Below are 115343 nucleotides of genomic sequence, written 5' to 3'. Positions count from 1 at the left end.
TTTTCTTTATTGATTTTGGTAATTCAGGAATTATAGAATCAAAATTTCTTGCAGATTTTTCATAAAATATAAACCCAAGATAATCAGGTTGCAATGCAGCAACTTGTTTGATGTTATCTTGATGTTTCATGCCGCAAACCTTAAGAAGAAGCCTCTCCCTAGCCCTCTCAGAAGGAGAGGGAACTGATTGCGGAGTATGTCGTTTATCTTTATTCATAAGAGTGAGTGTTCTCCTCCTTTGGAGGAGTTAGAGGAGGCTTTTAATGAATTCTGTAGCGCTAGCTCCTGGGTTATCTGTTTTCATAAAGTTTTCACCAATTAAAAAACCTTGGTATCCGTATGGTTGTAATTCTTTTATAGCTTCAATATTACTAATACCACTTTCTGAAACTTTTACAAAGTCGTTAGGAATTAACGCGCTTAATGTTTTACTGGTTTCTAAACTAACGTCAAATGTTTTTAAGTTTCTGTTGTTTACACCTAGCATATCTATACTTGGCATGATAGATTTGTGTAATTCTTCTTCATTATGAACTTCTAAAAGCACATCTAAATGTAAGCTTTTTGCAAATTCTGAGAATTGCTTTATTTCTGCTTTAGTTAGAATGGCTGCTATTAATAAAATAACATCGGCACCGTAGGCTTTAGCTTCTAAAAGTTGGTATTCGTCTATGATGAATTCTTTACGTAATAAAGGCAGATTACAACTTGCTCTGGCGGTTAGTAAATCGTCTAAAGAACCTCCAAAGTATTTTCCATCTGTTAAAACAGACATTCCGCAAACACCTGCGTCTTCATAGCCTTTTGCAACGTCTTGAACGTTTAAAGTATTATTAATTACAGATTTTGAAGGAGAACGTCTTTTATGTTCGGCAATAATGCCTGATTTGCTGTTTCGTAGGTTATTTGCAAGTGATACGGTTTGTCTTTCAAATAAAACAGATTGTTCTAATTGCGATGTTGGAATGAGTTGCTTTCTTAGTGCTACTTCATTTCTTTTATCTAATGTTATTTTGTCTAAAATATTCATGCTTCAGTCTTCAGTCTTCAGTCTTCAGTAAGCAAATTGCCAACTGAATACTGTGGACTTTTTTATCTACTTAACTCAATTAATTTATCTAAACTCGTTTTTGCTTTTCCAGAAAACAATGATTCTTTAGCTATTTCGAAACCTTCTTTATGGCTAATTTGTTTGGTGGTTGCAATGGCAAGTCCTGCATTTGCACAAACGACATTGTTTTGTGCTTCGGTACCTTTATTACTAATAATATCGACAAATATTTTTGCTGCATCTTTAACGGTATCGCCTCCAAAAATAGCATCTTGTTTTATTTGTAATACTCCTAAATCTTCTGGTGAAAATATGGTTTCTGATTTATTTGATACAATCTTAGCTTTTCCTGTTAATGAAATTTCATCATAACCATCTAATGCATAAACAATATTGTAATTTTTATCTGTATTTTGATACATAAAGCTATAAAGGCGTAGTAATTCTAAATTAAAAACGCCTAACACTTGATTCTTTGGAAATGATGGGTTTACCATAGGGCCCAACATATTAAAAAATGTTTTAACACCTAGCTCACGACGAATAGGCGCCACATTTTTCATAGCTGGATGAAAAAGAGGTGCGTGTAATATGCATATTCCAGCGTTGTCTAAACAGCGTTTTAAAAAGCTTTCATCGTTAGAGAATTTTACACCTAAAGATTCCATGACATTTGACGAGCCTGACGTTGATGATACGCCATAGTTTCCATGTTTAGAAACATGAACACCTGCGCCTGCTGTAATGAAAGATGATAGTGTCGAAATATTGAAAGTGTTTTTGCCATCGCCTCCTGTTCCTACGATATCAATCGCGTTATAATCACTTAGGTTTATAGGAATACATAATTCTAAAAGCGCATCTCTAAAGCCTTGTAGTTCTTCTAAAGTAATGCTTCGCATCATGAAAACCGAAAGAAAACAAGTAATCTGACTTGGGTTATACATATCGTTTGATATGTTAACTATAACTTGTTTAGCTTCTTCACTAGAAATGGTTTCGTGATTTATTAATCTGTTTAGTATATCTTTCATAGATAAATTAGCTATTAATCCAGTTTTCTAAAATTTTCTTTCCGTCTGGTGTTAATACCGATTCTGGGTGGTATTGCACGCCTCTTACATCATATTCTCTATGGCGTAACGACATGATTTGCCCGTTTGCATCAAAAGAGGTTGCTTCTAAACTATCTGGTAAATCTGCATTTACAACCCAAGAATGATAGCGTCCTACTTCAATGTTTTTTTCTAAGCCTTTAAATATAGCCTCATCATTTACACATATGGTTACATTGGTTGCTACACCGTGATAAACATCGTCTAAATTTACTAGCGATCCGCCAAAGACTTCGCCTATGGCTTGTTGCCCTAAGCATACGCCTAAAATACTTTTTGTTGGGGCGTATCTTTCAATAATTGCTTTTAATAAACCTGCTTCATCTGGGATTCCTGGACCTGGCGATAATACAATTTTATCAAAAGGTTCTAGATCTTCCAGAGCTAATTTATCGTTTCTTACAACGGTAACATCACAATTTAAATCTTCTAGATAATGTACAAGATTGTATGTAAAACTGTCGTAATTGTCTATTACTAGTACTTTTTTATTCATTTTTTTATTTCTTTTATTTCTGTTCATTTTGTCTTGATACAAAACGAACCAAAAAATCAAATCTCTTAACTCTTAACAAGCCTGCACTGACTGTAAACTAATGACTGCCAATTGCGGACTTAGTGCGTTAGGGATTGAGCAATTGTTGGAGCTCTCCCGATTTTTCATCGGGAAGCGACTTGTGAAAGCCCGACCCTTGTGGTAACGCCATAAATTTAAACATCTTCTGCCAATTTAATTGCTTTTGTTAATGCGCCTAATTTATTGTAAACTTCTTGTAATTCGTTTTCTTGATTAGATTTTGAAACCAAACCAGCGCCTGCTTGCCAATTGAGTTTGTAATTTTTACTTAAAAAGGTTCGAATCATGATGGCGTGATTAAAATTACCATCGAAATCCATAAAACCAATAGCACCACCGTAATAACCACGACTTGTTTTTTCGTATTGCTCGATAAGTTGCATGGCTCTGTGTTTTGGAGCACCACTTAAAGTTCCAGCAGGAAACGTGTCGGCCACCACTTGCATGGTAGAGGTTTCTTTGTGTTTTTGACCTGTAACTTTACTGACTAAATGGATGACGTGCGAGAAAAATTGAACTTCGCGATAGGTAACTACTTTTACTTCGCTGCCGTGGCGACTTAAATCGTTTCTAGCTAAATCGACCAACATGACGTGTTCGGCATTTTCTTTGTCGTCTTTTTTTAGTTTTTCTGCTAAAATTTCATCTTTTTGCTCGTCTCCAGTTCTTTTAAAGGTTCCTGCTATGGGGTGTATTTCGGCTAAACCATCATCAACTATAAGTTGTGCTTCTGGCGAGCTTCCAAAAATTTTGAAATCGCCATAATCGAAATAAAATAGGTAAGGTGACGGGTTAATACTTCTTAAGGCACGATATACATTAAAATCGTCTCCTGTGAATTCTTGTGAAAAACGTCTTGATAATACTAATTGAAAAACATCTCCGCGTTGGCAATGTTTTCTAGCTAATTCGACATGTTCTCTAAATTCATCATCGGTTAGGTTGGAGTTGATATCTCCTTTTGAATTAAAATTATAGGATGCGAAATTCTGAACGTTTATCAGTTTATCAATATCATGAATATTATTTTCGGTGTCTTCATAACAATGTGCAAAAATATAGGCTTCGTTTTTAAAATGATTTATGGCAATAATATTTTTGTAAACAGCATAATAAACATCTGGAATAACAACCGAATCGTCTTTTTTACTAATTTCTACATCTTCAAAGTATCGAACAGCATCATAGGCTGTGTATCCAAAAATTCCGTTGTTAATGAATTTGAAGTCTTCATCGGTAGTGACATCAAATCGTTTTGTGAATTTATGGATTTCGTTCGCCACATTAACATCTTCTGTGATGTTTAATGTTGTTGTGCTTCCGTCAGGAAATGTTTGAGTAATAACTTCGTTTTCAATCTTTATTGTTGCAATAGGATTGAAGCAGATATAAGAGAAGTTTTTATGACTTCGGTGGTAATCACCACTTTCTAAAAGAATACTATTTGGGTATTTGTCACGTATTTTATAATATACTGTAACTGGTGTAATGGTATCTGTTAAGATTCTTTTATTATGTGTATAAAGACTAAATTTTTCCATTTAATGTTTTTAATTTTTCTGCTTTCGCGGAAATGAAATTATTGTAATAAAAAAAGGCTTGTCGTGAATGACAAGCCTTTTGGATATTTTAAGTTTTAAATATACTAGGATTTTACTTCACGAACGTTAGTTTCGAAAGCACCACCACCAAGTATTATTTAAAATTGTATTCATTTTTGTTTTTTTAACTGGTTCAAATATAGAAATGAAAATATAATTAAACAATACTTTGAGATAATTTTTAAATAAAAGTTTGTTAAAGTGTGTATTATGCAATGAATTATTAATTAATTTTACAATTATGAAGTTAAAATTATTATTTGTTGCCATTCTTTTAATGGCTAGTTGTAAAGAAAAAAAAGCAAATATTGATATTGTTGATAAAACAATTGTAGAATCAGCAATAGATGATGCTATTGTAAATGACATTGAATTAGAAGTTTATGATTTTAATGGTTTTAAAAAGTTTTTAAACAAGAAGAATGATACTATTTATGTTATAAATTTTTGGGCTACTTGGTGTGCGCCATGCGTAAAAGAATTGCCTTCATTTGAAAAATTAAATGAGACATATGCGAATAAAAATGTCAAGGTAATTTTGGTAAGTTTAGATTTTCCGCATTTATATGATACCAAGTTGAAACCTTTTATTAAAGTAAAGAAGTTAAAATCTAAAGTAATTGCTTTAGATGATGCTGATATGAATACTTGGATTCCTCAAATAAATGAATCTTGGTCTGGGTCTATTCCAGCTACTATTATTTATAAAAACGATACGAGTAAATTCTTTGAACAGTCATTTTCATTCGAAGAATTAGAAACCGAATTAAAACCATTTTTAAATTAATAATTATGAAAACAATTAAATTAATTTCCGCCCTAGTAATTGTATTGTGTGTTAGTGCATTTACAATCAACAAATCAACGAGTAATGATGGCTATAAAATAGGTGACGTTGCTGAAGATTTTTCCCTTAAAAATATAGATGGAAAAATGGTGTCGTTATCAGATTATAAAGATGCAAAAGGATTCATTGTAACATTTACTTGTAATACCTGTCCGTTTGCAGTGGCGTATGAAGATAGAGTTCAGGCGTTAAACGAAAAATATGCATCTAAAGGCTATCCAGTAATTGCTATTATGCCAAATAATACAGATGTAAAGCCAGGGGATAATTTAGAAGCGATGAAGCAAAGAGCAAAAGAAAAAGGTTTTACGTTTCCATATTTAATAGACGAGGGGCAAAAAGTGTATCCAAAATTTGGAGCTACAAAAACACCTCATGTATTTGTTTTGCAAAAAGGAGATGGAATGAATATAGTTGAATATATTGGAGCTATTGATGATAATTATAAAGATGCCTCAGCTGCTAAAACTAAATATGTTGAAGAAGCGGTTGATGCTTTGTTGGAAGGTGAAGAGATAGAACAAAAAGAAACAAAAGCTATTGGTTGTTCTATTAAAGTTTAAAAAAGGCAAGGAATTTGATAAATGAAATCCGAAGTTGTAATACTTCGGATTTTTTTTCGTCTATAGTTTTAGATGTATTAATATTGTAATATATATTTTTTAATAAAGATAACATGGAAGATTTAACACAAGAAGAATGGACAGAACAATTAGAAAACGATGATAATGCTGTTGTTTTGGATGTAAGAACAGATGCTGAAGTGGCAGATGGTATTATAGCAAATGCCATTCATATAGATATTTATAAAGGTCAAGAATTTATTAATGAACTTGAAGATCTTGATAAAAGTAAAAATTATTATGTGTATTGTCGTTCAGGGAATAGAAGTGGACAAGCATGTAATATTATGGAGCAATTAGGTTTTGAAAACGCTTATAACCTTGAGGGAGGTATGATGGAATGGACAGGAGATGTTGTTGATTTAGATTAAAATATTTGCTCATGAAACATTTCGTTTTATTTTTTTGTATTGTAATAGGTACTTTTGGTTTTAGCTGTAAAAAGACTCTAAACCAAGAGCAAGTAAAAGTTATTTCTCCTAAAGAAATGCAGGTTTTTTTAGATGCTGATTCTGTTCAGTTTATAGATGTTAGAACGCCAAAAGAATTTAGTGAAGGTTTTATTGATACAGCTAAAAATATAGATTTTTATTCTTCTACCTTTAAAGATGAAATAAACAAATTAGACAAATCAAAACCTGTATTTATTTATTGTCGATCAGGAGGGCGAAGTGGTAAAAGTGTAAGTGCATTTTTAGAAGTAGGTTTTACAAAAATTTACGATTTGGAAGGTGGTTTTTTAAATTGGGAATCAGAAGGATATAAAATCAAAAAATAGACAGAGCGTTACTGAATAAATATTTTATTTCTTGTTTTTTTAACTTTTATCTTTTTTTTAAGTACTTCACCTTTTTTATTATAATTGGAAGTTTCTTTTGATTAATTTTATAAAAGTTTAATTTAGTGAGTCTTTTTAGAGGTACTTATATTTAAAAAAAAATAATTTAGAAGAAGTTATGGAAAACGGTTATATCATATTAGGGATAATTGCATTATTGTTTTTAAGTATGTACGGTTATGCATATTTTTCGGTTGCAATTGAAAAAATTAAGCAAAAAAGAGAAGCTAAAAGATTACTTGCAAAAGAAGAATTAAGACGACTTGAAAGTTTAGAAAAGCAAAAAATCATAGATGCTAAAGTTCAGAAATTTAATGACCGAAAAGAAGAAATTCATCGTGAATTAGTCCTTCTTGAAAAAATGAAGAATAAACAAAAAGTTAGTTAGAACTTTTTATTTAAATAAATTTAATAACCATTTCAACAAATACCTGTTTAAATGGTTTTTTTTATGCCAAAAAATTAAAATTCACACTTTTTAAAAAATAAAAACAATAAGATTAGTTTTATATCATAAATAATTTATATTTTTGACAACCAGAACAGAACAGAACGGTTTAGTGAAAGTTGATTTTGATATAAATATTAATAGCGAAATTCCAAAGTACCAGCAATTGGTAAACGCTATAAATAATGCCCTTGCTAATAATACATTATCAAGTGGCGATGCTTTGCCGTCTGTGAATGCCATTTGTAAGGCGTATAGTTTGTCTAGAGATACGGTGTTTAAATCCTATTCTATTTTAAAAGAACAAAATGTTATCGAGTCTGTACCAAATAAAGGGTATTATGTCGCTAATGATACAAGAAAAGTACTTTTGCTTTTAGATACTTTTAAAGCATATAAGGAAGTTTTGTACCATTCATTTGTTAATGACTTGCCAAAGAATGTCATTGTAGATGTGCAATTTCATCATTATAACATAGATAATTTTAAAACTATTATTAATAATAGTAAAGGAAAGTATTATAAGTATGTTGTAATGAGTTTTGATAGTAAAGAAGTTCCTAATGTATTATCAGAGATAGATGATAATAAGTTGCTCTTAATAGATTGGAATATACATTCACAGCCTAATAATAATTTTGTGTTTCAAGATTTTGGAGATTCATTTTACAAATGTTTAGAAGAAGCAAAAGAAGTCTTCAAAAAATATAAAAAAATCGTTTTTGTATATCCAGACTTTACGTTTCACCCAATAGAAACAATAGCTTATTTTAAAAAGTTTTGTGAAATGTATCATTTAAAGTTTGAGGTTATTACCGAAACTAAAAACTTTAATATTAAAAAAGGAGAAGCATATATAAGCGTAAGTGATAGAGTACTAGGTGTTTTTTTAGAACAAAGCCGCGGGTTGAATCTCGAACCAGGAACAGATGTTGGCTTTTTATCTTATAACGAAACGCCTATGAAAAAATTTATATATAAAGGGATATCTGTTATCTCAACAGATTTTAAAGAAATAGGAAATAAAGCAGCAGAGTTTGTTAGTAATGATAACACAATGCAGTGCTACATTCCAACTAAACTAATATTAAGAGAATCATTATAAACTATGTACTATTTAGGATTAGATATAGGAAGCTCATCTATTAAAGCCGCTTTAGTAGAAATAGCTACAGGTAAAAGTATAGGTGTTGTACAAGAACCAAAAGAAGAAATGGGCATGTTTGCTCAAAAAAATGGTTGGGCAGAACAAAAACCAAACGATTGGTGGCAGCATATTTGTGCAGCCATAACCAGTTTAAAGAAACAATATAATGTAAGCAGAACCCAAATTAAAGGCATTGGTATTTCGTATCAAATGCACGGTTTGGTATTGATTGATAAAGAAGGGAACCCACTTCGTAAAAGTATAATCTGGTGCGATAGTCGTGCTGTAGAAATTGGTAATGAAGCTTTTCAAAATATAGGAGAAAATACTTGTTCAGAAAGCTTGTTAAACTCACCAGCAAATTTTACAGCTTCAAAATTAAAATGGGTAAAAGATAATGAACCAGAAGTTTATAAAAACACTTATAAGTTCATGTTACCTGGCGATTACATTGCATACAAATTTTCAAATATCATAAACACAACCATTTCAGGATTGTCTGAAGGCATTTTTTGGGATTTTAAAAAGGATACAGTAGCCGATTTTCTTTTAGAACATTATGGTATCGATAAAGCACTTGTGCCAGATATAGTAGAAACCTTTGGAGAGCAATCGGTAGTCGATGAAAACGGAGAGGAAGCATCAGGAATAGCAGCAGGAACACCTATTTTTTACAGAGCAGGCGATCAACCTAATAACGCTTTGTCTTTAAATGTATTTAATCCAGGAGAAGTAGCCGCAACAGGAGGTACATCAGGAGTTGTTTATGCAGTTACCGATAGTTTATCTGTAAAAGAAAGTGCTCGTGTAAATAATTTTGCGCACGTAAATTATAAAAAAGGAGCCGCCGCACGAATAGGGAAATTACTTTGTATTAATGGAGCAGGTATACAATATCGTTGGTTATTAAATAATTTAGCTGTAAGCTCATATGAAGAGATGAATAATTTGGCAACCGATATTCCTGTAGGATCAGATGGTGTATGCTTAATTCCTTTCGGAAACGGAGCCGAACGTATGTTAAATAATAAAGAAATAGGCACGCGTCTTGTAAATATCAACTTAAATAACCATCATAAAGGTCATATGTGTCGTGCAGCTCTAGAAGGTATTGCCTTTTCGTTTGTGTATGGTATGGAGATTTTAAAATCAGATGGTATTAAAACCAAAGTTATTAGAGCAGGAAACGATAATTTATTTCGCTCCGAAATCTTTGCAAACACAGTGGCGACTTTAATTGAGCAAGAAATCGAAATTTATAATACAACAGGAGCTATAGGTGCCGCAAGAGCAGCGCATTTGCATAAAGGCGATTTTGAAACCTTTGGAAAGGCAATTATAGATAACGATCACGTTATGACATTCATGCCTTTTAAAGACAAAGAACCATATTTAAAAGCATATAATAACTGGAAAAACGAATTAGAACTCATTTTAAATAAATAACATTAGGGCGTTACCTTTATCCTGAATTTAGTTCAGGAACAGGTCGGGCTTTCAGCAGTCGCTTTTTTGTGTTGCATATGTGCAACAACACAAAAAGAGCTTCAATAAATGCTTTAATCCCTAACGCACATAGTAACTATTTAACAACTTAGTAAATAAACAGATAAACAATTAATACCTGAAAAAAATGGCAATTATAGGAAACAAAGAGTATTACAAAGGCATTGGAGACATTAAGTTTGAAGGCAAAGAATCAGACAATCCGTTAGCATTCAAATATTACAATCCAGATCAAGTAGTCGCAGGGAAAACCATGCGCGAACATTTTAAATTTTCAGTAGCATACTGGCATACATTCTGCGGACAAGGATCAGATCCATTTGGTCCAGGAACGCAAAATTTTGAGTGGGACAAACCTGCTGATGCTATTCAAGCAGCAAAAGACAAAGCAGATGCAGCTTTTGAATTTATAACAAAAATGGGATTCGGTTATTACTGTTTTCACGATTTCGATTTAATTAGAGAAGGCGCAACATTTGGTGAATCTGAAAGTAGATTAGCAGCTATTACTGATTACCTAAAGGAAAAACAAGCAGCTTCAGATGTAAAATTACTTTGGGGTACAGCAAACTGTTTTTCTAATCCGCGTTATATGAATGGTGCTTCTACAAACCCAGATTTCGATGTGGTTGCTAGAGCAGGCGGACAAGTAAAATTAGCTTTAGATGCTACCATAGCGTTAAATGGCGAAAACTATGTGTTCTGGGGTGGTCGTGAAGGTTATATGTCTTTATTAAATACTGACATGGGACGTGAGTTAGATCACATGGCACAATTTTTAACCATGGCTAGAGATTATGCTAGAGCAAATGGATTTAAAGGAAACTTCTTTATAGAGCCAAAACCAATGGAGCCTTCTAAACATCAGTACGATTTCGATTCGGCTACAGCTATTGGTTTCTTAAAAGAATATGGTTTAGATAAAGACTTTAAAATAAATATAGAAGTAAATCACGCTACTTTAGCACAACACACATTCCAACACGAAATTGAAGTTGCTGCAAAAGCAGGTATGTTAGGAAGCTTAGATGCTAACCGTGGCGATTACCAAAACGGATGGGATACTGACCAGTTTCCAAATAACATTCAAGAAACGACAGAAGCTATGTTGGTGTTCTTAAAAGCAGGTGGCTTACAAGGTGGTGGTGTTAATTTTGATGCAAAAATTAGAAGAAACTCAACCGATTTAGAGGATGTATTTCATGCACATATTGGTGGAGCAGATACCTTTGCACGTGCTTTGCTTATTGCAGATAAAATTATAACATCGTCTCCTTATGAAAAGTTAAGAACAGAGCGTTATGCTTCTTTCGATTCTGGAAAAGGAAAAGCTTTTGAAGAAGGACAATTAGGGTTACAAGATTTATACAAAATAGCTCAAGAAAACGGAGAGTTATCATTAAAAAGTGGTAAACAAGAATTGTTTGAAAATATTATCAATCAATATATTTAGCAATTAATTCATAAAATGAAACCTCAATTATTTAATAGTTGAGGTTTTTTTTATGCTTGATTTTTAGTCAAGCAGCTGCTCTTTGTCGTTAACCCGAAAGCAACATTCTTCTCCAAGGTAAAGTGGATTTCCATGTTTTTCAGACCAAAAGCCTTCTAGGATATCTTTAGAAATACATTTGTAAACAACGACGCCTTTGTAAGTGTTGTTTTTTTTGTCTTTGTAATTGAAATTAATAACAAGAATATTGTTCTTAAAAAAGCCAGTTCCTAGTTGTATATGTTCATTATTTATAAGCCATTTTGCTTTTATTCTATTATTTTCATCAAGGATTAAATCAAGAGTACCTTTGTACGTATTTTCTAAAGCATCTTGATTACTCCCTATTATATTGTATTGTCCAGTTAAATCTTGAATGGTCATAGTTGTAATGAATAAAATCAAAAATACTTAAAAAATAAATGAGAATTTTATAATTAGAATATTAACCTGTATAATAGTTCGTTTGTAGAGATAATACTATATCATAATGATAAATTGATTACTTATGAAGTAGGTATCAATAATAAAACATGCTTTTCAAATATGATAAACAATTGTAAATTTTTAAATTTGATGTTTCATAATAGATATTAATATGCCCCAATTTCTTTATAAGAGTATAATTATGATTAAATATTTTTGTTTTCTTCTGTTTTCTTTAAGTTTATTTTCTCAAGAAGTAAGCATTCCTACTCAGTTTTCTCAAGAAGGAAATCTATATAAAAACTTAAATAGAAACACCAACCAATTAACACAATCCTTAACTGAATTTAAAGAGAATCAAAAATGTTTTGTTATTGATTTTTTAGGTAGAGATAATTATAAAGTGAAGTTTAAAGATTGGGAAGGTATAGTTAAAATTGATGACTTGTTAGTTAATGAGGAAATGATGGATTTGTATTATGATTATCAAAATAAAGAACGAGATAGACTAATAGCAGATGAAGAACAGAGAAAGAAAAGAATATTAGAAAGCACAAAGAAAGTAGACCCAAATGTTCTCGAACAGAAAAGGCAAGATTCTATATTACATGTAAAAGCGATAGAGAAGAAACATCTAGAGGCAGAAGCTCAAGAGAGAAAGTTAGAAGCGGCTTTGAGAGAGCAGAAGCGGCAAGATTCCATAGCTCATGTAAAAGCGATAGAGAAGAAACATCTAGAAGCAGAAGCTCAAAAGAGAAAGTTAGAAGCAGTGTTAAGAGAGCAGAAGAGGCAAGATTCCATAGCTCATGTAAAAGCGATAGAGAAGAAACATCTAGAAGCAAAAGCTCAAGAGAGAAAGTTAGAAGCGGCGTTAAGAGAGCAGAAGCGGCAAGATTCCATAGCACATGTAAAAGCGATAGAGAAGAAACATCTAGAAGCAAAAGCTCAAGAGAGAAAGTTAGAGGCGGCTTTGAGAGAACAGAGGCGACAAGATTCCATATTTAGAGTAACAGAAGCTGGAAAAAAACAGGTTGAAGCAGTGGATGTTAATTTAATTGTAAATGAAAAAGAAGAAGAGTCAAGATTAGAAAGAATCAAATTTCGTTCTACATGTCATTATATAATTGATGAATATGATGATTTCTATAAAAAAGTATACATAAGAACTGAACCATATCAACTTAATAAAAATCTTACTGTCGAGTTGTATAAATATGGACAAAAAGAATGTGTCTTCTTTAATTTAAGTGAAGACTTAGGGTGTGCTAGTTATTTACCTAGAAATAGATCTAGTGTAAAAGTAATTCTTGAAAATAATTTCGCAATTGCTTTTTATCATTCTTGGGATATGGATTGTGGAAACTTTAGTTTTAAGGCTAACTTGTCAGCTTCTCAAGTCGCTAAACTAAAGGAGTCTCCAATAAAATCAATTCGTTTGAAAGGTACCGAGGAATCTACAACCATTATTGATATAGAATATAAAGAATTCTTTATAGATAAGTTGAAATGTATTGAATAGTTCTGTTAAGAGCTTATTGAAAAATAAAAGGTTTAAATATATTTAATCTTTTTTAAACAATTAATTAAAATAAATTATGAAATATTCTTTGTTAGTTTTATTGGTTTTTATTGCTTTAAGTTGTTCAGAAAATAAAGGATTAGAAGATAAAATTAACCAAGAAGAATATTACATCAATAATCTATTGTCAAAAATGACCTTAGATGAAAAAATTGGTCAAACCAATTTAAGAGGTACTTCAAGTAGAGCTAAAACCTTGTCAGAAGAACTTAAGCAAGAAGTTAGAGATGGCAAAATAGGAGCTTTACTAAATGTCATGAATACAGATTATGTTGATGAATTACAAAAAATAGCTGTAGAAGAAAGCCGAAATAAGATTCCTTTAATTTTTGGTAGAGATGTCATTCATGGTTTTAAAACTATATTTCCTATCCCTTTAGCTTTAGCTTCTTCTTGGGATAAACAAGTTGTTGAATCCTCATCAAGAATAGCAGCAATTGAAGCAAGTTCGGTTGGTATTCGTTGGACGTTTGCACCCATGTTAGATATTGCTAGAGATAGCCGTTGGGGTAGAATAGCGGAGTCTCCAGGAGAAGACCCTTACCTAGCATCTATTTTAGGGAAAGCTTATGTTAAAGGATTTCAAGGCGATTCTCTAAGTAATCCAACAAGTATCGCAGCCTGTGCAAAACATTATTTAGGATATGGAGCAGCTATTGGAGGGAGAGATTATAATACAACAGTTATTTCAGAACCTTTATTGCGTAATGTATATTTGCCCCCGTTTAAATCGACTTTAGAGGCTGGTGCAGCAACAGTAATGACTTCTTTTAACGAAATTAATGGTATACCGGTTACAGGAAATGAGTTTCTGTTAAAACAGGTTTTACGAGATGAATTTAAGTTTGATGGTTTTGTAGTTAGTGATTGGGATTCGGTTATAGAAATGATAAATCATGGATTTGCATCAGATGAAAAACATGCAGGAGAACTGGCTGCAAATGCCGGATTAGATATGGAAATGACGAGTAAGGCTTATGAAAACCATTTAAAAGATTTGATATTAGAAGGCAAATTTACAGAAGCTCAATTAGATGAATTTGTAAAAAATATTTTAAGAGTTAAATTAAGGTTAGGATTGTTTGATGCTCCTTATAGAGATAAAAACAATACAGATGTTTTTTATAAAAAAGAACATCTAGATGAAGCTAAAAATGCAGCTATTAAAAGTACAGTTTTATTGAAGAATGAAAATGTTTTACCATTATCAAAAACTACTAAAATTGCTGTAATTGGCCCATTATCCGATGCGCCTTTAGAGCAAATGGGTACTTGGACTTTCGATGGCGATAAGACGCATACAGTAACACCTGTTAATGCATTCAATAAAAGCAATATCAATTTTAATTATACTTCAGGATTAACTTTTAGTCGAGATTTATCTAAAGATGGGTTTTCTAAAGCAATTGCCAATGCTAAAAAGTCCGATGTTATTTTGTTTTTTGCAGGAGAAGAAGCTATCCTATCTGGTGAAGCACATAGTAGAGCAAATATAGATTTACCAGGTGCCCAAGAAGATTTAATAAAAGAATTGGCTAAAATAGGCCAGCCAATTATATTAGTAATTATGTCAGGAAGGCCTATAACTATTTCAAATATTATAGATCATGTAGATGCGGTTTTAATGGCATGGCATCCTGGGACTATGGGAGGAGACGCTTTGCACGATGTTATTTTTGGAATATCTGAGCCCCAAGGACGTTTATCTGTATCGTGGCCTAAAACCGCAGGACAATTACCATATTTTTACAATCATAAAAACACAGGGAGACCCGCAAATGCTGATGATTATGTAAGTATGTACGATATTCCAGTAGGTGTGTGGCAAAGTTCTTTAGGAAACGATTCTCATTATTTAGATATTGGGTTTACACCTCAATTTCCTTTTGGCTTCGGTTTAAGTTATACTCATTATAAATATGAAAACATTCAAGTTTCAAAAGATACAATACATTTTAATGAAGATTTAAAAGTGAATATGACTATTACCAATACAGGAAATCGTGATGGGAAAGAAATAGTGCAACTTTATATAAATGATGTTGTTGGAAGTATTACAAGACCTGTAAAAGAATTGAAAAAATTTCAGCATGTATCTTTAAAAGTTGGAGAATCCAAAGATGTTACATTTACAATATCTTCAGAAGATTTAAAATTTACTAATAATAAAATGATACATGCAGCAGAAGAAGGTGATTTTAAGATTTGGATAGGGCCACATTCGGCTTCAGGCTTAGAAAGTACATTTTATTTAAAAAAGTAAATAATTAAAAATGTTTTTTTATTTTATATTGTTACTAGGGTTTGTTGTTTTTCAATTTATAAATAAGCAGCGTTTGATTGTTTTAGAAAATAATAGTTATATAGAAGAATCAAAATTTAATACTAATAAATATAGTATTGAAGAACTTGGGGTTTATAATGAAGCTCTAATTAAAGAATTTAATAAAGTGAAGCCAAATAGTGAAACTTTTTTTTAAACTCAGGGCAAAGTAAAAATTTTATATAGAGAGAATAGTGAAAAAGAATTAGAATATTATCCAACTTTAGGTTATTATCTCGAAAATATAAAGATCATTAAGACTTATTACTATTTACATAACTAAAGAGTTATGTATAAATTAAACTTAAGTGATTAATTGTTTATGTTTTTTTTATTCCAAAGGCTAAAAATAAATAAGTATTTATTTTGCCATCTAGGGTTTTTCGTAAAATATTAAATGCCTTGGTAATATGCGCTTCAACAGATTTAATCGAAACATTTTTATATTCAGCAATTTCTATGTTGCTAAGCCCTTCCTCTTTACTTAGTAAAAAAACTTCTTTACACTTAGGAGGAAGGTTTTGGATTTCTTGTTTTACTAGTTTTATAATACGTTCTAAAGAATGATTATCATCCTCTTCAACAATAGTTGTAATAGCATCAATGTATTTCTTTTCTAAAGGAAAAAATGGTTTTTGCTTACGGTACTGATCTATAAATTCATTATATACTGATTTATATAGAAAACTATTAATATGAAAATTAGTTTTTAGATTTTCGCGTTTTTTCCACGTGCGTATAAAAACATTTTGCACTATATCTTCAGAGATATCTTGATCATGAATAAGACTATATGCATATACACATAGTTTATGATGGTAGTTGTCTACTAAAAAAGAATATGCTTTTGAGTCTCCAGATTTTAGAGCTCTTATTAATTGCGAGTTATCAGCATAATTATTTTTCATGTATTAAAATGATAAAAAAATATGTAATTCATTGCGAAAATATAAAAAAAAATAATAAAAAGTTAGGGTTATGTAAAAACGAAACGTATTAGATAAAAGAAAGCAGTAAAATGATTACCCCAAAAACAGAAAATTTAATAGTAAAATTTATTTCTAACCAAGCTTCTATGTCTGAGTTAGACGAATTGGAGAAATGGATACAAAATTCTGACAATGAGCAGCTATTTAGAGCATATATTAAAATTAACTATGCCATCGAATTTAATATGAGAAAATTCGATTCAAATAACGTGAAAATAGAATTATTACAAGAAATGGTTAATGAAAAAAAAGCTATTAAACTTAAACGAGCACGTAAAGTAATTTATTATTTGTCGGCAGCAGTTGTTGTAGGAATATTAGCTGCAATATATTTCTATAAACCAAGTTTGACAAGTAATTCTTTAGAGCCAATTCAAGTAATAGTAAATAATAATATAGAACCAGGAACTGATAAAGCAATATTGACTTTAGAAGATGGTTCGGTAGTTGAGTTAGGAAAATCTAATTCGTATAATACACATAATATAAATAGTGATGGTGAACAAATTGTATATAAGGATGCAAAGCCTCATCAAGCTGAAATTAAATATAATTACTTGACAATTCCACGTGGTGGTCAATTTTACGTGAAATTATCAGATGGTACACAAGTTTGGCTTAATTCAGAATCACAATTAAAATACCCTATAAGTTTTATAGAAAATAAAACACGAGAGGTAGAACTTGTTTATGGTGAAGCCTATTTTGATGTGTCTCCTAGTACAGAGCATAAAGGTTCAAAATTTATGGTGCTTAATAAATCTCAGGAAATAGAAGTATTAGGGACAGAATTCAATATTAAGGCATATAAGGATGAAACTAATATCTATACCACTTTGGTTGAAGGGAAAGTACTTGTTAATTCTCCAGCCCAGAGTCAAGTGTTAAAGCCGAAACAACAAACTAATCTTAATCTTGAAGATAACTCAATGTCCGTTGCGACGGTCAATGTTTATAACGAAATTTCTTGGAAAGAAGGTGTTTTTAGCTTTAAAGGAAAACCTTTAAAACAAATAATGAAAACAATATCAAGATGGTATGATGTAGATGTAGTTTTTGAAAACAAAGAACTTGAAAATATTACATTTAAAGGTGTACTAGGTAAAAATCAAGAGCTTGAAGAAATTTTAAAGTCTATTAAAACTTTAAGTGTGCTTGAAAACTATGAAATAAATAAAGAGACAATAATATTAAAGTAAGCTTATCTCTAATAAAATGAGTAAAAAGTTTTTTTAAGACACTTAACCAACAAGCAAAAATAAAACACGAGTATAATTAAAACCAGAATATATGTAAAAACAAAAACTATTAAGTAAAAAAAAGTAAAGGGAACAGAGTTTACACCGTCGAAAGTATTAGACTTCATCCCCTTTTGAGTCATTAATTATTTAACTAACTAATAACAGAACAAATTTATGGAAATTAAATTAAAAAACGTTCTTTCCTTTTTTAGAAAGAAACTACTGATAATTATTATGCGAACTTTCATTTTCTTATGCTGTATAACGGCTTTCAGTTTTACACCAAGTAATTTATTATCACAAAACTCTAAAGTGAAAATTGAGGTTAACAATAGTTTAACCGTAGATGAGGTCTTTGATCTTATAATGGAACAAACAGACTATAAGTTTATTTATCAAGAAGGTGTATTTAAAGATTTGCCAAAAGTAGAAGTGAAAAAGGGAAATATATCTGCGAATAAACTATTGAAAAAAAGTTTGTCAAATGGTAATTTTAATATTGTGCTTTCTTCTGATAATACCATTCTTGTCGAAGAAATAAAAACTGTAATTACTGAGGCGCAAGGTATACAAATATCGGGTACAGTTGTAGATGCAAATGGGCAGCCTTTACCCGGCGCCAATATTCTTGAAAAGGGAACGACTAACGGAGTTCAAACAGATTTTGATGGTGATTTCTCTTTATCAGTGGAAAATGAAAATACCATTCTTGTTGTATCATATTTAGGTTTTGTCACTCAAGAAGTTCCTGTAAATGGGCGAAAAACACTTTCTATAGCTTTAAAAGAAGATGCTGCTAGTCTAGATGAAGTTGTTGTTGTTGGTTACGGTACACAATCAAAAAGAAATGTTACGGGATCTGTGGCTACTGTAGATGCTACTAAACTTTCAGAGATGCCTGTTGCTCAGCTTACCCAAAAATTACAAGGACAAATATCGGGTGTACAAATTAATCAACAATCAGGAACTCCAGGTCAAGGTATGTCTGTACGTATTAGAGGGCAAGCATCTATATTGGCAAATAGTGATCCGTTATATGTTGTAGACGGATTTCCAATTACATCTGATATTAATGCTATTAATCCCGATGAAATAGAAACTATTTCGGTTTTAAAAGATGCTTCAGCTACTTCTTTATACGGTTCACGTGGTGCTAATGGGGTTGTACTTATTACAACTAAAGGAGCTAAAGTAGGTCAGTCTAGATTTAGTGTTAATGTTTATACTGGATTTCAAACGGTACCGCAAAGAGGTAGACCAGATTTGATGAATGGTACAGAGTTTGCACAATTTAAGAAGGAAAGTTATGAAGACAAAGGACTGGCTGTACCTGCAGAATTTCAGAACCCAGAACAATATGGTGAAGGAAGTGATTGGTATGATGCTATATTAAATGATGCTGCACCCATACAAAACTATAATGTTTCCTATTCTAAACGCGATGAGAAGCATAGTGTTTCGGTAATTGGTAGTGTTTTTAACCAAGACGGTGTTATACAAACTTCAAAGTATAAAAAGTATTCTTTAAGAGCTAATACTTCCTTTAATATTACAGATTGGTTGACATTGGGTATTAATGTAGCGCCTTCCTATACCGTAGAAAATAGATTAAATACGGATGGTTTGTTTTTTGGAGCTGGCGATCAAATATTGGCTGGTGCAATTCAAGCATGGCCAATAATTCCAATTAGAAATGACGATGGAACCTATCCTCCAACAGCTAATATACCAGGGGTTTCAGCTTTTCCTGCTCCCAATTGGCTTTATACAATAAATAATATTGACAGAGATTATAAGACCACTACTTTATTATCTAATGCGTTTGTTGAAGTAGACATTATTGATGGATTAAAAGTTAAATCAACTATTAATGCAGAATTTGGGCAAACTATAAATAAGAATTTTACGCCTTCACATGTATCTACCAGTTGGGTTGCTTCTCCTCCACGTACAGCAATATCTCAAAACTCTAATCGTAATTATTTTACTTGGTTAAATGAAAATACAGCAACATATACTAAGACACTTGCAGATAAGCATAACTTTGAATTGTTAGCGGGTTTTTCATCACAAAAATACAGATTTGAAGAAACTAATGTCCAAGCTTCAAACTTTCCTGATGATCGTATTTCAACAATACAGTCTGCTATTAATATTGATAGATCACAAACTTTTAATGACATTCAAGAGTGGGGTTTGCTTTCATTCTTTACTAGATTAAATTATAATTATGATGGAAAGTATCTATTCTCAGCTTCTTTTAGAACAGATGGTTCATCACGTTTTGGACCAGAAAATAGATGGGGTAATTTCCCTTCGCTTTCAGCCGGCTGGATTGTTTCAGACGAAAACTTTATGGATAACTTTGATGCCGTTTCATTCTTAAAATTAAAAGCAAGTTATGGTGTTACTGGAAATAACAATATTGGGAATTATACGCATTTACAAAATGTTTCTATAACAGAGGCTGCAATATTTGGGTCGACTGTTGCAAGTGGAGGCGCTTTAGCAGGAGTAGGAAATCAAAATTTAGGCTGGGAAAGAACAGCACAAACTAATTTGGGATTTGAAATAGGATTTCTGCAAAATAGAATTCAACTATCCTACGATTATTATACAAAAAAAACTACGGATTTATTATTTAACCTAGATGTGCCTAGAGAATCTGGATTTAGTGAAATTACATCAAATGTAGGTGAACTTAAATTTTGGGGGCATGAAATAGGTGTTAAAGCAAATGTATTGGATGGAGATTTTGGTTGGAATACAAACTTTAATATTGCTGCAAGTGATAATAGAGTAGAAGCATTGTCAGGTTTAACAGATGAACTCATATTTGGTGATTTCGGTGGTCGAGGTGCTACAATAACTAAAGTTGGTGGTAGAGTCGGTCAATTTTATGGGTTTATTCAGGATGGTGTTTATGCTACCCAAGCAGAGTATGATAGTTCGCCTAAACATGCTAGATCAGTTTTAGGAGGTATTAAATTTGTGGATATTAATGGTGATGGCGTAATAACACAAGGAGGAGATGACGATGACCAAACGGTTATAGGTAATCCTTTTCCTGACTTTATTTTTGGTTTTACAAATAATTTTTCATACAAAAATTTTGATTTGGCAATTGTTATGGCAGGTTCAGTTGGGAATGATGTTAATAGACGATCTGATGAAGGAACAGCTAATTTAGATGGTGTGTTTAACGTGCTTAAAGATGTTAAAGACAGATGGCGCTCTGAGTCTAATCCAGGAACTGGAAGATATGGAGGAACTGCTACTGGAGATACTGGTCAGGATAGAGGTACAAATCATACCCGTTTTATACATGATGCTAGTTACTTAGCGATTAAAAACTTAACATTGGGTTATAATATGCCGCTTAAAGAAACAAGTGTGTTTAGTTCTGTTAGGCTGTATTCAAGTATTCAACAGTTGGCAGTAATATCAGGCTATAAAGGTAATCCTGAAGTTAGTACTCGTGCTGGAGCAAATGAAAATGATCAACCAACTGCTTTAGCTCAAGGAATTGATTTTTCGGCGTATCCTGTTCCACGTACGGTGACATTTGGTGTTAATTTAACGTTGAAATAATTGTTTGTTCACATGAATTTAAAATTAGAAAAAATGAAAATAAAAATTTTATATATAGTCTTAGCATTTTCCATGGTTGCTTGTAGTGATTTTTTGGAAATTGAATCTGAAACAGACCTAAGTAATAGTACCTTTTTTCAAACATCAGAAGATTTTGAAAAGGCTATAAACGGTGCTTATGCTCCTTTACGTGATGCATACCAAAAATCAGCATATGTAATGGGTGAATTACGATCTGATAACTCTTATTATGATTATAATGCTGATAATAGAGGGCAACTTGCATCTGAGTTTATAGCTGATTTTACAGAAACTCCAACTAACGAAAATTTAGGATTTAAATGGGATAATAACTATGCTATTATTTCAAGAGCTAATAAAGTATTAGCCTCCATCGAAGATGTAGAGTTTGATGATAATAGTTTAAAAGATAATCTTAAAGGACAAGCTTTATTCTTACGTGCATTTTCTTATTTCGACCTTGTTCAATATTTTGGAGAAGTACCACATCATTTAGAGCCTGTAACAACGTTAGAAGGGACAGCATTACCATTGTCAACTACCGATGTTGTTTATCAACAAATTATAGATGATGTGCAATCTGCTGCTACGTTACTACCAAATAAAACGAATCAAGAACCTGGACGTGCTACTAGTGGTGCAGCAAAAACACTATTAGGTAACGTTTATATGGTGCTTAAAATGTATACACAGGCAGCGACTGTTTTAAAGGAAGTTGTAGATTCTAATCAATATGCTTTAATTCTGAATTATGCAGATGTATTCGATCCAAGTAACAAAAATAATAGCGAATCTATATTTGAAGTACAATATTTAGAAGGATCAGCAGGGTATAACAGTAATTTTATTTACCAGTTTATGCCACAGCCAATTACTGCAGAGGAGGTAGCTCAAATTACAGGAGTTTCGGATGCTCAGTCTTTACAAGTTGAAGGATTCAATTTACCAACACCTGACCTTATTGCTAGTTATGAAGATGGAGATTTAAGAGAAGATGCTACTATCAGCTATATTAATATTTCAGCATCTGGGATGTTAACTCCTTATGTAGCCAAATATAATCATGCGCATTCTCAGTTTAATAACACGAATGACAACTGGCCTGTGTATAGATATTCTGAAGTGCTACTTTCTTTGGCCGAAGCACTATTTGAATCTGGTTCCGGAGATCCTTTAATTTATTTAAATGAAGTCAGAAATAGAGCCGGTCTTGCTGATGCTGTTACAATTGATAGTGATATTATTCTTCATGAAAGAAGAGTAGAATTAGCTTTTGAAAATAAGAGGTGGCTGGATTTGGTTCGTACTGGTAATGCAGATGCTGTAATGAAAGCTTTTGGAGCAAATGTTAAAGCAAATCCTCAGGATTATTATTTCCCACTAGGAATAGCCCCATTACCTTCATCATATGTAACAATCAATACAATATTCCCGTTACCATCAAGAGAAGTGATTTTAAATCCAAATTATTAATATAAATTAAATAAAAAGCAAGGCATATCCTTATAAAGGAATGCCTTGCTTCATTTAATTTTTAAAGTATAAACTTAAAGAGACTTGTGTCTAAGTATAAATCAGAAATATTTAAAAACCCTTTTAAATTAGAAATATTTTTATTTAAAAATGAGGTTAACTTCACATTTACAGAGACTAAGCGAAACTATTTCAGGGGAATTATTTCATGACGATTTAGTTAAATCGATATACGCTACCGATGCTTCTGTATTTAGAATTTTGCCGTTGGCAGTGGCGTATCCTAAAAACAACGAAGATATCAAGCAACTCATTAAGTTTGCTAAAACTCATAATACATCCTTAATCCCTAGAACAGCAGGTACTTCGCTTGCAGGACAGTGTGTTGGAGAAGGTATAGTTGTTGATGTGTCTAAATATTTTACTAAAATATTAGATGTAAATAAAAAGGAACAAACCGTTACAGTACAACCTGGGGTTGTGCGCGATGAATTAAATAATTATTTAAAGCCTTTTGGATTATTTTTTAGCCCGAATACATCAACATCAAACCGCTGTATGATTGGTGGAATGGTAGGCAACAATTCATCCGGAACGACATCTATTCGATATGGTGCTACACGAGATAAAGTAACTGAAATGCATACTATTTTAAGCGATGGCTCTGAGGTTGTATTTAATGAAATATCTTCAGAATCATTTCAAAATAAAGCAACATTAAATACTTTAGAAGGTAACATTTACAAAACTATTTATTCTGAATTAAAGTCTGAATCTGTTCAAAAACAAATCATTGACAATTTTCCGAAACCAGAAATACATAGAAGAAATACAGGTTATGCAATTGATGAGTTGATAAAAACAGAAGTGTTTTCTAATAATTCTGAAAAGTTCAATATGTGTAAGCTCCTTTCAGGAAGTGAAGGGACCTTAGCGTTTACAACACAAATCACATTAAAATTAGATAAACTACCGCCAAAGCAAGCGGTGATGGTAGCGGTACATTTTACAAGTATAGAAACCTGTTTGAATGCTGTTGAACTAGTTATGAAGCATAATTTGTACACCTGCGAAATGATGGATAAAACCATTTTAGATTGTACAAAACACAACAAAACACAAAAAGTAAACAGAAGCTTTATTGAGGGCGACCCAAAAGCTATTTTAATGTGCGAGGTAAAAGCTTTTACCAAACAAGAAGTTGATGTTTTAGTAGAAAAATTAATAAAAGATATTGAAACTTCTGGGTTAAGTTATGCGTTTCCAAAATTAGAAGGTGACGAAATTAACAAAGCAAACAATTTACGTAGCGCCGGATTAGGACTGTTAGGAAATATAATTGGCGATAAAAAATCGGCAGCATGTATAGAAGATACTGCAGTGGCATTACCCGATTTGGCAAATTATATTTCAGAGTTTTCGGCATTAATGAAGGGTTACAACCAGGAAGCTATTTATTATGCTCATGCTGGAGCTGGTGAATTGCATTTGCGTCCTATTTTAAATCTTAAAAAGTCTGAAGATGTTGTGTTGTTTAGAAAAATAACAACCGATGTCGCACATTTAGTAAAAAAATATGGCGGAGCTATGAGTGGCGAACATGGTGATGGTATTGTACGGTCTGAGTTTATTGAACTAATGATTGGTAAAGAAAATTACAATATTTTAAAACGCATAAAAACTGTTTTTGATGAAAGTAATATTTTCAATCCAGGAAAGATTGTAAATCCATTACAAATGGATAAATCGTTACGTTACAAAGCAGATAGAGTAGAGCCAGAAATAAAAACTCTACTCGATTTTTCTGCATCTCAAGGCATATTGCGTGAAGCTGAAAAATGTAATGGTTCTGGTGATTGTAGAAAATTGCCAGAGTTTGGGGGTACTATGTGCCCAAGTTATCGCGCCACAAGAAATGAAAAGGATACCACGCGAGCTAGAGCCAATGCATTACGAGAGTTTTTAACCAATTCTAATAAAGAGAACAAGTTCGACCATAAAGAATTAAAAAAGGTTTTTGACCTTTGTTTGAGTTGTAAGGCCTGTGCTAGTGAATGTCCAAGCAGTGTAGATGTAGCAAGTTTAAAAGCAGAATTTCAATACCAATATCAAAAAGCAAATGGGGTGCCTTTGCGTACTAAATTATTTGCTTATAACAACACGTTGAATCGTTATGGTAGTGTGTTTCCTGAGTTGACAAACTTTGTGTTTTCTAATGGTATAACAGCGTCCATTTTAAAAAAATCGTTCGGAATCGCTAAAGAAAGACAACTACCATTAATTTCTAATAGAAGTTTAAATAAAGAATTTCAAACCATTAAAAAACATATAGAAAGTAAAAATACCATTAAAACGGTTTATTTGTTTAACGACGAATTTTTGAATTATTTAGATACTCCAATTGGGATAGATGCCATTAAACTATTAACCGCATTAAATTATGAGGTTAAGATGGTAAAAAATGCTGAATCTGGACGAACCTTTTTATCTAGAGGATTGTTAGAACAAGCCAAAGAAGTAGCAAATAAAAACGTTAACATTTTTAAGGGTTTAATTACTGAAAAAACACCATTGATTGGTATTGAACCATCTGCTATTTTAACATTTAAAGATGAATATTTAAAGTTAGCAGACGATAAAGTCTCCGCAGAAAAAATTGCAAAACATACTCTTTTAATAGAAGAGTTTATTCAGCAAGAAATTAAATTAGGTAATATTACTTCGGATACATTTACTTCAGAAGAAAAAATAATTAAGTTTCATGGACATTGCCATCAAAAATCGTTTGGCAACCAACTGTCCAGTTTCGAGGTGTTGAATCTTCCTAAAAGCTATAAGGTCACCATTATACCAAGTGGTTGTTGTGGTATGGCAGGTAGCTTTGGCTATGAAAAGGAGCATTATGAGGTGAGTATGAATGTTGGAGAACAAACCTTGTTTCCTGCTGTTAGAAAAGCATCAAACGATGTCATAATATCGGCTAATGGGACAAGTTGTAGACATCAAATTAAAGATGGTACAAAACGAGAGGCAAAGCATCCTATTACTATTTTAAGAGAGGCTTTGGTTTAAAAGAATTTATAATTAGAGAAAATAAAAAATTAAATGAGTATATGGCAAAATTAACAGCATTAGTATTCAGGGTTTTTATTGGGATACTATTTTTGTCTTCCATATCATTATTTGCCCAAGAAGTAAAAGAAGAAGCTACCTGGATTTGGTTTCCAGGCGATCTCGAAATTTGGGTAAGTAATAAAATGCAATCTAATCGAACAGAACGTCAAGCTTTTTTACCACCACTTTGGCGTTATTATAGCCCATATGCGTTGGTGACTTTTCGTAAAAGTGTCTATTTCGAAACAGATGACGAAATCACTATTAATTCCGAAGGGCAAACTAAAATTTTGATAGATGGTGCACTTCATTTTGGCGACCGTAACAACATGTTTATTCAAAAAAACAATAAACTTCTAATTCCTAAAGGACAACATACTATTACGGTCAAGATTTACAATCAAGAAAAAGTACCAGCACTTTTTATTAACGGGAAGTATTTAAAAACAAATAATTCTTGGAAAGTTACCTACGAAGATAAAGAATGGATAAATGCTTCAGGAAAAAGGTCGGATGATAGAGGTACGGAATGGCAAAAAGCTGCAAATTGGAATTTTAACTCGGTTAGCAGTTTGCCTTCCGAATTTAAATTAGCCACAACCCCTAAGAAACCAATAACGACAGAAATGTATAAAGATGGTTTTGTTGTTGATTTCGGGGTGGAAACATTTGGATTTGTTAAGCTACATGGATTAAAAGGAAAAGGCTCCATTAATTTATATTATGGAGAATCTATTGAAGAAGCCAAATCTGATTATGATTGTGAGACTTTAAATAGATTGACTTTTGATGGCACTCAAGAAGATGAATATACATTAGAAGGTTCAAACGCATTCAGGTATATTTATGTCGTACCCGAAGGTGAAATTTCTTTAGATTCGGTATCGATGCTATACGAATATTTACCTTTAGATTACAAGGGAGCTTTTAAAAGTTCAGATGAAAAACTGAATAAAATATGGGATATATCTGCATATACCATGCATCTTACATCAAGAGAATTTTTTATAGATGGCATAAAAAGAGACCGTTGGATTTGGTCGGGTGATGCCTATCAAAGTTATCTGATGAATTACTATTTGTTTAACGATAATCCATCGGTAAAAAGAACGCTTTTTGCACTTCGAGGGAAAGACCCCGTAAAAAGCCATATCAATATTATTATGGATTATTCTTTTTATTGGTTTTTAGGAGTTTACGATTATTATAAGTTTTCGGGTGATGAAGCGTTTATCAAACAAATTTATCCTAGGATGAAATCGTTGATGCAGTTTTGTTTGGATCGCAGAAATGAAAATGGTATGGTTGAAGGCCTACCAGGAGACTGGTTATTTATCGATTGGGCTGACGGCTTAACAAAAGATGGCGAGGTGAGTTTTGAACAATTGTTATTAGCTAGAAGTTTAGAAGCAATGGCAATTTGTGCTAAAATCACTGGTGATAATGAGAGTATAGAAACATATAAAAATCTTGCTCATGATTTAAAAGAAAAATTATTTAAGATTTTTTGGTCAGAAAAAAAACAAGCTTTTATCCATAATAGAGTAGATAATAAATTAACAGATAATGTAACCCGTTACACAAATATGTTCGCCATTTTCTTTGATTATCTAACAGAAACACAAAAACAACATGTAAAACAAAATGTATTACTAAATGACAATATTCAGAAAATCACCACACCATACATGCGTTTTTATGAATTAGAAGCTTTGTGTGCATTAGGAGAACAGGAATTTGTTTTAGATGAAATTCGAGATTATTGGGGTGGTATGTTAGATTTAGGAGCTACTTCTTTTTGGGAATTATACGATACTACAGATACAGGTGAAGAACACTTAGCAATGTATGGTAGACCATACGGGAAAAGCCTTTGTCATGCTTGGGGAGCAAGTCCCATTTATCTTTTTGGAAAATATTATTTAGGTGTTCAACCTACTTCAGCAGGTTATAAAACCTATGAGGTAAAACCAAACTTAGGCGGTTTAAAATGGATAGAAGGAAAAGTGCCAACACCAAATGGTGAAGTGGACATATATTGTAGTACTAAAGAAATAAAAGTGAAAGCATCAGATGGCGAAGGCACATTAATTTTCAACAGTAAAAGCAAACCAAAAACAAATACAGGTGTTATTACGCAATTAGATAAAGAAAAGTATAAGTTAATACTTCAGCCTAATACTCCATATCAAATTAAATACAAAGCACATTAGTTACTAATGCATAAATAACTTTTATAATGACGAAAAATAAAATATTAATATTCAGTTTATTAGCTTTTAGTATAATAGTCTTTGGGCAAGATAAAGGCTTGGTCGCTAATGGTAATAGCCCACACGCTAAGCTAAAAAGTGTGAATTTACAAGATGTTAAGTGGACCAAAGGTTTCTGGAAAGAACAATTTGATGTTGAATTAGAGCAAACAATTCCTTTTATGTGGGATTTGTATCATAATGATTCTATAAGTCATGCTTATGCAAATTTTGAAATAGCAGCAGGATTAATGAAGGGGAAACACGCAGGGCCTTCGTTTCATGATGGTGATTTTTATAAAATATTAGAAGGTCTAGCATCAGCCTATGCAATTACTAAAGACCCTAATCTAGATAAACAAATGGACGAGGCCATTGCTATGTTTGTTAAAGCTCAAAGAGCAGATGGTTATATTAATACACCCGTATTAATAGAAGAACGCTGGGGTACTTTAGGACCTGAAGAACTTAAAAAACAATTAGGTTTTGAGAAGTATAACATGGGACATTTAATGACATCTGCATGTGTTCATTACAGAGCAACGGGGAAAACAAACTTTTTAGAAGTAGCAAAAGGAGTCGCAGATTTCTTGTATGATTTCTATAAAAAGGCATCACCAGAGCTCGCTAGAAATGCTATTTGTCCGTCGCATTATATGGGTATTATAGAAATGTACCGTTCGGTTAAAGATCCACGTTATTTAGAATTGGCAAACAATTTAATTGATATTAGAGGAACTACGGATGATGGTACCGATGATAACCAAGATAGAATTCCTTTTAGAGAACAAACAAATGCTATGGGGCATGCCGTAAGAGCTAATTATTTATATGCTGGTGTTGCTGATTTATATGCCGAAACAGGGGAAGAAAAATTGTTGGAGAACCTGAAATCAATCTGGGAAGATGTGACGTATCGAAAAATGTATATCACCGGAGGTTGTGGTTCATTGTATGACGGTGTATCGCCTGATGGAACAGTTTATAATCCATCAATTGTTCAAAAAATACATCAGGCGTATGGCAGACCTTATCAATTACCAAATGCTACAGCCCATACCGAAACATGTGCTAACATAGGGAATGTACTATGGAACTGGAGAATGCTACAACTTACAGGAGATGCTAAATATACCGACGTTATGGAATTAGCGCTTTACAATAGTGTATTATCTGGTATAAGTCTTGAAGGAACGGAGTTTTGTTATAACAATCCTTTAAATGTTTCAAATAAATTACCTTTTAAACAACGTTGGGGGAGCGAACGAGAAGGCTATATAGCATGGTCAAACTGCTGTGCACCAAATGTAACCCGAACTTTGGCTCAAGTTAGTAATTATGCCTATAATGTTTCAAAAGGAGGATTGTATGTTAATTTATATGGTAGTAATCATATAAAAACGGAAACTTTAAACGGTGATAAAATTGAAATAGAACAACAAACAAATTATCCTTGGGATGGTAACATCCTTTTAAAAGTAGTGAAGGCTCCAAAAAAGGGGTATGCATTCCATTTAAGGGTTCCAGGATGGAGCCAAGGGGCTACAATTACAGTTAATGATAAGGCTGTTGATACTGAGGTGATTTCGGGTAGTTACGTAAAAATTAATCAAAAATGGAAAAGGGGAGATGTTATAGAATTGAATATCCCTATGCCTGTAGAACTTATGCAAGCTAACCCATTAGTTGAAGAAACCAAAAATCAGGTAGCAGTAAAAAGAGGCCCATTGGTATATTGTTTAGAATCTGATGATATTTCAAAAGCAGTTGATATCAATACGATTGTATTAGATGTAAACTCAGATTTTACTATTAAAACTATGAACATAAATAGTAGAGAAGTTATAGGTATAAATGCAAGGGCATTTGTTGAAACTGACGATTGGGATAATGTATTGTACAAGCCCATTTCTACAACAAAAAAGTCTATTGACATTACTTTGATTCCTTATTACAGTTGGGGAAACCGTTTAAAGAAAGAAATGACGGTTTGGATGCCATATTAATGAACTTAAATTTTTAATAAGTCAGTTGTATGTTTGATTATGAAAGCAGCCGCAAACAGGATTGTTTTATAATAAATCCATTAAAACTTATAGTATTATTCGCACATATTAGTTTACATCGCAACGAATACATTGATATAAAATAAAACACATTATGAAAAGAATTCTAATTATTACATTTTTAATAGGAACTATCGCAAATTCTTTTGCTCAAATGCCTTCACGTACACCAGAAAATATTAAAAAATATAAGTCTATATGTCGTGAAAATATATACAAGGAGATGAAAGGCATGTATCGAGAAGCTGGAGGTTCGTTGAAATATCCATTTCTTACCCCTGGCAGCAACCAATATCTTGATATGCTTTGGGATTGGGATTCATGGTTAAGTAATGTTGCTTTAAGACAAATATTACTTGAAAAAGGCTCAGCAAAAGATCGTAAAGAGGCACTTAAATATGAGCAAGGTTGTGTGTTAAACTCGTTAAATTACGGAGGGATGGACGGTTGGATTCCAATATGGATTGAGCGTAATGCTCCCAGTCGAAATGAAATGCTGAGCACCATCAATCCATGGAAAAGCAATATGCATAAGCCTACGTTGGCTCAACATGCTGCCTTTATTATTAAAAATATGAATGGTGATGCAGAGTGGTTACGCGATGATTTTTATTATATGCAAACCTTTGTGAATAAATATCTTAATTGGCACAAGCACCCAACTACTGGGTTAATGTATTGGCAAACCGACATAGCAATTGGTGTCGATAATGATCCCAGCACTTTTTATCGCCCTTATGGTAGCTCAGGGTCAATATTTCTTAATTCTTTAATGTATAAAGAGTTACAGGCGATAAGCTATATTGCAAATCGTCTTAATTTATCAGATATAGCTAAAACTTATACCAATGAAGCAGATAAGTTACTGGAAAATATCAGAGAACACAATTGGGATCCTCGAGATGGATTTTATTACAGTGTTGATTTGAATTTACGCCCTATTGAGAAACCGAATACAGAATCTTTGCAGCCTGGACAATTATTTTTTCATGTTGGCCAACCACGCAACTATAATGCTTTGATCCAACGTTTCAGTGTTTGGAGTGGTTTTATGGCGATGTGGGCAAATATTGCAACACCAGAGCAAGCCAGTATTATGGTAGAACAACATTTTCATGACACCAGTTCATTTAACTCGGTTGCAGGCATCCGTAGCTTGTCGCCATTAGAGAAAATGTATAATCTTAGAGCCAGTGGTAATCCTACATCATGGTTAGGACCCATTTGGATCAATGTGAATTATTTAGTTTTTAGAGGTCTGCTCAATTATGGCTTTGAGGAAGAAGCGAAAGAATTAGCAGAAAAAACTATTTTGCTGTTGGGTCTTGATTTTGAGCGCTTTGGTGCATTGCATGAATATTATATGCCTGATAATGGTGAGCCTGTTCTAAACAAAGGATTTCAAAATTGGAATTTTCTTGTGCTTAATATGGCAGCTTGGCTTGATAAAAAACCTATTGTAAAAGAATTTTAATTTAATATATAATCATTTAAACCCTCAATCCTATAATGGCAAAACTATAGAATTTGAATAGCAGAACAATTGCTTATGGAAGGTAAGTTGGCATATTGTTTAGAACCTGATGATATACATACTAAAAAAAGAAATGACCGTTTGGGTGATTTATAAATAACAAAATAGAATGGAACGAATTTTTGCAGAATATTTAATTGAAACCCCGTACGATTTAGAACAAGCGGCAGCGGTATTAGCAGGCGAGCAATCTTCAGGAACATTTGTTTCTGTGCCAGGGGAAACCGAAGCTTTAAAACAGCGTTTTGCAGCACGAGTAGAAAATATTGAATTATTGGATGTAGTTGACGAACCTTCAATTCCAGGTGGTAAGATTCCTGGAAAAAAATATCAAAAAGCAAAAGTAAAAGTCAGTTGGTCTATAGAAAATTTTGGGTATAATTTACCAGTTTTAGTGAGTACATTACAGGGGAACCTTTATGAAATAACACAGTTTACAGGTTTAAAATTAATGGATTTAGAATTTCCAGAATCTTTTAAAGAACATTATAAAGGGCCGCAATTTGGCATAAAAGGTTCAAAAGCATCCTGCGGTGTAGTAAATAGACCCATGATTGGAACAATCATAAAACCAAGTGTTGGTATGTCTGTTGAAGAAACGGCGGTATTGGTACAAACGTTAATTGATGCAGGTATTGATTTTATTAAAGATGATGAATTAATGGGATCTACGGCTAATTCACCTTTTAATGAACGGGTGAAAGCCATTATGAAAGTTATTAGAAATAACGAGCAAAAAACAGGAAAAAAGGTTATGTATGCGTTTAATATTTCGGATGAGATTGACGAAATGCAACGAAAATATGATCTCATAGTTAAGGAAGCAGGTAGTTGTGCCATGATTAGTATTAACAGTGTTGGTTTAGCAGGAACAAAGAAAATCTGTGATAATGGACAATTAGTTATTCACGGACATAGAAATGGCTGGGGCATGTTAAACAGACATCCTTTATTAGGAATCGAGTTTCCTGCATATCAAAAAATTCAACGTTTAGCAGGTGTAGATCAATTACATGTAAACGGCATTCAAAATAAATTTTGGGAATCAGATGATTCGGTAGTAACCTCAATAAAATCTTGTTTAAAACCCTTTTTAGGTGGTAATGAAATTTTACCAGTAGTATCTTCGGGTCAATGGGGCGGACAAGCTATGGAAACCTATAGAAGAACACAAACTACAGACTTATTGTATATGGCTGGTGGCGGTATTTTAGCACATCCCATGGGACCTAAAGCAGGCGTAAATGCGCTGCAACAAGCATGGGAAGGCGCAGTAAATGGATTGTCTATTGAAGAAACAGCAAGTAAACACAAAGAATTTGCAGCATCGGTTAAGAAATTTTCTAAATAATGAATCAAAAAAATAACATATTATTAGCGTTTTACGGAGATGATTTCACGGGTTCAACTGATGCTCTTGAGTTCTTAACCTTAGCAGGTGTAAAAACAGTCTTATTTCTTAAAACACCTGAGCAAAAAGATTTAGATAAGTTTGAAGGATTACAAGCCATAGGTTTAGCAGGAAAAAGTAGGTCACTATCTCCTTCTGAAATGGAAATAAAATTAGTGCCAGCATTCAAAAACTTAAACAGTTTTAAACCCGCACATTTTCATTATAAAGTGTGTTCTACTTTCGATTCGGCACCTCATGTTGGAAATATTGGTAAAGCGATAGAAATAGGAAGTACCGTTTTTAATCAAAAAACAGTGATGGTATCTTTAGCGGCACCCCATTTACGAAGGTATTGTGTTTTTGGTAACTTATTTGCTAAAATGGGGACCTTTGGTGACGGACAAATTTATAGAATAGATAGGCACCCATCAATGAGTAAGCATCCAGTTACGCCAGCCTTAGAAGGAGATTTAACATTGCATTTAGCAAAGCAAACGTCTAAACCAATAGGCCTAATAAATGTTAGCACAATTGAAGAAGGAAAAAAATCAGTTATAGATGCTATAGTGCGAAATAAAGAATCAGAAATTTTATTTTTTGATGGATTTAATAAGTCTCATTTACAAACAATAGGAAGTGTTTTTAATGAATTAGCAAAAGAAAAAACATTGTTTTCGGTAGGTTCATCAGGTATTGGGTTTGCTTTAGGATTAGACTGGAAAGCTCAAGGTATTATTCAAAACGAAATGGATTTTGAATTGCCAGGATATGTTGGGCCAATTTTAGTATTGTCTGGAAGTTGTTCTCCAGTAACAGAAAATCAAATAGAATATGCATTAGAAAATGGATTCTCTGAAATTGCATTAGAAAGTCATGCGGTTGATCCTTCATATCAAGATAAAATTATAAAGAATGTAACGTCTCAAATTGTAAACAATTTTGAAAAAGGCCTTAGTACTGTTTTGCATACAAGTAAAGGTTCGCAAGATTCACGTATTGTAGAAACAGAATTGTATTTTACTAAGCAAGGCTTAGCTTTAGATGCTATTCAAAAAGAATGTAGTAAAATATATGGTTATGTTTTAGGACAAATAATCAACAATGTATTATCGAAAATAAAAATAAAAAGAATGCTTCTAGCAGGAGGAGATACTTCAAGTTATGCGGCATCAGAATTAAATATTTCAGCTCTTGAAATGATAGCACCAATAGCTCCCGGAGCACCACTTTGTAAGGCTGTTTCAGATAATGAATTGGTAAACGGATTAGAGTTGAATTTTAAAGGCGGACAAGTAGGTACTAAAGATTATTTTATAAAAGTTTTAAAAGGAGAAAAATTATGAATAAGCTATAATAATTAATTTGATAGGTATCGAAATGATTATTGACGATTTACATTTGACATTAAATAACAAATAAAAATTAATAAATGAAAACTAAAACATTAGGCTTTGTTCATACATCGGCAACATTAGTCCCGTTATTTCAACAATTAACAAACGAGTTTATAGAAGGTACTGATACCTTTAATATTGTTGATGACAGTGTGATTAAAGATGTCATAAGAAAAAGCGAGTTAACACCAAATACCGCGGCAAGAGTAGTAAGCCATATACAAGCTGCAGAAGCAGCCGGAGCAGATGTGATATTAGCAACCTGTTCGTCTATTAGGTCTGCTATTGAAACCGCAGCAACTTTATGTAACGTTCCTGTTATTAGAGTCGATCAAGCCATGGCAGATGAAGCGGTACAAATTAGTAACAAAATAGGTGTGATTGCAACCTTGCCAACCACATTAGAGCCAACAAGTGATTTGGTAAAAAGAAGAGCCGAAGTAGTTGGTAAAAACGTATCAATAACTTCAAAATTATGTGAAGGTGCATTTGAAGCATTAATGAGTGGAGATGCAGCAAAGCATGACGACATGGTAGCAAGCGCATTAAAAGAATTAATGAAAGAAGTTGATGTTATTGTTTTAGCACAAGCATCCATGGCTCGTGTAGTTGATGGTTTAAGTGCAGACGAAAAGTTAGTACCTATTTTAGCAAGTCCAGCCATTGCTATGAAAAAATTGGCTGAAATATATTTTAAATAAAAATACGATGCGTAAATATTTTCTTTGGATTGCAATTATTCTATTTATAGTAGCTGGTTTTGGCGGGTTACAACACATTGATTTGTTATGGAAACTAGGTTTAGTTGTTGGTTTTTCAAGTTTAGCAATTGGAGTAGGGGCATTAAAATCCTTAGAAGGTTACCAATATACGTTTTGGATAATTGCAGCAGTATTTGGGGGCTTATTATTTCCAGACACCTTTTTAAATATTGGAGGATTCGATTTGCGTAACAAATGGCTCATTCTCATTATTATTCAATTAGTAATGTTTGGAATGGGAACTCAAATGAGTATAAAGGATTTTACAGGAATTAGAAAATCAGGTAAAGGGGTTTTAGTGGGATTACTGTGCCAATTTACCATCATGCCAATAATGGGCTTTATTATTGCCAAAACATTTGGTTTTGATGCAGAAATTGCAGCAGGTATTGTATTAATAGGCTCTTGTAGTAGTGGATTGGCTTCAAATGTAATGACTTATATTGCTAAAGGAGATTTAGTATTATCAGTTACTGTTACAGCTATTTCAACAATAACAGCACCTATAATGACTACCTTTTTAATGAAACTATTTGCTGGGACTTTTATAGAAATTGATATTTTTAATATGATGATGAGCATTGTAAAAATTGTATTGGTGCCTTTATCTGCAGCCATGATTCATGATGCTTTAAAAACTTACGGATCAGGGGTCAAAAAAAAGATTAACTATTTAGCTGTTATATCTGGTTTGTGGTTAATACTAGCATTTGTGTTTTGGAATTCTTTTGAATTGGTTGAAGGAAGTATAGCAGCTGTTTTATTAGAGGTTTTAAACTTTATAGCTATTGCTTTTGTAGCAGGTGTACTATATCATATATTATATAAATTTAACCATAAAGTAGATGCATTTATGCCTTACTTTTCTATGTTTGGAATTGTGTATTTTACTTTAGTAACGACCGCTGCAGGAAGCGAAAATTTAATTGAAATTGGAGGGTTATTATTTTTAGCAGCCATATTGCATAATACAGCTGGATACTTATTTGGCTATTGGTTAAGTAGAGGAAGTGGTTTAGATAAAAAACAAAGCCAAACCATTGCTTTCGAGGTTGGTTTGCAAAATGGTGGTTTGGCTTCAGGAATAGCAGGCTCTATGGGTAAATTAGCAACCTTAGGTTTAGCAGCAGCTGTATTTAGCCCATGGATGAATATATCAGGCTCTTTATTAGCTAATTATTGGCGTATAAAACGAGAACGAGAAAAATAGATGTTATAATTTTTTGTTTCAAGTTCATCCCTAGAATGCTTTAAATAGTGTATTTCATAATGAAAACATAATTTGTTTATAAAAAAAAGTGCTAATTTTATTTTTGATTAGCATTTTTGTGGTTTATCTAAAGTCATGTTTGTATAACTAGTTTAATAAGGCATTTAGTTTTTCTCTTAAAACGGTTTCAGGTTGTAAACCAATAGCTCTATCTACTATTTCAGAATCTTTTAAAAAGAATAAGTAGGAATACTTCTAATTCCAAATTTTGATGCTAATTCTTGGTTTTAATCTACATTAACTTTCTGAATTTCTACTTTACCTTCATATTCCTTTGATAATTTTTCTACCGTAGGTAATAATGACTGGCATGGTCCACACCAATCTGCATAAAAGTCTAATAATACAGGTTTGTCTTGATTTATTAGTTTATTGTAATCTTCATTATTTTCTATTGTTTTCATATCGATTTTTGTTTTTAATTAAATTTAAATTGTGTGATATAGGAATTGCGTCGTCTGCTATTCCATAGATTTCTTTTTATGTTAGTTATTAACCCAAAGTTTGATAAACCCGTTTTTTTCTGTTTTTGTTTTGCTATTTCCATAATATATTTGTTTTGTTATTATGTAGCAAAGATCTGAAGATAGTAAAGCTTATTAGTAGGTAGAGTTTCCCGAGAAGTTGGCAATTTTTCCCGAGGCTAAAAAGCCCCTCTGTTAATGTTAATAAAAGTTGGTATATGACAAGGTTTTTAGAATAGTAAGAATAAAAAAATGCCTTTTTTAAAAGGCATTTTTATTCTACTTTTTAGGCGTTAAAAACACTTAGTTATATTGTAACAAAGTGTTTAATAATCAGTATATCCAACTGCATCTGGTGAATAAAAGGTATTCATGTCCGGACTTACTAACTCCTCATTGTTTTTAAGTTTTTCAACAAAATTAGGATTAGATATAAAAGGTCTACCCACGTAAACTAAATCTAAACCACTATCAAGAATCGTTTCTGCCTTTTCTAAGGTATTAACATCGCCACCAGAAATAATGATGCCTTTAAAGTTTTCTTTGATTATTTTTTTTATATCAGTAGTAAAATCTGGTGCACCAAAAGCCACACGTTGATCAACAATATGTATATAGGCTACTTCAATTTTTGCTAACTCTTTAGATAAATAGATAAACGTATCTTCTAATTCATCGTAGTCAGATAACATGTCATTAAAGGCTCCGTAAGGCGAGAAACGAATACCTACTTTATCACCTCCTATTTCATATGCTATTTTTCTAGCTATTTCTAATACAAAACGTGTTCTGTTTTCAATAGATCCTCCATATTCATCTTCTCTTTGATTAGATTTCGGATTAATAAATTGATTCATTAAATATCCGTTTGCTGCATGTAATTCAATACCATCAATACCTGCTTCATTTATTAACCGTTTTGCAGATAGTACATATTCGTTTTCAGCAGTTTTTATTTCTTCATGAGTCATAGCTCTAGGTGTTTCATGCGGCACCATTCCGGTTTCTGTAAACATTTCGCCTGCAGCTTGAAGACTAGAAGGCGCCAAAGTAACTGTTCCTTCAGGCATATTTGCTTTTGCTGTAATTCTACCAGTATGCATTAATTGAACAAATATTTTACCATCTGCTTCGTGTACTGCATCAGCAATAGTTTTCCAGCCTTTTATCTGAGCATCTGTAAATGCTCCAGGAATTCTTGGGTAGCCTAATCCATTAGGTGACGGCGATGTGCCTTCGCTAATTATAAGCCCTGCACCTGCTCTTTGTTTGTAGTAGGTTGCCATTAATTCGTTAGGAATGTTGTTTATAGCTCTACACCTGGTAAGTGGTGCCATTACAATTCTGTTTTTTAATTTGGTGTTTTCTCCAAGTTTAAATTCTTTAAATATTTCCATGTTATTAATTATTATAGTTACTATTATTTTATTGTAAAAGAGCAGGTAAGTCCTGCGCATAAATTTGAATACAGTTTTTCTACACCAAAAATGGCTCTTGAATGTTGTCCTTTGTCCCCTAAAACTTCGAGAAATAGATCTGAAGCTCCATTTACAATTTTAGGAGCATCATTCCAGTTATTCCCAGATTGATAGTAGGCGTCAAAATGATTAAGACCAATTATTCGGTCTAAACCTATTTTTGTGTGTACTTGTGCTAAAACATTTAGAGCACACATTTGCATGGCTTTGTAACCATCTTCATTTGTTAGTTCATTTCCAAGTCTACCTTGATAATGATACTTACCATTTATTATAGGGAATTGAATCGCTATATATGCTATGTTACCACGTATGTTAACTGATACGTAACTCCCACCAGGAGTTGAAACTTCTGGTAATTCTAGATTTAATTTTTTTAGTTTCTCAAACATTTTTATTTATTATATAATAGACCAGTCGACTATTGATGTTTAAATTTTTTTATTTTAATATTAGTTTCAATCCAGATACAAAATTCTGTAAAGGATCAATTGATTTTTCACATTTCATACGTAATAGGGCACCTTCCCAACTGTTCAATATAAAAGAAGCTAACATTTTAGATTCTGTGTCTTTATTTATTTCACCTGCTTCTTGAGCTTCAATAATACATGTTTCTAAAGCATTTTGCCAAAGATTAAATTCTTGAGCTATGACATTTCTAAAACTTTCATTTACATCACTCAACTCGGTACTTGAATTACCCATTAAGCATCCTTCTGTGCACGCTTTGTTTTTAAAATAGTCTATTTTATTTATATGAAGTTGAATAATTCTGTTCTTTGGACTAAGTGATTTATCTTCAAGAACACTTTTATAATCAAACAATCCCATTGAAGAATGTTTATTAATTACCTGAATACCAAAATCCTCCTTACTATCAAAATAATAATAAAACGAACCTTTAGGAACTTCAGCTTTCGCTAATATCTCTTTTAGACCAACATTGTGGTAGCCCTTTTTAGAGAATAAATCAATTCCAACAGTTAGTATTCTATCTTTTGTTTCAGACATGTGTATTCTGTATTAGACCAGTCGACTACAAAAGTAGTGTGATTTTTTAAATAACCAATGTTTTTTCAGTTTTTTACATTAAAAAAAAAACCTTAATTATTTGATAAACAAATTTTTAAGGTTTTTAAAAGTGGAGTCGGAGAGAATCGAACTCTCGTCCAAACAAGTAACCAAAGAGCTTTCTACACGTTTATTCTTTTCTTGGGTTTTCGATTAAAAGCTGGTTAAAGACAACCCACTAATAACTTATCTTCTTTAGTTTCAAAAGGGCAACAAAGCACTACCCAATCTATGTTAACATTTACGATGCCTCAAAATAGAACGCCGTTAACCAAGGCTTTCTGGAGACATAAAGCTTGTACACCTTGTGTACCTAGGCTAATCTTACTATAATTCAGATTATGCAGCTAAAGCGTAGTTATTCTCGCCGTTTAAAATTTGGTCTAGCCTTTAACGTGTTTCAATGCCATTACACGACGTGCTTACCGTTCAATTAATCTCGCTGTCAAAACCAGTCGACCCCAATTTAATGAAATAGTAAATTTCTAATTTACGTAATTGAATTAATCCTGAACTTGTTTCAGGAACCCACCAATTAAGCTTGTTAGGGCGTTACCCTATCGGGTCAGGCTCTCGGCAGTCGCTTCCCGATAAAAAAAATCGGGAGAGCTTCAACAATGCCTCCATCCTTAACGCGGGCAGCAAAGTTATCAAAAAACTTTGTATACCACTTCAAAACTAGTACATTTAGTTCAAAATTTATACCAATGTATAGTAGTGTGACAAAATGAGTGATAATCTAGAGCTAATAAGTAACCCAAAAGTTGCAACCGTTTTTAATAAGTATCCAAAGCAGGTAAAAAAGCAAATGCTTCACCTTCGTAAATTGGTTTTAGAAACAGCATCAAAAATTGAAGGACTTAATAAGCTAGAAGAAACACTAAAATGGGGAGAGCCTAGTTATATTGCAAAACACGGAAGTACCATAAGAATGGATTGGAAAGAAAAAAATCCAGAACAATATGCTTTATATTTTCAGTGTACATCAAGATTAGTATCAACCTATAAAACCATCTATAAAAATGAATTTAAATTTGAAGGCAATAGAGCTATCATTTTTAAGTTAGACGATAAAATTCCAGAAAAAGAATTAAAACATTGTCTGTTACTCGCATTAACATATCATAAAAGAAAACATTTGCCTTTAATGGGCGCATAAATAACGAAGTATGAAATTCGCAATTATAAAAGAACGTAAAAATCCACCAGATCGTCGTGTGGTATTCTCACCATCAAAATTAGCAGAAGCAAAAAAACAATTTCCAGACGCTACATTCAAAGTAGAATCATCAGATATTAGAGTGTTTTTAGATAAAACCTATCAAGACGCAGGATTTGAAGTAACAGAAAATGTTTCCGATTGCGATGTTATGATAGGTGTAAAGGAAGTCCCAATCGATGCCCTTATTCCGAATAAAAAATACTTTTTCTTTTCTCATACCATAAAAAAGCAGCCTTATAATAGAAAACTATTAAAAGCTGTTTTAGATAAAAACATAGAATTGTATGATCATGAAACTATCGTTAACGAAAAAGGATTTCGATTAATAGGTTTCGGACGTTATGCAGGCATTGTTGGTGCTTATAATGGATTTCGAGCATGGGGATTAAAATATAATACTTGGAATTTACCAAAAGCAGGTCCGTTGCCAAATCAACAAGCGTTAATAAACGAGCTAAATAAGTTAGAAATTCCAAACATAAAAATATTGCTAACAGGAAGCGGAAAAGTATCAAACGGATCTCAAGAAATGTTGGATGCCATGAACATTAAAAGCGTTTCGGTTAACGAGTATTTAAATACCACATTTAACGAACCTGTATATTGTAAGATAGATGTGTTAGACTATAATAAACGTTTAGATGGACAAGTTATTGATATGTTTGACTTTTTTGATAATCCGCAAGCGTATGAATCTAATTTTATGCGTTTTGCCAAAGTAACCGATTATTATATAGCAGGTCATTTTTATGGCGATAGCGCGCCTTATTTATACACAAGAGACGATGTAAAGTCGCTCAATTTCAACATAAAAGTAGTAGCCGATATTAGTTGTGATGTTGATGGACCTGTAGCTACAACACTTCGTGCATCAACCATTGCAGATCCTATTTATGGGTATAATCCAGAAACCGAAACCGAAATAGATTTTAAAGACGAAAAGGCTATAACGGTTATGGCAGTCGATAATTTACCGTGCGAACTCCCGCAAGATGCCAGCGAAGGTTTTGGTGAGATGTTTTTGCAGCATGTTATTCCTGCATTTTTTAATAATGATGCCGATGGTGTTTTACAACGTGCAAAAATGACCGAAAACGGAAAATTGACCGAACGGTTTTCGTATTTACAGGGTTATGTGGATGGAAATTAATATTTTTGTAATAATTATAAAATCAGATTTATTATTAAAACAGCCTTAGTAACAGGAGCAGCATCAGGATTGGGTTATGAGTTAGCACTTTTATTAGCAAAAGATGACTATAAATTAATTTTAGTAGATGTCGATGAAGATAATTTAGAAAATTCTAAAGAGCAGATAACAAAAGAATTTAACGTTGAGGTTATTACCTTAACTAAAGACTTGAGTTTACCCAATGTCGCTCAAGACATTATAGACGATATAGGTAATACACCCATAGATGTATTAATAAATAACGCCGGCTTTGGCTTGTTTGGTTCGTTTGCTGATACCGATTGGAAAAGAGAATCGGCCATGTTGCATGTTCATATTTTAACAACTACCCATTTAACAAAACTGGTGTTAGAAGGCATGATTAAACGAGGCTCTGGACGAATTTTAAATATGTCGTCTTTAGCCGCCTTTCAACCAGGACCTTTAATGTCTATTTATTACGCATCAAAAGGTTATATGTTGTCTTTTTCTGAAGCTATCGCAAATGAACTTAAAGGTACAGGCGTTACCGTAACCGCTTTATGCCCAGGGCCTACAAAAACATCCTTTCAAGAAACTGTTTCTGAAAACACCTGTAAGAATAAAATAAAATTCAATATGGCTTGTGCAAAAGAAGTCGCTTTTTATGGTTACAAAGCCATGAAAAAAGGAAAAGTATATGCTATTCCAGGTGGCTTTAATAAGTTTTTAGCAACTTTACCTCGGTTTATGACTAGAAATGCGGCGACCAATATTGTTAGAAAAATTCAAGCAAAAAATAGAGCGGATTAGTAACCATTCTAGTTTGTTTTTAAATTAGTAAGTGTTTTAAAACTCCAAAAACCAACACTCAAAAAAGTACCGAATAGCATAGTAAACAACCAAACTTCTTTGTTTTCTATAGGTTTTACAGCAATATTTATAATATCAACAAATAGATATTTAGGATTACTTAATAATTCCCATGAGTTGTAACGAAGAAAACGCCCTAAATACACACCAAATGCAGATAAAAAGAGAATACCTGTTATGGTATAATTAACAAAAGATTCATTTAAATTTAAATAGCTTTTTAATTGGTTTTTCATATCGACTAAAGAGAGGTAGAAAAGTAGTAAGCCGTTAAAAGCAAAAGCACTTACAACCAAAATGTCTAACCATAAAAAGGAATCTCTATTTAATCTTAAATGCATTAAATCTGTAATAATGTAAGGTGCATTTGGTAAAAAAAGCAGCCATACACCAAACCATAATACAAAACCTATTTTATTGAGCTTTGGGGAACTTGCCAAATAGCTTGTTATGGCAAAGGGAATGACTGCTAAAAACAAATTCCAGACTAAAAACAAGTAGAAAAAGGAATGTGTTAATTTCATTCGTATCATAAGTAAAACAATACTTAAAAGCATGGAAATACTCACTAAAGCGAATATTTTAAATCGATTTAAGATGAGTTGTTTTATGTAATCCATAGTTTGTAAATTTTATATTCAATAGCTAAAATTGTTATTGTACCTAAGGTATAAGCCACTAAATCGGAAATTTGAAATGTACTTCCAAACACTAATTTTATTAAATGATTGTTTTGAAGATTAAGCATTTCTAGAATGTTGATTAATTGTAAAAACTCAATTAAAAAAGCAAATGCTAAAACACACATAGCAATCTTAAAATGATTGTTTGGAATAAAACTTTTAAAGAAGCAATAAATAAGTATTACCACTAAAAAATCGCCGAATGTATGCCGAATGAAACCGCGTTTTAAATACATAGCTATTACTACTTCCGTTATAAAAAGTAGTATGGTAATTATTAGATATGTTTTGTTGATTTTTAGGTTCATGTATTTATTCTCTTAGTTAAATTTTTAATTCTATCTCATCCAGCCTTCAACAATATAATTTCTTTCAGTTACTTTGAATTCTTTATCATTATTTGGTTGAAACCATAATTCAATTCTACATGCATATTTATATCCCCAAGAGCCTTCGTAAATTGTAAAATGACCAGAACGTATTTTATAATCTATATTGTCAACTTTTATTTTAGACCTTTCTTTAATTCTTTTTTCAGATAACCTATCGTTTGAGGTTATTTCAAAAGCTTTTATATAGAATTCACCTTTTTTTGTAGGTTTGAAATCAGTATAATAGCCATAACTTCCTCCCCAACCAGATAGGATTAAGTCATAATTATCAAAATCACTTTCTATAGGTGTTTTATTAAAGGGTTCATAAATTTCTATATTATTAGGAATTTCTTTATGAACACCATAATAGTCTGGTGGAGAGAACATAAAAATAATTGATACATAAGAAAATAATAAAATAGTAATCCCTATTTGAAAGATTATATAGTACCATTTTTTAATTGTAATTTGGACAATACTAGAAATTATTGTTCCGAAAATATTGATAAAAAACAGATATAAGAATACATCAATAACCCAATCTCTTTGTAAAACACAGCCAAGAATAAAAATTCCATATATAAAAAAGTAAGTAACCAAAGGAATCCACCAAATTGTGAAGTACTTATGGATGTTGTTTATTTTTAGTATCATATAATGTCTATTTTTTTTCCTAGAAACTTTGGTTCTACATTAAAAAGAATATCTAATGAAGCCTTTGTTCTAGCTATATATTCACGGAGTTTTGTTTTAAAGCCATATCTGCCACTTATGTCTTTTGCGTTAAAAGCAATGGCGTCTATATTAAAATGTTTGGCTAGGTATATGGCACGTTCGTTATGGAATTTCTGAGAGATAATTGTAATAGCGTTTAGTCCAAAAATTTCTTTAGCTCGTATTACAGAATCTAGGGTTCTAAATCCAGCATAGTCTAAATAGATTTTATTTTCAGGAACGCCCTTAGTTATTAAATCGTTTTTGAAATCGGTAGGTTCATCGTAATCTTTTCTGCTATTATCTCCACTAATGAGTATGTATTCAATTTTACTAGATTTGTATAATGAAACAGCGGCTTCTAACCTGTATTTATAATACAAATTTATACGTCCGTTAGAGGTGAATTTACCAGTACCTAAAATTAAACCAACTCTGTTTTTGGGGATTGTTGATTCTGTATCATAAATGGAGTTTTTAGCCTTAAATGTTGTATACGAATTTACAATTAGCACATAAGCGATTATAAAAACAATTGGTATCCTCAATTTTTTTAAATATTTCATTTTGTTATTGTTTTAGGTTTTATAAGCCAATTCCAGGATTTTAAAGAGGTGAAAAAGGCCGATGCAAAAAATGCTAATGCATAAATATTAAAGTTTGATTCAATAATACCATAAAGGCATAAGCTAAATAAGCCAATGGTGTAAAAAGGAAAATATCTTTTGTAAATAGTTTTAAAAGTTGTAGACTTTTTTTTCGACCAAAAAAATGGAGCAATTGTAAGACAGATAGTTAAGGCGCAGCATATACTTATAGGTATTATAGATAGAAGAATAAATAGAGAAACATCAACACTTGTTGGCTTAGAGAGGGTAATTGTCCAAAATAATAACATGGATAACCCTGATGCTTTCATAATCGTAGATGATATATTCATCGATTTTATTTTATTTTAAAATTATCAAAGTGTACTTCTTGCCAATTATTGTTTTTTAATTCAGACATATACTTTATATGCTTTTTATCTATTTGATGTTTTTTGTCTCCTTTTAATTGAAGAGCGTCTGAATAATTTTTAAGTATAAAAGTGTTGTTGTTTGAAAGGTCTATTAAGTATTTAAAATCCATAGACTGCGCATAATAAAGGTTGTAAGTTGTAATGTAGCTATCCCAATTAATAGCACAAGACACTATTAAAATTGTAAAAGCCGTTAGTGTGTTTATTCTAAGTAAATACCAGAAATTTTTAATTTGATTAACTTTTATAGCGGTAGTTGTTAATCCTATTATTGTAAGCAGTAAATAAACTAAAACACCAATACGTTTGTAAGTAAGACCGAAATAATAAATGTATTGGCAGTCTTTAATTACTATGTTTATAACCAGAATGGCGTTTAGTATAATCCAGATATAAGCTAGTGTTTTAAGGTTTTTATTGTCTTTGTAAAAATTTAAATTTCCTCTAAAAAAGTAAAGTATAATGACGATGGCAATTATAATAGAAGCAATAAGCGCATTAATACCGTTATGAACTTGTGACGAAAAAGAAGAGGCTCTAAAATCATTTGCTGAAATTAAATAGGTGATGTCTGTAATAAGAAATAATAGGATAAGAATATTTAAAAGAACGATTAATATGAGTGCTAATTGATTTTCTTTTTTTACAACTTCAATTGAAAAATCACCCTTTTTAGTTAAAGTGTTACCTGTTTTTAAGTCAATTTCGGTTGCAGGATCTATTTGAATAGGGGTTGATATGTTGTATAATAAATAATAACCTAATGATGCTAGTAGTAACCATTGAAAATTAATGAAACTAAAATCAATTTTAGAAATGATGTCATTGAACATGGGGTTTCCATTTTTGTAGAGTGAAATAAAAATGATGATTACGGTTACAGGAATTCCAATAATTTTTATCCAATGCACATAATCTACCTTTTTTTTGGGTTCAGCTTTTTCTTCTTCTATAGCAGTATTAAAATTACGATGGAAATAACCTGTAATAAAAGTATATAAGCCATTTATCCAATTTATGTATATGGAAGAATGATGTTCTGACACATGACCTATTAAAGTGAAAAAGGCAACACAATTAGCAATAATAGAAAGGTTCGATTTGTATAGAAAAATTGCTATGGCAGTAATTAGATATAGAATACAAAAAGCAATAGTTCTTTTTTGTTTAAATGATTTTGTATTATAAATAGCTAAGGCAATAATTGTGATTAAACTAAATAAGGACATGTTTAAGCCAATGACTTGTTTGTAAAAGAGAGTGCTAAATAAAAGTGCTCCGATGATTAGTGATATTTTTTTCATTTTAAATATTAATTAATGATTCTTGTTGAGATTTTGAGAATATAATTTGTCTAAATTCGTAGATATTGACTTTTAATAATTTTCTATAATCATAATGATGAAATGCATTTGCATTTCTACCAATATTGTATGATTTATAATAATATTTATAATAATCGGGTAGAATAATTACGCCTAAAATTATAGCTCCATATAAATAAGGGCTTCTTTTACCATTTCCAAAACATAAACATTGTAGCGCAATTTCATCTTCTACATTGGTGCCGTAGCCTGTTATTGTATGGTAAGCATCATGTCTTTCAACTTTAGGAATTAATTGAAAATTATTTTTATCTAAGAATAATCCTAAATGCTTTCCTAATGACTCATGATTATAGGATAATAATTCATCTTTTGAAATACCCCAAGCTTCATGTTTTTTAAATAGGCTGGTATAAACCTTTTGAGATTTATCAAATAACCATTCTATAAGTTTTTTTCTTAATTTCATATTTAAAAGTACTTTGTATTTCAAAGTAATTGAATAAAAAAATAGTTATTGTTTGTTTATTAATTTTTCAATTGCGTTAATATGTTTTTTAAATTCTGCTTTACCAAGTGTTGTGGTAGAGTAGCGGGTATTTGGCTTTCTGCCAATAAATTGCTTCTCAACTTTTATGTATTCAGATTTTTCAAGAGCTTTAGTATGGCTTGCTAAATTACCATCGGTAGCACCTAATAATTCTTTCAGCATATTAAAATCGGCATACTCATTTACCATCAAAATAGACATAATGCCTAATCTAATACGGTGATCGAATACTTTATTTATGTTAGTTATGATGCTCATTTTGTCATTCCTGCGAATTCAGGAATCTCCTTTTTTAAAATTCAAATATACTGAGAACTATTATCTATCATATTTTAAATGCATCCAAGTACCATAAATTATATGCATGATTCCAAAACCTAAAACCCAAAGCCAAAATCCGTAACCAGGTAATAACGTAGCTATAAGACCTAATATAATTTCAATATATCCTAAATAACGAATATCGCCGATGCTGTATTTTGATGCGTTTACTAAAGCTAGTCCATAAAAAATAAGCATCAATGCACCTGTGTGACCATATTTTCCTTGATTTAAAATAATTAAGATATATAACCCACCAGCAACTAAAGGAATTAAAAAGTTTATCACTAATCTTTTTGAAGTGGCATCCCACATTTTAGCATTATTTTTTTTAGCTTTTCTGGTAGTTAGTACAATTCCAGTAATAATGCTAAAAAATGCAACCAGACATAAATCTAGCATGACTAATCTATAAATTTTACCATCAAGAATTAATGTCCCATTACTATATTGTGTTACTAGCCAATAAGCAACAGTAGCACCAATAAGTCCATAAACACCAGCGAGTATTCCAGATAAGCCACTAAGTGAAATAAAACGAGACGATTTATTCATTAAATCTTTAATCTCGTTGAGGTCTTTTAAATAATCTTTTGATTCCATGTAAAAGTACTTTGAATTACAAAGTAAATAATTATTTTCCAATTACGCATCATAAATTTTTGTTAAGTTTGAAATAAAAATAGACTATTGAAACCTGTAGAAGATTATTTTTTAAATCAAAAAGAGCCATTTCAATCTATCATGCTTTATGTGAGAAGTGTTATTTTAAGTACTCTGCCAGAAGTAGAGGAGCGGTACAGTTATAAAATTCCGTTTTATAATATTGGTAAAAAGCCTATGATTTATTTAAACATTTTAAAAGGTAAGCATTATGTTGATGTCGCTTTTGTACAAGGTATTTTACTTGAAAATGAATTTCCTATTTTAAAAAATGATAATAAACGCAAACAAGTACGGTCTATTCAATTAAAAAAAATAGAAGATTTAGATCAAGAAAATTTTGTTGCATTATTACACGCAGCTTCAGCTTTGCTTAATAAAAGTAAAAGAGCTTGGTTTATTGACGATGCTAAATAATAAGAAGGTTTCTACAGCTCTTACGCTACAAATATGCTATAATTTTGGTTTGAAATTGATGTTGGCAAATTTGTGTGGGAGCGATTGATACGGCATCCTTTTTTTGCTGCCATATATGGCAAAAAAAGATATAGTGGAAAGCGCGGTTTTTAAATTGATCTAAACTATCTAACAGCCATTGGCTGTTTTCCTTTTAATTTCAAATTTAAAAACCCACCACCTCGAAAAAACTTTTTTTAAATTCTGAATATGCCTCCAAAAGCTATAACACGTTGTAAATACATGAAATGTTGCGAAGCACTTTCGGCTGTATTACTTGTGGTTCTAATATTTGGCATATTAATATAGCCTCCTTTCATATCTAACTGTAAAAAGAAGTGTTTAAAGAATGTGAAGTTTAAACCAGCATGAAGAGATACACCATAACCGGCTAAATGAAACTCGTCGTACCTATCTTTTTGTAATAGCGTTGTATTTGTTTTTGGGTATAAAATACCGCCTGCGATACCTTCTGTGATATTTATTTGAAACTTATCTGTGTTTGGTAAATTAAACAACTTAGAAATGTCATCGTATCTTGAAAATTCTGCGTGCACATAATTTAAGCCATTGGTGTGTTCGAACATTAAAAAGTCTTCAGAAACAAAAAAGTCTTCGTTGTTATATGTGCCATTATAAATAGCACCAGCTTCGGTAGCCGGTAAATTAATGTAGCCATCAACAGTTTGGGTTCTATTTCTATTCATGACATATTTCATATGGTCTACACCAAGTGAAACGGTATATTTATCTGAAATAAAATAACCAATCTTAACATTCGTTTGCGGAATGGTTATTCTAGAAGGGTTTATATAATCTATATGCCAACCTTTAGGTTTGTCGTGCGCCGAAGCATCTTTAATAGTGAAATTGTAATCTTCTCCTTTAAAATGAATATCTGATCTTGAAAAAGATTCTCTATTGCCACCCCAGCTTACAAAGAATTTTCCTTTGTTTGAAGCGGTATATTTTATGTCTTCAGTTTCTTGAGCAAAAGTATTTATGCTTGAGATTAATAGTAGTAATAATGTAATAGGCTTTAATAGGGGTGATTTCATTGTTTTAATTTTGATTGTGAAATGCTATTTGACGTTGTAAATAATCATTCCTTAAAGAAAAGGGGTGAAATACTTTAGTTTATAATAATTAAAGTGCGTTTATAGTTTTTCTGATGGCTACTAAATTAGAAAGTAATTGTTCTAAATTATCTAAGTGTAGCATGTTAGCTCCATCACTTTTTGCATTTGCCGGGTCGAAATGCGTTTCGATAAATAAGCCGTCTACATTATTTACAATACCAGCTCTGGCAATAGTTTCAATCATGTCAGGTCTGCCACCTGTAACTCCAGTTGTTTGATTCGGTTGTTGTAAAGAATGGGTAACATCTAAAACCGTTGGTGCGTATTGACGCATGGTTGGAATACCACGAAAATCTACAATCATATCTTGGTAGCCAAACATAGAACCTCTATCAGTAATCCAAGCTTTATCGCTACCTGCATCTTTTACTTTTTGTACGGCATGCTTCATGGCTTCCGGACTCATAAATTGCCCTTTTTTTAAGTTTACCACTTTACCTGTTTTGGCTGCGGCAACTACCAAATCGGTTTGACGGACTAAAAAAGCTGGGATTTGTAATACATCTACATATTGAGCAGCTTTTGCAGCATCAGTAACATCGTGAATATCGGTTACTGTAGGAATATCAAAAGTTTCAGAAACTTTAGCTAAAATTCCTAATGCTTTTTCGTCTCCTATTCCTGTAAAACTATCAATTCTACTACGGTTTGCTTTTTTAAAACTGCCTTTAAAAATATATGGAATTTCTAATTTATTTGTAATATTAACTACTTTTTCGGCAATTCGTAACGCCATGTCTTCTCCTTCAATAGCACAGGGGCCACAAAGTAAAAAGAAGTTGTTTGAATTGGTGTGTTTTATTTTTGGAATATCTTGAAGATTCATAAGGTTTTGTTTCAACAAATTTAGGATGTAAAGGTACAACATATGCCGAATTATTTTTAGTTTCAAAAGTTAATTGAATTTGTTAAAAATATTGACGCTATAGTAATTATTGGTAGAATGATTTCTTTGATCTCTTTGAAGAGAGTATTTGTTTAAATGGCTGCATTTACAAATATTTAGTTAATAAGAGATGAATAAGTAAAGTGTTACTCTTTGTTTTTGAGTAATTTAAGTTTGTTTTGAAGTAGATTTTGAAAACTAAAAAGGGTAATGTTTAAATAAAATTATTTATAATATTAATCCAATTATTTATAGTTACCTTTGCACGCTTAAAATAAGGCACTATAATTATGGCTACTATTAAAAATATTGCAATTATTGCACACGTAGATCACGGTAAAACAACTTTGGTTGATAAGATTATGTATCACTGTCAATTATTTAGAGAGAACCAAAATACAGGTGATTTAATTCTAGATAACAACGATTTAGAGCGTGAAAGAGGAATAACTATTACATCTAAAAATGTATCTGTTGTTTATAAAGACACGAAAATAAATATTATTGATACACCTGGTCACGCCGATTTTGGAGGTGAGGTTGAACGTGTATTAAATATGGCTGATGGTGTTTTATTATTAGTAGATGCTTTTGAAGGACCTATGCCACAAACACGTTTTGTATTACAAAAAGCGATTGATTTAGGTTTGAAGCCTTGTGTGGTTGTTAATAAGGTAGATAAAGAAAATTGTACACCTGATGAAGTACATGAAAAAGTATTCGATTTAATGTTCGAACTAGGTGCTGAAGAATGGCAATTAGATTTTCCAACGGTTTATGGTTCTGCAAAGAACAACTGGATGAGTGATGATTGGAAAAATGAAACTGATAACATTGAACCATTATTAGATATGGTTATCGAGCATGTGCCTGAACCTAAATTACCAGAAGGGAACACACAAATGCTAATTACATCTTTAGACTTTTCTAGTTTTACAGGTCGTATTGCAATTGGACGTTTAACAAGAGGAGAATTAAAAATAGGACAAAATATTTCGTTAGTTAAGCGTGATGGTTCTATTGTTAAGAATAAAATTAAAGAACTTCATATTTTTGAAGGGCTTGGACGTATAAAAGTAGACGAAGTTCAAACAGGAGATATTTGTGCTATTGTTGGTCTTGAAGGATTTGAAATTGGTGATACAGTAGCCGATTTTGAGAATCCAGAAGGTTTAAAAACTATTGCCATTGATGAGCCAACAATGAGTATGTTATTTACTATTAACGATTCGCCTTTCTTTGGTAAAGATGGAAAGTTTGTAACGTCTCGTCATATTAAAGATCGTTTAACGAAAGAACTAGAAAAGAATTTAGCACTAAGAGTAGAAGAAACTGATAGTGCTGATAAGTTTATGGTTTTTGGTCGTGGTGTATTACACTTATCAGTTTTAATTGAAACGATGCGTCGTGAAGGTTACGAGCTTCAAATAGGACAACCTCAAGTTATTATTAAAGAAATTGATGGTGTTAAATGTGAGCCTGTTGAAGAAATGACTATCGATTTGCCAGAAACTGTTTCTGGTAAAGCTATAGAAATGGTGACTTTAAGAAAAGGTGAAATGCTAAGTATGGAAGCTAAAGGCGAGCGTATGGTTTGTGAATTTATTGTACCATCTCGTGGTATTATAGGTCTGCGTAACCAATTGTTAACAGCTACTGCTGGTGAGGCTATTATGGCTCACCGTTTTAAAGAATACCAACCATTAAAAGGAGGTATTCCTGAAAGACAAAATGGTTCTTTAGTGTCTATGGAAAAAGGACAAGCTATTCCTTATTCAATTGATAAATTACAAGATAGAGGTAAGTTTTTTGTAGATCCAGGAGAGGATATTTATGAAGGTCAAGTTATTGGTGAGAATTCTCGTGGAGATGATATGACGGTTAATGTAACAAAAACTAAAAAATTAAGTAACGTACGTTCTTCTGGTGCCGATGATAAAGCTAAAATTGTTCCAGCAATTAAGTTTTCTTTAGAAGAAGCTTTAGAATATATACAAAAAGATGAATATGTTGAGGTAACACCAAACTTTTTACGTTTACGTAAAATTTGGTTAACTGAAGTAGATAGAAAACGTAACAAATCAATATAAAATGGAATTCTTAGGAATTTCCTGGGTAGAATGGGTTGGATATATTGCTACGGCAATTGTTTTAATATCATTCTTAATGAAATCTGTTAATAAATTACGAATAGTAAACTCCTTTGGATGTTTACTATTTGTGTTTTATGGACTTTTGTTAACGCCTATTTCAAAACCTATCATAATTACAAATTTTGCTATATTTAGTATTAATCTATATTATTTATTGAAAAAATAATATAATTTTAAGTATTTAAATTCCTACTTACAACAGAATTAGTACATATCCGTAAAATGATTTTGTATATTTGAAACTCTTTAAAAGAATAAAATATTTAATACCTCGTTAATATTAAATATTTACTCTTTAAGTCTCTTATAAACAACGATTAAATAAATATTAATTGAAAAAATTAATAGATTATATAAATAAAAACGTTTTAATTAAAGTTACATCGTTGCAAACAGCTTCTGTTTTAACTAGATTGATAGCTGGACTGTTAACTTCAAAAGCTATAGCCGTTTTTATTGGTCCTGTAGGATTAGCGTTAATAGGAAATTTACAAAATTTTGTAAGCTCTTTTCAAACTATTGCTATTCTTGGTTTTTATAATGGTTTTGTTAAGTACGTTTCAGATTTTAAAGATAATGTTGTAGAACTAAGTAAAGCCATATCTTCAGTGTTTTATGTTGGTTTCATATCAACTATAATTGTGTCTTTTTTCTGTTATTTTAATGCCGATTTAATTAATAATTTAATATTTCCTTCTTACAACAATTATGCATATGTTATTGAGATATTTGCTATTGTATTACCCTTTTATGCTTTAAACATGTTTTCATTTTCAATAATGAACGGGTTTTCAAAGTATAAAATACTAATCATTATTAATATAATAGGGCAAATATTAAGTGTTTCTGTAGCGCTTCTTTTAATTTATCAAAACGCCATAGAAGGTGCATTGATATCTGTAGTTATAGCAGAATCATTAATCTTTTTAATAACTTTAGTTGGAATAATAAACAGACGTTCTTTGGTGTCTTTAATAAAGGTTAATAATGTTAGTATAAGCTTTTTGAAAAGAATGAGTTCGTATTCGCTTATGGCTCTTTTTACTGCTGTTTTACTGCCTATTATAGCCATTGCTATAAGAATGCATATTATTGAAAGTGTTAGCTATAAAGATGCTGGATTTTGGGAAGCTATAACAAGAGTATCTAAATATTATTTAATGTTAGTTAGCTCTTTAATGGCATTATATATTTTACCAAGGTTTTCAGAAATAGATACAGTTAAAGAGTTTCGGAAAGAGGTGTTTAGTTTTTATAAAACGATAATTCCAGTATTAATTATTGGGTTATTGCTAATATATTTGTTAAGATCATTAATTGTCAGTTTGATTTTTACGGATGAGTTTAAACCTGTTGAAGATTTATTTTTATGGCAGTTGTTAGGAGATTTTGTTAAAGTTTTATCTACCGTTATAGCCTATCAGTTTTTAGCTAAGAAAATGTTTTGGCATTATATTTTAACAGAGGCTTTTCTAATTATAATTTTATACACTACAAGTATTTATTTTATCGATTTATTTGATAGTGCAAAAGGTGCTGTAATAGGTCATTTTGCAAGTTATGTAATGTATTATGCTATTATCTTACTTATATTTGGAAGTTCCCTTTTTGGAGTGGATAGTGAGAAGCAATAGAGTTTTTTATAATGTCTTAATTTAGAATATTGAATCAATATTAAATTTGATGATAAAGTACTTTTCAAAAAATAATTTAATAAAATTGGGTTTTTTTAATTCAATCTCAATAGTTGTTAAAATTATTACAAGTATTGTTTCGTCTAAGGCTATTGCTCTATTTTTAGGTCCATCTGGTCTTGGTTTTTTAGGGGTTTTTAAGGAGTTTTTTAATATGACTATTAACGTGTCTTCTTTGGGTTTGCAAAGAGGTGTCGTTAAATATTCTTCTGAATTGAAAAATAATAAAAACGAACTAAGTTTGTTTATTAATACCACTATGTTATTAGGTGGTTTTTTTAGTTTAGTAATAGGTTTGACAATTTATTTTTTTTCAGGATATTTAAATTCATATCTATTTCCTTCTCATAATTTCACAGTCGTATTCAAGATTTTAGGAACTATATTGCCTCTAAGTGTTTTAAGTAATTTTTTAATTTTTATTCTTAATGGGTTAGGTTTTTCTAAAGTTATTATAAGAATAAATATTTTATTGTATATTTTGAATATGCTATTAGTCGTTATAATGTCATATTATTATAACACTGTAGGTGCGTTATTAGCTATAAGTTTTGTGTATGTCCTTCAGTTTGTCGCTATCTCCATATTTAAACCTCAGGATTTATCTTTAAAAGTTTTTAATAAATTAAGGTTCTCAAATGAATATTTAAAAAAAATAATGGGATATACATTTATGACAATTACTTCTCTGGTGTTATTTCCATTTATTTCTATTTTAATAAGACAAGAAATAATTAATTTATTAGGAGAAACAGCAGCGGGTTTATGGGAAGGAATGAAGCGAATTTCAGAAAACTATTTACTTTTTGCTTCTTCTCTAATAATGCTTTCTGTTTTGCCTAAATTATCAGAAAGTGATAGTAGAGAGACTTTTAGAGAGGTGGTTTTTGGGTTTTTAAAATCGATTATTCCGTTTTTCATTATTGGGCTTGTTGTGTTGTATATAGTTAAAGATTATGTTGTAATGGTTTTTTATTCTAATGAGTTTTTACCAATGAATGTGTTGTTTAAATGGTATCTTATTGGGGACCTATTTAGAGTACTAGGAATGGTTTTAGCTGCAAATTTTTATGCAAGAAGAAATGTGATAGGTTACATAATTACCGATATGTTTTTGGCCTTAATAATGTATTTTTCTACTATAATTTTATTGAAAAGTAATGGTTTAGATGGAGGAGGTATTGCTTATTTTATTTCATATCTATTTTATTTTATTTTGTTACTTTTAATTTTCGGCAAAAAACTATTTCCTTTAAAAAAAAGTTAACTAAGTAAATGTAATATCTTACTATAATAAAAAATGGATAGAGAAAATAAACGTTTAGGCTTAGTTTTTATAATACCAACAATTCTATTTTTTTTATTCGAATTTGTTTTAGCAAAATTTAGAATTAATAGATTTTATAATTTTATTGAGAATCTGTTGTTTGTAGCAGTTATTATACTTGTTGCTTATTTTATAAATAATATATCGCTTAAAAAAATATATCTAAAGTTAGCATATGTTTTATTTTGTATTTGCTTGTTTTTCGAATCAATTTACTATTATAATTTTGAGACTATTTTTAGCTCGTCTGCAATATTTGTAATTTTAGAAACAAATATTACAGAAACTAAAGAGTTTCTTTTTTCATACTTGAATAAAGGAACTATCTCATTAATAATTTTATTTATAATAGCATTTGTTTTTGGGCTTTTACAAATTAATAAATATAATAAAGAAATTGTTAGTTTTAAATTTAAGAGAATAAAGGTATTAGGAATTATTTTATTTATTTTTTTATTTTTAAAAGTCACTACACTTATCGTTTATAATGTACCGTATTTAGTAATTAAAACAACTTCAAATTATTATAAAGAAACACAATTGTTAAGTGTTTATGGTAAAGAAAATCCATTAGGGGAATTTACAAATGTCAAGTCAACTTATAAATCAGGTGATAAACAGTTATATATAGTAGTAATTGGGGAGTCGATTAGTAAATTACATTTTCAATTAAGTAATCTTACTTATTATAGAGAAACCACACCTTTGTTGAATGATATTAAAGACGAGTTGATTCTTTGTGAAGATGTAATTAGTCCACATGCTTATACTATTGGAGCGTTAACTAAAGGGTTAACATTGGGAAATATAGAAAACCCTGAAGGAAAATATAAAGGTTCAATTATTCAGTTATTAAATCAAGCCAATTTTAAAACATTTTGGATTTCAAATCAAAGGCCAATTGGAATTTCTGATACACAAGTTACTAAAATAGGAAGAGGAGCAACCATTTCAACTTTTTTAAATATAAAACACACAAGTGAAGACACCCCCTTTGATCAAGTGTTAGTTGATGAATTGAATAAAATTGTTTTAGAACCAGGCGAAAAGAAAGTTGTTTTTCTTCATATGATTGGTGCACATATAAATTATGAAAAGCGCTATCCAGATAGTTTTAATTATTTTAAAGATGTTCCAAAATCTACTTTTAAGAATAAAATTGCTTATGAAACTATTAATGCTTATGATAATGTAGTTAGATATAATGACTATATTCTTAACGAAATAATAAATGTAACTAAAAAGCAAAATACGTCTAGCTTTGTTTTGTTTTTTTCTGATCATGGGCAAGAAGTTTATGATGAAATTGAATTTTTTGGACAATCAGTTGATCAAATGGTAACTAAGTCAATGTATAGAATTCCAATGTTTTTGTGGCAATCAGAGGCTTATGTAAAAACTAATTCAATTAAAAATAAAATTGATAAGAAGTATATGACTGATGATATGATTCACACTATAGCAGATTTATGTCATGTAAATAGTAATGAGATAGACTCTACGAGAAGTATCTTTAATTCTAATTTTAAAGAACGAAAAAGAATTATAAAAGCGAAAATTGATTTTGATACCGATTTTATTGATGTTATAAAATAATTTATATTATTAGGTGAAAAAGAAAGTATGTATTGTTGCAACATCTCTTGATAATGGAGGAGCAGAAAGGTCTGCTGCCACACAATCTATTATACTTGATAGTTTAGGGTTTGAAGTGTTTATTGTTACAGTAGATTCTGGAATAGCATATAATTATAAGGGAGTTTTGTTTGATTTAGGGAGCTTTAAAAAAGAGAAGGATTCTTTTGCTGGTAGAATTAAGAGACTTTATATATTTAAGAAGTTTTTAAAACGGAATAAAATTGATTTAATTATAGATAATAGACCTCGTAATCAGTGGTACAGAGAATTTATCTTAACTAAATTTATTTATAAATACAATACTATTTATGTCATTCATTCTTTTGAAAAAGCTTTAGCTTTTACAAAGTACAAATGGTTAAATACTTATTTGTATAGTAATGAAAGAATGATTGCAGTTTCTAATAAGGCTGCAGAGAAATTTACACAATTATATAATTTAAATAAAGTTTCAACAATTTATAATGCATTTCAATTTGATGATATACTTCAGCAATCAAATCAAGTAGTAGATTTGAGTAATTTGAAAAATTATATAATATATTATGGTAGAATACATGATAAGGCTAAAAATTTAAAATTACTTTTAAAGGCTTATAAATTATCTTCTTTAAGTAGTCAAAATATTAAATTACTTGTATTAGGAGATGGACCAGATTTGAATGAAATAAAAGATTACTCTAAAGGATTAAATATTGACGATAATGTTGTTTTTAAGGCATTTTCAAAAAAACCATTTCCATATGTTAAGAATGCTATCTTTTCAGTTTTAACAAGCCGGTCAGAAGGTTTTGCTATGGTGTTACCTGAGTCAATGTGTCTTGGAACACCAGTGATTTCAGTTGATTGCGAAGCTGGGCCAAAGGAAATTATTAAAAATTTGTATAATGGTTTATTAGTTGAGAATTGCAACCCAGATGCTTTAGCTAATGCAATGGATAGGTTTATAAATGATAAATATTTGTACAAAAAGTGTGCAAATAATGCTGCTTTAGATATTGATAGATTTTCAATATCTAAAATAAAAGAAGAATGGAGAGATTTAATTTTAGAGTTTGATACTTAAGAATAAGTACTAATATATATATTTTTATTTATTAAAAATTTATGAATTTTTTTATTGAATTTTAATACAAAAATAGGCAGCCTTAAAAGTGTTTTTTGTTTAAAATTTAAATTATTTAAATCAATTTCAGATTTTAATTTTTTATATAATATTATTTCTTTATTTATTTTGCACCTTAATGCTACTGCATAGCGGTTAATGTCTAAATACAATTTTATAGATGGATTATTTTCTTCTTCTTCTCTATAATTATTTATAAAATCATATCTAATAGCGTTATATTCATTTTTGGAAAGACTATTGTCAATATATAATTTATAAGTCATCGTAATTTTTGGATTAAAACTAACTTTGTAGTTTAAAGCAAACCGAATCCATAAGTCTAAATCTTGCGCGGTTTTTAATAAAGTATTGAACTCTCCAATATCTGTAAATTTTGATTTTGAGAAGCCTACGGCAGATGTCCAAGCCACAGGATTAATAATACTAGCTTTAAAGTAATCTTCGACTATTATACAGTTTTCATTAAATTTAAAATTAAAAGAGGCTTTCTTACAAGTATTATTTGAATACAAAACTTCATAATTATTACAATACAATCCGGCGTCAGGGAATAAATTTATTTGTTTTTTTAGCTCTGATAAATGATTTGTATGCCAGAAATCATCAGCATCTAATAGGGCTATGTAATTAGCCTTGGCAATTTGAATCCCTTTATTTCTTGCAAAAGAAACTCCTTTGTTTGTTTGTTGAATAATAGCTATTCTGGAGTCTTTAATTAATTTTACTGTTTCTAAACTTTTGTCTGTACTACCATCATCAACAATAATTACCTCAAAATCTTGAAAATCTTGGTTAAGAACACTTTTTAAAGTTGATTCAATAAAGTTTTCTTTATTATATAATGGTATTATTACAGAGAAATATGGCATTTAAAATAGTTTTATAAAGAACATAAATATCCTAATCTATAAGCGTCATAGAATAATAAAGAAGCATGTTTAGATCTTAAGTTTTTACTTAAAAGAGGTTTAGATAACTTAAATAATTTGCCTATGATATTTTTTATTCTTAATTTTTTAATATATAAATAATATTTAATGATTGTTGATTGATTTTTATTTAATTTGTTTTGTTTTATTAAATTTTTCAGATTGCAAATGGCTTTTTCTGTTTTTATAAGAAATGTGTTAGCATCATCATCACATTCATGAACTACTGGATTGTTAAACGAATAAATATCAATATTATTCGTCTTTAATGTTTCAAAAAACAGCACATCCTCATAGCCATATTGTTTTAAGGTTTCATCAAAAGGAAAATTTAAAAAAGTCTGTTTTTTTATCATAAAATTTGAAGAGCAGAAAGTTTTAGATTCTCTTTTTTTAGTGTAAATCCATCGAAGTTTATACTTTGCTTCCGGCTCTTTCTTTAAATGAGTCATGCCTCCACTTACTACTTCTTTTGAAATTAAGGATAAATAGTTTTTTATAAAAGTATCATTTTTTGGCAAGGTACCCGCATCAATAAATAATAGAGTTTCATATTTAGCATTTTTCCCTAATAAGTTTCTAATGGCACTTCTGCCAATATTAATTGAAAGTTCATTGAAACTACAATTATTTAAAGAATTAATAGAGTTGTTTTTTGAATTAAGTTGCGATTTAGAGCCATCATCAAAACAAATAATCTCAAATACAATATTAGCGTCACGAGCTTGCTGTTCTAATTGACAAGCTAGGGGATAAACATTGTAATTATATGTTGGGATTAAAATTGAAAGCATTATTTTTTAGCAATTAATACAGTTTCAGGAGATTTAAAACCAACGAATAAATCATCTGAATGTTTATCAAAATTTTCAATCTGCACTTTAAAACCTATATTTTCTAGTCGTTCTTTTAATCCTCCAACAGAATAGATTCTAACATGGTCGTTTTGTCCAAAATGTTTTTCTCTATCTTCAGGAGTAATAATAGAAAAATCTTCATAAATATCACCTTCTTTAAACGGTGTTTGTATAAATATAGTGCCATTTGGATTTAAAACTCTGTAAAGTTCAGACATGGCTTTTTTGTCTTCAATAATGTGCTCAAGAATATGATAACAGATAATCGTGTCAAATTTTTCGTTTTCTTGTTCAATATTAGTAATGTCAAACTTATAATCGGCTAAAAACTCATCTTCAAAATCGGAGCTATAATATGTAATGCTTTTTTCTTTTTTGAAATTTCTATAAAGACTTCTTGATGGTGAAAAGTGAAGAATATTTCCGTTTATAGAATCGTTATCATTAAGTAGTTGCCAAAGTCTTCTGTTTCTAGATAAACTTCCACAAAAAGGACATAATAAATCTTTGTTTTCTAATGTGATAAAAGATTTCAATTGTTTGTCACAAGTATTGCATTGGTGATTTTTTCCAAGATAAAATGCACCATGAAATTTTCGAAAAAACAGTTCGTTTTTAAAAAGAAATGATTTCGGAATTAAAGCTTTTAAACTATTCTTTATTGTTTTATACATATTTAACCTTTCCTCTGTACCACCTCATAAACAGCATTCTCATCACACTTTAAAGTTTTACTTGGGTATTTTAAAAGCAATGCATAATCGTGTGTAGCCATTAATATGGTGTTGCCGTTTTTATTAATTTCTTGTAAAACCTCCATAACTTCAACGCTTGTTTGCGGATCTAGGTTTCCTGTAGGTTCATCGGCAAGTATAAGTTCTGGGTTATTAAGTAAAGCTCTGGCTATGGCAATACGTTGTTGCTCACCACCAGAAAGCTCATGCGGATATTTAAACCCTTTTGTTTTCATGTCAACCTTTGTTAAAACTTCCTCGACGCGTGTATTCATTTCAGTTTTGTCTTTCCAGCCTGTAGCTTTTAAAACAAACAATAAATTATCGTTGATGGTTCTATCTGTTAGTAATTTAAAATCTTGAAACACAACGCCTAATTTTCGTCTTAAAAACGGAATTTCTTTTTCTTTAAGTGTTTTTAAATTAAAATCGACTATATGTCCGTCGCCTTCAGTTAAAGGTAAATCGCCATAAAGTGTTTTCATAAAACTACTTTTACCAGTTCCTGTTTTTCCAATTAAGTATACAAAGTCACCTTTATTAATTTCTACATTAACATTAGAAAGCACTAAACTTTCACCTTGAAAAATGGAAGCGTCTTTTAATTGTAAAATAGGGTCTGGCATAAATTGAAATGATTTTTAAAGTGTTGTAAATGTATTATTAATTAGTTAAAAGTTGAAAGTTAAACGCTAAAAATTTAAAATAGTTGTTGCAAAAACATCTAGCTTCTGTCTTCCAACTCCTGTCTTCTGTCAATTTCAAACATTTAATAACTCGGTTTATAATTATAGCACGATTGTTGCGTTATAGCTTTTAGATTGAATTATCTTTGAATATCAAATTAAAAACGAATCATTAATGACTAAAAAAAATATTGTCTTATTACTATTGGCTATAAGTTTTAGTTTCCAGATTATAGCACAGCAATCTGCCACATATACAAGTAGTTTAGTAGATTATCAGAAGGCGTTGTCTCTTTATAATAATCAACAATACCTTGCTGCGAAATCGTTGTTTGGAAATGTACAAAAAACAGCTAAAGAAGAAGTGTTGCAATCAGATTGTGCATATTATATAGCAAATTGTGCGGTGCGTTTAAACCAACAAAATGCCGATAGTTTAGTTGAAGATTTTGTTAAAGATTATCCAACTAGTACTAAAAGAAATACGGCTTTTGTTGATGTTGCCGATTATTATTTTACGAATGGAAAATATGCTTATGCCAGAAAATGGTATAATAAAGTAGACGAAAATGCATTAGGTAAAAAAGAAAAGCAAAAGTTCTATTTTAATAATGGTTACACCGCATTTTCAACAAAGCAATATAAAGTTGCTAAAAAGTATTTAAGTAAAGTTGAAAACACTCCAGAATATGGGTCGCAAGCAAAATACTATATAGGTTTTATGGCTTATGAAGGCGATGATTATGATAGAGCAAACGAATATTTCGATCAAGTAAGCGATCAAGAACGATACAAAGAAAAGCTATCGTATTATCAAGCCGATTTAAATTTTAAACTCGGAAATTTTGAAAAAGCTATTACCCTTGCTAAAGAACGATTAGAAACTAGTGACACGGATGAAGTATCTGAACTTTCTAAAATAATAGGTGAAAGCTATTTTAATTTAAAACAGTATGCTGAAGCTATTCCTTTTCTAACAGCATATAAAGGAAAAAAAGGAAAACGTGATAGAACGGCAAAATGGAATAATACAGATTATTATCAATTAGGGTATGCGCATTATAAACAAGGCGATTATGAAACGGCTATTTCAGAGTTTAATAAAATAATCGGAGGTAATAATGCTATTGCTCAAAATGCCTATTATCATTTAGGAGAGAGCTACATAAATCTTGATAAAAAACAAGAAGCTTTAAATGCCTTTAGAAATGCGTCTCAAATGGATTTCGATTTAAAAATTCAAGAAGATGCTTGGTTAAATTATGCTAAAATTAGTTATGAAATCGGGAATCCGTATCAATCGGCTCCTCAAGTTTTAGCTGGTTATTTAGAAAAGTATCCGAATACGAGTTATAAAGATGAAGTTGAAACGCTTTTGATTGATTCTTACATCACATCAAAAAACTATAAAGAAGCTTTGAAACTATTAAAAGGAAAAAATAGTTTCGAAAATAAAGTGGCTTATCAAAAAGTAGCTTTTTATAGAGGTGTTGAATTGTATAATGAAAATCAGTATTTAGATGCAGAATCACTTTTTGATGCGTCTTTAAAAGAACCTAGAGATCCCAAATACACAGCACGAGCAATGTTTTGGAAAGCTGAAGCCGATTATAATTTAACTAATTATGATGATGCTTTAGTTGGTTTTAAACAGTTTCAACAGCAACCCGAGTCGACATCAACACCAGAAATAGAAAATATAGATTATAACTTAGCTTACACGTATTTTAAGTTGAAAAATTACCCACAAGCAACTCAATATTTTAATCAATTTATTTCTAAAAGGAAAGATGATAAAGTAAGATTAAATGATGCCTATTTAAGATTGGGAGATGCTTATTTTGTGTCTAGTGAATATACCAACGCTATTAATGCTTACGAAAAAGCTATTAAGCTAAGCGAGATAGAATCAGATTATGCCTTTTTTCAAAAAGCAATAAGTATTGGGTATGCGGGGCAATCTTCAAAAAAAATAAAAGAGTTAGATGACTTTATTTCTAAATATCCAAAATCTAAATTACGTGATGATGCCTTATACGAATTAGGGAATTCTTATGTAAAAGCGAATGAAACAGATAAAGCTATGCAGGTTTATAATCGTTTAAGTAGCGAGTATAAAATGAGTTCTTTTGTACCAAAAGCGTTGTTGCGTCAAGGATTGGTTTATTATAACGGAAGTGAAAATGATCTTGCATTAACCAAATTCAAGAAGGTTGCAGGTAGTTACCCAGGAACTCCAGAGGCGGTTCAAGCAGTTTCTACGGCACGTTTAATTTATATCGATTTAGGACGTGTTGATGATTATGCGGCTTGGGTACGGACTTTAGATTATGTAGAGGTTACCGATGCCGATTTAGATAATGCTACTTACGAAGCTGCCGAAAAACAATATTTAGATAATAATACCGATAAGGCCATCAAACAATTTAACGGTTATTTAAATGAGTTTCCAAACGGTATACACACTTTACAGGCTCATTTTTATGTAGCACAATTGTATTATAAAAAAGACTTACTTGCAAATGCAGCACCACATTATAAATATGTTGTAGATGCCTCAAGAAGTGAATATTCAGAGGAAGCTTTATCACGTTTATCTCAGTTTTATTTAGAATCTAAAAATTGGAATACTGCCATACCTTTATTGAAAACCTTAGAGGAAGAAGCTGATTTTCCGCAGAATGTAGTATTTGCGCAATCTAATTTAATGAAAGCTAATTATCAATTAGAAAACTATGATGATGCGGTTTCTTATGCTGAAAAAGTATTGAAAAAATCAAAAATTGATAATAAAATTAAAAGTGATGCGCACATTATTATTGCACGTTCTGCTATAAAAACAGGAAATGAAGACCGAGCAAAAGTGGCTTATGCAGAAGTTGAAAAAACAGCAACAGGTGAAGCAGCAGCTGAAGCTTTATATTACAATGCTTATTTTAAAAATAAAGAAGGTAAATACGAAGCTTCTAATAAATCAGTACAAAAATTAGCTAAAGATTTTTCAGCTTACAAATATTATAGTGCCAAAGGTTTAGTATTAATGGCAAAGAATTTTTATGCTTTAAATGATGCGTTTCAAGCCACTTATATTTTAGAAAGTGTTATTGAAAATTTTAAAGAATTTGACGATGTTGTTGATGAAGCCAAAGCGGAATTAAGCAAAATAAAAACGGAAGAAGCTAAAACAAATTCATCTATACAAACTGAAGAGAATTAATTCTTAGTTCGAGTTAAATTGTCATTCCTGCGAAGGCAGGAATCTTATAAAATAAAACCTGAATTATTATAATGTGGATTCCCGATTTCGTGGGAATGATTAGGAGTCAATCAAATAAAAAAACAAATAAAATATGCGAAAGCACATAAAACAAATATTAACAACGGTTTTTACATTAACCCTATTTTTAGGTTTTTCTCAAAGCAGAAAGAACGACACCATTAATACAGGTGTGATAGATGTTGTAAAACCATATACGCCATCTATTTCTGATGCTTTTAAGGTAAAAGAAATTCCGTCTTTAGAAGATGAAACTACAGAAACAAAAAAGGATATTAAGTATAATATATTTTCATTTCCAGTAGCATCAACATTTACACCTGCAAAAGGAAAAGCAGCGGTTGTAGAAAAGGCAAAACCTATAAAGTTATATGATAATTATGCAACTTTAGGAGTAGGAACCTATACTACTATTTTAGGCGAAGTTTATTTAAATCATGCTATTAGCAGAAATGAAAGTGTTGGAGGCTATTTAAGTCATCATTCTTCTGCCGGTGGTATTGAAGGTTTATCTTTTGATGATAATTTTTCAAACTCAAAAATTAATGTGAATTATGCCTCTCGTTTACGTGATTTAGCGTGGAATGTAGAAGCAGGATTTCAGCATCAAATGTATAATTGGTATGGTGTGCCGAAATCTATAATTCCACAAGCGCAAACAGATGGCATTGAAGTCAATCATTCGTTTTTTAATGCACATTTTGGTGGTGATATTAGTTTTGAAGATACTTATATTAATTCAGGAAGTTTCTTTTTTAGACGTTTTGGAGATAACCAAGGTTCAGGTGAAAATAGATTTATAGCAAAAGCAACGGTAGATATTCCAATAAATAGAGTAGAGGTATCAACCGATATAAAAATAGATTATTTAGGCGGAACGTTTGATAGAAATTATTTCACAAATACCGAATTAAATTATGGTAATTTCCAAGTTGGTATATCGCCAACATATCAAATGAAAGAAGATGATTTAACGGTTAATCTTGGGTTTTCTGCTTATTATTTAAACGATAAAGAATCAAGTGGTAGCAAGTTTTATATTTATCCAAATGTAACGGCTACTTACAGATTGGTTAACGATGTATTGATTGCTTATGGAGGTATTCAAGGTGATTTAATTCAGAATTCGTATTACGGATTTGCAACAGAGAATCAGTTTGTTTCACCAACGTTATTTATAACGCCAACAGACCAATTATATAACGCTTATGTAGGTTTAAAAGGAAAGTTGTCTAGTAACATGAGTTATAATATTAGCGGACGTTATATAGCAGATAGAAATAAAGCACTTTACAGAAATAATGATATAACAACTACAGGAGAAAATTATACTTATGGGAATTCTTTTGGAATCGTTTATGATGATATAGATACGTTTGGGGTTGCAGGAGAAATAAATGTAGATGTTAACCGAAATTTTAAATTAGGATTGAAAGCGGAATATTTTAGTTATTCTTCCGACAACGAAGCAGAAGCTTGGAACTTACCAGATGTAAAAGGTTCTCTGTTTTTAGATTACCAAATAGATGAAAATTGGTTTGCTGGTGCTAATTTATTCTACGTAGGAGAACGAAAAGATCAATTCTTTTTAAATGATCAACTTATTGCAGCAACTCCGTTTACTGTTACTTTAGATAGTTATTTTGATGCTAATGCACATGTTGGTTATCATATAAACGATCAAATTTCGGTATTTGCAAAGGCAAATAACATAGCTAATGAAGGTTATCAACGCTGGCAAAATTTTCCGGTACAAAGTATTCAGTTTTTAGCGGGTGCTACTTTTAAGTTTGATTTCTAAAAAGTTAAGTTTTTGTCTTTCCCGCGCAGGCGGGAATCTCATAAAAGGAATGAATATACGTGTGTTATGAAAAAACTATTTTTCATTTTATTTATTTTTTGTTTCAGTTTTATTGAAGCTCAAAATATTGTTGAGCAATTAACACTTTCTGATGCTGCTTTAGAATTAACAAAGCAAAAGGTTACTTACGATCCAAGTTATTTTTCAATTGAGTACCCAAACGGAGATGTACCGTCTAATAAAGGCGTTTGTACAGATGTTGTAATTAGAGCTTACAGGAAATTAGGTGTCGATTTACAAAAGGGAGTACATGAGGATATGAAAGCGCATTTTAATTTGTATCCAAAAACATGGGGTTTAAAAACTACAGATAAAAATATTGACCACAGGCGTGTCCCTAATTTAATGACGTATTTTAAAAGACAAGGCGCAGAGAAACTAATCTCTAAAAACCCAAATGATTATAAGCCTGGAGATGTTGTTTGTTGGAATTTAGGAGGTGCTATTACTCATATAGGTATTGTAGTTAATAAGAAATCTAATGATGGCAAACGATATTTAATTGTTCATAATATTGGAGGAGGTCAAGTTTTAGAAGATTGTTTGTTTAGTTTTAAAATAATTGGGCATTATAGATATAGACTTTAATATTATATTTTAAAATGGAAAACAGAAAATACTATTTATTAAATTACATCTTTATTTTTGGAATAGTTCTGTTATTTTTTAACGATCATTTTTTTAAATTGCAGTTTTCAAATTGGTTTACTGGTAAGTTTTCCGATTTCATTGGTTTATTAGTTTTTCCATTTTTCTTAAGTTTTTTATTTCCAAAAGCAATTAAATGGAATGTAATTTTAACAGGCGTGTTTTTTATTTTTTGGAAATCACCTTTTTCTCAAGACTTTATAGAATTTTATAATGCAATCACTTTTATTAAAATAACAAGAGTTATTGACTATACCGATTATATAGCATTATCAATTTTGCCAATTGCATATTATTTCTTGAAAAGAATTTTTATTTTTGATAGACTTCATTTTAATAAAATAGTAATAAATCCAATACTTTTATTGTTGCCAACTATTTTGGTTTTTATGGCTACATCACGACCTTTTTACTACGATTTTTATTTTTCATCGAAAGGAAATGTTAGGTTTTTTAAGAATAGAATTAATGTAAAAATAAGTCAACAAGATGTTTTAAGCGAAATGGGAAAAATGAAGGTTTCCGTAGTTCCTGATTCAACATTTAATACCCATAACCCTAAAGTTTTTAATTTTTATAGTATTGATGAATTAATATTGGATAAAGATACTATTAAAGATTTAAGATTTTCTATGGTTTCGTTTAAAGATAGTAAAACGACAATATATTTAAATGCAATAACTATTTCAAAAGAGATTAAAGAGGATGAAGTTTCAAAAGAATTGAGAAAGTATTACAAAAAAATATTGCGAAAATATATTAAAGAAAATATTAAGCATTGATTTAGTCATTTCTTATTAGAGATAGAATATGAAGTTTCAATTTATAAAATTCCTGCCTTCGCAGGAATGATAAATCAACTCAACTTCGCCAAATAATCAAAATGCTCACCCTCTAAAACCAATTCACATTTTAATCCAACGGTTTCACAGGCGAGTTCTAATGTTTTAAAATCTAAATACAACCATTTCATAGGAGCTTCTTTTTCGCCTTTGTAAGAAAGGAAATAATCAAGTTCACCATAATAACTAGAGTTGGTATCCATCCAATAACCGCCATCTTCATCTTCATACATATATTTAATATCCGATGAATCTATTAAAATTTGTCCGTTAGGTTTTAACCGACTTTTTAAATGCGTTAAGTGTTTTGAAACTTGAGTTAATTTTTGAAAGATACCTGTACCATTCATTAGTAATAAAACAGTATCAAAGGTTTCAGTTTCATCTAAAATGTTTTTCACTTCAGCATTTAAAATGCCACGTTGTTTTGTTACTTCAATTGCACCTTTTGAGATATCTATTGCTTTAACTTTTAAACCTTTTTCTTGTAAATACAAACTATGACTTCCAGCACCGCAGCCAACATCTAAAATACTACCTTTTGCTAATTTTAAAGCTTGTTGTTCTAATTTGGGCATCTCTTCAAAATCACGAAATAAATAGGGTAGAGGTAATGTGTCCTCATCAGAAATACTTGTAGAAGTAATAATGTCTTCGGTATAATCTTCGTTTTGATAATCTAATAAGGCGTTGCCGAAAAGGTCTTTCATTAATAATGCTATTTTTTCATTTCCGCAAAGGCGGAAATCTCATAATAAATATATTATTTTTGCACCATGCAAGACATTATAAATAATCTTCCAAAGCTCGCCAAAGATAAGCATAACGAAAACAAAAAATTCTTCGCGAAGCTAAAAAAGAAGACGCCTAAAAATTTAGATTATGTGATGGAAGACATACATGAGGAAGAATTTGAGCGCACCGATTGTTTAAAATGTGCTAATTGCTGCAAAACCACCGGACCGTTGTTTACCGATAAAGATGTAGATAGAATTGCTAAACATTTTAGAATGAAAACACAGCAATTTATAAGTCAGTATTTGCGAATTGATGAGGAAAACGATTATGTGTTGCAAAGTGTACCTTGTACCTTTTTAGGAGCCGATAATTATTGTTCTATTTACGATGTACGACCAAAAGCTTGTCGAGAGTTTCCGCACACTGATAGAAAAAAGTTTCAGCAAATTTCTAATTTAACATTAAAGAATGTAGCTATATGTCCTGCCGCTTTTAATATTGTTGAAGATATGAAAAAACGGATTAAAGTTTAATAATCTATTTATAAATTAAATATTTAGCTCTTGTTTTTCTGAAGATTTTTAAGCCTTCTTGCCATGTTGCTTTTATTTCAGTTTCACCTAAGCCAGTTTCAATTTGTTGTTGTAGCTTTTTGGTACCAGCTAATTTTGTAAAGAATGCGTTGAAAAAATCATCTTTATTTTTAGAGTTATTATAAGCTTCAATAAGCCAACCTAAATTCAAAGTATTAAGATTTTCTGTTAAGATTAAATTTTTACCAAAGCATAATTTATCTTGATGTTTTGGATATTTCGAGCCAAAATTTGGTTGCGGAGTAAATTCAAAATCATATAATTCCGCATTTAAAAATGGACTTCCAAAAATTTGAAAAGGAAACTTTGTACCTCTTCCTGCGCTTACATTTGTGCCTTCAAAAAAACACAAGCTAGGGTACAGGTTAATAGATTTATCGTTTGGTAAGTTAGGAGACGGATATATTGGTAAATTATAACTTAGATTATGGTTGTAGTTTTTTAAAGAGATTACGTTTAATTCACATTGTATACCATTTGTTAACCATTTTTCGCCGTTAATCATTTGCGCATATTCGCCAATAGTCATACCATGCACTACGGGAATTGGATGCATGCCAACAAAACTTGAATGAGCAGTTTCTAAAATAGGACCATCAATATAATGTCCGTTAGGGTTTGGTCTGTCTAAAATAATTACAGGAATGTTCGCTTCAGCACAAGCTTCCATAACATAGTGTAGCGACGAGATATACGTATAAAATCGAGCGCCTACATCTTGAATATCAAAAATGATGATGTCTATGTTTTTAAGTTGCTCGGGCGATGGCTTTTTGTTTTTTCCGTAAAGAGAAACAATAGGTAATTGGGTTTTGGTATCTATACCATCTTTTACATGTTCGCCAGCATCTGCAGTTCCTCTAAAACCATGTTCGGGAGCAAATACTGTTTTTATATTTATGTTTAGAGTTATTAGAGAATCTACTAAATGCGTATTGTGATTTACAAGTTTTTCTAATTTTGTTTCTCTTGTTTCGGGATCAAATAAAAGAATTGAATCTATACCCTTTTTAAAAATTACGCTTGTTTGATTCGCTACAATTCCAACTCGTTTTCCTTTTAATAGAGGTAAATAAGAGGTTGTTTGATTTGCACCAACAATAATACCTGTATCTTTTTTTACTTCATTTATAACCTCCTTCTGTTTGGCAACTTCAGAGTTCTGGTTTCCAGCTTCAGATTTCGATAAGTTTGCACAAGAAATCATTACTAAAACAAATAATAAAACTGTATTTTTGAAAATATTAAACCTCATTGTATAAATTGAATTACGAGTTTTTTATAGCAAAACGCATTATTGGTAGTAAAGCGTATAAAAGTAGCATATCGGCACCAATAATAAAAATTGGTATTGCTGCAATTGCTATTGGTATTATAGTTATGATGATTGCTATTGCAACAGGTATTGGTTTGCAACAAAAAATACGCGACAAAGTTGTGGCGTTTAATGGCGATGTTATTATTTCTAATTACGATAGTAACAATTCACAAGAAAGTTTGTTTCCTATATCTAAAGAACAAAAGTTTTACCCAGAATTTAAATCGGTTGAAGGTATAACTCATATTCAAGCGGTGGCAACTAAATTTGGAGTTATTCGTACTGAAACTGATTTTGAAGGTGCTATTTTAAAGGGGGTAGGAACTGATTATGATTGGAAATATTTTAAAGAGTTTTTAATTGAAGGTAGGTTGCCAATTTTCGATAAAAAATGGAGTGAAGAGGTTTTAATTTCGCAATATTTAGCTAACCGATTGGGTTTTAAAATTAATGATACCTTTCAAATGGTATTTTTAAAAGAAGACACAGAAAAACTGCCTAATATTATAACTTTTAATATTGTTGGTATTTATAATTCTGGTTTTCAGGACTTAGATAAACAATTTTTAATTGGGAATATTCGTCATATTCAACGTGTTAATAAATGGAAAGAAGATCAAATAGGTAACTTTGAAGTGTTTATTGATGATTTTGATGACTTACAAACAAAAGGTATTGAAGTTTATAAAAACACACCATCTACTTTTAATACGCAAACAGTAAGTGATAAATATGCCTCAATTTTCGAGTGGATAAAAATATTTGACAAAAATATTTACGGTATTATTGGTATTATGATTTTGGTTGCTGGCATAAATATGATAACAGCATTACTTGTTTTAATACTTGAACGCACACAAATGATAGGTATATTAAAGGCCTTAGGAAGTAATAATTGGAGTATTAGAAAATTGTTTTTATATAATGCTTCGTATTTAATTTTCTTAGGATTATTATGGGGGAATATTTTAGGTTTAGGTATACTGTTTGCTCAAAAATACTTTAAGTTGTTTCCGTTAGATCCAAGTGTGTATTATGTTACTGAAGCTCCTGTTTATATAAGTTTTGGTTATGTGTTAGCTTTAAACTTAGGAACGCTTATTTTGTGTTTAATTATGCTTTTAGTTCCATCTTATATTATAACCAAAATATCTCCTGTGAAGGCTATAAGGTTTGATTAAGAGTTAGTATTTTTTGTAGGTTTTTAAGGCACAGGATCATACCCAGAACCTCCCCAAGGATGGCAACTAAAAATACGTTTTATAGCTAACCAGCCTCCTTTAATTAATCCATGTTTTTGTAAAGCTTCTTTGCTGTAATGTGAGCAAGTTGGTTGAAATCTACAGGTAGCAGGTGTTAATGGCGATATTAGTGTTTGATACACTTTTATCAAAAACAAAAATGGAGCTATGAGTAGTTTTTTTAACATGCTATTGTCATTCCTGCGTAGGCAGGAATCTGTTTGATTTTATTTCAGATTTATAATGGATTCCTGCTTGCGCAGGAATGACAAAGCAACTAATTAACAGAAAACGTTGTGCCTTCTTTACCGTCTTTAAGCTGAATACCTGCTTCAGCTAATTCATCGCGAATTTTATCAGACAAAGCAAAATCTTTATTAGCTCTAGCTTCTTGTCGTAACTTAATTAAAATATCAACCGCTCCAGAAAGTTTATCGCTTCCAGAATCTTTTTTAGTCACGTTTTCTAATCCTAAAATATCAAAAACAAAACTGTTTACAGTGTCTTTTAAAGTAGTTAAATCTTCAGCAGTTAATGTCTCACTACCATCTTTAATTTGATTAATGTATTTAGTAGCTTCAAATAAATGCGCAATTAAAATAGGCGAATTAAAATCGTCGTTCATGGCATCATAACATTTTTGTTTCCATGCACTAATATCAATTGAAGACGTTTCAGAAGCTGTTAAGCTATCTAATAAATTAACGCCATCCATAAGTCTGTAAAACCCTTTTTCGCTGGCTAATAAACCATCATCGGTTAAATCTAATACACTTCTATAAGACGATTGTGCTATAAAAAAACGAATCACACTTGGCGCATATGCTTTACTGAAAAAGTTATTATTTCCAGAAAGTAATTCATCTGGATTTACTGTATTTCCTGTAGATTTAGACATGCGTTGTCCGTTTAACTCTAGCATATTAGCATGCATCCAGTAATTTACAGGGCTTTTTCCTTTGGCAGCTTCGTTTTGAGCTATTTCACATTCGTGATGCGGGAATTTTAAATCCATACCACCACCATGAATATCAAACTGTTCACCAAGATATTTCGTACTCATGGCTGTACATTCTAAATGCCAACCTGGAAATCCATCACTCCAAGGAGATGGCCATCGCATAATATGTTGAGGTTCGGCTTTTTTCCAAAGAGCAAAATCTTGCGGATTCTTTTTATCGCTTTGTCCGTCTAATTCACGGGTGTTATGTATTAAATCTTCAAGCTTACGCTTACTAAGTATACCGTAATCTTTGGTTTCGTTAAACTTGTGTACATCAAAATAAACTGAACCATTTACTTCGTAACCAAACCCATTTTTAATAATGGTTTCTATAAGTTCAATTTGTTCTATAATATGACCTGTTGCAGTAGGTTCTATACTTGGCGGAAGAAAATTAAACGTGTTTAAAATGTTATGAAAATCGACTGTGTAGCGTTGCACGACTTCCATCGGTTCTATTTGTTCTAAACGTGCTTTTTTTGTTATTTTATCTTCACCTGCATCAGCATCATTTTCTAAATGACCTGCATCTGTTATATTTCTTACGTAACGAACTTTATAACCCAAATGTTTTAAATAGCGAAAAATCATATCAAAAGACATGAAGGTTCTAACATTTCCCAAATGCACATTACTATAAACTGTAGGTCCACAAACATACATGCCTATATAACCTTCGGTAATAGGTTTAAAGGTTTCTTTTGTTCCCGTAAGTGAATTGTATAATTTTATTGGATTATGTTGATATAACTGCATCTGTAATTTCTTGAGCCGTTTATTGTTATACTATTATAAAAATAGGTTAGATTAAAACTTAGTGTCTAATTTAATGTAATCTAAAAATTCTCTACGTGTTGTTTCTTCTTTAAATTTTCCGCCAAATTCTGAAGTAACGGTACTACTTTCAATATCTCTAATACCTCTTGAGTTAACGCATAAATGTTTAGCATCAATAACACAGGCAACATCTTGTGTGTTTAAAACCTCTTGTAATTCTTTTACAATTTGTATGGTTAAACGTTCTTGAACTTGCGGACGTTTTGCAAAATAATCAACCACACGATTCATTTTTGATAAGCCAACTACAGTACCATTTGAAATGTATGCAACATGAGCTCTTCCTACAATAGGTAGTAAATGGTGTTCGCAAGTTGAGTAAACAGTAATGTTTTTTTCAACTAGCATTTCGCCATATTTATATTTATTATCAAACGTTGAAGCCTTTGGTTTTTTCTTAGGATCTAAGCCTCCAAAAATCTCATTAACAAACATTTTTGCAACACGATTTGGTGTGCCATTTAAACTATCGTCAGTTAAATCAAGCCCTAATGTTTCCATAATATGGCGAACATCGTCTTTAATGATATCTATTTTTTCTTCGTTAGAAAGCTTAAAAGCATCCGTTCGAAGCGGTGTATTTGATAAAGTTCCAATATGGTCTTCTCCTAAAGAGTCATATTCTTCTATGTTATTGTCAATTTTCATCTATAAAAAAGTCGCGTTTTAAGTCTGCAAAGATAAGTAATTCCGTTTTCTTATGTTTTATCTTAACAAACAATTAATTGTAATCTGTTTGTCTGATAAAAACTGAATAAATTACATTTAAATAAAAAAGCTTGAACTATTTAAGTTCAAGCTTTTTGAGTATTTTGTAACACTATTTTTTAAATATTGAAACTTAAAGATAGTGTTAAATTTGAGTTTATTCTATTAATGTTTACTGCATCTGTTAAGCCAATATTATAAAGAGGTATTGCCGATGAACGTTCAGATTGGTCATAAGTTAAGTCTAGTTTTGTGTTTCCAAAATTAAAGCCAACCCCCAAAGAATAACCTGTTAAGTCGCCTACTGTAACACCATCTTTATATGGGCTTTCTTCAAAGCGGTAACCACCTCTAAAACTAAATTGTTTCACTTTATATTCTCCTCCTAATCTATAGGTTGATGCTGTAGTTAATACATTTGTAATGTCACTATTTAAATCTATATAATCATTTTCTGGTTTAAATTTGGTAGCACTGTAATCTTTTGTAGAATAATCAAAACTTAATAAACCTTGTTTTCCAAAAACATATGCTAAACTACCTGTTAGTTTTGCTGGTGTTTGTAATTTGTATTGAGGGTAAATATTTATAATATCACCAATAAAATCAATATCAGAATCTGCTAAATTAGTATTTATCGATTGTGTTGTTTCTTCCTCAATAGTGTACCATGTTGGCGAATCATAAGTTATGCCTACTCTAAACTCAGGGCTTAATTTTATAATACCTCCTAATTGGAATGAAAATCCGTTTCCTGTAGTAGATAATGTGTTACCAAAGTCAATAAAATTAATTAAAGAGTTAGAATTGTTGTTGTCTTCAGAAAGAAATGTTGAACGTTGATAATCTATAAAATGCGAATTTAAATTTAGCCCTAAATATAAATTATCTTCATATTGAGTAGCTATGTTAAATGTAACTTTTCCATTATATCCAGTAGCAAAATAAGAGTAATCATGTTGGAAAGTACCATCTCCTAAATTTGATGAATACGTTGTGTTGTCATCATCATCCAAATCTGGTTCAAGTATAAATGCTTGATAACCTAAAAATGCTTGTTGATGTTGAAAACCAAAAACATTTCCTATATCTTGATATGCATCTTCTATAAATTCATCACCAATTAAAGAAATATCTCCTAGTCTAACACCATTTGCATAATTTGAAAAATATAAATCAATAGATTGATTATTTGTGTTTGTTCCAATAGCTCTCCAGTTATCATTATGATTGTTAGTTCTTTCATAGGCTATGCCAATGGTGAACTTTCTCCAAGGTGAATTATTATTGCTAGCAAATACAAAAGAAGCACCTCCTTGGTTTATGTCAAAATTTGAATCATTAGATATGTTTAATCCATTAAAGTATTGTGAGTTATTTTCGGTGTCTATATTTGATAATGAGAATGATGCGTGACTTTGGCTGAAAACAGCTGATCCAGCAGGATTTAAACTAACAGCACTCATGTCGCCACCTAAGGCTCCGAAAGCACCGCTTAAGGCTCTAAAACGGGCTGATCCTTGAATTTCATCTTGTGAATAACGTAGTGCATCACTAATGTCTTGTGCGTATATTGTGGACATAGAAAGCAACCCTATGAACAGTAAATTTAACTTTTTCATGTGTATTTTTTTATTGTTTTTTATAAGATTTAGCGACGTCTTCCACCACTTGAAGAACCAGAACTTCTTGAGCTTCCACTAGAACTTCTACTGCTACTGCTTGAAGACCTTGAAGCTGAACTTGAACTTGAAGAACTACTTCTGCTAGGTGTGTAACTAGAATTTCTTGAAGATGATGAAGATCTACTATAGCTAGAATTGCTTCTAGATGGTGTGTAAGTTGAACTTGAACTTCTTCGTACATTAGAAGATGTTGCTCTTGATGTTGAATTTGAAGACGGTGTTCTTACCGAAGTACTTCTCCGCATCGTTGTATTGCCAGATTGAGTTCTTGGACTGTAATTTCTTGTTGCAGTATTAGAACTTCGTCTAACGGTGTTACCGCTTGTTGAATATCGTGTTGTATTTCTGTTGGCAATAGTAGAAGAACTGTTTCTTCTAGAAGTGTTATATTTTGAAATAGCTGTTCTGTTTTGAGTATTAGAAATACTACTACGTCTATTAATGTTACTAGACCTGCTAATTAAATTTCTGTTATTTACTGAAGCATAACTACCTCTTCTGCTTGCATTGAAGGAAGTATTATTTCTTGTGTAATATCTGTTGCTATTGCCATAGAAACCTCTGTTTCTGTAGCCCCAACCGTTATAAGCCCAACCACCATAAAAACCACCACCGTAAAAAGGAGAGCACCAAAAAGGATCGTTCCAGCCCCAACCAAAACCACCGTTCCAGCCCCAGTTATTCCATCGGTTCCAGCCCCAATTGTTCCATCCGTTATAACCCCAGCCCCAATTATTTATACCATAGCCAAAGCCACCATTCCAACCCCAGTTATTCCAACCGTTGTCTATATAGTTTATAGTAACACTATTGCTGTCTTGTCCCCAGCCAGCATAACCTTGGTAATCATTAGTATCGATTAAAGAATCATTTTCAATATAATTATTACTTTCATACGAATCAATATCTGTGAAGATTTCATTATTAGAAATAAAATAATCAGCTTCTAGCGATTTATTTTTAAAATAGTTTTTATAATAACTATTGTTATTCTCATTAGGTACTTCGACAGCTGCAGTCTCTTGTTGAATTACTCTAACTGTATTGTCACCATAAATTCCATCACTATCTACACCAACATATTGGTATGATCCACATGATGATAAACCAAGCAGCAAAGTAATTGCTGCTAAGAATGGCATTTTTCGTTTTAAGTAGTCATTAAGTTGCATATCTATAGAATTTAATTGTTGGACATAACAAAAATAGTTAGTTTTGCTGAACTATTTTTATATTTAACATAGTCACAATATTTGTGCCAAAACATTTATATGAGCAAAAAACTTACCAGTAGAGCAGAAGATTATTCAAAATGGTATAACGAATTGGTTGTAAAGGCAGACCTTGCAGAGAATTCGGCCGTTAGAGGTTGTATGGTAATTAAGCCATATGGCTATGCAATTTGGGAGAAAATGCAAGCAGAATTAGATAGAATGTTTAAAGAAACTGGACATCAAAACGCTTATTTTCCATTATTTGTGCCAAAAAGTTTATTTGAAGCCGAAGAAAAAAATGCCGAAGGTTTTGCAAAAGAATGTGCCATAGTAACACACTATAGATTGCAAAATGACCCTGATAAACCTGGGAAATTAAGAGTAGATCCAGAAGCTAAGTTAGAAGAGGAACTAATTGTTCGCCCTACCAGTGAAGCTATTATATGGAATACGTTTAGAGGTTGGGTGCAATCTTATAGAGATTTACCATTGTTAATTAACCAATGGGCCAATGTCGTACGTTGGGAAATGCGTACACGTCTGTTTTTACGTACAGCTGAGTTTTTATGGCAAGAAGGACATACGGCACATGCAACAAAAGCAGAAGCTTTGACAGAGGCTAAATTAATGAATAATGTATATGCAACTTTTGTTGAAAACTTCATGGCAATACCTGTTGTACAAGGGGTGAAAACGGAGAGTGAACGTTTTGCAGGTGCCGATGAAACATTTTGTATTGAAGCATTAATGCAAGATGGAAAAGCGTTGCAAGCAGGAACATCTCATTTTTTAGGACAAAATTTCGCAAAAGCCTTTGATGTTAAGTTTGCTAATAAAGAAGGGAAACAAGATTATGTATGGGCAACTTCTTGGGGTGTATCCACCAGATTAATGGGCGCTTTAATTATGACACATAGTGATGATCAAGGCTTAGTATTGCCTCCTAATTTAGCACCAAATCAAGTAGTCATTATTCCTATATATAAGAATGAAGAACAACTTAATGCTATTACAGAAGTAGTAAATGGCATTATGAAAGATTTAAGAGCTAAAAATATATCGGTTAAGTTTGATAATAGAGATACATTTAGACCAGGAGCTAAGTTTGCACAACATGAGTTGCAAGGTGTGCCTTTAAGAATTGCTATAGGCGCAAGAGATTTAGAAAACGGTACGGTAGAATTAGCTAGAAGAGACACTTTAACTAAAGAGGTAGTTGCACTCGATACTTTAATTGATAAAGTTGAAGGTTTAATGAGCGAGATACAAGACTCATTATTTAAAAAGGCTTTAGATTTTAGAGATAATCATATTACAGAAGTAAATACTTTTGACGAATTTAAGGCTGTTTTAGAAACAAAAACAGGATTTATTTCTGCGCATTGGGATGGTACAAATGAAACAGAAGAAGAAATAAAAGGGCAAACTAAAGCAACTATTAGATGTATTCCTTTAGAAATGAAGGCAGAAGAAGGTGTTTGTGTGTACTCTGGAAAACCTTCTAAAGGTAGAGTGTTGTTTGCAAAAGCGTACTAATATAATTTTTTTTTAAAAAAAATTATATTAGTGTTGCGACATTTAAAAATAGTTGTATTTTTGCATCCGCAATGGAGACATTGTTAGTTATTTGAAAGTAATGTGTATTGAAAAAAATAAATTTTAAGTTGCAGTTTTGTAAATTAAATTTATCTTTGCGCACTCTTAAACAAATGGCCCGTTCGTCTATCGGCTAGGACGCCAGGTTTTCATCCTGGTAAGAGGGGTTCGATTCCCCTACGGGCTACAATTTTTTAATAAAGAAAGAATAAAATAAAATGGCAAATCACAAGTCAGCATTAAAAAGAATTAGAAGTAACGAAGCGAAACGTTTAGTTAATAAATATCAACATAAAACAACTCGTAATGCTATTAAAAAATTACGTGAGTTAACAGATAAGAAAGAAGCTGAAGTATTATTTACTTCTGTTGTTTCTATGTTAGACAAATTAGCTAAGAAAAATGTTATTCATGCAAACAAAGCTGCAAACCTTAAATCTGGTTTAGCTAAGCATGTAGCTGCTTTATAAGACATAAATAAAGTTTAAATAAATTATTAAAAGCTTTTCAGTAATGAAAAGCTTTTTTTGTATGCATTCATTTTTTATAATGCTTTTTTAAAGAATTATTGAAATGATTAAATTTTAACAAACAAAATCATAAAAAAATGACTGATTTTGATTTCTAAAAATTTAAATTTGCAATTATAAAAAAGTTAATTAATTATATAATCTTACCCTTTTGGAAAATAAAAAAGCAATTAAATTAATCGACAAAATTCTGACTAACCTGGATGAAACAGGTATTAATACAGATACATTAATTGAAGATTTAAAGGTATTAAGAGAATTTGCTTTAGAAGCACAAATACCTTTAGTAGTAAAAGTACTTAGATTGACTTACGAGCACATAGAAGCTAATGAGTCGTTTCTTATTCCTATTATTGACGATGAGCCAATTGAAGAAGGTGTTGTGTTAGAGGCCGATTCTAATCCAGTAGAGAGTCTTAAGTATTTAATTTCTCTTATAAAGAATCTTGATAATAAAATGAATATAGCCGATTTAAAAGAATATAGAGATCTTTTAAATGACTATTAATTTATAAAAAATAATATTAGTACTTGAAAACGATCACTTTTAAAGTGGTCGTTTTTTGTTTTTATAAAAGTTCGTGTTTTAATTGTTTGCTTATTTTTAATTAACGAAATTATGAATGCGTTAGCGATTGCAGTGGTTAGCTTTTGGCGAGCGGAAGCATCGAGCCAAAACTATGAACGTAAAGCGCGACCCTTGGGGTAACGCCCAAAATGAAAAAACCTCAACAATAAATTGCTGAGGCTTAGTGGTTGTTAGTTTAATGTTTAGTTTAGATTCCTGTTTTACGGGAATACAATTGTATTAGAAACTTAAAGCTGGTGTCTAGGTTTCATTTTTGTTATCCGTTCATGGATATTAAAAATTCTTCGTTATTTCTGGTTTGTTTAAAACGATCGTTTATAAACTCCATAGCCTCAACAGGGTTCATATCGGCAAGGTATTTACGCATTACCCACATACGTTGTATCGTGTTCGCATCTAATAAGATGTCGTCACGACGCGTACTAGAAGATGTTAAATCGATAGCAGGGAAAATTCTACGGTTAGATATTTTTCTATCTAATTGTAATTCCATGTTACCCGTTCCTTTAAATTCTTCAAAAATTACTTCGTCCATTTTAGAACCTGTTTCAGTAAGTGCTGTAGCAATAATGGTTAAAGAACCACCATTTTCAATGTTACGAGCTGCACCAAAGAAACGTTTTGGTTTGTGTAACGCGTTGGCATCTACACCGCCACTTAATATTTTACCAGATGCAGGTTGTACGGTATTGTATGCTCTTGCTAAACGTGTAATAGAGTCTAAAAGAATCACAACATCATGACCGCATTCAACTAAACGTTTTGCTTTTTCAAGAACAATGTTAGCAATTTTTACGTGCTCATGTGCTTCTTTATCAAAGGTAGAAGCAATAACTTCGCCACGTACATTACGTTGCATATCTGTAACCTCTTCAGGGCGTTCATCAATTAATAATATCATTTGATAAACTTCTGGATGGTTTGCTGCAATAGCATTAGCAACATCCTTTAATAACATGGTTTTACCCGTTTTAGGTTGCGATACAATCATACCACGTTGCCCTTTACCAATAGGGGCAAATAAATCCATAATTCTTGTAGAAATAGTGGCTTGTTTTTCGGCAAGGTTGAATTTTTCTTGCGGAAATAACGGCGTTAAATGTTCGAAAGCTACACGGTCTCTTACTACATTAGGATTTTGGCCATTTATTCTACTAACTTTTATTAAAGGAAAATATTTTTCACCTTCTTTTGGAGGTCTTACATGTCCTAAAACAGTATCTCCTGTTTTTAATCCGAATAAACGAATTTGAGATTGCGATACATAAATATCATCTGGTGATGATAAATAGTTATAATCAGATGAGCGTAAAAACCCATACCCATCTTGCATAATATCTAAAACGCCTTCACTTTCAATAATGGCATCAAATTCAAAATCTGGTTCACGGTAGCGGTTTCGGCTATCCTTATTACCATTATTACTGTGTACGTTGCCGTTTTTTTGATTTTTATTTTGGTGATTAGGTTCTCTTTTTTGTTGAGGTCTAGGTTTAGGTTTTTGTTGATTATCGTTTTTCCTATCGTTTTGAGGTCTAGGATTTGGTTTATTCTCTGTTTTTTGCTCTTCCCTTTTGTTAGGAACATGCGCTTTAGGTTTTTCAGAAGTTTCAACTGTTTTAGTTTCTTCTACTTTATTGTCAACAGCTTTTACTTCTTCTAAAGGAAGTTCTGGAGCTTTTTCAGCAGGCTTATTAGGTATGTTTTTAATAGGCTTAGGCTTTTGTACACGTTGTCTAGGTTTTCTAGCTACTGGCTTAGGTTTTTCAGTTGTATTGTCAGTAGGTTTTTTAGGTTCAACAACTGCTGAAACCGCTTTTGGATCGGCAGCTTGAGTGTCTAATATTTGGTAAACTAAATCTAATTTTTTTAAAGAACGGTATTTTGGGACGTTCAGTTTACTTGCAATCTCCTGTAAATCAGCGAGTTTTTTTTCTTTTAATTGTGAAATTTCAAACATTGATGCTTATATGTGATATTTATTTGAATAATAAATTTTGAGTTATTCTGAAAATAATGATTTTATTCTGAAGAATTAATAACCTGTTAATGCGGTTATTGAGGATTTATAATGCAATTATACAACTTTATTTTAATTTTTAGTATTAATTTTAAAAAAGAAACTACTATTTTTGCCATCTAGTTTTTAAAATTTATGCTACAACGTATTCAAACCATATATCTATTAATCGCTGCAGGAGTTTCTGCGGGGTTAATTTTTGTGTTTGATTTATGGTCTACAACAGACCAATTTAAAGTATTTGCTATGGATGTTAATTATGTATTTGTTGCTTTTTTAGCATCGGCATTATTAGCAATCATTACTATATTTAAGTACAAAAACAGGAAGTCTCAATTTATGTTGGGGCGTCTTAACATCATATTAAACTTTTTTTTACTAGGATTTTTTGTATATCAATCTCTAAATATATCTGGAGAGACGGCGGTTTCTGAGAAAGGTATTGGGATGTTTCTTCCTATTATTTCTATCGTGTTTTTGGTTTTAGCCAATAAAGCCATTAAGAAGGATGAAGATCTTGTAAAATCTGTAGATCGATTACGATAAACCTAACATCTTAGTAGTATTAGTGCGAAAAAAACCCAAAGTGAAAACTTTGGGTTTTTTTATATACTATAAAATAAATTATTATTTTATTTCAATAACTTCTAAATCGAATATTAATTCATGTCCTGCTAAAGGGTGATTAGCATCAACAATAATATGATCTTCTTTAACTTCAGCCACACGAAATTGTGTTTCTCTACCTTGTTCATCTTTAGATGCTAGACCCATACCTACTTCAGGAGCCATATCTTGCGGAAGTTGTTCTTTCTTTACTTCGTAAAACAACTCTTGTCGTACATCGCCATAAGCTTCTTCAACAGGAATATTGATTGTTTTCTTTTCGTTTACTTTCATATCAATAATACCTTTTTCAAAACCAGGAATAAGTGCACCTTGACCTAATGTAATTTCTAAAGGCTCTCTTTCTAACGAGCTGTCAAAAACTTGTCCATTGCTTAATTTTCCTGTGTAATGTACTTTTACCGTATCATTTTCTTTTACTTGACTCATAAATAATATGTTTACTGTTTTTAAATCGCTGCAAATCTACGGTTAATCTATAGAAGTCTTGGTGCTTTTTTAGGGTTTTTAGCGTTACCTTTTATCCTGAATTTAGTTCAGGAACAGGTCGGGCTTTTCGTTCATAGTTTTGGCTCGAAGCGTCCGCTCGCCAAAAGCTAACCACTGCAATCCCTAACGCGGGCAAGTGTGCTAAAATTAGTAACTAAGGTAAGTTCTAAGTGAATTTTAATGATAAATAGTGTTTTGTCATGTCGACAGAGCGAAGTAAGAGCGACGAGACATCTCATAAGGATGGGATTCCTCCTCGAACCTCGTTCGGAATGACATCGTTCTTGTATTAAAATTGTTTAAAATATGATTGTTAACTAATATGTGTTATAAAGTAATTAGGAAGGGCTATTTTTGTGGATGCCTCACCGGAAATTCAATAACCTCCAAATTGTCAATTTTTTTACCATCAATAGTAAAGCGTAACATGGTTCTGGTTTTATGAAATCCGTGTTTTCCAACCGCACCCGGATTCATGTGCAATACATGTAATTTCTTATCGGGCATAACTTTTAAAATATGCGAATGCCCACAAATAAAAAGTCTAGGTGGGTTTTGTTTTAAAGCCTCAATAACTCTGCCGTTGTATTTTGGCGGATAGCCACCAATGTGCGTTATCCAAACATCAACATCTTCACACATAAACCGATTGTGTTCTGGGAATTCTAAACGTACTTGTGCATCATCAATATTACCATAAACACCGCGTAAAGGTTTTAGTTTTTTTATGGCATCTGTCACTTTTAAATCGCCAATATCTCCTGCATGCCATACTTCATCAGCTTGTTTTACATATTTTAAAATATCATTATCTATATAGCTATGCGTGTCTGAGAGGAGTAATATTTTTTTCATGAATGGTAACTAGAATGTATGTTGGTAAAGTTATATATAATTGTTTTAAAAGAGGAGAAGAGATGATTAAGATTTTTACATTGTCTTTGTCGGAAATTTTAGCTAAATTCGTTTATCGTATGATATAAAACATTAAAGCGGTTTCATATCAACGTCGTTGGCAACAATAAATAAAAAAAATGAAAGAGGAAAAAGATTATATTAAAGAAAAAGAAGCTGAATTAGAATTAGTTAGTAAAATAAGAGTTGATAAAGATTATAAAGGAAACACTTATTATTATAGAAGTCATTCTGACATTGATTTTTCAAGAGTTTTATATTCATCTTCAGCTAGAAGGCTTCAAGGTAAAATGCAGTTGCTAGTACCTAAAAGCCAAGTTTTTTATCGTAATCGATTAACTCATAGTCTAGAAGTTTCACAAATTGCAAAAACAATTGCAAAAAAGCTTAGATTAAAGGATACTCAAACTGTTCAAGTTTGTTCTCTTGCACACGATATTGGTAATCCACCTTTTGGTCATGCTGGAGAGATATTCTTAGGAAATTGTTCTCAAGAAAGTTATGAGGGAAATGCTCAAACATTTAGAATACTGCGAACAGTTGAGGAACGCCATCATGACTTTAATGGTCTAAATTTGACTTTAAGAACAATGCTTGGAACAGTCAAATATTTAAAAAAACAAAAAGAAAGTGAAAAGATAACAAATAAAAAATTTCTATATGACAATGATTATGATTTAGTCAAAAGCTGGTTAAAAGAGTACAATATTAACCATAAAACAATTGATTGTGAAATAATGGATATTGCAGATGAAATAGCTTATGCAGTTCACGATTTAGAAGACTCACTAAAACTAAAGTACTTTAATATTGATGAACTTTTACATGAATTTAATATAAATGAAAAATATAATGATGTATCTGAAATTTTGACCAAAATAGTCGAAAAAGCCAAATCATTTGCATCAAAATCTGAAACTTATGGAACATCAGAAGAATACGCCATGTTATTTAGAAAAGAACTAAGTTCAATTTTAGCTACAACTTTAATTAATGATGTAGGGCTAACTTCTGAAAATATTTTAGGATATAAGAGCTTAGAAAAACTATCAAATGGATTAAAAAAATTAACTTTTAAAACAATTCAAAGACAATCTGATATAATTGAATATGAACAATTAGGTAAACATGTATTAACCCGATTATTTGGACTTTATACAGACAAAGACTATAATAAAGATATGAAGTTATTACCTGCAAACTATAGATTTCCAGAAAATTGGGATAGAAATGTTTTAGATTATATAGGGGGTATGATGGATATCTATGCTATTCAACAATATGAAAAATATTTTGGTAAATTAGAAAAGAAAGGACTCTATTTTAAATAATATAATACTGTTGCCAACAATGTATATAAAAAAAACAGCGGTTTTTGGTGCTTAAACGAATAATAGATAATTATATAAAGGTCAGTTATAATCCGAAAAGAAAGTGCAAAAAATCCGCTACTTTTCATATACTAACCGTTAAACGAACCACTTCAAAGACAGCTAAAAACAAAGCACATCAAACACTCGCGTTAGGGATTGCAGCGGCATCCTTTTGCTTTTTCGCAAAAGATATAGCGTAAAGCCCGACCTTTAACCTGAACTAAATTCAGGATAAAGGTAACGCCCAAAACACATTTTTAATATATAATTAAGATGCGAGGTTTTATAGGAAGCACAAAACTATCTATATTTGTGCTTCAACAAAATTAGTAGAGCTTTTGCGATATTTTATAGAACTTTCTTATAGTGGTAGTGCGTATCATGGTTGGCAAAATCAACCCGATGCTATTTCGGTACAAGAGGTTTTAGAAAAAGCATTGTCTATGTTGTTAAAACAGCCTATTGCTATTATGGGCGCAGGTAGAACTGATACTGGTGTGCATGCGAAACAAATGTTTGCACATTTTGATTATGATGGCAATTTTGATGCTACCAATTTAGTTTTTAAACTGAATTCTTTTTTGCCTAAAGATATTGCTATTCAGGATGTATTTAAAGTAAAAGATGATGCACATACGCGTTTTGATGCTGTGAGCAGAACGTATTTATACCGTGTAACCTTAAAAAAGAATGTGTTTTCGGTTAATGATGCGCTTTACGTAAAGCAGGCTTTAAATATTGATAAAATGAAAGCTGCTACAGAGATTCTATTTGAGTATAAAGATTTTCAATGCTTTTCGAAAAGTAATACCGATGTTAAAACATACTTTTGTGATATTATGAAAGCGGAGTGGGTTGTGGTTGATGGCGAACTTCTGTTTACCATTAAAGCAAACCGATTTTTACGTAATATGGTGCGAGCTATTGTTGGTACGATGATTAATGTTGGTTTAGGTAAAATAGAAGTGCGTGATTTGCACACTATTATACAATCTAAAAACAGGTGTGAAGCTGGGTTTTCGGTGCCTGCACATGCTTTATATTTAACTGAAGTTGAATACCCAAAGGATATAAAAATATAATGACTAAAGAAAAGGAAAGCATATTTGACGTTAAGCTATTTAAGCGTCTTTTTGAATATATTAAACCTTATAAAGGTGTGTTTTTCGGTTTAGTTATATTAGTAATTGCGCTTGCTGTATTTAGCGTAACAACTCCTAAGATTACTCAATATGCCATTGATGAAAGTATTGCTAAAAAAGAGCCTAAAGATTTTTTATTTTACATAATGATTATGATTGCTGTTTTGGTTTTACAAACAGTATTTCAGTTGTTGTTTATTTATTACGCCACTTGGTTAGGTCAGAATTTGGTAAAAGATGTACGTGTAAAACTGTTCGACCATTTGCTTAAATTTAAAATGAAGTATTACGATAATTCGTCGGTAGGTGTTTTAATTACCAGAGCCGTAACCGATATGGAGCGTATTGCCGATATTTTTGGACAAGGTTTGTTTATGATTGTAAGAGACTTGTTAACCATGGCTGTTGTTTTTGGTGTTATGGTTTACACGAATTTGAAATTGAGCTTGATTGTCTTTTTTATGCTTCCTGTGTTACTTTATGCCACACGAATTTTTCAAAAGTATATGAAACGTGCTTTTGAAGAAGTTCGTAATGAAGTGTCTAATTTAAATTCTTTTGTGCAAGAGCGTATTACGGGCATGAAAATATTACAACTGTTTACGCGTGAAAAAACAGAATACAAGGCTTTTAAAACTATTAACGAACGTCATAAAAAAGGCTGGTTAAAAACAATTTGGTATAACTCAATATTCTTTCCTTTAGCTGATTTGTCATCATCTGTTACTATTGGTTTAGTGGCTTGGTATGGTGGATTAAATGTGGTTTTAGAAGGCACAATTACTCTAGGGGTTTTAATCTTGTTTATTATGTTTATTCCTATGTTGTTTAGACCATTAAGGCAAATAGCCGATAAGTTTAATACACTTCAAATGGGTATGGTTGCTGCTAATAGAGTGTTTAAAGTGATAGATACCACATCGCAAATTGATGATAATGGCACTTATGTTGCTGAACATTTTAAAGGCGATTTAAAATTTGATACCGTTCGTTTTAGTTATGTGGAAGATGAAGAAGTTTTAAAAGGCATTTCGTTTGATGTAAATGCTGGTGATACGGTTGCTATTGTTGGTGCTACTGGTGCGGGAAAATCGACCATTATTAATTTATTGAATCGTTTTTATGAAATTAAAGATGGTGTAATTTCGGTTGATGGTATTAATATTAAAGAGGTAACATTAGCATCATTACGCACTCAAATTGCGGTTGTTTTACAAGATGTGTTTTTGTTTGCTGATACTATTTTAAATAATATTACACTTAATAATCCTGATATAACCGAGGAAACAGTTAAACAAGCTGCCAAGGATATTGGTATTCATGATTTTATTATGAGTCTGCCTGATGGCTATCATTATAACGTGAAAGAACGTGGTGTGATGTTATCTTCTGGTCAGCGACAATTAATTTCGTTTTTACGTGCGTATGTTACAAACCCGAGTATTTTGGTGTTGGATGAAGCGACCTCTTCGGTAGATTCGTATTCGGAACAATTGATTCAAAATGCAACCGATAAAATAACCAATGGCAGAACCTCTATTGTGATTGCACATCGACTAACAACCATTAAAAAAGCCGATAAAATAATAGTAATGGATGCTGGTGAGATTGTAGAACAAGGTACTCACAACGAATTACTTAAAAAGAAAGATGGTTATTATAAAAACTTGTACGAAGTACAGTTTTTACAGGAGGAAGGTGTTTAAGTTAAATCTTTTTTAATCATAGTGTTTAGTTCGTTTGTGTCTTCAAAAACCACAAATTCACCATCTTTAAAATAAGAAATATGTCCTGTTTCTTCACTAACTACAAGTGCTAAAGCATCTGTTTTTTCTGTAACACCAATAGCAGCTCTATGGCGTAAACCAAAACGTTGCGGAATGTTTTTTTCATTATTTACAGGAAGAATAACGCGGGTTGCTTTAACAACATTATCATTAATTATAATCGCACCATCGTGTAACGGACTGTTCTTAAAAAAGATACTTTCTATAATGGGTTGGGTAACTTTAATATTCATTTCATCACCAGAATCTGATAGAAAATCTAAATTATTATTGCGCTCAAAAACAATTAAAGCTCCTGTTTTAGACATCGACATTTTATTACAAGCAGAAATAACAGCATCTACATCGGTACCGTCGCTAGTTTCTGTTTTTAAAAAGTTGAATTGCTTTAAAAATTTACGTCGCCTATTAAAGTTGGTAGAACCTACCATTAATAAGAATTTACGAATCTCTGGTTGAAAGACGACAATTAAGGCTATAATTCCCACTTTCATAAAACCACCAAAAATACCCGTGAGGAGTTCCATATTTAGAAACTCTGTAAGTTTCCAAACCAAATAAATAATAATAATACCTATAAAAATATTGATGGCTACCGTGCCTTTTACCAGTTTGTAGATGTAGTAGAGTAGAAGTGCTACTAGAAAAACATCTACGTAATCTATAAAATCAAATTTTAGAAGGTCATTAAAAATTTCCAATAGTAATGGGTTTTTGTAAATTTAGTAAAAAAGGGTTAATAAATGAATTCGTCTTTTATAATTGTAAGATTCTCTATGTCTAATTCTGAAAGTAGTGATTTATATGTGATGTAATCTTGAAAAGACAAGTTATCACTAAAGTTTAAAATTAATTCAACGTCTTGTTCTTTGTTGCTGAATAAATCTTTTAAATCGTTAATTAAATTGTCTTTAGTTGATGTTTTATTTATTAAATCTTCCATAAACCCCATGATTTCAATTTTATTAGAGAAAGTAATACTGAGTCTCACATTCTTTGGAATATCTGAAATTTTGGTAAAGTATTCACCAGCAGGTTCTTTATGATACACAACATCTGTAAATTCAATAAATCCTAAATTCTTTTTACTCGTGTCATTACAAGTAAAATAGTTTTTAGAATTTTCATTTTTATGACTGGAGTTTTGCTTTTTCTCCTGTAAAAATTTAATATGCGGAATGGCTTGTTTCAGAGTTAAGCGTTTATCAACGTTAAACAACCAATTAGTTGTGCTAATAAGATTTTTTCTATTGAGTTCTACACTGTCTTTTTGAGTTTCATCATAAAACAAATAAGCAGCAGAAACATCGTTTATTTCTGAGATTTCAGAATGACTTATTTCTGGTAATTGTACCGTTTTTCCTTTTCCGCAGGAAAAAAAAAATAACGTAGTGATTAGTAAAATATAATATCTCATGCTTTCTTAATTCCTTAACGATTCAACTAATTTAATGCATTCCATAGCTTCTTTTACATCATGAACTCGTAAAATAGAAGCGTTTTTTTGTAATGCAATGGTGTTTAAAACCGATGTGCCATTTAAAGCGTCATTGGCTGTGGTTTCTAGCTTTTTATAAATCATAGATTTTCTTGAAACACCCACCAATAAAGGTTTTTCAATCATATTTAAAAGTTCTAATTTATTGAGTAGTTCGTAATTCTGTTCTAATGTTTTAGCAAAACCAAAACCAGGATCAATAATAACATCAACAATACCTAATGCTCTAGCATCTGCTATTTTTTCAGAAAAATAAAATAGAATATCTTTTACAAGATTATCATAATCAGTTTGCTTTTGCATGTTTTGTGGTGTACCACGCATATGCATCATAATATATGGAACATGTAGGTTTGCTATAGTTTGCAACATGTTCTCATCTAAATTTCCAGCTGAAATATCGTTAATCATGCAAGCACCAGCATCAATACATTGTTTTACAACGTTGCTTCTAAAGGTGTCAATAGAAATGAGTGTTTCAGGAAATGTTTTTAAAACTAAATTTACAATAGGAAGTATTCTGCTTAATTCTTCGGCTTCACTAACATGATCGGCATTTGGTTTAGAACTGTATGCGCCTATATCGATAAACGTAGCACCTTCGTCCAGCATTTTTTCAACATGAAGTAGCACTTCTTTTTCGTTTTTATGAGCGTCGCCATCAAAAAAAGAATCGGGTGTAATGTTTAAAATCCCCATTACTTTTGGCGATGATAAATCAATAAGTTTTCCTTTGCAATTTATAGTCATAATCTAAAAATTTCAATATTTTAAATATCAAATTCCAAACCTAAAACTTTAAATTTGGAACATCAAGTGTCGTCTTAAAAACTTTAAACCTTAAACTTTTGAACTTTAAACTATTTAAGCGAAATTTACACAAAATTCAATTTATTTATGCAAGATACTTCAAAACAATACGATGCCGTTATAGATACCTGTAAAAATTTATTTGTTAAAAAAATGAGTGATTACGGTAGTGCATGGAGAATACTACGTTTACCATCGCTAACCGACCAGATTTTTATAAAAGCACAACGTATTAGAAGTTTACAACAAAACGATATTAGAAAGGTAGATGAAGGAGAAGCTAGCGAGTTTATTGGTATTATAAATTATGCTATCATGGCTTTAATTCAGTTAGAAAAAGGCATAGTTGAACAACCAGATTTATCGACAGAAGAAGCTAAGGAATTGTATGAAAAGCAAGTTGCTATTACCAAACAATTGATGGAAGATAAAAACCATGATTATGGTGAGGCATGGAGAGATATGCGTGTGAGTAGTTTAACCGATTTAATTTTACAAAAATTACTAAGGGTTAAGCAAATTGAAGATAATAAAGGAAAAACATTAGTAAGCGAAGGAATTGATGCGAATTATCAAGACATGATTAATTATGCCATTTTTGCGCTTATTCATTTAAACGAAATGTAATTGTTATTCCTGCGAAGGCAGGAATAATAAAAATTATGAAACATTCATAACTACATTTTTCGATATCCAAGTAAATGATTAAATGAATGTTACATGTGACCGATAAAAAAGAATAATTATAACCAAATGAAAGCATTAGTAAACATATCAAGAATATTAGTAGGCACATTATTTATATTCTCAGGGTTTATAAAACTGAATGATCCGCTTGGGTTTTCCTATAAACTACAAGAATATTTTAGTCAAGATGTATTAAATATTCCTTCTTTAGAACCTTACGCTTTGATGATTTCGGTTTTAGTCGTAGTTTTTGAAGTGGTTTTAGGTATCTTTTTGCTTATTGGCTATAAACCTAAATTTACGGTTTGGAGTTTATTAGGAATGATTGTGTTTTTTACCTTTTTAACCTTTTATGCAGCTTACTTCGATAAAGTTAAAGATTGTGGTTGTTTTGGAGATTTTTTAAAGTTAACACCTTGGGAAAGTTTTACAAAAGATGTTGTTTTATTGTTTTTAATACTCATCTTGTTTTTTGGAAAGAAATATATCAAACCCATATTTGGAAAACTCCCAACAACCGTATTAGCATTATTAGGTTTTGTTGTTAGTTTATGGTTTGGTTATCACGTATTAATGCATTTGCCAACATTCGATTTTAGGGCTTATGCTATAGGAAAGAATATTACCGAAGGCATGAGTATTCCAGAAGATGCTGCAAAACCAGTACAAGAATTTTATTGGAAGTTTAATATAGATGGAGAAGAAAAAGTAATTACTACGGATGGTTCTTACCCAGATGTAAAAGGTGAATTTATTAGTTATGAGTTTAAAATAATAGATGAAGGTTATCAACCATCTATTTATGATTTTACAATGGAAAGTACTGAAGGAGATGATTTAACCGAACAGTTCTTATCTGAAGATAATCTTATAGTTGTCATTTCTTATAGTTTAGAGCATATTGAACGAGAAGGTGGTTTAAAATTGAAAGCATTACAAGAAGAAGCTATTAAAAATAATTATAAAATTATAGGTTTAACAGCATCAGGAGAAGATGCTAAGCAACGCATTAATGAAGCTTATAATATCGATTTTGAATGGTATTTATGTGATGAAAAAGCGTTAAAAACAGTTGTTCGTGCTAATCCTGGGATTTTAGAGTTGGATAAAGGGACCGTTAAACAGAAAGTACACTGGAATGATATTGATGATTTGGAGTTGCCTAAAGTTGAACGAAAAGCTGAACCTAAAAAAGAAAATAACAATAATGTTGTTTACTTTATAAATGGAGAATCCTCAACAAAGGAAGCTGTTGAAGCTTTGGATACACTGAAAATTGAAAGTATTAATGTTGTGAAAGATTCTATTCAATTAAAAGAATTAAATACACAAAACAATACATTTTTTACAGGAATAGTTGAAGTGACATTAAAACCTAACCACTGATAAATTACCTACTAAATAAAATCACTTACGGACTACTCACATTATTTGGAGTGGTAACGGTTATATTTTTACTATTTAATGTGCTTCCCGGAGATCCTGCTCAAATGATGTTGGGGCAAAATGAAGACAGCGAACAATTAGCACTTGTAAAACAGAAATACGGGTTCGATAAACCCATAAGTACGCAGTATTTGTATTATATAAACGATTTGTCTCCCATTTCATTTCATTCAAAAGACGCTAGTAATTATACGTTTTTAAGAGAAAATAAATATCAAACTCTAACCTTATTTTCTATAGGAAACACAACAACCGTTTTAAAATTACCTTACTTAAGAGAATCGTTTACAAAACAAGGTAAAAAGGTAAGTCAGGTTTTAGCAGAAACCTTGCCTAATACATTTGTTTTAGCTGTGTCAGCTATTTTTATTGCCATACTTTTAGGTGTGTTTTTAGGGATTATATCGGCACTTTATAAGGATAAATGGCTCGATAAAGTCATACAGATTCTAAGCACGTTTGGTATGAGTATCCCATCATTTTTTAGTGCCATTCTATTCGCTTGGTTTTTTGGATACATCTTGCATGATTATACCAATCTAGAAATGACAGGAAGCTTATATGAATTAGATGATTTTGGGGAAGCCATGCATATTAAATGGAAAAACTTACTATTACCAGCTGTGGTTTTAGGTATTCGTCCATTAGCAGTCGTCATTCAATTGATGCGTAATTCGTTATTAGAAGTTTTCAATCAAGATTATATAAGAACCGCCCGAGCAAAAGGCTTAAGCGAATTTCAAATTATAAAAAGGCACGCAGTTAAAAATGCTTTAAATCCTGTAGTTACAGCTATTTCGGGTTGGTTTGCATCCATGTTAGCTGGAGCAGTTTTTGTAGAGTATATTTTTGGATGGAACGGTCTGGGAAAAGAAATAGTAAACGCTTTAAACACATTAGATTTACCTGTAATTATGGGAGCCGTTTTAATAATTGCAACCATGTTTGTAATTATAAACATTTTTGTTGACTTAATTTATGTTTGGTTAGATCCAAAAGTTAAATTAGAATAAATTTTACATTTCCGCATAGGCGGAAATCTCATCAAAAAAAATAAAATAATGAAAAAAGTATCATCCTTATTAGTCCTATTATTAATCGTCTTAAATTGCAAAGCACAAGATGTTGTGCCAACTAATTTTTCAGCAGAAGCTTTAAACGATACATTCGTAACATTAAAAGGAGACACTATTGCTTTTAAAGATATTTTAGAAACCTATAAAGGAAAAACTGTTGTTATAGATATTTGGGCCTCATGGTGTAAAGACTGTGTTGGTGGTATGCCAAAAGTAAAAAAAGTACAAGGCGAATTTAAAGATGCTGTTTACCTGTTTTTATCTTTAGATAAAACAGATAAGGCTTGGAAAAAAGGCATTAAAAAATATAAGGTAAAAGGCGAGCATTATTTTATGCAATCTGGTTGGAAAGGTGTTTTTGGCAATTTTGTACAATTAGATTGGATTCCTAGATACATGGTCATAAATAAAGCTGGCGAAATCGTTGTATTTAAAGTTATTGAAGCTGATGACAATAAGTTGATAGAAGCATTAAAAAATTAACTATTTTTGCTAGTAAATACAAGAATAATAAATTTCAAATAAATATATCCCTCTCTTTTTTAGAGGTTAACACAACATTATGAGAAAAAATATCGTAGCCGGAAACTGGAAAATGAACAATGATTTATCAGCATCTAAAAAGCTGGCAAAACAAGTTGCGAAATTAGTTAAGAAAAACAAAGTAAAAGGAACTAAGGTTATCATAGCTCCAACGTTTGTTAATTTAGAACGTGTCGCTAAAGCAACTAAAAAATCAAAAGTAAAAGTAGCTGCTCAAAACATGCATTTTGCCGAAAGTGGAGCATATACAGGAGAAATATCTCCAAAAATGTTACAGTCTATCGATATTAAAACAGTTATTTTAGGACATAGTGAACGTCGTGAGTATTTTGGAGAAGACGATGCTTTATTAGCTAAAAAAGTAGATGCTGCTCTAGAAAATAATATGGATGTTATTTTCTGTTTTGGTGAAGTATTAGCCGATAGAAAGTCAGACAATCAAGAAGCCGTTGTAGAAAGTCAAATAAGCAACGCCTTATTTCATTTAGAAGCCGATGCTTTTAAAAACATCGTATTAGCATACGAGCCAGTTTGGGCAATTGGAACAGGCGAAACAGCTAGTCCAGAGCAAGCGCAAGATATGCACGCTTTTATTAGAAAAACTTTAGCGGCTAAATATGGCGACGATGTTGCAAACAGCGTATCTATTCTTTACGGAGGAAGTTGCAAGCCTGGAAATGCAAAAGAAATTTTCTCTAAGCCAGATGTAGATGGTGGTTTAATTGGTGGTGCTGCGCTTAATGCAGAAGACTTTTTAGCTATTGTAACTGCATTTTAAGTATAAATAATTATTAAAAATATTTTGGGCGTTACCCCGATAAAAATCGGGGTCGCGCTTTACATTACAAGTCCTCACTATCCCGATAAAAAATCGGTATAGCTGTGGGCTTTTCATTGCAATCGCTAACGCGAGGCTAATCAGCTAATATAATTCCTAAAATTATGTCTAATACAATCTATATAGGTTATTATTTTAAAGTACAACCAATGCAACCTGCTGTTGAAATTCTTATTGCAGAATTAGGGTATGCAGGTTTTGAAAGTTTTGTTGAAACCGAAGATGGCGTTACGGCGTACATTCAAAAAGAAGAATGGAACGCATCTATTTTAGAAGATATTCAAATTTTAAATTCAGATGAGTTTGAAATCACCTATACGTTTGAAGATATAGAGCAAACCAATTGGAATGAAGAATGGGAAAAGAATTTTAACCCTATAGTTGTAGATGATGTATGTTCTGTACGTGCACCGTTTCATGAAAAACCTAATACTCAATATGATATTGTAATAGAACCAAAAATGAGTTTTGGTACAGGGCATCATGAAACTACACACATGATGATTCAGCATATTTTAAAGAACGATTTAAAAGATAAATCGGTTTTAGATATGGGCTGCGGTACAGGTGTTTTGGCTATTTTAGCCGAAATAAAAGGTGCTAAACCAATTGATGCTGTAGATTACGATAATTGGTGTTATTTAAATAGTATTGAAAATGTTGAGCGTAATAATAGTAAGCATATTACCGTTATAGAAGGCGATGCTAGTGTTTTGGAAGGAAAAAAATACGATGTTATTATAGCCAATATAAATCGTAATATTCTTCTGCAAGATATGAAAACCTATGCGTCTTGTTTGAATGAAAATGGCATGTTGTTTTTAAGCGGATTTTACAACGATGATATTCCAATCATTAAAAGTGAATGTGAAAAGCATATGTTAAAATTTGAAGAAAAATTAGAAAGAAACAATTGGGTATCACTAAAATTTTTAAATTAGTAGTATCATTAATCCCCAAAGATTAAAATTTTTATGAGTACAAGAGAAAAAACATTAGAAGAATTTCTACTAAAAGAAGAGGTTTTAACTCAAAACGAAATTGTTTTACATAATGATGACGTGAATACATTCGATCATGTTATAGATACATTAATTTATGCTTGCGATCATACATCAGAACAAGCAGAGCAATGTGCAATGCTTGTGCATTACAAAGGGAAATGTACCGTTAAAACAGGAGTGTACGACGATTTAGAACCGCGTTGCACGATGCTGCTAGATGCAGGTTTAAGTGCAGAAATTATTTAAGTACAATAATACTTATTTACTCATTTTTCCAACAGCACAACTCACAAAATATTTTGCTTTTGTAGTTAGTGCATTCTTTTCTCCAACAACAGGGTAGCCTATTTTATTTAATAAATTTTTAGCTTCTAAAATATTGGTTTCATTTTGGTAAAAGAAAGTCACTGTACTAATTTCTGTTTCAACCGAAACTTTTTCAATACCATCAATAGTTGTTAATTTGTTTAGAATGGTATTCGCACATCCATTGCATTTTAAATTCTGTATTTCAAAACTCGTTTTCATGTGTTTATAATTTTATTTTTCATTATCACATGTAACATCCAATAATCACTTTTCTTTATGATTCATTTTTAAAGGATGTTTTATTTTTTTATTTTACAAGTGTTAATTCCAAAAGGTTTGTATAATGGACAAAAACTAATAAAACTAGTTAGTAAAAATATAATTGCCAATGCCATTAAAATATAGCCTAAAGAGCCTTCAATAATATTAAAATAGTAAAGAAGTGAAATTCCAATAGCTACAAGAACTCTTATAGCTTTATCTGTGGTTCCCATGTTTTTTTTTATCTGCTTATCTTTTAATTTAGTTTTTACAATGTTGTAGGACAAACATAATTAGATGTTGGTGTCTTGGTGTTTTTAATAGCCACAAATCCACCAGTTATATCAATTAAATTATTAAAGCCTCTTGCTTTTAAAATAGAAGCAGCAATAACAGAACGATAGCCACCTGCACAATGTAAATAGTACGTTTTGTCTTTATCAATTGTATGCATGTTATCGTTAATATTATCTAATGCTAAGTGTTGCACATGATCTCCAATTATATGTTCAGATCTATATTCTCCATCTTTTCTAACATCAAGCGTATTAATTGCGTCATTTTTAAATCGACTAGAAAACTCTTCAGCCGAAATAGATTCAATGGTTTCAATGTCTTTTTTAGCTGTTTTCCAAGCGTCTATACCGCCTTTTAAATAGCCTAGAGTATTATCATACCCAACACGAGACAAACGAGTAACCGTTTCTTTTTCTTTGCCTTCAGGAGTTACTAATAAGATAGGTTGTTTTAAATCGGTAATTAAAGCTCCAACCCATGGTGCAAAACCACCATGAATGCCAATAAAAATAGAGTTTGGTATATGACCTTTTATAAAATCTTCTTCTTTTCTAACATCTAAAACTAAAGCATCTTCTTGATTCGCAATAGCTTCAAATTCTTTAGGAAATAATGGGTTATCTCCTTTTTTTAAAACAGTTTCAAAAGCATCATAGCCAGATTTGTTCATCATCGCGTTTTTAGCAAAATATTGCGGTGGTGGAGGCATACCACTCAATACTTCTTCTATAAATTCATCACGTGTCATATCAGCACGTAAGGCATAGTTTGTCTTTTTCTGTTCTCCTAAAACACCAACCGTTTCTTTGCTTAAATTTTTACCACAAGCAGAACCAGCACCATGAGCTGGATAAACAATAATATCATCTGATAAAGGCATTATTTTATTCCGTAAAGAATCAAATAACATACCTGCCAAATCTTCTTTAGTAAGATCAGATTTAATTGCTAAATCTGGTCTGCCAACATCACCTAAAAAAAGTGTGTCTCCAGAAAAAATGGCGTGATTATTATCGTTTTCATCAATAAGTAAAAAGGTAGAAGATTCTAAAGTGTGTCCAGGTGTGTGTAGAACTTTAATGGAAATATTACCAATTTTAAATGCCTCATTATCTTTTGCAATATAGGCGTCGTAATCTGTTTCGGCTCGAGGGCCAAAAACAATAGTTGCTCCTGTTTTTTTTGCTAAATCTATATGGCCTGAAACAAAATCGGCATGAAAATGCGTTTCAAAAATGTATTTTATTTTAGCCTGTTCTTTATTCGCTTTATCTACATATTGTTGCGTTTCACGTAATGGATCTATAATAGCAACCTCGCCATTAGATTCTATGTAATACGCTCCTTGAGCTAAACAGCCTGTATAAATTTGTTCTATTTTCATTTCTATGATAATTTCAAAATTACTAATCCTTAATGATTAATTATGTGACTTTTGTCACATTTGAGTTAGCCAATTTCTTTGTAAATAATATATATAGCCATAAGGAGTGTAAAAACTCCAAAGCTTTTTTTAAGTTTCTCTCCAGTTATAAATTTTGAAAGGTATACACCAAATATAATTCCTATGATAGATATTATTGTAAATGTTAATAAGAATACCCATTCAATCTCTAAAGTTTGAACATCGCCTATAAATCCTATTAATGAGTTTATAGTGATTATAATAAGAGATGTGCCTACAGCTTTTTTCATAGGTAAATTAGCCCATAATACTAAAGCAGGAACATATAAAAAACCACCACCAGCACCAATAAGCCCTGTAACAGTTCCAATAATTAATCCTTGTACAAAAGTTTTATAATATGGTTGCTTTGTTGAAGGCAAATTAGATTCCTTTCGTTTTCTAATCATAGAAATTGAAGCTAATAGCATAATGACAGCAAAAAGCACCATGATTGCTATTTCTTTAGTTAATGAAAAATTACCAAAAGTTAATATGGTATCAGGAATTCCAGGAACTAAGTACCTTCTTGATAAATATACAGCCAAAAAAGATGGGAATGAAAAAGCGAACCCTAATTTAAAATCTACTAATCCTTTTTTGTGTTTTTGATAGGTGCCAACTATAGAAGAAGTACCAACAACAAACAAAGAATAGGCGGTTGCCACTACAGGATTATATCCTACAAGATATACTAATAAAGGAACGGTTAATATTGAACCACCACCTCCAATAAGACCTAAAACTAAACCAACAACTAAAGCACCAATATATCCTAGAAGTTGAATGTTTTCCATATTAGTGGGGGAGTTTGTGTTTTATTATGCCGTAAATGAATGTGCCTACAATAGCAGCTACAATAACAATAAGCATACTATAAATACCAGAGCCTAATAAAATATACATAGGTCCAGGACAAGCACCAATAAGTGCCCAGCCTAAACCAAAAATAATACCACCAATGATATATTGATTAAACCCTTTTTCTTTTTTTGGAACAAAAATATCAGCACCTTTTATACTTTTAAAATGGCCTCTTTTAGAAATTTGTAAAAATAAGATTCCAGAAGCTATTGCTGTACCAATTATTCCATACATATGAAATGATTGAAATCTAAACATTTCATATATGCGATACCATGATACGGCTTCAGATTTTACTAAAACAATTCCGAATATAATGCCTGCCAATAAAAATTTTAAATGTTTCATATTCTAGAATATTAGAGGTAAAATTAAATTAGCCATAATTAATCCTCCTAAAAAGAAACCAATAACAGCAATTAAAGATGGTTTTTGTAAACTGCTTAAACCTGCTATGGCATGACCAGAAGTACAGCCACCTGCGTATCGTGTGCCAAACCCAACTAAAAGGCCACCAACTATTAATAAAATTAGTTTTTTAGTAGAGGCTAATGAATCTAAATTAAATATTTCATTAGGAACTAATGTTTTACCTGCATTATCAAACCCCATGTTTTGTAGCTCGTTAATAGTTTTAGGGTTTAAGTCTGTTATACTATCATTAGATAAATAATGAGTTGCTATATATCCACCAATAATAGCACCTAATACAACTATTAAGTTCCAAGATTGCTCTTTCCAATTAAATTTGAAAAAATCAGAAAATTTCCCTGCACCAGCAATGGTACACATGGTTCGTAAATTGGATGACATACCAAATGTTTTTCCAAAGTAGAGCAGTAGTGCCATTATAAAAGAAATAAGAGGCCCAGATACATACCAAGGCCATGGGTTTAAAATATTTTCCATGTTTAGATTTTAATCAATAAGCAAAAGTAAACTCTAGTCTAACTCTGTTATGTAACAAATGTTACTTAAGTAGAAATAATTTCTATTTTATTTCTGCCTAGTTTTATTTTATTTTTGTTTTCTAGTTGTTTTAGAATTCTAGAAATTACAACCCGAGATGTGTGTAAATCTTCAGCAATATCCTGATGTTTCACATGTAATGTTTTTGAAGAATTGAGTACAGCTTTATTACTTAGGTATTTATAAAGACGTTCATCCATCTTCATAAATGCTAAATTGTCTATAGCTTCTAACATTTCGTCAAAACGAGTTTGATAACTTCTTAGTATAAAATTTCTCCAACTTTCATTATTTTGAAACCATTGTTGCATTTGGCTAACTGGAATCATTATTAAGCTTGTGTCTTTTTCTGCAACCGCTCTAATTTTACTTTTTGAAGTATCCATGCAGCAAGTTAGCGACATAGTGCAAGTTTCTCCAGCTTCTAAAAAGTAAATTAGTAATTCATTACCATCACTATCTTCTCTAAGAATTTTAATGTCACCATGTAATAAAAGAGGAATGAAATTTAAAGGTTGATTAATATCAATTATAATTTCATTCTTTTTGAAGTTTTTGAATACTCCTTTTTCAAAAATTTCTTTAATTAAATTTTCGTCTAAAGTACTAGCAAATTTTTGTTGTAATAAATCGTAATTCATGTATCAAAAATAACAATTTAAAAATTGAATTAATTATTTGCATATGTTTTAATAAAAATACTATATTTGCAGCCACAAAAATGGCCTCGTGGCGCAACTGAATAGCGCACTTGATTACGGCTCAAGAGGTTACAGGTTTGAATCCTGTCGAGGTCACAACAAGAACCTTAACATACTTTAAAAAAAGTTGTTAAGGTTTTTTATTTTCTGTCATTTATCTTTCCAAGTGGTTTTTTTACCAATTAAATTTTTTAGTTAACCATTTACAATTTCTTCTTTTTTGTTAAAATTATTTGCTTAATAATAAAATATACCTATATTTGGAAAACCAATCTGGTTTACCAGATTGGTTTTCCAGAATTTATTTATCATTTTTTCGAGAGAGTTTTATTAAAACGTAAGATGAATAGTTCATTTTTAGTATCTTTTATAATTATTTAAAAACAGCTATATGAAAAAGTTTTTTTGTATTGTAAGTATTGTGGTTTTGTGTTTTTCTTGTATAAATGAAGATAAAGATGTAGTTAGATTGGTTGTTAATAATAAGCAACTACAAATAGCTATCAATAAAGCGAAAGCAGGAGACGAGATTGTTTTAAAAAATGGAGTATGGAAAGATGTAGAAATTGATTTTATTGGACAAGGTACCGAAGAAAACCCAATAATTTTAAGAGCAGAAACAGATGGTGAAGTTTTTATAGAAGGGGTTTCAAAATTAACTTTTGGCGGAGAATATCTAGTTGTTAGTGGCTTACATTTTAGAAATGGATATTCTCCATCAGAAAATGTAATAGCTTTCAGAATAGATGAAAATACAGTTGCAAATAACTGTAGAGTTAGCAATTGTGTTATTGTAGATTTTAATAAATTACAAAGAGATAGCGATGATCTTTGGGTTCAGTTTTATGGAAGATACAATCAATTAGATCATTGTTATATTGCGGGCAAAACAAATGGAGGACCAACAGTTAGAGTTGATTTAAAAGGAAATCAAAGTATTAGAAACTATCATAAAATTGTAAATAACCATTTTGGACCTCGACCTAGAAAAGGAGGGGCAAGAGGTGAAACCATTCAGTTAGGAAGTAGTTTTACATCCATGTGTCCAAGTAATACAATTATTGCAAATAACTTATTTGAGGCATGTAATGGCGAAGTTGAAATAATTTCAAGCAAAACAAATTTTAACGAAATTAAAAACAACGTATTTTATAAAAGTGAAGGTTCTGTAGTTACAAGACATGGAAATTACGTTACTATAGATGGAAATTTTTTTATTGGTGATGGCGTAAACGAGAATTATGGAGGAGTTAGAATTATTAACACAGGACATTGGGTAACTAATAATCTTTTTTACAAACTTAAAGGTAAGAATTTTAGAAGCCCTTTAGCAGTTATGAATGGCATACCTAAATCACCATTAAATAGATACAATCAAGTTACAGATGTTGTAGTTGCTTATAATACTTATGTAGATTCAGACGCCCCTTGGCAATTTGGAGTTGGGCAAAATTTAGCTCAAAATAATGTGTTGCCAAAATCAGAAATACGTTCTGCAAGAGCTTTAAGAACAGAAGTTGTAAATAATGTTATATATAATTCAGAAGGAGATAATAATCCTATAATAGAACACGATAAAGTTGATGGTGTTACTTTTAAAAGTAATGTTATTGACAATAATGGTCTAAGTTTCCCTAAAAGAGATGGCTTAATAACTAAAGAGTTATCATTAAGAAATATTGGTTCAGATATTTCAGTACCAACAAATGATATAGGAGAAATTGAAGTTTATAATGGTTTTGGATTTGAAATTATTACTAAAGATTTATTAGGAAACTCTAGATCTAAATCAAATCAAATTGGAGCCATTTTAAACTCAGAAAATATCAATTTAGATTTGCTAGATAAAACAAAATATGGAGCAAATTGGTATTCAAACGAACTTGAAGCTAAAACTCCTGTTACTTATAATGTGTCTAAAGCAGATGATTTACAAGCTAAGATTGATGAAGCAGAGAATGGGGATATTATAAATTTAGGCCTTGGCTTATATAAGATTGATAAACCTTTAGTTATTAATAAATCTATTACAATTTTAAGTACGGGAGATGGTAAATCAACAATAATTTACAATGGAGAAAAAGGGACACCGTTATTCTCATTGCAACCTTACGGAAAATTAAATATACAGCAAGTAATTTTAGAAGGGAGTAATAACAATTATCTTTTTGCAAGTTTAAAAGAAAACATGTCAAATCATTTTGGATTAACAGTTTCTGAGTGCGAAATTTCTAATTTCAATTACGCTTTAAAAGTTTATAAGCAGTCTTTTTCAGAAGAAATAACGTTTAATAATACGTTAATTTCAAATTGTGAAAACGGCATAGAATTATCTGAAGAAACGAATGACAGGGGAGATTACAATACTGAATATTTAACGATTGATAATTGTCAATTTACAAGCGTTAAACAAAATGTGATTGATTATTATAGAGGAGGTTATGACGAATCTACCATAGGAGGAAACCTATTAATAACAAATTCTACATTTACCAATTGTGGTGCAAAAGAGAAAAATAAAACACTTTTAAACCACTACGGAATTGTTAATGTAAATATTAATAATAATAAGTTTAGCAATAACCCTGTTCAGTTTGTATCCATTCTTTGGGGAGCAAAAAATAATACAGAATCTGATAATACAATTACTAATTCTGGTCAAATAAAAACAGAAGAAAATTTAGTAATGAAATTAATGTATTAAATTAATTCAAAAAATGAAAAAAATAGCATTCTTAACATTTACCCTTTTATTATTTTTTTCATGTAAGAATGAGGGTAAAACAACTTCAGAAACTAATATTAAAATTGAAAAAGTTGTAAAATATCCAAGTGACGTTATTCCGTTTATGGACAAATGGAAAATCCTTTTAGGCGATGGTACTCACGTTGATAATTTAATAAAATACCAAAAAGAGGATTTTTTTTATGTAGATAATGATGGAACTACAGACTGGATAGTTTATAAAACACCAAATTCAGGAATCACCTCCAAAACCTCAAAAAACACAAGAACAGAATTGAGTGAAAAATCAAATTGGATACCAGAAACTGGTGGCAAATTAACAGGTGTTTTAAAAGTGCAACATGTTTCAACTACAGGAGATGCTACTAAACCGTCTTCTTATTCGGTAGTAATCGGGCAAATTCATAGTGGCGAAGGACATGAAAACGAACCACTGAAAATCTTCTACAAAAAATTCCCAGGCCACATAAAAGGATCTGTGTTTTGGAATTATGAAATCAATACAAAAGGCGATAATTCTGGAAGATTTGATTTTTCCACATCAGTTTGGGGTTATGATTTTTCTGTGATTGGAACAAGTCCAACTACGTATCCAGATGAGCCAAAAGATGGTATTGCGTTAGGAGAAGAATTTGCTTATGAAGTTAATGTATACAAAGGGGTTATGTATTTAACATTTACAAGTAAAGGTCATGAAACTGTAACATTCACCAAAAGCTTAATTAAATCAGATTTTGCTAAAACTGAAGACATCCCACAACAGGTTTTAGACATGTATTCATCAAGACGTGAATTAAGCTCAGAAAGAGAAAATGCTTATGCTGGCGAAATTAATTATTTTAAGCAAGGCGCATATAATCAAGCTAATGGACAATCTACCAAATCTGAAACGTATGGTGGCGACATTGAAAAACAATATCAAAATGGAAGCTATGCTGAAGTTTGGTTTAAATATGCGACTATAGGAGTTGGCACTTTACCCCATAAATAAAATATAAATGAAGACACTTAAACTAATCATATTAACTTCAATTTTAACTTGTGTATTATTTTCTTGTAAAAAAGAAAATACATCATTTATAAACAATAAAAATAAAATTTCAACATCACAAGAACATCCAAAGCTAATTCTAACTGCTCAAGGTGTTAAAAATATTAGAGCGCAATTAGGTACAATTCCAATATTTGATAACACTTTAGAAAAAGTTAAAGCAGAAATTGATGCAGAAATTGATGCAGGAATAGAAGTGCCTATTCCAAAAGATTATTCAGGAGGTTATTCACATGTTAGGCACAAAAAAAACTGGTTTGCATTGCAAAAAGCTGGTTTGCTATATCAAATTTTAGATGACGAAAAATATGCAATGTATGTTAAAGACATGTTGATGCAATACGAAGTACTATACAAGACGTTGCCATTACATCCAAAAACGCGTTCTTATGCAAGAGGTAAATTATTCTGGCAATGTTTAAACGATTCTAATTGGTTGGTTTATATAAGTCAAGCTTATGATTGTATTTATAATTATTTAACTGAAGAAGAGCGTAATAAATTAGAAACGAATTTATTCAGACCATTTGCAGATCATATTTCTGTTGATAGTCCACAATTTTACCAAAGAGTCCACAATCATAGTACATGGGGAAATGCAGCGGTAGGCATGATTGGTTTAGTAATGGATGATGACGAGTTAATTAATCGTGCTTTGTACGGTATAAAAAATCTTAAATTAGATCCTAAAGCAAAAGATAACGATGGCGGATTTATCAATAAAAATGGAAAAGCTGGTTTTTTAGCTAATATAGAAGAACCTTTTTCTCCTGATGGGTATTATAATGAAGGCCCATATTACCAACGTTATGCTATGTACCCTTTTTTAATTTTTGCTGAAGGATTGCATAATGTAAAACCTGAATTAAAGATTTTCGAATACAAAGATGGAGTGCTTCTTAAATCTATAAACGCATTGTTAAACCTTTCTGATGCAGATGGCGATTTTTTTCCACTTAATGATGGTCAAAAAGGAATGTCTTATTATAATAGCGCATTAATTACAGCAGTAGATATTTCATATCATTATGGAAAACAAGATGCTGGTTTGCTTAGTATTGCAGAAAAGCAAGGCCAAGTTTTATTAGATGATTCTGGTTTGGCAGTTGCAATTGGTATTAAAAAAGGGAAGACAAAACCTTTCACTAAAAAGTCCATTAACCTTTCTGATGGACCAAAAGGAAAACAAGGAGGGCTTGCCGTGTTAAGAAATGAAGATGTTGAATTAGTTTTTAAATATGCTGCGCAAGGATCTAGCCATGGTCATTACGATAAGTTGTCTTTTTCTTTATATGAAAAAGGAGAAGAGGTTATCCAAGATTATGGATTAAGTCGTTTTGTAAATATTGAACAAAAAGGAGGTGGTAATTATTTAAAAGAAAATAAAACATGGGCTAAACAAACTATTGCTCATAACACAATTATACAAAATGAAACCTCTCATTTTGAAGGGAAATATGAAATAGGAAGTCAACATCATTCCGAATTGTTTTTTTATGATGATGCAAATTCGGAAGTTCAAATAGTAAGTGCAATAGAATCTAATGCTTATCCAGGAACAAAAATGTTACGCACTATGGCAGTCATTAAGGATAAGGATTTTGAAAGACCTTATACGTTAGATATTATGAAGGTGACTTCAAACAAAACAAATCAATATGATTTTCCATATTACTTTTTAGGGCAAGTTGTGCAAACAAATTTCGAATATAAAACCTCTAAAACATTAAAACCATTAGGAAGCAAAAATGGATATCAACATCTGTTTTTAGAAGGAACTGCACAAGCCAATGACGGGAATAGTAAACTAACTTGGTTAAATAAAGGAAAGTTTTACACCTTAACAACCTTAGCGAATATTAATGACGAATTAATTTTTACTAGAATTGGAGCAAACGATCCTGAATTTAACTTAAGACGAGAAGCCGCATTAATGGTAAGACGAAAAAATACGAAAAACACACTTTTCATATCTACAATTGAAGTACACGGAAGTTATAGTCCAGTAACAGAATCTGCAGTAAATTCTAATAGTAGCATTAAGCAATTAACAGTGGTTTTAGAAACCGATGGATATACAGCAATAGAAATTACTAATGTAAATAGTAATACTAAACTATTCATAATAGCAAATTCAAAAGCATCAAAAGAAGAAAAGCATAATGTAAAAATTAATGATAAGAATTATGAGTGGTCAGGGTCTTATTATTTTAAGTAAAAACAAATAAATTAAAAAACATGAAACGATTTAGCAAAAAATACATCATCACAAAAGACATGAAATGGGAAGTACTAGGTGGAGGAGTATCTAGAAAATTTTTAGGTTATGATAACCAAATAATGATGGTAAAAGTGAAATTTGACAAAGGGGCATTAGGTGCTCCACACCAACATTTTCAAACGCAAGCTACTTATTGTGTTTCAGGTAAGTTCGAATTTGAAATTGATGGTGTTAAGCAAATTATTGAAGCAGGAGATGGCGTATATATTGAGCCTAATTTATTGCATAGTGCAGTTTGTTTGAAAGAAGGAATGCTTATTGACACATTTAGTCCTGTAAGAGAAGATTTTTTAAGTGGAGGCGATGTATCGTACTTTGGAGGTAATTCATAAAAAAAATCTGCTAGTCATTAATATAGATGAAAATAGTTTTATTATAAGATTTAATAAAAATTTGACCAAATGTAATTCATTTCTACTGGTCTAACTACGTATATATTTATTTTTTTTAGTTCAATTGGTTAAGTATTAAGTACTAATAATGTTAAAATTTAAAATTTATTTTTTTTTAACAATAAATTAATATATATTTGGTAAACCAAACTGGTAAACCAATTTGGTTTACCAAAAAAACAGACTCAATGTATAACTACTCAAAAAAACAGACTTATATGAAAGTGAAATAAATAAAAAAAGGATAGATGCACGTCTATCCTTTTAAATCATTATTACTTCTTTTAGGAGGGAAGTAAAAATTATAACATGCCATTACTTAAATAAAAACATGCGTTCTACAAAATTACAAAAAATTATGTGAATTTATGTTTTTTAATGAAGTGAAAATTTTATTAGAGAGATCTAATAAGATAGTACTAAAATACTAAAACAACTACACTTTAAACATAAAAAAATAATTATGAATTTAAAAAACAAGCTACTTTTAACTTTAATATTGTTGTTCAATATTAGTCTATTTGCGCAGTCTGGTGCCCTTATTAAAGGTACTGTTGTTTCTGCGACAGATAACATACCAATTCCTGGTGTAAATGTCATAGTAGTTAATACTTCACGAGGTGTTACTACAGATTTTGACGGTAAATTTGAAATACAAGTAGATAAAAAAGAAGTGTTACAATTCTCATATATAGGATTTGTTACACAGGTGCAAATTATAGATAATCAAACAACATTAAATATTTCTCTTGTCGAAGATTTAGCAAAATTAGATGAAGTTGTTGTTATTGGTTATGGAACTCAGAAAAAATCTCACCTTACTGGTGCTATTTCTAAAGTTGTAAACGAAAGTTTAGATCAAATAGCTGTAGCAAGGGTTGATGATGCTTTAATAGGTCAGGTTTCAGGGGTTAATATTCAAGCGAGTTCAGCAGAAGCAGGAGCTGCTCCTACTATTACAGTTAGGGGGTTTGGATCAATTACAGCCGATTCTGGACCAGCGGTGGTTGTAGATGGAGTTATTGTTGATTCTAGTTTCCTTGGAAACTTAGATATGAATGATGTTGAGTCTTTTGAGGTGTTAAAAGATGCCGCATCTGCTGCTATTTATGGTAGTGAAGGATCTAACGGAGTAATACTTATTACTACAAAAACAGGTAAAGAAGGAAAAACAAAGTTTTCCTATAATACTTTTACAGGTTATAAAGATGCATTTGGAAGTGATTATTATAAAAAAAGTGTTGCTGGTTGGGCAGCTAAAGAACTCGCGGCTACAGGTGCACTTTCAGAACAAACCCAATATGCACAAAAAATAGTTGAAGTAACAGGTATTGATAGAGACTGGCAAGATGTTTTCTTTGATGGTGGGTTTATTACAAGTCACTCTTTATCAGCAAGTGGTGGTACTGCAGATACAAAATTTTCTTCTTCATTAAGATATTTAAGTGATGAAGGTGTTGTACTTACAGATAACTATAAGTTGTATTCTGCTAAGTTAAAATTAGATAGTAAATTAAGTAAAAAAGTAAAATTTGGATTGAGTGCTACACCTTCTTACTCAAAAAGAAGAGCGTTACCTACTTCGGTTCACAATCCTATAAGGCAATCGCCGTGGTTACCAATTTATCATACAGCAGAAACATTACAATTTATAAATAGAGATGCTTATCCAAATATAGGAATAGGAGATTATTTTTATGAGAATCATTTAGTTGAATTAGACTTAGATGGTAACGGTAGCGATAATAGACCTCGTACCTCTGGTGATGCAAATCCATATGCGCAATATGTAGAGAGAGAGCATTATGAGTTTAATACTAAATTATTAGGGTCAGCTTATTTACAATATGAAATTATGGATGGTCTTATAGCAAAGACATCTTTAGGGGTAACCTTAGAGCAACGTAAAAGAACGAGATGGGATGGAACAAAGCATCATGCATCTGGTAATAGTAGAGCTGCTTATCAATTACAAAACAGATTTAGTTCTAGGTTGATTTCTGATAATACCTTGTCTTATAATATGCAAATAGGAAATCATGATATTAGTGCTTTAGCGGGTATGACTATTCAAAAAAGAAAAGCTGAAACAAGTCAAATTGCAGGTACGGGATATTCTAATGATTTACTTAAAAACCTACAAGGTGCTACTACTATAATTTCAGAAGGTGAATTTAATATAGAGAAAAATAAAATCGGATATTTTGGTAGAATTAATTATGCTTATGCCGATAAATATTTATTGTCTGCTTCTTTTAGACGTGATGGAAGCTCTGTTTTTGGAGTAAATTCTAAGTGGGGTAATTTCCCTGCAGTGTCTTTAGGTTGGAATGTCTCTAATGAAAGTTTTCTTGAAGAATCTGATTTTCTAAGTAATTTTAAATTAAGAGTTAGTTACGGTTTAACAGGAGCTGAAAACTTTAATGTAGGAGACGAATTAGTTAATGCATGGCCTTATTTGGCACAATTAGATAATACTAATGCTATTACTAATGGAGGTATTTCTGCAGGTGTTTCTCCTAAAAATATTGCTAATTTATTATTACAATGGGAAGCTTCTGAGGAATTTAATCCTGGTTTAGATTTTGGATTTTTAAACAATAGAATTACTGGGTCTTTAGATTATTATAAAAGAACTAGTGACCAGTTATTACTAAATAACCCAGTGTCTTATGTTACAGGATTTAATAATGGTATTGTAAACTTAGGTAAAGTAGCAAATAGTGGTTGGGAATTTGAATTAAGAACAAAAAATGTTACTAGTGAGAAGTTTTCTTGGAATACTACTTTAATAGCTTCTACCAACAAAAACGAATTGCTTGATTATGGTGAATCTAATGGAGCTTTAACAGAAGATGGGTTTGGTAGAAACTCACAATGGATTAATTCTGTTGGTAATCCTATTTCTTCTTTTTATGGTTATGTTGTAGATAAGGAATTACCAATAGAATATTGGGATTCTCCTTGGATTCCAATTAACGGTAGATCTGAAGATGTTATCGTTAAAGATTTGAATGGAGATGGTTTAATTACAGATGATGATAAAACTATTTTAGGAGACCCTTATCCAGAAATTGTATGGAGTTTAACAAATGAATTCAATTTTGGAAATTTCGATTTTTCTTTTATGATTCAAGGAAGTCAAGGTGCTGAAGTAAAAAATATTGGAGACCAGTATTTCGGTACAGATTGGCAAGGAGGTACTTCTGATGAGCAGGCAGTGGTTGATGCAGGATTAATAACAGACGCTTCTTTTCTTCAACAAAGAGTTCATACTAATGATGTTGTTATGAGTGCAGGTTATTTTTCATTGAGAAATGTAAACATTGGTTATAGTTTACCAAAGGATGTTATTTCAAAATTAGGAATCAAATCATTAAGACTTTATGCTACTGGACAGAATTTAATTTACATTACTTCTGATGATTATAAAGGTTTTAATCCTGAATTTATTGACGGTAATAATACACCTCAGTCTTACGGTGCTCAAAGAGCTGGGACACCATTGTTTCGTACCATGTCAGTTGGTTTGAACGTTAATTTTTAATCTAAGAAAACATTAATTATGAAATATATAAAATTTTTAATTTTTGCTATAACAGGAGCTATGTTTGTTTCCTGTGATACAGATGAGTTTTTAAACCCATTACCAGATTCTGCTATTGTTGCAGAAAGTTTTTTCCAATCTGATGATGATGTATTGTCTGGTATTATTGGAATTTATGATGCCGTACAAGGTGTTAATGAAAATACAGAATCAAGTTCAATAAGATTTAATAGAGGCGTGCAATTGGAGTACCTATTAACTGAGCATAGATCTGATAATACAAGAAGTAAAACCCTTGAAGGTTCTAGAGCCGATTTTCATAGGTATATAGTTGAACCCGATAATGTTCAGTCTGAGGATTATTACCAATCTATGTATGAGATTATTTTTAGAGCTAATAATGTTTTAAAATATGTTGATAGAGCAGATGCTTCAAATATCAATAAATATACTGCCGAGGCTAAGTTTTTAAGAGCTTATGCATATTTTAACTTAGTGAGATTGTATGGTGCTGTTCCTTTAGTAACTACAGTAGTAGGTTCTGATGATAAAGAATTACTTTTTACTAGAGTTGATGAAACAAACGTTTATGAACAAATTGTAGCAGATTTAAAAGAAGGTGTTCAGTATTTAAACAATTCGCATAAGTCTAGAGCATCAAAAGCTGCGGCACAAGGCATTTTGGCTAAAGTGTATTTAACGCAACCAGCACCTAATTATGCAGGAGCAAAACAATTATGTGAGAATATTGTTAATAGCGGTGATTTTGCTTTAGAGTCTAATTATAAGAATGTATTCTATAACGAACTAAATAACGAAATTATTTTCGCTATTCAGTACTTAACAGGGAACCCAGAAGAAAGTCAAGGTTTTTCATCTGAATTTACTTCATATAAGCGCCAAGGTCGACAAGATGGACTTAATATAGTTAATCCAAATCTTGCTGAAGACTTTATAGCATATGGAGGAAATAGAACAGCAGTATCTTATATTGCTTTAGGCGATGATGCAAGTCTTCCTGTGCCCGAAAGCGCTGAAGTTGCAAAGTTTTTGCCAGATGGCTATGATATATCAGATACTAATTTGCCTACCTATGGAGAGCAACCTGGTAATGCAGGTAACGACTGGATTATATTACGTTATTCGGATGTCTTATTAATGCACGCAGAATCTATTATGGAAGGAGGAGAGGCTACTACAAATAGTAGTGCTATAGATTCTTATATGGAAGTTAGAGAAAGAGCAGGTTTTGACCCTGTAACCGATCGCCCTACAGTTTTAACTAAAGATGCTTTATTACTTGAAAGACGAATAGAGTTAGCTTTTGAAAACCACCGTTTCTTTGATTTGGTAAGATTTGGAGTTGCACATGAAGTCTTAGGAAATCATGCTAATGAAATGGGATACACGAGTTATAATATTAGAAGATTATTATTACCAATTCCATCAAGAGAAATTAATTTAAGTGATGGGATTTTGACCCAAAATCCTCAATAACAATATAAAACTTAAAAAATTATGAAAAATCAATTAAATATTTTTAAAAACACTATCAAGTTAGTGTTGTGCCTTTCGGCAATGATTTTCTCTGTAAGTTGTGAAGAAGCTTTTGAGTTTGATTTACCAGAGGCAGGTTCAAAAGTAGACACTAACTTGCCAACAGCTGATTTTGCTTATATTCCAAATGCAGAAGATTTCAGAACTATAGAATTTAATAATTTATCAACGGAATCTACTAAGTATCTTTGGGATTTTGGAGGAGGAGAAACTTCAACAGAAAAAGATCCTAGCTATACTTTTATGGCAGGAGAAGGTACTTATCCAGTAACATTAACTGCCCTTGATGCTAATGATGCATCAACTACTGTAACTTTAGATGTAGATGTAGTAGATAAATTTGTTCCTATTCCTGTTGGAATATTAAATGGAGATTTTAATGACGGTCAAAATGATTGGAAGTTCTCTTCTTTTACAGGAGGTAATACGAATCCTTTTAATTCAAGTTCTGATGGTTCTTTTACAAATTATGATGGATCAGATAATGGCGCTAAAACAAAAGGTGCTAAATGGACGAAAGGGACATCTGCAGGAGCTTACTTAAGCTCAAATACTAGATATGCTTACCAAGCAATTATAGTATCTCCAACAGATGCAGATCGTACGGTTAAATATATTTTAGAATATGAGTATGCTATTAAAACACCAGCAGAACAAGCAGGTGTTGCTCCAGGTGGGAATAGAATTATTTCTGAAGTTTTAGATGGTCATTTTGCAGATGGATCTGATGCTGTAGCAAGTACTCCAGTTAGTCAATTTATTGCAAACGAAGCAAAAGGAAAAACATCTCATACAAAAGTTGAACAAGAATTTACTACAAATGCTAGTGGAGAAATGTCTATTATGTTTTATGCAGTAACTGATGTAGATGTTTATATAGATAATGTTAAAGTTTATGCAGCTGAGTAATGTTAGTTGATAATAAAAACAATAAAAAATAAATAAGAAATTATGAATTTATTAAAAAAAGGAATATTTGTTTTGCTAATAACTGGACTGGTATTTTCATGTGAAGATGATGATATTATTGCTCCAACTGAAAGCACTATGGGTACTGGACTTACAGAAATTTCATTTTCTAGCTTTAAAGCGACTCCAGGGCCAGATGAAAATGGAATAGATGATGGTACATATATAACCGTAAAACCATTGGCTATTGGAGTTACATCATTTGAGGTGAATTTTGGAGACGGAAGCCCTTCTGTAACTATTACAGAGCAAAATGGTTCTGTGTCTTACGATTATCCTAACAATGTTGAAGAAGCTATATATACAATAACAGTAACAGCAATTTCAAATAAAGGTTTGGCTAGTGTGACTAAAACAGAAGATATAGTAGTAGAGCATGAAGTTACTTCTGTAGCTTCAGCTCCTGAATCTCCTTCTGTGGGGCTTGAGGAAGTGTTATCTATATACAGCAATGGTATAGAATATGATGGAGCATTAATTTCTTATAGATATTCAGCCTCAGGGGTCGATTTAAATGCAGGAGATGCACAACAAGGAGAAGTAACTATGGAGTCTGGGAATAAAGTATTGCAATATTCTCGATTTAGCAATGATGTTGGAGCGTCTATTCAATTAGATGAGGTGGTTGTTGCCGATGCATTTGATTCAGGTATTGCTGCTACACATATTCATTTAGATGTGAATTCTGATTTTACCGTTGGTATTGATAAGTTGAAAATAACTTTAGTTGATGGTAATACAGAGTATGTTTATAACCAAGATTTAATTGATGGTGAGTGGATTGGTTTAGATTTAGATTTAGATTCAG

The 115343-nt window shown here is 31.3% G+C and carries 104 protein-coding genes, 2 tRNA genes, 1 other RNA gene and 1 pseudogene (2 of these 108 cut by a window edge); 61 read left to right on the top strand and 47 right to left on the bottom strand.

What is annotated here, in order from left to right:
* The 5 genes and pseudogenes from ACH5TW_RS04400 to ACH5TW_RS04380 form a co-directional block, all read right to left on the bottom strand.
* Window positions 1-130 (bottom strand): annotated as a pseudogene (locus ACH5TW_RS04400) (phosphoribosylanthranilate isomerase); its annotated part reaches 443 nt to the left of the window's first position; the annotation flags it as partial.
* Between the two features lie 117 nt (window positions 131-247).
* Window positions 248-1030, bottom strand: a complete 783-nt coding sequence (gene trpC / locus ACH5TW_RS04395) for an indole-3-glycerol phosphate synthase TrpC (protein WP_439335266.1) — start codon at window positions 1028-1030, stop codon at window positions 248-250.
* A 62-nt stretch (window positions 1031-1092) separates the two neighbouring features.
* Window positions 1093-2085: an anthranilate phosphoribosyltransferase gene (trpD, locus tag ACH5TW_RS04390; protein WP_439335265.1), complete on the bottom strand. Its 993-nt coding sequence runs from the start codon at window positions 2083-2085 to the stop codon at window positions 1093-1095.
* A 7-nt stretch (window positions 2086-2092) separates the two neighbouring features.
* Window positions 2093-2662 carry an anthranilate synthase component II gene (locus tag ACH5TW_RS04385; RefSeq protein WP_439335264.1) on the bottom strand — a complete coding sequence of 190 codons (570 nt, stop codon included), beginning with the start codon at window positions 2660-2662 and terminating at the stop codon, window positions 2093-2095.
* A 215-nt stretch (window positions 2663-2877) separates the two neighbouring features.
* The gene (locus ACH5TW_RS04380; protein WP_439335263.1) at window positions 2878-4284 is read right to left on the bottom strand and encodes an anthranilate synthase component I family protein; all 1407 of its coding nucleotides are present in this window, start codon (window positions 4282-4284) and stop codon (window positions 2878-2880) included.
* A 301-nt stretch (window positions 4285-4585) separates the two neighbouring features.
* Here ACH5TW_RS04380 and ACH5TW_RS04375 point away from each other — a divergent pair, with 301 nt between their 5' ends.
* From ACH5TW_RS04375 to xylA, 8 genes are all read left to right on the top strand, one after another.
* Window positions 4586-5131 carry a TlpA disulfide reductase family protein gene (locus ACH5TW_RS04375; protein WP_439335262.1) on the top strand — a complete coding sequence of 182 codons (546 nt, stop codon included), beginning with the start codon at window positions 4586-4588 and terminating at the stop codon, window positions 5129-5131.
* Between the two features lie 5 nt (window positions 5132-5136).
* On the top strand, window positions 5137-5754 hold the full coding sequence (locus ACH5TW_RS04370; protein WP_439335261.1) for a thioredoxin family protein: 618 nt from the start codon (window positions 5137-5139) through the stop codon (window positions 5752-5754).
* Window positions 5755-5867: 113 nt separating this feature from the next.
* The gene (locus ACH5TW_RS04365) at window positions 5868-6185 is read left to right on the top strand and encodes a rhodanese-like domain-containing protein (protein WP_439335260.1); all 318 of its coding nucleotides are present in this window, start codon (window positions 5868-5870) and stop codon (window positions 6183-6185) included.
* Between the two features lie 11 nt (window positions 6186-6196).
* Entirely contained in the window at window positions 6197-6592 is a 396-nt protein-coding gene (locus tag ACH5TW_RS04360; protein ID WP_439335259.1) for a rhodanese-like domain-containing protein, read from the top strand.
* Between the two features lie 178 nt (window positions 6593-6770).
* Window positions 6771-7040, top strand: coding sequence for a hypothetical protein (locus ACH5TW_RS04355; protein WP_439335258.1), 270 nt, complete (start codon window positions 6771-6773; stop codon window positions 7038-7040).
* Window positions 7041-7182: 142 nt separating this feature from the next.
* The gene (locus tag ACH5TW_RS04350) at window positions 7183-8205 is read left to right on the top strand and encodes a GntR family transcriptional regulator (protein ID WP_439335257.1); all 1023 of its coding nucleotides are present in this window, start codon (window positions 7183-7185) and stop codon (window positions 8203-8205) included.
* Between the two features lie 3 nt (window positions 8206-8208).
* The gene (locus ACH5TW_RS04345; protein WP_439335256.1) at window positions 8209-9693 is read left to right on the top strand and encodes a xylulokinase; all 1485 of its coding nucleotides are present in this window, start codon (window positions 8209-8211) and stop codon (window positions 9691-9693) included.
* A gap of 187 nt (window positions 9694-9880) precedes the next feature.
* Window positions 9881-11206: a xylose isomerase gene (xylA, locus tag ACH5TW_RS04340; protein WP_439335255.1), complete on the top strand. Its 1326-nt coding sequence runs from the start codon at window positions 9881-9883 to the stop codon at window positions 11204-11206.
* A 63-nt stretch (window positions 11207-11269) separates the two neighbouring features.
* Here xylA and ACH5TW_RS04335 read toward each other — a convergent pair whose 3' ends face one another.
* Window positions 11270-11629: a hypothetical protein gene (locus tag ACH5TW_RS04335; protein ID WP_439335254.1), complete on the bottom strand. Its 360-nt coding sequence runs from the start codon at window positions 11627-11629 to the stop codon at window positions 11270-11272.
* Window positions 11630-11873: 244 nt separating this feature from the next.
* Here ACH5TW_RS04335 and ACH5TW_RS04330 point away from each other — a divergent pair, with 244 nt between their 5' ends.
* The 3 genes from ACH5TW_RS04330 (at window position 11874) to ACH5TW_RS04320 (ending at window position 15730) form a co-directional block, all read left to right on the top strand.
* Complete coding sequence (locus ACH5TW_RS04330; RefSeq protein WP_439335253.1) at window positions 11874-13190, top strand: coiled-coil domain-containing protein; 1317 nt, start codon at window positions 11874-11876, stop codon at window positions 13188-13190.
* A gap of 76 nt (window positions 13191-13266) precedes the next feature.
* Window positions 13267-15513 carry a glycoside hydrolase family 3 N-terminal domain-containing protein gene (locus ACH5TW_RS04325; RefSeq protein ID WP_439335252.1) on the top strand — a complete coding sequence of 749 codons (2247 nt, stop codon included), beginning with the start codon at window positions 13267-13269 and terminating at the stop codon, window positions 15511-15513.
* Window positions 15514-15523: 10 nt separating this feature from the next.
* Window positions 15524-15730: a hypothetical protein gene (locus tag ACH5TW_RS04320; protein WP_439335251.1), complete on the top strand. Its 207-nt coding sequence runs from the start codon at window positions 15524-15526 to the stop codon at window positions 15728-15730.
* A 163-nt stretch (window positions 15731-15893) separates the two neighbouring features.
* Here the strand turns inward: ACH5TW_RS04320 and ACH5TW_RS04315 are convergent, their stop codons facing one another.
* Complete coding sequence (locus ACH5TW_RS04315; protein WP_439335250.1) at window positions 15894-16481, bottom strand: RNA polymerase sigma factor; 588 nt, start codon at window positions 16479-16481, stop codon at window positions 15894-15896.
* A gap of 110 nt (window positions 16482-16591) precedes the next feature.
* Here ACH5TW_RS04315 and ACH5TW_RS04310 point away from each other — a divergent pair, with 110 nt between their 5' ends.
* The 11 genes from ACH5TW_RS04310 to ACH5TW_RS04260 all read left to right on the top strand — a co-directional run bounded on the left by ACH5TW_RS04310 (window position 16592) and on the right by ACH5TW_RS04260 (window position 36612).
* Complete coding sequence (locus ACH5TW_RS04310) at window positions 16592-17761, top strand: FecR family protein (RefSeq protein ID WP_439335249.1); 1170 nt, start codon at window positions 16592-16594, stop codon at window positions 17759-17761.
* A gap of 276 nt (window positions 17762-18037) precedes the next feature.
* Window positions 18038-21394 (top strand): SusC/RagA family TonB-linked outer membrane protein, encoded by a 3357-nt coding sequence (locus tag ACH5TW_RS04305; protein WP_439335248.1) that lies wholly within the window; start codon window positions 18038-18040, stop codon window positions 21392-21394.
* A gap of 33 nt (window positions 21395-21427) precedes the next feature.
* Complete coding sequence (locus tag ACH5TW_RS04300) at window positions 21428-22888, top strand: RagB/SusD family nutrient uptake outer membrane protein (RefSeq protein ID WP_439335247.1); 1461 nt, start codon at window positions 21428-21430, stop codon at window positions 22886-22888.
* 150 nt (window positions 22889-23038) lie between these two features.
* Window positions 23039-25960, top strand: coding sequence for an FAD-binding and (Fe-S)-binding domain-containing protein (locus tag ACH5TW_RS04295; protein WP_439335246.1), 2922 nt, complete (start codon window positions 23039-23041; stop codon window positions 25958-25960).
* Between the two features lie 41 nt (window positions 25961-26001).
* The gene (locus ACH5TW_RS04290) at window positions 26002-28215 is read left to right on the top strand and encodes an alpha-L-rhamnosidase-related protein (RefSeq protein WP_439335245.1); all 2214 of its coding nucleotides are present in this window, start codon (window positions 26002-26004) and stop codon (window positions 28213-28215) included.
* A gap of 26 nt (window positions 28216-28241) precedes the next feature.
* On the top strand, window positions 28242-30260 hold the full coding sequence (locus tag ACH5TW_RS04285) for an aceric acid hydrolase (RefSeq protein WP_439335244.1): 2019 nt from the start codon (window positions 28242-28244) through the stop codon (window positions 30258-30260).
* Window positions 30261-30414: 154 nt separating this feature from the next.
* The gene (locus ACH5TW_RS04280; protein WP_439335243.1) at window positions 30415-31794 is read left to right on the top strand and encodes an MGH1-like glycoside hydrolase domain-containing protein; all 1380 of its coding nucleotides are present in this window, start codon (window positions 30415-30417) and stop codon (window positions 31792-31794) included.
* A 169-nt stretch (window positions 31795-31963) separates the two neighbouring features.
* Complete coding sequence (locus ACH5TW_RS04275; protein ID WP_439335242.1) at window positions 31964-33205, top strand: ribulose-bisphosphate carboxylase large subunit family protein; 1242 nt, start codon at window positions 31964-31966, stop codon at window positions 33203-33205.
* Window positions 33205-34590 carry a four-carbon acid sugar kinase family protein gene (locus ACH5TW_RS04270; RefSeq protein WP_439335241.1) on the top strand — a complete coding sequence of 462 codons (1386 nt, stop codon included), beginning with the start codon at window positions 33205-33207 and terminating at the stop codon, window positions 34588-34590. Before ACH5TW_RS04275 ends, ACH5TW_RS04270 begins: the two co-directional genes overlap by 1 nt.
* A gap of 86 nt (window positions 34591-34676) precedes the next feature.
* Window positions 34677-35342 carry an aspartate/glutamate racemase family protein gene (locus tag ACH5TW_RS04265; protein ID WP_439335240.1) on the top strand — a complete coding sequence of 222 codons (666 nt, stop codon included), beginning with the start codon at window positions 34677-34679 and terminating at the stop codon, window positions 35340-35342.
* Window positions 35343-35349: 7 nt separating this feature from the next.
* Window positions 35350-36612, top strand: coding sequence for a bile acid:sodium symporter family protein (locus ACH5TW_RS04260; protein ID WP_439335239.1), 1263 nt, complete (start codon window positions 35350-35352; stop codon window positions 36610-36612).
* Between the two features lie 287 nt (window positions 36613-36899).
* Here the strand turns inward: ACH5TW_RS04260 and ACH5TW_RS04255 are convergent, their stop codons facing one another.
* The 5 genes from ACH5TW_RS04255 to ssrA all read right to left on the bottom strand — a co-directional run bounded on the left by ACH5TW_RS04255 (window position 36900) and on the right by ssrA (window position 40151).
* Window positions 36900-37076, bottom strand: coding sequence for a thioredoxin family protein (locus ACH5TW_RS04255; protein ID WP_439335238.1), 177 nt, complete (start codon window positions 37074-37076; stop codon window positions 36900-36902).
* A 386-nt stretch (window positions 37077-37462) separates the two neighbouring features.
* A complete protein-coding gene (locus tag ACH5TW_RS04250) occupies window positions 37463-38533 on the bottom strand; it encodes an alkene reductase (RefSeq protein WP_439335237.1) in 1071 nt (356 codons plus the stop codon).
* Between the two features lie 23 nt (window positions 38534-38556).
* A complete protein-coding gene (locus ACH5TW_RS04245) occupies window positions 38557-39006 on the bottom strand; it encodes a RidA family protein (RefSeq protein ID WP_439335236.1) in 450 nt (149 codons plus the stop codon).
* Window positions 39007-39055: 49 nt separating this feature from the next.
* Window positions 39056-39628, bottom strand: a complete 573-nt coding sequence (locus ACH5TW_RS04240) for a TetR/AcrR family transcriptional regulator (RefSeq protein ID WP_439335235.1) — start codon at window positions 39626-39628, stop codon at window positions 39056-39058.
* A 128-nt stretch (window positions 39629-39756) separates the two neighbouring features.
* Window positions 39757-40151: a transfer-messenger RNA gene (gene ssrA / locus ACH5TW_RS04235) on the bottom strand.
* 264 nt (window positions 40152-40415) lie between these two features.
* Here ssrA and ACH5TW_RS04230 point away from each other — a divergent pair.
* The 3 genes from ACH5TW_RS04230 to ACH5TW_RS04220 are packed head-to-tail and all read left to right on the top strand — an operon-like array spanning window position 40416 to window position 42873.
* Window positions 40416-40847, top strand: coding sequence for a DUF1801 domain-containing protein (locus ACH5TW_RS04230; protein ID WP_439335234.1), 432 nt, complete (start codon window positions 40416-40418; stop codon window positions 40845-40847).
* Between the two features lie 10 nt (window positions 40848-40857).
* Window positions 40858-42060, top strand: a complete 1203-nt coding sequence (locus ACH5TW_RS04225) for an NAD(P)-dependent oxidoreductase (RefSeq protein WP_439335233.1) — start codon at window positions 40858-40860, stop codon at window positions 42058-42060.
* Window positions 42061-42081: 21 nt separating this feature from the next.
* On the top strand, window positions 42082-42873 hold the full coding sequence (locus tag ACH5TW_RS04220) for an SDR family NAD(P)-dependent oxidoreductase (protein WP_439335347.1): 792 nt from the start codon (window positions 42082-42084) through the stop codon (window positions 42871-42873).
* An 8-nt stretch (window positions 42874-42881) separates the two neighbouring features.
* Here the strand turns inward: ACH5TW_RS04220 and ACH5TW_RS04215 are convergent, their stop codons facing one another.
* The 9 genes from ACH5TW_RS04215 to ACH5TW_RS04175 are packed head-to-tail and all read right to left on the bottom strand — an operon-like array spanning window position 42882 to window position 48524.
* Window positions 42882-43553: a DUF1361 domain-containing protein gene (locus tag ACH5TW_RS04215; RefSeq protein ID WP_439335232.1), complete on the bottom strand. Its 672-nt coding sequence runs from the start codon at window positions 43551-43553 to the stop codon at window positions 42882-42884.
* A complete protein-coding gene (locus ACH5TW_RS04210; protein WP_439335231.1) occupies window positions 43541-43924 on the bottom strand; it encodes a ribosomal maturation YjgA family protein in 384 nt (127 codons plus the stop codon). Before ACH5TW_RS04210 ends, ACH5TW_RS04215 begins: the two co-directional genes overlap by 13 nt.
* 30 nt (window positions 43925-43954) lie before the next feature.
* Window positions 43955-44644, bottom strand: coding sequence for a hypothetical protein (locus ACH5TW_RS04205; protein WP_439335230.1), 690 nt, complete (start codon window positions 44642-44644; stop codon window positions 43955-43957).
* On the bottom strand, window positions 44641-45270 hold the full coding sequence (locus ACH5TW_RS04200) for a SanA/YdcF family protein (protein ID WP_439335229.1): 630 nt from the start codon (window positions 45268-45270) through the stop codon (window positions 44641-44643). Before ACH5TW_RS04200 ends, ACH5TW_RS04205 begins: the two co-directional genes overlap by 4 nt.
* Window positions 45267-45644, bottom strand: a complete 378-nt coding sequence (locus tag ACH5TW_RS04195) for a hypothetical protein (RefSeq protein WP_439335228.1) — start codon at window positions 45642-45644, stop codon at window positions 45267-45269. The genes ACH5TW_RS04200 and ACH5TW_RS04195 overlap by 4 nt, the downstream gene beginning before the upstream one ends.
* 5 nt (window positions 45645-45649) lie before the next feature.
* Complete coding sequence (locus tag ACH5TW_RS04190) at window positions 45650-47029, bottom strand: DUF4153 domain-containing protein (RefSeq protein ID WP_439335227.1); 1380 nt, start codon at window positions 47027-47029, stop codon at window positions 45650-45652.
* Window position 47030: 1 nt separating this feature from the next.
* Complete coding sequence (locus ACH5TW_RS04185; RefSeq protein ID WP_439335226.1) at window positions 47031-47519, bottom strand: Coq4 family protein; 489 nt, start codon at window positions 47517-47519, stop codon at window positions 47031-47033.
* A 45-nt stretch (window positions 47520-47564) separates the two neighbouring features.
* Window positions 47565-47858: a winged helix-turn-helix domain-containing protein gene (locus tag ACH5TW_RS04180; protein ID WP_439335225.1), complete on the bottom strand. Its 294-nt coding sequence runs from the start codon at window positions 47856-47858 to the stop codon at window positions 47565-47567.
* Window positions 47859-47918: 60 nt separating this feature from the next.
* Window positions 47919-48524 carry a hypothetical protein gene (locus ACH5TW_RS04175; protein ID WP_439335224.1) on the bottom strand — a complete coding sequence of 202 codons (606 nt, stop codon included), beginning with the start codon at window positions 48522-48524 and terminating at the stop codon, window positions 47919-47921.
* An 87-nt stretch (window positions 48525-48611) separates the two neighbouring features.
* Between ACH5TW_RS04175 and ACH5TW_RS04170 the strand changes: the two genes are divergently transcribed.
* A complete protein-coding gene (locus ACH5TW_RS04170) occupies window positions 48612-49001 on the top strand; it encodes a DUF1801 domain-containing protein (protein WP_439335223.1) in 390 nt (129 codons plus the stop codon).
* Window positions 49002-49237: 236 nt separating this feature from the next.
* Here ACH5TW_RS04170 and ACH5TW_RS04165 read toward each other — a convergent pair whose 3' ends face one another.
* Together ACH5TW_RS04165 and kdsA are read right to left on the bottom strand one after the other, a co-directional pair.
* Complete coding sequence (locus ACH5TW_RS04165; RefSeq protein WP_439335222.1) at window positions 49238-50098, bottom strand: hypothetical protein; 861 nt, start codon at window positions 50096-50098, stop codon at window positions 49238-49240.
* 88 nt (window positions 50099-50186) lie between these two features.
* Window positions 50187-51005: a 3-deoxy-8-phosphooctulonate synthase gene (gene kdsA / locus ACH5TW_RS04160; protein WP_439335221.1), complete on the bottom strand. Its 819-nt coding sequence runs from the start codon at window positions 51003-51005 to the stop codon at window positions 50187-50189.
* A 350-nt stretch (window positions 51006-51355) separates the two neighbouring features.
* Here kdsA and typA point away from each other — a divergent pair, with 350 nt between their 5' ends.
* The 5 genes from typA to ACH5TW_RS04135 all read left to right on the top strand — a co-directional run bounded on the left by typA (window position 51356) and on the right by ACH5TW_RS04135 (window position 58943).
* Complete coding sequence (gene typA, locus ACH5TW_RS04155; RefSeq protein ID WP_439335220.1) at window positions 51356-53155, top strand: translational GTPase TypA; 1800 nt, start codon at window positions 51356-51358, stop codon at window positions 53153-53155.
* 395 nt (window positions 53156-53550) lie between these two features.
* Complete coding sequence (locus ACH5TW_RS04150; RefSeq protein ID WP_439335219.1) at window positions 53551-54852, top strand: O-antigen translocase; 1302 nt, start codon at window positions 53551-53553, stop codon at window positions 54850-54852.
* 85 nt (window positions 54853-54937) lie between these two features.
* Window positions 54938-56179, top strand: a complete 1242-nt coding sequence (locus ACH5TW_RS04145; protein ID WP_439335218.1) for an O-antigen translocase — start codon at window positions 54938-54940, stop codon at window positions 56177-56179.
* Window positions 56180-56212: 33 nt separating this feature from the next.
* Window positions 56213-57835, top strand: a complete 1623-nt coding sequence (locus ACH5TW_RS04140) for a phosphoethanolamine transferase (RefSeq protein WP_439335217.1) — start codon at window positions 56213-56215, stop codon at window positions 57833-57835.
* 13 nt (window positions 57836-57848) lie between these two features.
* Complete coding sequence (locus ACH5TW_RS04135; protein ID WP_439335216.1) at window positions 57849-58943, top strand: glycosyltransferase; 1095 nt, start codon at window positions 57849-57851, stop codon at window positions 58941-58943.
* Here the strand turns inward: ACH5TW_RS04135 and ACH5TW_RS04130 are convergent.
* Genes ACH5TW_RS04130 through ACH5TW_RS04115 form a run of 4 tightly spaced genes read right to left on the bottom strand, consistent with a single transcriptional unit; the run spans window position 58940 to window position 62152 of the window.
* Window positions 58940-59875, bottom strand: coding sequence for a glycosyltransferase family 2 protein (locus ACH5TW_RS04130; RefSeq protein WP_439335215.1), 936 nt, complete (start codon window positions 59873-59875; stop codon window positions 58940-58942). The two genes, ACH5TW_RS04135 and ACH5TW_RS04130, sit on opposite strands and share 4 nt — an antisense overlap.
* 11 nt (window positions 59876-59886) lie before the next feature.
* Window positions 59887-60729 carry a glycosyltransferase family 2 protein gene (locus ACH5TW_RS04125; protein ID WP_439335214.1) on the bottom strand — a complete coding sequence of 281 codons (843 nt, stop codon included), beginning with the start codon at window positions 60727-60729 and terminating at the stop codon, window positions 59887-59889.
* On the bottom strand, window positions 60729-61466 hold the full coding sequence (locus ACH5TW_RS04120) for a class I SAM-dependent methyltransferase (protein WP_439335213.1): 738 nt from the start codon (window positions 61464-61466) through the stop codon (window positions 60729-60731). The genes ACH5TW_RS04125 and ACH5TW_RS04120 overlap by 1 nt, the downstream gene beginning before the upstream one ends.
* A gap of 2 nt (window positions 61467-61468) precedes the next feature.
* Window positions 61469-62152 carry a cell division ATP-binding protein FtsE gene (locus ACH5TW_RS04115; RefSeq protein ID WP_439335212.1) on the bottom strand — a complete coding sequence of 228 codons (684 nt, stop codon included), beginning with the start codon at window positions 62150-62152 and terminating at the stop codon, window positions 61469-61471.
* A gap of 235 nt (window positions 62153-62387) precedes the next feature.
* Between ACH5TW_RS04115 and ACH5TW_RS04110 the strand changes: the two genes are divergently transcribed.
* The 4 genes from ACH5TW_RS04110 to ACH5TW_RS04095 all read left to right on the top strand — a co-directional run bounded on the left by ACH5TW_RS04110 (window position 62388) and on the right by ACH5TW_RS04095 (window position 68780).
* Window positions 62388-65429: a tetratricopeptide repeat protein gene (locus ACH5TW_RS04110; protein WP_439335211.1), complete on the top strand. Its 3042-nt coding sequence runs from the start codon at window positions 62388-62390 to the stop codon at window positions 65427-65429.
* Window positions 65430-65562: 133 nt separating this feature from the next.
* Entirely contained in the window at window positions 65563-67290 is a 1728-nt protein-coding gene (locus ACH5TW_RS04105) for a TonB-dependent receptor (RefSeq protein ID WP_439335210.1), read from the top strand.
* A 66-nt stretch (window positions 67291-67356) separates the two neighbouring features.
* Window positions 67357-67938, top strand: a complete 582-nt coding sequence (locus tag ACH5TW_RS04100) for a DUF1287 domain-containing protein (protein ID WP_439335209.1) — start codon at window positions 67357-67359, stop codon at window positions 67936-67938.
* Between the two features lie 14 nt (window positions 67939-67952).
* On the top strand, window positions 67953-68780 hold the full coding sequence (locus ACH5TW_RS04095) for a hypothetical protein (RefSeq protein ID WP_439335208.1): 828 nt from the start codon (window positions 67953-67955) through the stop codon (window positions 68778-68780).
* 74 nt (window positions 68781-68854) lie between these two features.
* Here ACH5TW_RS04095 and ACH5TW_RS04090 read toward each other — a convergent pair whose 3' ends face one another.
* The gene (locus tag ACH5TW_RS04090) at window positions 68855-69550 is read right to left on the bottom strand and encodes a class I SAM-dependent methyltransferase (RefSeq protein WP_439335207.1); all 696 of its coding nucleotides are present in this window, start codon (window positions 69548-69550) and stop codon (window positions 68855-68857) included.
* A 66-nt stretch (window positions 69551-69616) separates the two neighbouring features.
* Between ACH5TW_RS04090 and ACH5TW_RS04085 the strand changes: the two genes are divergently transcribed.
* Window positions 69617-70111, top strand: coding sequence for a YkgJ family cysteine cluster protein (locus tag ACH5TW_RS04085; protein ID WP_439335206.1), 495 nt, complete (start codon window positions 69617-69619; stop codon window positions 70109-70111).
* A 4-nt stretch (window positions 70112-70115) separates the two neighbouring features.
* On the opposite strand, the gene ACH5TW_RS04080 is transcribed toward ACH5TW_RS04085, so the two are convergent.
* The gene (locus ACH5TW_RS04080) at window positions 70116-71426 is read right to left on the bottom strand and encodes an exo-beta-N-acetylmuramidase NamZ family protein (protein WP_439335205.1); all 1311 of its coding nucleotides are present in this window, start codon (window positions 71424-71426) and stop codon (window positions 70116-70118) included.
* Window positions 71427-71434: 8 nt separating this feature from the next.
* On the opposite strand from ACH5TW_RS04080, the gene ACH5TW_RS04075 reads away from it, so the two are divergent.
* On the top strand, window positions 71435-72670 hold the full coding sequence (locus ACH5TW_RS04075; protein WP_439335204.1) for an ABC transporter permease: 1236 nt from the start codon (window positions 71435-71437) through the stop codon (window positions 72668-72670).
* 23 nt (window positions 72671-72693) lie between these two features.
* On the opposite strand, the gene yidD is transcribed toward ACH5TW_RS04075, so the two are convergent.
* The 5 genes from yidD to ACH5TW_RS04050 form a co-directional block, all read right to left on the bottom strand.
* Window positions 72694-72918, bottom strand: coding sequence for a membrane protein insertion efficiency factor YidD (gene yidD / locus ACH5TW_RS04070; protein ID WP_439335203.1), 225 nt, complete (start codon window positions 72916-72918; stop codon window positions 72694-72696).
* 89 nt (window positions 72919-73007) lie between these two features.
* Entirely contained in the window at window positions 73008-74489 is a 1482-nt protein-coding gene (gene cysS / locus ACH5TW_RS04065) for a cysteine--tRNA ligase (protein WP_439335202.1), read from the bottom strand.
* Between the two features lie 51 nt (window positions 74490-74540).
* On the bottom strand, window positions 74541-75218 hold the full coding sequence (gene folE / locus ACH5TW_RS04060; RefSeq protein ID WP_439335201.1) for a GTP cyclohydrolase I FolE: 678 nt from the start codon (window positions 75216-75218) through the stop codon (window positions 74541-74543).
* A gap of 179 nt (window positions 75219-75397) precedes the next feature.
* Window positions 75398-76900, bottom strand: a complete 1503-nt coding sequence (locus ACH5TW_RS04055) for an OmpP1/FadL family transporter (protein ID WP_439335200.1) — start codon at window positions 76898-76900, stop codon at window positions 75398-75400.
* Window positions 76901-76929: 29 nt separating this feature from the next.
* Complete coding sequence (locus ACH5TW_RS04050; protein ID WP_439335199.1) at window positions 76930-78135, bottom strand: hypothetical protein; 1206 nt, start codon at window positions 78133-78135, stop codon at window positions 76930-76932.
* 99 nt (window positions 78136-78234) lie between these two features.
* On the opposite strand from ACH5TW_RS04050, the gene proS reads away from it, so the two are divergent.
* The 4 genes from proS (at window position 78235) to ACH5TW_RS04030 (ending at window position 80811) form a co-directional block, all read left to right on the top strand.
* Entirely contained in the window at window positions 78235-79713 is a 1479-nt protein-coding gene (gene proS / locus ACH5TW_RS04045; RefSeq protein WP_439335198.1) for a proline--tRNA ligase, read from the top strand.
* A 175-nt stretch (window positions 79714-79888) separates the two neighbouring features.
* Window positions 79889-79960: transfer RNA gene (locus ACH5TW_RS04040), tRNA-Glu, on the top strand.
* Window positions 79961-79991: 31 nt separating this feature from the next.
* Complete coding sequence (gene rpsT, locus ACH5TW_RS04035) at window positions 79992-80243, top strand: 30S ribosomal protein S20 (RefSeq protein WP_439335197.1); 252 nt, start codon at window positions 79992-79994, stop codon at window positions 80241-80243.
* A 211-nt stretch (window positions 80244-80454) separates the two neighbouring features.
* Window positions 80455-80811, top strand: coding sequence for a hypothetical protein (locus tag ACH5TW_RS04030; RefSeq protein WP_439335196.1), 357 nt, complete (start codon window positions 80455-80457; stop codon window positions 80809-80811).
* Between the two features lie 337 nt (window positions 80812-81148).
* Here ACH5TW_RS04030 and rho read toward each other — a convergent pair whose 3' ends face one another.
* The gene (gene rho, locus ACH5TW_RS04025; protein ID WP_439335195.1) at window positions 81149-82852 is read right to left on the bottom strand and encodes a transcription termination factor Rho; all 1704 of its coding nucleotides are present in this window, start codon (window positions 82850-82852) and stop codon (window positions 81149-81151) included.
* 195 nt (window positions 82853-83047) lie between these two features.
* On the opposite strand from rho, the gene ACH5TW_RS04020 reads away from it, so the two are divergent.
* Window positions 83048-83458: a DUF4293 domain-containing protein gene (locus ACH5TW_RS04020; RefSeq protein ID WP_439335194.1), complete on the top strand. Its 411-nt coding sequence runs from the start codon at window positions 83048-83050 to the stop codon at window positions 83456-83458.
* A gap of 81 nt (window positions 83459-83539) precedes the next feature.
* Here the strand turns inward: ACH5TW_RS04020 and ACH5TW_RS04015 are convergent, their stop codons facing one another.
* Window positions 83540-83968: an FKBP-type peptidyl-prolyl cis-trans isomerase gene (locus ACH5TW_RS04015; RefSeq protein WP_439335193.1), complete on the bottom strand. Its 429-nt coding sequence runs from the start codon at window positions 83966-83968 to the stop codon at window positions 83540-83542.
* Between the two features lie 408 nt (window positions 83969-84376).
* Entirely contained in the window at window positions 84377-84883 is a 507-nt protein-coding gene (locus ACH5TW_RS04010) for a metallophosphoesterase family protein (RefSeq protein ID WP_439335192.1), read from the bottom strand.
* Between the two features lie 179 nt (window positions 84884-85062).
* On the opposite strand from ACH5TW_RS04010, the gene ACH5TW_RS04005 reads away from it, so the two are divergent.
* The 3 genes from ACH5TW_RS04005 to ACH5TW_RS03995 all read left to right on the top strand — a co-directional run bounded on the left by ACH5TW_RS04005 (window position 85063) and on the right by ACH5TW_RS03995 (window position 89164).
* Entirely contained in the window at window positions 85063-86274 is a 1212-nt protein-coding gene (locus tag ACH5TW_RS04005) for a deoxyguanosinetriphosphate triphosphohydrolase family protein (RefSeq protein ID WP_439335191.1), read from the top strand.
* Between the two features lie 380 nt (window positions 86275-86654).
* Window positions 86655-87398: a tRNA pseudouridine(38-40) synthase TruA gene (gene truA, locus ACH5TW_RS04000; RefSeq protein WP_439335190.1), complete on the top strand. Its 744-nt coding sequence runs from the start codon at window positions 86655-86657 to the stop codon at window positions 87396-87398.
* Window positions 87398-89164 carry an ABC transporter ATP-binding protein gene (locus tag ACH5TW_RS03995; RefSeq protein WP_439335189.1) on the top strand — a complete coding sequence of 589 codons (1767 nt, stop codon included), beginning with the start codon at window positions 87398-87400 and terminating at the stop codon, window positions 89162-89164. Before truA ends, ACH5TW_RS03995 begins: the two co-directional genes overlap by 1 nt.
* On the opposite strand, the gene ACH5TW_RS03990 is transcribed toward ACH5TW_RS03995, so the two are convergent.
* From ACH5TW_RS03990 to folP, 3 genes are read right to left on the bottom strand one after another with little or no spacing between them, the layout of a single operon-like run.
* Window positions 89161-89946, bottom strand: coding sequence for a diadenylate cyclase (locus ACH5TW_RS03990; RefSeq protein WP_439335188.1), 786 nt, complete (start codon window positions 89944-89946; stop codon window positions 89161-89163). The genes ACH5TW_RS03995 and ACH5TW_RS03990 overlap by 4 nt on opposite strands.
* A 35-nt stretch (window positions 89947-89981) precedes the next feature.
* Window positions 89982-90662, bottom strand: a complete 681-nt coding sequence (locus tag ACH5TW_RS03985; RefSeq protein ID WP_439335187.1) for a hypothetical protein — start codon at window positions 90660-90662, stop codon at window positions 89982-89984.
* A gap of 6 nt (window positions 90663-90668) precedes the next feature.
* Window positions 90669-91493 (bottom strand): dihydropteroate synthase, encoded by an 825-nt coding sequence (gene folP, locus ACH5TW_RS03980; RefSeq protein WP_439335186.1) that lies wholly within the window; start codon window positions 91491-91493, stop codon window positions 90669-90671.
* A 147-nt stretch (window positions 91494-91640) separates the two neighbouring features.
* Here folP and ACH5TW_RS03975 point away from each other — a divergent pair, with 147 nt between their 5' ends.
* The 7 genes from ACH5TW_RS03975 (at window position 91641) to ACH5TW_RS03945 (ending at window position 97393) form a co-directional block, all read left to right on the top strand.
* A complete protein-coding gene (locus ACH5TW_RS03975; protein ID WP_439335185.1) occupies window positions 91641-92180 on the top strand; it encodes a DUF1599 domain-containing protein in 540 nt (179 codons plus the stop codon).
* A gap of 126 nt (window positions 92181-92306) precedes the next feature.
* A complete protein-coding gene (locus tag ACH5TW_RS03970; protein WP_439335184.1) occupies window positions 92307-93626 on the top strand; it encodes a BT_3928 family protein in 1320 nt (439 codons plus the stop codon).
* Window positions 93623-94699 (top strand): ABC transporter permease, encoded by a 1077-nt coding sequence (locus ACH5TW_RS03965; RefSeq protein WP_439335346.1) that lies wholly within the window; start codon window positions 93623-93625, stop codon window positions 94697-94699. The genes ACH5TW_RS03970 and ACH5TW_RS03965 overlap by 4 nt, the downstream gene beginning before the upstream one ends.
* A gap of 48 nt (window positions 94700-94747) precedes the next feature.
* Window positions 94748-95245, top strand: coding sequence for a TlpA family protein disulfide reductase (locus tag ACH5TW_RS03960; protein WP_439335183.1), 498 nt, complete (start codon window positions 94748-94750; stop codon window positions 95243-95245).
* A 79-nt stretch (window positions 95246-95324) separates the two neighbouring features.
* Window positions 95325-96083 (top strand): triose-phosphate isomerase, encoded by a 759-nt coding sequence (tpiA, locus tag ACH5TW_RS03955; RefSeq protein WP_439335182.1) that lies wholly within the window; start codon window positions 95325-95327, stop codon window positions 96081-96083.
* Window positions 96084-96247: 164 nt separating this feature from the next.
* On the top strand, window positions 96248-97084 hold the full coding sequence (prmA, locus tag ACH5TW_RS03950) for a 50S ribosomal protein L11 methyltransferase (RefSeq protein ID WP_439335181.1): 837 nt from the start codon (window positions 96248-96250) through the stop codon (window positions 97082-97084).
* A gap of 33 nt (window positions 97085-97117) precedes the next feature.
* Window positions 97118-97393: an ATP-dependent Clp protease adaptor ClpS gene (locus ACH5TW_RS03945; RefSeq protein ID WP_439335180.1), complete on the top strand. Its 276-nt coding sequence runs from the start codon at window positions 97118-97120 to the stop codon at window positions 97391-97393.
* A gap of 12 nt (window positions 97394-97405) precedes the next feature.
* Here the strand turns inward: ACH5TW_RS03945 and ACH5TW_RS03940 are convergent, their stop codons facing one another.
* The 7 genes from ACH5TW_RS03940 to ACH5TW_RS03910 form a co-directional block, all read right to left on the bottom strand.
* A complete protein-coding gene (locus tag ACH5TW_RS03940; protein WP_439335179.1) occupies window positions 97406-97675 on the bottom strand; it encodes a heavy-metal-associated domain-containing protein in 270 nt (89 codons plus the stop codon).
* An 80-nt stretch (window positions 97676-97755) separates the two neighbouring features.
* Window positions 97756-97950, bottom strand: a complete 195-nt coding sequence (locus ACH5TW_RS03935) for a YgaP family membrane protein (RefSeq protein ID WP_439335178.1) — start codon at window positions 97948-97950, stop codon at window positions 97756-97758.
* Window positions 97951-97985: 35 nt separating this feature from the next.
* A complete protein-coding gene (locus ACH5TW_RS03930) occupies window positions 97986-99398 on the bottom strand; it encodes an MBL fold metallo-hydrolase (RefSeq protein ID WP_439335177.1) in 1413 nt (470 codons plus the stop codon).
* Window positions 99399-99463: 65 nt separating this feature from the next.
* A complete protein-coding gene (locus ACH5TW_RS03925) occupies window positions 99464-100255 on the bottom strand; it encodes a sulfite exporter TauE/SafE family protein (RefSeq protein ID WP_439335176.1) in 792 nt (263 codons plus the stop codon).
* Window position 100256: 1 nt separating this feature from the next.
* Window positions 100257-100670, bottom strand: a complete 414-nt coding sequence (locus ACH5TW_RS03920; protein WP_439335175.1) for a DUF6691 family protein — start codon at window positions 100668-100670, stop codon at window positions 100257-100259.
* A gap of 3 nt (window positions 100671-100673) precedes the next feature.
* Window positions 100674-101231 (bottom strand): YeeE/YedE family protein, encoded by a 558-nt coding sequence (locus ACH5TW_RS03915; RefSeq protein ID WP_439335174.1) that lies wholly within the window; start codon window positions 101229-101231, stop codon window positions 100674-100676.
* A gap of 65 nt (window positions 101232-101296) precedes the next feature.
* Window positions 101297-101932, bottom strand: coding sequence for a Crp/Fnr family transcriptional regulator (locus ACH5TW_RS03910; protein ID WP_439335173.1), 636 nt, complete (start codon window positions 101930-101932; stop codon window positions 101297-101299).
* Window positions 101933-102014: 82 nt separating this feature from the next.
* Here ACH5TW_RS03910 and ACH5TW_RS03905 point away from each other — a divergent pair.
* The 9 genes from ACH5TW_RS03905 to ACH5TW_RS03865 form a co-directional block, all read left to right on the top strand.
* Window positions 102015-102088 (top strand) — tRNA-Arg (locus ACH5TW_RS03905).
* A 295-nt stretch (window positions 102089-102383) separates the two neighbouring features.
* On the top strand, window positions 102384-104696 hold the full coding sequence (locus ACH5TW_RS03900) for a chondroitinase-B domain-containing protein (protein ID WP_439335172.1): 2313 nt from the start codon (window positions 102384-102386) through the stop codon (window positions 104694-104696).
* A gap of 13 nt (window positions 104697-104709) precedes the next feature.
* On the top strand, window positions 104710-105729 hold the full coding sequence (locus tag ACH5TW_RS03895) for a polysaccharide lyase family 7 protein (protein ID WP_439335171.1): 1020 nt from the start codon (window positions 104710-104712) through the stop codon (window positions 105727-105729).
* A 7-nt stretch (window positions 105730-105736) separates the two neighbouring features.
* Complete coding sequence (locus ACH5TW_RS03890) at window positions 105737-108007, top strand: alginate lyase family protein (protein ID WP_439335170.1); 2271 nt, start codon at window positions 105737-105739, stop codon at window positions 108005-108007.
* Between the two features lie 20 nt (window positions 108008-108027).
* Window positions 108028-108402 (top strand): cupin domain-containing protein, encoded by a 375-nt coding sequence (locus tag ACH5TW_RS03885; protein WP_439335169.1) that lies wholly within the window; start codon window positions 108028-108030, stop codon window positions 108400-108402.
* Between the two features lie 523 nt (window positions 108403-108925).
* Window positions 108926-112009 carry a SusC/RagA family TonB-linked outer membrane protein gene (locus tag ACH5TW_RS03880; protein ID WP_439335168.1) on the top strand — a complete coding sequence of 1028 codons (3084 nt, stop codon included), beginning with the start codon at window positions 108926-108928 and terminating at the stop codon, window positions 112007-112009.
* A gap of 18 nt (window positions 112010-112027) precedes the next feature.
* Window positions 112028-113506, top strand: a complete 1479-nt coding sequence (locus ACH5TW_RS03875) for a RagB/SusD family nutrient uptake outer membrane protein (RefSeq protein ID WP_439335167.1) — start codon at window positions 112028-112030, stop codon at window positions 113504-113506.
* A gap of 21 nt (window positions 113507-113527) precedes the next feature.
* A complete protein-coding gene (locus ACH5TW_RS03870) occupies window positions 113528-114475 on the top strand; it encodes a PKD domain-containing protein (RefSeq protein WP_439335166.1) in 948 nt (315 codons plus the stop codon).
* Between the two features lie 42 nt (window positions 114476-114517).
* Window positions 114518-115343, top strand: the 5' portion of a protein-coding gene (locus ACH5TW_RS03865) for a hypothetical protein (protein WP_439335165.1). The gene runs 665 nt beyond the window's last position; the window shows 826 of its 1491 coding nt (coding positions 1-826); its start codon is at window positions 114518-114520; the stop codon falls past the right edge of the window.

This window comes from Thalassobellus sediminis (assembly GCF_044386045.1).
GTDB lineage: Bacteria > Bacteroidota > Bacteroidia > Flavobacteriales > Flavobacteriaceae > Thalassobellus > Thalassobellus sediminis.
This window is presented reverse-complemented; position numbering and strand designations above follow the sequence as displayed.

What these genes read in the sequence shown, in the direction of transcription:
- prmA (WP_439335181.1), top strand. Translation starts at nt 96,248, where the DNA reads ATGTCTAATACAATCTATATAGGTTATTATTTTAAAGTACAACCAATG.
- ACH5TW_RS04290 (WP_439335245.1), top strand. Translation starts at nt 26,002, where the DNA reads ATGGCAAAATTAACAGCATTAGTATTCAGGGTTTTTATTGGGATACTA.
- ACH5TW_RS03970 (WP_439335184.1), top strand. Translation starts at nt 92,307, where the DNA reads ATGAAAGCATTAGTAAACATATCAAGAATATTAGTAGGCACATTATTT.
- proS (WP_439335198.1), top strand. Translation starts at nt 78,235, where the DNA reads ATGAGCAAAAAACTTACCAGTAGAGCAGAAGATTATTCAAAATGGTAT.
- ACH5TW_RS03890 (WP_439335170.1), top strand. Translation starts at nt 105,737, where the DNA reads ATGAAGACACTTAAACTAATCATATTAACTTCAATTTTAACTTGTGTA.
- ACH5TW_RS04090 (WP_439335207.1), bottom strand. Translation starts at nt 69,550, where the DNA reads ATGAAAGACCTTTTCGGCAACGCCTTATTAGATTATCAAAACGAAGAT.
- ACH5TW_RS04190 (WP_439335227.1), bottom strand. Translation starts at nt 47,029, where the DNA reads ATGAAAAAAATATCACTAATCATCGGAGCACTTTTATTTAGCACTCTC.
- ACH5TW_RS03935 (WP_439335178.1), bottom strand. Translation starts at nt 97,950, where the DNA reads ATGGGAACCACAGATAAAGCTATAAGAGTTCTTGTAGCTATTGGAATT.
- ACH5TW_RS04325 (WP_439335252.1), top strand. Translation starts at nt 13,267, where the DNA reads ATGAAATATTCTTTGTTAGTTTTATTGGTTTTTATTGCTTTAAGTTGT.
- ACH5TW_RS04260 (WP_439335239.1), top strand. Translation starts at nt 35,350, where the DNA reads ATGCGTAAATATTTTCTTTGGATTGCAATTATTCTATTTATAGTAGCT.
- folP (WP_439335186.1), bottom strand. Translation starts at nt 91,493, where the DNA reads ATGACTATAAATTGCAAAGGAAAACTTATTGATTTATCATCGCCAAAA.
- ACH5TW_RS03975 (WP_439335185.1), top strand. Translation starts at nt 91,641, where the DNA reads ATGCAAGATACTTCAAAACAATACGATGCCGTTATAGATACCTGTAAA.
- ACH5TW_RS04245 (WP_439335236.1), bottom strand. Translation starts at nt 39,006, where the DNA reads ATGTTTGAGAAACTAAAAAAATTAAATCTAGAATTACCAGAAGTTTCA.
- ACH5TW_RS04005 (WP_439335191.1), top strand. Translation starts at nt 85,063, where the DNA reads ATGAAAGAGGAAAAAGATTATATTAAAGAAAAAGAAGCTGAATTAGAA.
- ACH5TW_RS04310 (WP_439335249.1), top strand. Translation starts at nt 16,592, where the DNA reads ATGATTACCCCAAAAACAGAAAATTTAATAGTAAAATTTATTTCTAAC.
- ACH5TW_RS04300 (WP_439335247.1), top strand. Translation starts at nt 21,428, where the DNA reads ATGAAAATAAAAATTTTATATATAGTCTTAGCATTTTCCATGGTTGCT.
- ACH5TW_RS04205 (WP_439335230.1), bottom strand. Translation starts at nt 44,644, where the DNA reads ATGATACTAAAAATAAACAACATCCATAAGTACTTCACAATTTGGTGG.
- ACH5TW_RS04165 (WP_439335222.1), bottom strand. Translation starts at nt 50,098, where the DNA reads ATGAAATCACCCCTATTAAAGCCTATTACATTATTACTACTATTAATC.
- ACH5TW_RS04270 (WP_439335241.1), top strand. Translation starts at nt 33,205, where the DNA reads ATGAATCAAAAAAATAACATATTATTAGCGTTTTACGGAGATGATTTC.
- ACH5TW_RS04120 (WP_439335213.1), bottom strand. Translation starts at nt 61,466, where the DNA reads ATGTATAAAACAATAAAGAATAGTTTAAAAGCTTTAATTCCGAAATCA.
- ACH5TW_RS04320 (WP_439335251.1), top strand. Translation starts at nt 15,524, where the DNA reads ATGTTTTTTTATTTTATATTGTTACTAGGGTTTGTTGTTTTTCAATTT.
- ACH5TW_RS03915 (WP_439335174.1), bottom strand. Translation starts at nt 101,231, where the DNA reads ATGGAAAATATTTTAAACCCATGGCCTTGGTATGTATCTGGGCCTCTT.
- ACH5TW_RS04285 (WP_439335244.1), top strand. Translation starts at nt 28,242, where the DNA reads ATGACGAAAAATAAAATATTAATATTCAGTTTATTAGCTTTTAGTATA.
- ACH5TW_RS03875 (WP_439335167.1), top strand. Translation starts at nt 112,028, where the DNA reads ATGAAATATATAAAATTTTTAATTTTTGCTATAACAGGAGCTATGTTT.
- ACH5TW_RS04055 (WP_439335200.1), bottom strand. Translation starts at nt 76,900, where the DNA reads ATGAAAAAGTTAAATTTACTGTTCATAGGGTTGCTTTCTATGTCCACA.
- ACH5TW_RS04100 (WP_439335209.1), top strand. Translation starts at nt 67,357, where the DNA reads ATGAAAAAACTATTTTTCATTTTATTTATTTTTTGTTTCAGTTTTATT.
- ACH5TW_RS04360 (WP_439335259.1), top strand. Translation starts at nt 6,197, where the DNA reads ATGAAACATTTCGTTTTATTTTTTTGTATTGTAATAGGTACTTTTGGT.
- ACH5TW_RS04215 (WP_439335232.1), bottom strand. Translation starts at nt 43,553, where the DNA reads ATGGATTACATAAAACAACTCATCTTAAATCGATTTAAAATATTCGCT.
- kdsA (WP_439335221.1), bottom strand. Translation starts at nt 51,005, where the DNA reads ATGAATCTTCAAGATATTCCAAAAATAAAACACACCAATTCAAACAAC.
- rpsT (WP_439335197.1), top strand. Translation starts at nt 79,992, where the DNA reads ATGGCAAATCACAAGTCAGCATTAAAAAGAATTAGAAGTAACGAAGCG.
- ACH5TW_RS04315 (WP_439335250.1), bottom strand. Translation starts at nt 16,481, where the DNA reads ATGAAAAATAATTATGCTGATAACTCGCAATTAATAAGAGCTCTAAAA.
- ACH5TW_RS04080 (WP_439335205.1), bottom strand. Translation starts at nt 71,426, where the DNA reads ATGAGGTTTAATATTTTCAAAAATACAGTTTTATTATTTGTTTTAGTA.
- ACH5TW_RS03995 (WP_439335189.1), top strand. Translation starts at nt 87,398, where the DNA reads ATGACTAAAGAAAAGGAAAGCATATTTGACGTTAAGCTATTTAAGCGT.
- ACH5TW_RS03885 (WP_439335169.1), top strand. Translation starts at nt 108,028, where the DNA reads ATGAAACGATTTAGCAAAAAATACATCATCACAAAAGACATGAAATGG.
- ACH5TW_RS04085 (WP_439335206.1), top strand. Translation starts at nt 69,617, where the DNA reads ATGCAAGACATTATAAATAATCTTCCAAAGCTCGCCAAAGATAAGCAT.
- ACH5TW_RS04280 (WP_439335243.1), top strand. Translation starts at nt 30,415, where the DNA reads ATGAAAAGAATTCTAATTATTACATTTTTAATAGGAACTATCGCAAAT.
- ACH5TW_RS04015 (WP_439335193.1), bottom strand. Translation starts at nt 83,968, where the DNA reads ATGAGTCAAGTAAAAGAAAATGATACGGTAAAAGTACATTACACAGGA.
- tpiA (WP_439335182.1), top strand. Translation starts at nt 95,325, where the DNA reads ATGAGAAAAAATATCGTAGCCGGAAACTGGAAAATGAACAATGATTTA.
- ACH5TW_RS03930 (WP_439335177.1), bottom strand. Translation starts at nt 99,398, where the DNA reads ATGAAAATAGAACAAATTTATACAGGCTGTTTAGCTCAAGGAGCGTAT.
- ACH5TW_RS03920 (WP_439335175.1), bottom strand. Translation starts at nt 100,670, where the DNA reads ATGAAACATTTAAAATTTTTATTGGCAGGCATTATATTCGGAATTGTT.
- ACH5TW_RS03945 (WP_439335180.1), top strand. Translation starts at nt 97,118, where the DNA reads ATGAGTACAAGAGAAAAAACATTAGAAGAATTTCTACTAAAAGAAGAG.
- rho (WP_439335195.1), bottom strand. Translation starts at nt 82,852, where the DNA reads ATGTTTGAAATTTCACAATTAAAAGAAAAAAAACTCGCTGATTTACAG.
- ACH5TW_RS04305 (WP_439335248.1), top strand. Translation starts at nt 18,038, where the DNA reads ATGCGAACTTTCATTTTCTTATGCTGTATAACGGCTTTCAGTTTTACA.
- ACH5TW_RS04115 (WP_439335212.1), bottom strand. Translation starts at nt 62,152, where the DNA reads ATGCCAGACCCTATTTTACAATTAAAAGACGCTTCCATTTTTCAAGGT.
- ACH5TW_RS04355 (WP_439335258.1), top strand. Translation starts at nt 6,771, where the DNA reads ATGGAAAACGGTTATATCATATTAGGGATAATTGCATTATTGTTTTTA.
- ACH5TW_RS04195 (WP_439335228.1), bottom strand. Translation starts at nt 45,644, where the DNA reads ATGAATATATCATCTACGATTATGAAAGCATCAGGGTTATCCATGTTA.
- ACH5TW_RS03895 (WP_439335171.1), top strand. Translation starts at nt 104,710, where the DNA reads ATGAAAAAAATAGCATTCTTAACATTTACCCTTTTATTATTTTTTTCA.
- ACH5TW_RS04020 (WP_439335194.1), top strand. Translation starts at nt 83,048, where the DNA reads ATGCTACAACGTATTCAAACCATATATCTATTAATCGCTGCAGGAGTT.
- ACH5TW_RS04185 (WP_439335226.1), bottom strand. Translation starts at nt 47,519, where the DNA reads ATGAAATTAAGAAAAAAACTTATAGAATGGTTATTTGATAAATCTCAA.
- ACH5TW_RS04345 (WP_439335256.1), top strand. Translation starts at nt 8,209, where the DNA reads ATGTACTATTTAGGATTAGATATAGGAAGCTCATCTATTAAAGCCGCT.
- ACH5TW_RS03900 (WP_439335172.1), top strand. Translation starts at nt 102,384, where the DNA reads ATGAAAAAGTTTTTTTGTATTGTAAGTATTGTGGTTTTGTGTTTTTCT.
- ACH5TW_RS04095 (WP_439335208.1), top strand. Translation starts at nt 67,953, where the DNA reads ATGGAAAACAGAAAATACTATTTATTAAATTACATCTTTATTTTTGGA.
- ACH5TW_RS03925 (WP_439335176.1), bottom strand. Translation starts at nt 100,255, where the DNA reads ATGGAAAACATTCAACTTCTAGGATATATTGGTGCTTTAGTTGTTGGT.
- yidD (WP_439335203.1), bottom strand. Translation starts at nt 72,918, where the DNA reads ATGTTAAAAAAACTACTCATAGCTCCATTTTTGTTTTTGATAAAAGTG.
- ACH5TW_RS03880 (WP_439335168.1), top strand. Translation starts at nt 108,926, where the DNA reads ATGAATTTAAAAAACAAGCTACTTTTAACTTTAATATTGTTGTTCAAT.
- trpD (WP_439335265.1), bottom strand. Translation starts at nt 2,085, where the DNA reads ATGAAAGATATACTAAACAGATTAATAAATCACGAAACCATTTCTAGT.
- ACH5TW_RS04250 (WP_439335237.1), bottom strand. Translation starts at nt 38,533, where the DNA reads ATGGAAATATTTAAAGAATTTAAACTTGGAGAAAACACCAAATTAAAA.
- ACH5TW_RS04175 (WP_439335224.1), bottom strand. Translation starts at nt 48,524, where the DNA reads ATGGAATCAAAAGATTATTTAAAAGACCTCAACGAGATTAAAGATTTA.
- xylA (WP_439335255.1), top strand. Translation starts at nt 9,881, where the DNA reads ATGGCAATTATAGGAAACAAAGAGTATTACAAAGGCATTGGAGACATT.
- ACH5TW_RS04210 (WP_439335231.1), bottom strand. Translation starts at nt 43,924, where the DNA reads ATGAACCTAAAAATCAACAAAACATATCTAATAATTACCATACTACTT.
- ACH5TW_RS03940 (WP_439335179.1), bottom strand. Translation starts at nt 97,675, where the DNA reads ATGAAAACGAGTTTTGAAATACAGAATTTAAAATGCAATGGATGTGCG.
- ACH5TW_RS04225 (WP_439335233.1), top strand. Translation starts at nt 40,858, where the DNA reads ATGAAATTCGCAATTATAAAAGAACGTAAAAATCCACCAGATCGTCGT.
- ACH5TW_RS04255 (WP_439335238.1), bottom strand. Translation starts at nt 37,076, where the DNA reads ATGAAAACAATAGAAAATAATGAAGATTACAATAAACTAATAAATCAA.
- ACH5TW_RS04365 (WP_439335260.1), top strand. Translation starts at nt 5,868, where the DNA reads ATGGAAGATTTAACACAAGAAGAATGGACAGAACAATTAGAAAACGAT.
- cysS (WP_439335202.1), bottom strand. Translation starts at nt 74,489, where the DNA reads ATGCAGTTATATCAACATAATCCAATAAAATTATACAATTCACTTACG.
- ACH5TW_RS04230 (WP_439335234.1), top strand. Translation starts at nt 40,416, where the DNA reads ATGAGTGATAATCTAGAGCTAATAAGTAACCCAAAAGTTGCAACCGTT.
- ACH5TW_RS04140 (WP_439335217.1), top strand. Translation starts at nt 56,213, where the DNA reads ATGGATAGAGAAAATAAACGTTTAGGCTTAGTTTTTATAATACCAACA.
- ACH5TW_RS04330 (WP_439335253.1), top strand. Translation starts at nt 11,874, where the DNA reads ATGATTAAATATTTTTGTTTTCTTCTGTTTTCTTTAAGTTTATTTTCT.
- ACH5TW_RS04050 (WP_439335199.1), bottom strand. Translation starts at nt 78,135, where the DNA reads ATGCAACTTAATGACTACTTAAAACGAAAAATGCCATTCTTAGCAGCA.
- folE (WP_439335201.1), bottom strand. Translation starts at nt 75,218, where the DNA reads ATGAAAATTGACAATAACATAGAAGAATATGACTCTTTAGGAGAAGAC.
- ACH5TW_RS04385 (WP_439335264.1), bottom strand. Translation starts at nt 2,662, where the DNA reads ATGAATAAAAAAGTACTAGTAATAGACAATTACGACAGTTTTACATAC.
- ACH5TW_RS04380 (WP_439335263.1), bottom strand. Translation starts at nt 4,284, where the DNA reads ATGGAAAAATTTAGTCTTTATACACATAATAAAAGAATCTTAACAGAT.
- ACH5TW_RS04370 (WP_439335261.1), top strand. Translation starts at nt 5,137, where the DNA reads ATGAAAACAATTAAATTAATTTCCGCCCTAGTAATTGTATTGTGTGTT.
- ACH5TW_RS04010 (WP_439335192.1), bottom strand. Translation starts at nt 84,883, where the DNA reads ATGAAAAAAATATTACTCCTCTCAGACACGCATAGCTATATAGATAAT.
- trpC (WP_439335266.1), bottom strand. Translation starts at nt 1,030, where the DNA reads ATGAATATTTTAGACAAAATAACATTAGATAAAAGAAATGAAGTAGCA.
- ACH5TW_RS03960 (WP_439335183.1), top strand. Translation starts at nt 94,748, where the DNA reads ATGAAAAAAGTATCATCCTTATTAGTCCTATTATTAATCGTCTTAAAT.
- ACH5TW_RS04240 (WP_439335235.1), bottom strand. Translation starts at nt 39,628, where the DNA reads ATGTCTGAAACAAAAGATAGAATACTAACTGTTGGAATTGATTTATTC.
- typA (WP_439335220.1), top strand. Translation starts at nt 51,356, where the DNA reads ATGGCTACTATTAAAAATATTGCAATTATTGCACACGTAGATCACGGT.
- ACH5TW_RS04180 (WP_439335225.1), bottom strand. Translation starts at nt 47,858, where the DNA reads ATGAGCATCATAACTAACATAAATAAAGTATTCGATCACCGTATTAGA.
- ACH5TW_RS03985 (WP_439335187.1), bottom strand. Translation starts at nt 90,662, where the DNA reads ATGAGATATTATATTTTACTAATCACTACGTTATTTTTTTTTTCCTGC.
- ACH5TW_RS04335 (WP_439335254.1), bottom strand. Translation starts at nt 11,629, where the DNA reads ATGACCATTCAAGATTTAACTGGACAATACAATATAATAGGGAGTAAT.
- ACH5TW_RS04275 (WP_439335242.1), top strand. Translation starts at nt 31,964, where the DNA reads ATGGAACGAATTTTTGCAGAATATTTAATTGAAACCCCGTACGATTTA.
- ACH5TW_RS04265 (WP_439335240.1), top strand. Translation starts at nt 34,677, where the DNA reads ATGAAAACTAAAACATTAGGCTTTGTTCATACATCGGCAACATTAGTC.
- ACH5TW_RS03870 (WP_439335166.1), top strand. Translation starts at nt 113,528, where the DNA reads ATGAAAAATCAATTAAATATTTTTAAAAACACTATCAAGTTAGTGTTG.
- ACH5TW_RS04295 (WP_439335246.1), top strand. Translation starts at nt 23,039, where the DNA reads ATGAGGTTAACTTCACATTTACAGAGACTAAGCGAAACTATTTCAGGG.
- ACH5TW_RS04105 (WP_439335210.1), top strand. Translation starts at nt 65,563, where the DNA reads ATGCGAAAGCACATAAAACAAATATTAACAACGGTTTTTACATTAACC.
- ACH5TW_RS04125 (WP_439335214.1), bottom strand. Translation starts at nt 60,729, where the DNA reads ATGCTTTCAATTTTAATCCCAACATATAATTACAATGTTTATCCCCTA.
- ACH5TW_RS03910 (WP_439335173.1), bottom strand. Translation starts at nt 101,932, where the DNA reads ATGAATTACGATTTATTACAACAAAAATTTGCTAGTACTTTAGACGAA.
- ACH5TW_RS04375 (WP_439335262.1), top strand. Translation starts at nt 4,586, where the DNA reads ATGAAGTTAAAATTATTATTTGTTGCCATTCTTTTAATGGCTAGTTGT.
- ACH5TW_RS04130 (WP_439335215.1), bottom strand. Translation starts at nt 59,875, where the DNA reads ATGCCATATTTCTCTGTAATAATACCATTATATAATAAAGAAAACTTT.
- ACH5TW_RS04110 (WP_439335211.1), top strand. Translation starts at nt 62,388, where the DNA reads ATGACTAAAAAAAATATTGTCTTATTACTATTGGCTATAAGTTTTAGT.
- ACH5TW_RS04200 (WP_439335229.1), bottom strand. Translation starts at nt 45,270, where the DNA reads ATGAAATATTTAAAAAAATTGAGGATACCAATTGTTTTTATAATCGCT.